105 protein-coding genes, 21 tRNA genes, 1 other RNA gene, 4 pseudogenes and 1 riboswitch (2 of these 132 cut by a window edge) are annotated in these 115,343 nt (G+C 43.5%); of the genes and pseudogenes, 60 read left to right on the top strand and 71 right to left on the bottom strand.

The annotated features are described in order from the left end of the window. The 3 genes from carA to greA form a co-directional block, all read left to right on the top strand. Positions 1–696: the 3' portion of a glutamine-hydrolyzing carbamoyl-phosphate synthase small subunit gene (carA, locus tag RJ01_RS04425; protein WP_034170175.1), read on the top strand. It extends 444 nt beyond the left edge of the window; the window shows 696 of its 1,140 coding nt (coding positions 445–1,140); its start codon lies off the left edge, out of view; it ends in the stop codon at positions 694–696. A 13-nt stretch (positions 697–709) separates the two neighbouring features. Then, complete coding sequence (carB, locus tag RJ01_RS04420; protein ID WP_034170174.1) at positions 710–3,940, top strand: carbamoyl-phosphate synthase large subunit; 3,231 nt, start codon at positions 710–712, stop codon at positions 3,938–3,940. A gap of 85 nt (positions 3,941–4,025) precedes the next feature. Then, the gene (gene greA / locus RJ01_RS04415; protein ID WP_005236827.1) at positions 4,026–4,502 is read left to right on the top strand and encodes a transcription elongation factor GreA; all 477 of its coding nucleotides are present in this window, start codon (positions 4,026–4,028) and stop codon (positions 4,500–4,502) included. A 78-nt stretch (positions 4,503–4,580) separates the two neighbouring features. Here the strand turns inward: greA and RJ01_RS04410 are convergent, their stop codons facing one another. Further along, the gene (locus RJ01_RS04410; RefSeq protein ID WP_034170173.1) at positions 4,581–5,162 is read right to left on the bottom strand and encodes a TetR/AcrR family transcriptional regulator; all 582 of its coding nucleotides are present in this window, start codon (positions 5,160–5,162) and stop codon (positions 4,581–4,583) included. A 138-nt stretch (positions 5,163–5,300) separates the two neighbouring features. Between RJ01_RS04410 and RJ01_RS04405 the strand changes: the two genes are divergently transcribed. Both RJ01_RS04405 and RJ01_RS04400 read left to right on the top strand, forming a co-directional pair. Beyond that, on the top strand, positions 5,301–5,705 hold the full coding sequence (locus RJ01_RS04405; RefSeq protein ID WP_034170172.1) for a RidA family protein: 405 nt from the start codon (positions 5,301–5,303) through the stop codon (positions 5,703–5,705). Positions 5,706–5,811: 106 nt separating this feature from the next. Continuing rightward, positions 5,812–6,435: a CatB-related O-acetyltransferase gene (locus tag RJ01_RS04400; protein WP_034170171.1), complete on the top strand. Its 624-nt coding sequence runs from the start codon at positions 5,812–5,814 to the stop codon at positions 6,433–6,435. Positions 6,436–6,444: 9 nt separating this feature from the next. Here RJ01_RS04400 and RJ01_RS16515 read toward each other — a convergent pair whose 3' ends face one another. The 6 genes from RJ01_RS16515 to coaD form a co-directional block, all read right to left on the bottom strand. After that, on the bottom strand, positions 6,445–6,939 hold the full coding sequence (locus RJ01_RS16515) for a hypothetical protein (RefSeq protein ID WP_227504404.1): 495 nt from the start codon (positions 6,937–6,939) through the stop codon (positions 6,445–6,447). A 53-nt stretch (positions 6,940–6,992) separates the two neighbouring features. Continuing rightward, entirely contained in the window at positions 6,993–7,178 is a 186-nt protein-coding gene (locus RJ01_RS16510; protein WP_227504403.1) for a hypothetical protein, read from the bottom strand. Positions 7,179–7,278: 100 nt separating this feature from the next. Further along, positions 7,279–7,355 (bottom strand) — tRNA-Met (locus RJ01_RS04390). Between the two features lie 72 nt (positions 7,356–7,427). Further along, positions 7,428–7,805: RNase P RNA component class A (gene rnpB / locus RJ01_RS15600), an RNA gene on the bottom strand. A 26-nt stretch (positions 7,806–7,831) separates the two neighbouring features. Continuing rightward, positions 7,832–8,095 carry a YfhL family 4Fe-4S dicluster ferredoxin gene (locus RJ01_RS04385; protein WP_034170170.1) on the bottom strand — a complete coding sequence of 88 codons (264 nt, stop codon included), beginning with the start codon at positions 8,093–8,095 and terminating at the stop codon, positions 7,832–7,834. Between the two features lies 1 nt (position 8,096). Beyond that, positions 8,097–8,588, bottom strand: coding sequence for a pantetheine-phosphate adenylyltransferase (gene coaD, locus RJ01_RS04380; RefSeq protein WP_004784820.1), 492 nt, complete (start codon positions 8,586–8,588; stop codon positions 8,097–8,099). A gap of 138 nt (positions 8,589–8,726) precedes the next feature. Here coaD and smpB point away from each other — a divergent pair, with 138 nt between their 5' ends. Further along, positions 8,727–9,203, top strand: a complete 477-nt coding sequence (gene smpB / locus RJ01_RS04375; RefSeq protein WP_004784822.1) for an SsrA-binding protein SmpB — start codon at positions 8,727–8,729, stop codon at positions 9,201–9,203. 50 nt (positions 9,204–9,253) lie between these two features. Here the strand turns inward: smpB and RJ01_RS04370 are convergent, their stop codons facing one another. From RJ01_RS04370 to rluD, 3 genes are read right to left on the bottom strand one after another with little or no spacing between them, the layout of a single operon-like run. Then, a complete protein-coding gene (locus RJ01_RS04370; protein ID WP_034170169.1) occupies positions 9,254–9,814 on the bottom strand; it encodes a flavodoxin family protein in 561 nt (186 codons plus the stop codon). Between the two features lie 40 nt (positions 9,815–9,854). After that, the gene (pgeF, locus tag RJ01_RS04365; RefSeq protein ID WP_034170168.1) at positions 9,855–10,595 is read right to left on the bottom strand and encodes a peptidoglycan editing factor PgeF; all 741 of its coding nucleotides are present in this window, start codon (positions 10,593–10,595) and stop codon (positions 9,855–9,857) included. 37 nt (positions 10,596–10,632) lie between these two features. After that, a complete protein-coding gene (rluD, locus tag RJ01_RS04360) occupies positions 10,633–11,685 on the bottom strand; it encodes a 23S rRNA pseudouridine(1911/1915/1917) synthase RluD (protein WP_004784827.1) in 1,053 nt (350 codons plus the stop codon). Between the two features lie 71 nt (positions 11,686–11,756). Between rluD and RJ01_RS04355 the strand changes: the two genes are divergently transcribed. Together RJ01_RS04355 and RJ01_RS04350 are read left to right on the top strand one after the other, a co-directional pair. Next, positions 11,757–12,749, top strand: coding sequence for an outer membrane protein assembly factor BamD (locus tag RJ01_RS04355; protein WP_034170167.1), 993 nt, complete (start codon positions 11,757–11,759; stop codon positions 12,747–12,749). Positions 12,750–12,945: 196 nt separating this feature from the next. Next, positions 12,946–14,850, top strand: a complete 1,905-nt coding sequence (locus tag RJ01_RS04350; protein WP_034170166.1) for a DNA primase — start codon at positions 12,946–12,948, stop codon at positions 14,848–14,850. A gap of 70 nt (positions 14,851–14,920) precedes the next feature. Here RJ01_RS04350 and hemA read toward each other — a convergent pair whose 3' ends face one another. Then, complete coding sequence (hemA, locus tag RJ01_RS04345) at positions 14,921–16,204, bottom strand: glutamyl-tRNA reductase (protein WP_034170165.1); 1,284 nt, start codon at positions 16,202–16,204, stop codon at positions 14,921–14,923. A 78-nt stretch (positions 16,205–16,282) separates the two neighbouring features. Between hemA and RJ01_RS04340 the strand changes: the two genes are divergently transcribed. The 15 genes from RJ01_RS04340 to panD all read left to right on the top strand — a co-directional run bounded on the left by RJ01_RS04340 (position 16,283) and on the right by panD (position 22,784). Further along, entirely contained in the window at positions 16,283–17,986 is a 1,704-nt protein-coding gene (locus tag RJ01_RS04340; RefSeq protein WP_034170204.1) for a tetratricopeptide repeat protein, read from the top strand. A gap of 16 nt (positions 17,987–18,002) precedes the next feature. Then, positions 18,003–18,581, top strand: a complete 579-nt coding sequence (gene lolB / locus RJ01_RS04335; RefSeq protein ID WP_034170164.1) for a lipoprotein insertase outer membrane protein LolB — start codon at positions 18,003–18,005, stop codon at positions 18,579–18,581. 21 nt (positions 18,582–18,602) lie between these two features. Continuing rightward, positions 18,603–19,433: a 4-(cytidine 5'-diphospho)-2-C-methyl-D-erythritol kinase gene (gene ispE, locus RJ01_RS04330; RefSeq protein ID WP_034170163.1), complete on the top strand. Its 831-nt coding sequence runs from the start codon at positions 18,603–18,605 to the stop codon at positions 19,431–19,433. Further along, positions 19,432–19,506, top strand: a tRNA-Gln gene (locus tag RJ01_RS04325). The genes ispE and RJ01_RS04325 overlap by 2 nt, the downstream gene beginning before the upstream one ends. A gap of 26 nt (positions 19,507–19,532) precedes the next feature. Further along, positions 19,533–19,607, top strand: a tRNA-Gln gene (locus RJ01_RS04320). 26 nt (positions 19,608–19,633) lie between these two features. Beyond that, a tRNA-Gln gene (locus RJ01_RS04315) sits at positions 19,634–19,708 on the top strand. A 26-nt stretch (positions 19,709–19,734) separates the two neighbouring features. Continuing rightward, a tRNA-Gln gene (locus tag RJ01_RS04310) sits at positions 19,735–19,809 on the top strand. 26 nt (positions 19,810–19,835) lie between these two features. Then, positions 19,836–19,910: transfer RNA gene (locus RJ01_RS04305), tRNA-Gln, on the top strand. 26 nt (positions 19,911–19,936) lie between these two features. Continuing rightward, positions 19,937–20,011, top strand: a tRNA-Gln gene (locus RJ01_RS04300). A 20-nt stretch (positions 20,012–20,031) separates the two neighbouring features. Further along, a tRNA-Gln gene (locus RJ01_RS04295) sits at positions 20,032–20,106 on the top strand. A 91-nt stretch (positions 20,107–20,197) separates the two neighbouring features. Beyond that, positions 20,198–20,272: transfer RNA gene (locus RJ01_RS04290), tRNA-Gln, on the top strand. Positions 20,273–20,308: 36 nt separating this feature from the next. Further along, the gene (locus RJ01_RS04285; protein WP_004784839.1) at positions 20,309–21,262 is read left to right on the top strand and encodes a ribose-phosphate pyrophosphokinase; all 954 of its coding nucleotides are present in this window, start codon (positions 20,309–20,311) and stop codon (positions 21,260–21,262) included. Positions 21,263–21,362: 100 nt separating this feature from the next. Further along, positions 21,363–21,659 (top strand): 50S ribosomal protein L25, encoded by a 297-nt coding sequence (gene rplY, locus RJ01_RS04280; RefSeq protein WP_004784841.1) that lies wholly within the window; start codon positions 21,363–21,365, stop codon positions 21,657–21,659. 19 nt (positions 21,660–21,678) lie between these two features. Further along, entirely contained in the window at positions 21,679–22,260 is a 582-nt protein-coding gene (gene pth / locus RJ01_RS04275; protein WP_005236857.1) for an aminoacyl-tRNA hydrolase, read from the top strand. Positions 22,261–22,403: 143 nt separating this feature from the next. Next, positions 22,404–22,784, top strand: coding sequence for an aspartate 1-decarboxylase (panD, locus tag RJ01_RS04270; protein ID WP_004784844.1), 381 nt, complete (start codon positions 22,404–22,406; stop codon positions 22,782–22,784). A 68-nt stretch (positions 22,785–22,852) separates the two neighbouring features. On the opposite strand, the gene RJ01_RS04265 is transcribed toward panD, so the two are convergent. Together RJ01_RS04265 and RJ01_RS04260 are read right to left on the bottom strand one after the other, a co-directional pair. Next, positions 22,853–23,416 carry a GDYXXLXY domain-containing protein gene (locus tag RJ01_RS04265; RefSeq protein ID WP_034170162.1) on the bottom strand — a complete coding sequence of 188 codons (564 nt, stop codon included), beginning with the start codon at positions 23,414–23,416 and terminating at the stop codon, positions 22,853–22,855. After that, positions 23,413–25,221: a DUF2157 domain-containing protein gene (locus RJ01_RS04260; protein ID WP_034170161.1), complete on the bottom strand. Its 1,809-nt coding sequence runs from the start codon at positions 25,219–25,221 to the stop codon at positions 23,413–23,415. The genes RJ01_RS04265 and RJ01_RS04260 overlap by 4 nt, the downstream gene beginning before the upstream one ends. A 171-nt stretch (positions 25,222–25,392) precedes the next feature. Then, a riboswitch (FMN riboswitch) is annotated at positions 25,393–25,551 on the top strand. Positions 25,552–25,657: 106 nt separating this feature from the next. Between RJ01_RS04260 and ribB the strand changes: the two genes are divergently transcribed. Beyond that, on the top strand, positions 25,658–26,317 hold the full coding sequence (gene ribB, locus RJ01_RS04255; protein ID WP_005236861.1) for a 3,4-dihydroxy-2-butanone-4-phosphate synthase: 660 nt from the start codon (positions 25,658–25,660) through the stop codon (positions 26,315–26,317). Positions 26,318–26,374: 57 nt separating this feature from the next. Here the strand turns inward: ribB and RJ01_RS04250 are convergent, their stop codons facing one another. Genes RJ01_RS04250 through RJ01_RS16715 form a run of 3 tightly spaced genes read right to left on the bottom strand, consistent with a single transcriptional unit; the run spans position 26,375 to position 27,651 of the window. Then, the gene (locus RJ01_RS04250; protein WP_034170160.1) at positions 26,375–26,986 is read right to left on the bottom strand and encodes a LysE family translocator; all 612 of its coding nucleotides are present in this window, start codon (positions 26,984–26,986) and stop codon (positions 26,375–26,377) included. A 44-nt stretch (positions 26,987–27,030) separates the two neighbouring features. Beyond that, positions 27,031–27,519 carry a DUF1289 domain-containing protein gene (locus tag RJ01_RS04245; RefSeq protein ID WP_034170159.1) on the bottom strand — a complete coding sequence of 163 codons (489 nt, stop codon included), beginning with the start codon at positions 27,517–27,519 and terminating at the stop codon, positions 27,031–27,033. 3 nt (positions 27,520–27,522) lie between these two features. Next, a complete protein-coding gene (locus tag RJ01_RS16715) occupies positions 27,523–27,651 on the bottom strand; it encodes a hypothetical protein (RefSeq protein ID WP_257218376.1) in 129 nt (42 codons plus the stop codon). 56 nt (positions 27,652–27,707) lie between these two features. Between RJ01_RS16715 and RJ01_RS04240 the strand changes: the two genes are divergently transcribed. The 4 genes and pseudogenes from RJ01_RS04240 to RJ01_RS04225 all read left to right on the top strand — a co-directional run bounded on the left by RJ01_RS04240 (position 27,708) and on the right by RJ01_RS04225 (position 30,290). Next, a complete protein-coding gene (locus tag RJ01_RS04240) occupies positions 27,708–28,640 on the top strand; it encodes a rhodanese-related sulfurtransferase (RefSeq protein WP_034170158.1) in 933 nt (310 codons plus the stop codon). Positions 28,641–28,846: 206 nt separating this feature from the next. Next, a complete protein-coding gene (locus RJ01_RS04235) occupies positions 28,847–29,125 on the top strand; it encodes a hypothetical protein (protein ID WP_034170157.1) in 279 nt (92 codons plus the stop codon). Positions 29,126–29,213: 88 nt separating this feature from the next. After that, on the top strand, positions 29,214–29,831 hold the full coding sequence (locus RJ01_RS04230; protein ID WP_034170156.1) for a DedA family protein: 618 nt from the start codon (positions 29,214–29,216) through the stop codon (positions 29,829–29,831). Between the two features lie 29 nt (positions 29,832–29,860). Next, positions 29,861–30,290, top strand: a pseudogene (locus RJ01_RS04225) (ABZJ_00895 family protein). Positions 30,291–30,378: 88 nt separating this feature from the next. On the opposite strand, the gene RJ01_RS04220 reads toward RJ01_RS04225, so the two are convergent. Together RJ01_RS04220 and RJ01_RS04215 are read right to left on the bottom strand one after the other, a co-directional pair. Next, positions 30,379–30,903 (bottom strand): YecA family protein, encoded by a 525-nt coding sequence (locus tag RJ01_RS04220; protein ID WP_034170155.1) that lies wholly within the window; start codon positions 30,901–30,903, stop codon positions 30,379–30,381. Positions 30,904–30,974: 71 nt separating this feature from the next. After that, a complete protein-coding gene (locus RJ01_RS04215; RefSeq protein WP_004784869.1) occupies positions 30,975–31,181 on the bottom strand; it encodes a PA3496 family putative envelope integrity protein in 207 nt (68 codons plus the stop codon). Positions 31,182–31,554: 373 nt separating this feature from the next. Between RJ01_RS04215 and rpoD the strand changes: the two genes are divergently transcribed. The 6 genes from rpoD (at position 31,555) to RJ01_RS04185 (ending at position 38,106) form a co-directional block, all read left to right on the top strand. Beyond that, on the top strand, positions 31,555–33,441 hold the full coding sequence (gene rpoD / locus RJ01_RS04210) for an RNA polymerase sigma factor RpoD (RefSeq protein WP_005236873.1): 1,887 nt from the start codon (positions 31,555–31,557) through the stop codon (positions 33,439–33,441). 107 nt (positions 33,442–33,548) lie between these two features. Then, positions 33,549–33,836 carry a YbeD family protein gene (locus tag RJ01_RS04205; protein WP_034170154.1) on the top strand — a complete coding sequence of 96 codons (288 nt, stop codon included), beginning with the start codon at positions 33,549–33,551 and terminating at the stop codon, positions 33,834–33,836. Between the two features lie 163 nt (positions 33,837–33,999). Beyond that, positions 34,000–34,659 carry a lipoyl(octanoyl) transferase LipB gene (gene lipB, locus RJ01_RS04200; protein ID WP_034170153.1) on the top strand — a complete coding sequence of 220 codons (660 nt, stop codon included), beginning with the start codon at positions 34,000–34,002 and terminating at the stop codon, positions 34,657–34,659. Positions 34,660–34,733: 74 nt separating this feature from the next. Next, positions 34,734–35,267: a hypothetical protein gene (locus RJ01_RS04195; protein WP_034170152.1), complete on the top strand. Its 534-nt coding sequence runs from the start codon at positions 34,734–34,736 to the stop codon at positions 35,265–35,267. A gap of 1 nt (position 35,268) precedes the next feature. Beyond that, positions 35,269–36,453 carry an iron-containing alcohol dehydrogenase gene (locus RJ01_RS04190; protein WP_034170151.1) on the top strand — a complete coding sequence of 395 codons (1,185 nt, stop codon included), beginning with the start codon at positions 35,269–35,271 and terminating at the stop codon, positions 36,451–36,453. A 264-nt stretch (positions 36,454–36,717) separates the two neighbouring features. Continuing rightward, positions 36,718–38,106, top strand: a complete 1,389-nt coding sequence (locus RJ01_RS04185; RefSeq protein ID WP_034170150.1) for an APC family permease — start codon at positions 36,718–36,720, stop codon at positions 38,104–38,106. 69 nt (positions 38,107–38,175) lie between these two features. Here RJ01_RS04185 and RJ01_RS04180 read toward each other — a convergent pair whose 3' ends face one another. The 8 genes from RJ01_RS04180 to rplU form a co-directional block, all read right to left on the bottom strand. Then, positions 38,176–38,565 carry a hypothetical protein gene (locus tag RJ01_RS04180; RefSeq protein ID WP_081402641.1) on the bottom strand — a complete coding sequence of 130 codons (390 nt, stop codon included), beginning with the start codon at positions 38,563–38,565 and terminating at the stop codon, positions 38,176–38,178. A gap of 183 nt (positions 38,566–38,748) precedes the next feature. Then, entirely contained in the window at positions 38,749–39,225 is a 477-nt protein-coding gene (locus tag RJ01_RS04175; protein WP_034170148.1) for a tRNA (cytidine(34)-2'-O)-methyltransferase, read from the bottom strand. Positions 39,226–39,259: 34 nt separating this feature from the next. Beyond that, the gene (gene cysG, locus RJ01_RS04170; RefSeq protein ID WP_034170147.1) at positions 39,260–40,633 is read right to left on the bottom strand and encodes a siroheme synthase CysG; all 1,374 of its coding nucleotides are present in this window, start codon (positions 40,631–40,633) and stop codon (positions 39,260–39,262) included. Positions 40,634–40,706: 73 nt separating this feature from the next. Continuing rightward, positions 40,707–41,978, bottom strand: coding sequence for a serine--tRNA ligase (gene serS / locus RJ01_RS04165; RefSeq protein WP_034170146.1), 1,272 nt, complete (start codon positions 41,976–41,978; stop codon positions 40,707–40,709). A 100-nt stretch (positions 41,979–42,078) separates the two neighbouring features. After that, complete coding sequence (locus RJ01_RS04160) at positions 42,079–42,840, bottom strand: hypothetical protein (protein WP_034170145.1); 762 nt, start codon at positions 42,838–42,840, stop codon at positions 42,079–42,081. A gap of 166 nt (positions 42,841–43,006) precedes the next feature. Next, positions 43,007–43,699: an outer membrane lipoprotein chaperone LolA gene (gene lolA, locus RJ01_RS04155; protein ID WP_034170144.1), complete on the bottom strand. Its 693-nt coding sequence runs from the start codon at positions 43,697–43,699 to the stop codon at positions 43,007–43,009. Positions 43,700–43,946: 247 nt separating this feature from the next. Further along, entirely contained in the window at positions 43,947–44,201 is a 255-nt protein-coding gene (rpmA, locus tag RJ01_RS04150) for a 50S ribosomal protein L27 (RefSeq protein ID WP_004784896.1), read from the bottom strand. Positions 44,202–44,220: 19 nt separating this feature from the next. Continuing rightward, positions 44,221–44,532 (bottom strand): 50S ribosomal protein L21, encoded by a 312-nt coding sequence (rplU, locus tag RJ01_RS04145; protein ID WP_004784898.1) that lies wholly within the window; start codon positions 44,530–44,532, stop codon positions 44,221–44,223. A gap of 444 nt (positions 44,533–44,976) precedes the next feature. Here rplU and sdsA point away from each other — a divergent pair, with 444 nt between their 5' ends. The 8 genes from sdsA (at position 44,977) to RJ01_RS04105 (ending at position 55,638) form a co-directional block, all read left to right on the top strand. Beyond that, a complete protein-coding gene (sdsA, locus tag RJ01_RS04140) occupies positions 44,977–45,954 on the top strand; it encodes an All-trans-nonaprenyl-diphosphate synthase (RefSeq protein WP_034170143.1) in 978 nt (325 codons plus the stop codon). 15 nt (positions 45,955–45,969) lie between these two features. After that, positions 45,970–48,012 (top strand): site-specific recombinase, encoded by a 2,043-nt coding sequence (locus tag RJ01_RS04135; RefSeq protein ID WP_034170142.1) that lies wholly within the window; start codon positions 45,970–45,972, stop codon positions 48,010–48,012. 159 nt (positions 48,013–48,171) lie between these two features. Next, the gene (locus RJ01_RS04130) at positions 48,172–48,774 is read left to right on the top strand and encodes a phosphatase PAP2 family protein (RefSeq protein WP_034170141.1); all 603 of its coding nucleotides are present in this window, start codon (positions 48,172–48,174) and stop codon (positions 48,772–48,774) included. A 35-nt stretch (positions 48,775–48,809) separates the two neighbouring features. Next, complete coding sequence (locus RJ01_RS04125) at positions 48,810–50,078, top strand: efflux RND transporter periplasmic adaptor subunit (RefSeq protein WP_034170140.1); 1,269 nt, start codon at positions 48,810–48,812, stop codon at positions 50,076–50,078. A gap of 13 nt (positions 50,079–50,091) precedes the next feature. Then, positions 50,092–53,268, top strand: a complete 3,177-nt coding sequence (locus RJ01_RS04120) for an efflux RND transporter permease subunit (RefSeq protein WP_005236901.1) — start codon at positions 50,092–50,094, stop codon at positions 53,266–53,268. Further along, positions 53,268–54,734, top strand: coding sequence for a multidrug efflux RND transporter AdeIJK outer membrane channel subunit AdeK (gene adeK / locus RJ01_RS04115; RefSeq protein WP_005236902.1), 1,467 nt, complete (start codon positions 53,268–53,270; stop codon positions 54,732–54,734). The genes RJ01_RS04120 and adeK overlap by 1 nt, the downstream gene beginning before the upstream one ends. A 106-nt stretch (positions 54,735–54,840) precedes the next feature. Further along, positions 54,841–55,197 (top strand): YbjQ family protein, encoded by a 357-nt coding sequence (locus RJ01_RS04110; RefSeq protein WP_005236903.1) that lies wholly within the window; start codon positions 54,841–54,843, stop codon positions 55,195–55,197. A gap of 3 nt (positions 55,198–55,200) precedes the next feature. After that, positions 55,201–55,638 (top strand): YbjQ family protein, encoded by a 438-nt coding sequence (locus RJ01_RS04105; RefSeq protein WP_005236904.1) that lies wholly within the window; start codon positions 55,201–55,203, stop codon positions 55,636–55,638. Here RJ01_RS04105 and def read toward each other — a convergent pair whose 3' ends face one another. Further along, positions 55,639–56,127: a peptide deformylase gene (gene def, locus RJ01_RS04100; protein WP_034170203.1), complete on the bottom strand. Its 489-nt coding sequence runs from the start codon at positions 56,125–56,127 to the stop codon at positions 55,639–55,641. It lies immediately after the preceding gene. A gap of 317 nt (positions 56,128–56,444) precedes the next feature. On the opposite strand from def, the gene RJ01_RS04095 reads away from it, so the two are divergent. After that, positions 56,445–57,722 (top strand): MFS transporter, encoded by a 1,278-nt coding sequence (locus RJ01_RS04095; protein ID WP_034170139.1) that lies wholly within the window; start codon positions 56,445–56,447, stop codon positions 57,720–57,722. A 52-nt stretch (positions 57,723–57,774) separates the two neighbouring features. Here RJ01_RS04095 and RJ01_RS04090 read toward each other — a convergent pair whose 3' ends face one another. Further along, positions 57,775–58,272 (bottom strand): DUF2505 family protein, encoded by a 498-nt coding sequence (locus tag RJ01_RS04090; RefSeq protein ID WP_034170138.1) that lies wholly within the window; start codon positions 58,270–58,272, stop codon positions 57,775–57,777. Between the two features lie 138 nt (positions 58,273–58,410). Then, a complete protein-coding gene (locus RJ01_RS04085) occupies positions 58,411–58,683 on the bottom strand; it encodes a hypothetical protein (protein ID WP_004784921.1) in 273 nt (90 codons plus the stop codon). A 157-nt stretch (positions 58,684–58,840) separates the two neighbouring features. On the opposite strand from RJ01_RS04085, the gene RJ01_RS04080 reads away from it, so the two are divergent. Continuing rightward, positions 58,841–59,722, top strand: coding sequence for an alpha/beta fold hydrolase (locus RJ01_RS04080; RefSeq protein WP_034170137.1), 882 nt, complete (start codon positions 58,841–58,843; stop codon positions 59,720–59,722). Between the two features lie 34 nt (positions 59,723–59,756). Here the strand turns inward: RJ01_RS04080 and RJ01_RS04075 are convergent, their stop codons facing one another. Continuing rightward, positions 59,757–60,242, bottom strand: a complete 486-nt coding sequence (locus tag RJ01_RS04075; protein WP_034170202.1) for a hypothetical protein — start codon at positions 60,240–60,242, stop codon at positions 59,757–59,759. A 391-nt stretch (positions 60,243–60,633) separates the two neighbouring features. On the opposite strand from RJ01_RS04075, the gene RJ01_RS04070 reads away from it, so the two are divergent. Continuing rightward, positions 60,634–61,080: a GNAT family N-acetyltransferase gene (locus RJ01_RS04070; RefSeq protein WP_034170136.1), complete on the top strand. Its 447-nt coding sequence runs from the start codon at positions 60,634–60,636 to the stop codon at positions 61,078–61,080. A gap of 12 nt (positions 61,081–61,092) precedes the next feature. Here RJ01_RS04070 and RJ01_RS04065 read toward each other — a convergent pair whose 3' ends face one another. The 5 genes from RJ01_RS04065 to RJ01_RS04045 form a co-directional block, all read right to left on the bottom strand. Then, on the bottom strand, positions 61,093–62,928 hold the full coding sequence (locus tag RJ01_RS04065) for a diguanylate cyclase (RefSeq protein ID WP_034170135.1): 1,836 nt from the start codon (positions 62,926–62,928) through the stop codon (positions 61,093–61,095). 173 nt (positions 62,929–63,101) lie between these two features. After that, the gene (locus RJ01_RS04060) at positions 63,102–63,440 is read right to left on the bottom strand and encodes an FKBP-type peptidyl-prolyl cis-trans isomerase (protein WP_004814829.1); all 339 of its coding nucleotides are present in this window, start codon (positions 63,438–63,440) and stop codon (positions 63,102–63,104) included. A gap of 79 nt (positions 63,441–63,519) precedes the next feature. Further along, a complete protein-coding gene (locus tag RJ01_RS04055; protein WP_034170134.1) occupies positions 63,520–64,143 on the bottom strand; it encodes an MgtC/SapB family protein in 624 nt (207 codons plus the stop codon). Between the two features lie 87 nt (positions 64,144–64,230). Continuing rightward, entirely contained in the window at positions 64,231–64,761 is a 531-nt protein-coding gene (locus tag RJ01_RS04050; protein WP_034170133.1) for a YaeQ family protein, read from the bottom strand. 100 nt (positions 64,762–64,861) lie between these two features. Then, complete coding sequence (locus RJ01_RS04045; protein ID WP_034170132.1) at positions 64,862–65,866, bottom strand: GTP-binding protein; 1,005 nt, start codon at positions 65,864–65,866, stop codon at positions 64,862–64,864. A gap of 390 nt (positions 65,867–66,256) precedes the next feature. Between RJ01_RS04045 and RJ01_RS04040 the strand changes: the two genes are divergently transcribed. Both RJ01_RS04040 and RJ01_RS04035 read left to right on the top strand, forming a co-directional pair. After that, entirely contained in the window at positions 66,257–66,511 is a 255-nt protein-coding gene (locus tag RJ01_RS04040) for a hypothetical protein (protein ID WP_034170131.1), read from the top strand. Positions 66,512–66,832: 321 nt separating this feature from the next. After that, positions 66,833–68,433, top strand: a pseudogene (locus tag RJ01_RS04035) (bifunctional 3-(3-hydroxy-phenyl)propionate/3-hydroxycinnamic acid hydroxylase). A 73-nt stretch (positions 68,434–68,506) separates the two neighbouring features. On the opposite strand, the gene RJ01_RS04030 reads toward RJ01_RS04035, so the two are convergent. The 7 genes and pseudogenes from RJ01_RS04030 to RJ01_RS04010 form a co-directional block, all read right to left on the bottom strand. Next, positions 68,507–69,112, bottom strand: coding sequence for a glutathione S-transferase family protein (locus RJ01_RS04030; RefSeq protein ID WP_034170130.1), 606 nt, complete (start codon positions 69,110–69,112; stop codon positions 68,507–68,509). Positions 69,113–69,235: 123 nt separating this feature from the next. After that, positions 69,236–69,433 (bottom strand): annotated as a pseudogene (locus RJ01_RS16710) (RpiR family transcriptional regulator); the annotation flags it as partial. Then, positions 69,425–69,841, bottom strand: a pseudogene (locus tag RJ01_RS04025) (MFS transporter); the annotation flags it as partial. The pseudogenes RJ01_RS04025 and RJ01_RS16710, both read right to left, overlap by 9 nt. Positions 69,842–69,881: 40 nt before the next feature. Further along, positions 69,882–70,445 (bottom strand): TetR/AcrR family transcriptional regulator, encoded by a 564-nt coding sequence (locus tag RJ01_RS04020; protein ID WP_034170129.1) that lies wholly within the window; start codon positions 70,443–70,445, stop codon positions 69,882–69,884. Positions 70,446–70,586: 141 nt separating this feature from the next. After that, on the bottom strand, positions 70,587–71,108 hold the full coding sequence (locus RJ01_RS04015) for an acyl-CoA thioesterase (protein ID WP_004784949.1): 522 nt from the start codon (positions 71,106–71,108) through the stop codon (positions 70,587–70,589). Positions 71,109–71,423: 315 nt separating this feature from the next. Next, positions 71,424–71,600: a hypothetical protein gene (locus RJ01_RS16350; protein WP_162835329.1), complete on the bottom strand. Its 177-nt coding sequence runs from the start codon at positions 71,598–71,600 to the stop codon at positions 71,424–71,426. A gap of 334 nt (positions 71,601–71,934) precedes the next feature. Then, positions 71,935–72,930, bottom strand: coding sequence for a patatin-like phospholipase family protein (locus RJ01_RS04010; protein WP_005236978.1), 996 nt, complete (start codon positions 72,928–72,930; stop codon positions 71,935–71,937). Between the two features lie 121 nt (positions 72,931–73,051). Between RJ01_RS04010 and chrA the strand changes: the two genes are divergently transcribed. Beyond that, positions 73,052–74,266 (top strand): chromate efflux transporter, encoded by a 1,215-nt coding sequence (chrA, locus tag RJ01_RS04005; RefSeq protein ID WP_034170128.1) that lies wholly within the window; start codon positions 73,052–73,054, stop codon positions 74,264–74,266. A gap of 53 nt (positions 74,267–74,319) precedes the next feature. On the opposite strand, the gene RJ01_RS04000 is transcribed toward chrA, so the two are convergent. Further along, the gene (locus RJ01_RS04000) at positions 74,320–75,795 is read right to left on the bottom strand and encodes a sodium:alanine symporter family protein (protein ID WP_034170127.1); all 1,476 of its coding nucleotides are present in this window, start codon (positions 75,793–75,795) and stop codon (positions 74,320–74,322) included. A 42-nt stretch (positions 75,796–75,837) separates the two neighbouring features. Beyond that, a complete protein-coding gene (gltS, locus tag RJ01_RS03995) occupies positions 75,838–77,076 on the bottom strand; it encodes a sodium/glutamate symporter (RefSeq protein ID WP_034170126.1) in 1,239 nt (412 codons plus the stop codon). Between the two features lie 926 nt (positions 77,077–78,002). Here gltS and RJ01_RS03990 point away from each other — a divergent pair. Next, positions 78,003–78,710 carry a nitroreductase gene (locus RJ01_RS03990; RefSeq protein ID WP_034170125.1) on the top strand — a complete coding sequence of 236 codons (708 nt, stop codon included), beginning with the start codon at positions 78,003–78,005 and terminating at the stop codon, positions 78,708–78,710. 79 nt (positions 78,711–78,789) lie between these two features. On the opposite strand, the gene RJ01_RS03985 is transcribed toward RJ01_RS03990, so the two are convergent. Continuing rightward, a complete protein-coding gene (locus RJ01_RS03985; RefSeq protein WP_034170124.1) occupies positions 78,790–80,001 on the bottom strand; it encodes a multidrug effflux MFS transporter in 1,212 nt (403 codons plus the stop codon). 145 nt (positions 80,002–80,146) lie between these two features. On the opposite strand from RJ01_RS03985, the gene yccS reads away from it, so the two are divergent. The 4 genes from yccS (at position 80,147) to RJ01_RS03965 (ending at position 86,701) form a co-directional block, all read left to right on the top strand. Next, positions 80,147–82,321, top strand: a complete 2,175-nt coding sequence (yccS, locus tag RJ01_RS03980) for a YccS family putative transporter (protein WP_034170123.1) — start codon at positions 80,147–80,149, stop codon at positions 82,319–82,321. 85 nt (positions 82,322–82,406) lie between these two features. Continuing rightward, positions 82,407–82,967, top strand: coding sequence for a YcxB family protein (locus RJ01_RS03975; protein ID WP_034170122.1), 561 nt, complete (start codon positions 82,407–82,409; stop codon positions 82,965–82,967). A gap of 184 nt (positions 82,968–83,151) precedes the next feature. Continuing rightward, entirely contained in the window at positions 83,152–85,809 is a 2,658-nt protein-coding gene (locus RJ01_RS03970; protein WP_034170121.1) for a sulfite reductase flavoprotein subunit alpha, read from the top strand. A gap of 97 nt (positions 85,810–85,906) precedes the next feature. Continuing rightward, positions 85,907–86,701: a YdcF family protein gene (locus RJ01_RS03965; RefSeq protein WP_034170200.1), complete on the top strand. Its 795-nt coding sequence runs from the start codon at positions 85,907–85,909 to the stop codon at positions 86,699–86,701. A gap of 17 nt (positions 86,702–86,718) precedes the next feature. Here RJ01_RS03965 and RJ01_RS03960 read toward each other — a convergent pair whose 3' ends face one another. The 15 genes from RJ01_RS03960 to RJ01_RS03890 all read right to left on the bottom strand — a co-directional run bounded on the left by RJ01_RS03960 (position 86,719) and on the right by RJ01_RS03890 (position 89,976). Continuing rightward, on the bottom strand, positions 86,719–87,180 hold the full coding sequence (locus RJ01_RS03960; RefSeq protein WP_005236987.1) for a DUF2750 domain-containing protein: 462 nt from the start codon (positions 87,178–87,180) through the stop codon (positions 86,719–86,721). A 70-nt stretch (positions 87,181–87,250) separates the two neighbouring features. Beyond that, positions 87,251–87,326, bottom strand: a tRNA-Val gene (locus RJ01_RS03955). 101 nt (positions 87,327–87,427) lie between these two features. Further along, positions 87,428–87,504, bottom strand: a tRNA-Asp gene (locus RJ01_RS03950). Between the two features lie 23 nt (positions 87,505–87,527). Further along, a tRNA-Val gene (locus RJ01_RS03945) sits at positions 87,528–87,603 on the bottom strand. A 30-nt stretch (positions 87,604–87,633) separates the two neighbouring features. Further along, positions 87,634–87,710: transfer RNA gene (locus RJ01_RS03940), tRNA-Asp, on the bottom strand. Between the two features lie 13 nt (positions 87,711–87,723). Continuing rightward, positions 87,724–87,799: transfer RNA gene (locus RJ01_RS03935), tRNA-Val, on the bottom strand. 21 nt (positions 87,800–87,820) lie between these two features. Continuing rightward, positions 87,821–87,897 (bottom strand) — tRNA-Asp (locus tag RJ01_RS03930). A 13-nt stretch (positions 87,898–87,910) separates the two neighbouring features. Then, positions 87,911–87,986, bottom strand: a tRNA-Val gene (locus RJ01_RS03925). Between the two features lie 30 nt (positions 87,987–88,016). Further along, a tRNA-Asp gene (locus RJ01_RS03920) sits at positions 88,017–88,093 on the bottom strand. Positions 88,094–88,123: 30 nt separating this feature from the next. Continuing rightward, positions 88,124–88,199, bottom strand: a tRNA-Val gene (locus tag RJ01_RS03915). A gap of 21 nt (positions 88,200–88,220) precedes the next feature. Next, positions 88,221–88,297, bottom strand: a tRNA-Asp gene (locus tag RJ01_RS03910). Positions 88,298–88,346: 49 nt separating this feature from the next. Next, positions 88,347–88,423 (bottom strand) — tRNA-Asp (locus tag RJ01_RS03905). Between the two features lie 30 nt (positions 88,424–88,453). Next, a tRNA-Val gene (locus tag RJ01_RS03900) sits at positions 88,454–88,529 on the bottom strand. A gap of 500 nt (positions 88,530–89,029) precedes the next feature. Continuing rightward, positions 89,030–89,542, bottom strand: coding sequence for a cell wall-recycling L,D-carboxypeptidase ElsL (gene elsL / locus RJ01_RS03895; protein WP_034170120.1), 513 nt, complete (start codon positions 89,540–89,542; stop codon positions 89,030–89,032). Further along, positions 89,539–89,976 carry a YbaN family protein gene (locus RJ01_RS03890; RefSeq protein WP_034170119.1) on the bottom strand — a complete coding sequence of 146 codons (438 nt, stop codon included), beginning with the start codon at positions 89,974–89,976 and terminating at the stop codon, positions 89,539–89,541. The genes elsL and RJ01_RS03890 overlap by 4 nt, the downstream gene beginning before the upstream one ends. 88 nt (positions 89,977–90,064) lie before the next feature. Between RJ01_RS03890 and RJ01_RS03885 the strand changes: the two genes are divergently transcribed. The 3 genes from RJ01_RS03885 (at position 90,065) to dapE (ending at position 92,465) form a co-directional block, all read left to right on the top strand. Then, positions 90,065–90,940, top strand: a complete 876-nt coding sequence (locus RJ01_RS03885; protein WP_034170118.1) for a DUF1853 family protein — start codon at positions 90,065–90,067, stop codon at positions 90,938–90,940. A gap of 115 nt (positions 90,941–91,055) precedes the next feature. Further along, positions 91,056–91,205, top strand: a complete 150-nt coding sequence (locus tag RJ01_RS03880; RefSeq protein ID WP_004784975.1) for an entericidin A/B family lipoprotein — start codon at positions 91,056–91,058, stop codon at positions 91,203–91,205. Between the two features lie 123 nt (positions 91,206–91,328). After that, positions 91,329–92,465, top strand: coding sequence for a succinyl-diaminopimelate desuccinylase (gene dapE, locus RJ01_RS03875; protein ID WP_034170117.1), 1,137 nt, complete (start codon positions 91,329–91,331; stop codon positions 92,463–92,465). Positions 92,466–92,523: 58 nt separating this feature from the next. Here dapE and RJ01_RS03870 read toward each other — a convergent pair whose 3' ends face one another. From RJ01_RS03870 to pilG, 6 genes are all read right to left on the bottom strand, one after another. Then, on the bottom strand, positions 92,524–92,982 hold the full coding sequence (locus RJ01_RS03870; protein WP_034170116.1) for a hypothetical protein: 459 nt from the start codon (positions 92,980–92,982) through the stop codon (positions 92,524–92,526). Continuing rightward, the gene (locus RJ01_RS03865; protein WP_034170115.1) at positions 92,983–97,500 is read right to left on the bottom strand and encodes an Hpt domain-containing protein; all 4,518 of its coding nucleotides are present in this window, start codon (positions 97,498–97,500) and stop codon (positions 92,983–92,985) included. Between the two features lie 168 nt (positions 97,501–97,668). Beyond that, positions 97,669–99,738, bottom strand: a complete 2,070-nt coding sequence (locus RJ01_RS03860; protein WP_005236998.1) for a methyl-accepting chemotaxis protein — start codon at positions 99,736–99,738, stop codon at positions 97,669–97,671. A 46-nt stretch (positions 99,739–99,784) separates the two neighbouring features. Further along, positions 99,785–100,321 carry a chemotaxis protein CheW gene (locus RJ01_RS03855; RefSeq protein WP_004784984.1) on the bottom strand — a complete coding sequence of 179 codons (537 nt, stop codon included), beginning with the start codon at positions 100,319–100,321 and terminating at the stop codon, positions 99,785–99,787. A 5-nt stretch (positions 100,322–100,326) separates the two neighbouring features. Beyond that, entirely contained in the window at positions 100,327–100,695 is a 369-nt protein-coding gene (locus RJ01_RS03850; protein ID WP_004784985.1) for a response regulator, read from the bottom strand. 25 nt (positions 100,696–100,720) lie between these two features. Next, complete coding sequence (gene pilG / locus RJ01_RS03845; RefSeq protein WP_004784987.1) at positions 100,721–101,104, bottom strand: twitching motility response regulator PilG; 384 nt, start codon at positions 101,102–101,104, stop codon at positions 100,721–100,723. A gap of 282 nt (positions 101,105–101,386) precedes the next feature. Between pilG and RJ01_RS03840 the strand changes: the two genes are divergently transcribed. From RJ01_RS03840 to RJ01_RS03825, 4 genes are all read left to right on the top strand, one after another. After that, positions 101,387–102,031: a hypothetical protein gene (locus RJ01_RS03840; protein WP_034170199.1), complete on the top strand. Its 645-nt coding sequence runs from the start codon at positions 101,387–101,389 to the stop codon at positions 102,029–102,031. 51 nt (positions 102,032–102,082) lie between these two features. Continuing rightward, positions 102,083–103,210, top strand: a complete 1,128-nt coding sequence (locus RJ01_RS03835; RefSeq protein WP_034170114.1) for an efflux RND transporter periplasmic adaptor subunit — start codon at positions 102,083–102,085, stop codon at positions 103,208–103,210. A gap of 18 nt (positions 103,211–103,228) precedes the next feature. Continuing rightward, positions 103,229–106,339 carry an efflux RND transporter permease subunit gene (locus RJ01_RS03830; protein WP_034170113.1) on the top strand — a complete coding sequence of 1,037 codons (3,111 nt, stop codon included), beginning with the start codon at positions 103,229–103,231 and terminating at the stop codon, positions 106,337–106,339. A gap of 96 nt (positions 106,340–106,435) precedes the next feature. Then, positions 106,436–108,154, top strand: a complete 1,719-nt coding sequence (locus RJ01_RS03825; RefSeq protein ID WP_034170112.1) for a proline--tRNA ligase — start codon at positions 106,436–106,438, stop codon at positions 108,152–108,154. 57 nt (positions 108,155–108,211) lie between these two features. Here the strand turns inward: RJ01_RS03825 and RJ01_RS03820 are convergent, their stop codons facing one another. The 5 genes from RJ01_RS03820 to dcd form a co-directional block, all read right to left on the bottom strand. After that, a complete protein-coding gene (locus RJ01_RS03820; protein ID WP_034170111.1) occupies positions 108,212–109,627 on the bottom strand; it encodes a hypothetical protein in 1,416 nt (471 codons plus the stop codon). Between the two features lie 16 nt (positions 109,628–109,643). Then, positions 109,644–111,818: a DUF6160 family protein gene (locus RJ01_RS03815; protein ID WP_034170110.1), complete on the bottom strand. Its 2,175-nt coding sequence runs from the start codon at positions 111,816–111,818 to the stop codon at positions 109,644–109,646. Positions 111,819–111,847: 29 nt separating this feature from the next. Beyond that, on the bottom strand, positions 111,848–112,564 hold the full coding sequence (locus RJ01_RS03810) for a hypothetical protein (protein WP_034170109.1): 717 nt from the start codon (positions 112,562–112,564) through the stop codon (positions 111,848–111,850). A gap of 12 nt (positions 112,565–112,576) precedes the next feature. Next, positions 112,577–114,601, bottom strand: a complete 2,025-nt coding sequence (locus tag RJ01_RS03805; RefSeq protein WP_034170108.1) for a hypothetical protein — start codon at positions 114,599–114,601, stop codon at positions 112,577–112,579. Positions 114,602–114,834: 233 nt separating this feature from the next. Then, positions 114,835–115,343, bottom strand: the 3' portion of a protein-coding gene (gene dcd, locus RJ01_RS03800) for a dCTP deaminase (protein ID WP_004785008.1). The gene runs 61 nt beyond the window's last position; only the last 509 of its 570 coding nucleotides appear in the window; the start codon falls outside the window, past its right edge; its stop codon occupies positions 114,835–114,837.

Below are 115,343 nucleotides of genomic sequence, written 5' to 3'. Positions count from 1 at the left end.
AAAGCACGTGCATTCGGTGGTTTAAGTGGTTTAGACCTTGCGAAAGAATGCTGTGATCCGAGCGGTTTCGAATGGACTGAAGGCTCATGGGCACTTGGCAAAGGCTTTACTCAACCTGAACTTAAATTCCATGTGGTTGCATACGACTACGGTGTCAAAACCAACATCTTGCGTATGCTCGCAGACCGCGGCTGTAAATTGACTGTGGTGCCTGCACAAACTCCTGCTGAAAAAGTACTTGCGTTAAATCCAGATGGCGTATTCCTGTCAAATGGTCCTGGCGATCCAGCTGCATGTGACTACGCAATTGAAGCTGTAAAAACAATTGTTGAAACAACTGAAATTCCAGTATTTGGTATCTGCTTGGGTCACCAGATTCTTGCTCTTGCATCGGGTGCTAAAACGGTAAAAATGCCGCACGGTCACCATGGCGCTAACCATCCTGTACAGAACATCGAAACTGGTACAGTGATGATTACTTCTCAAAACCACGGCTTCGCAGTGGATGAAAGCACCTTGCCTGCGGTATTGCGTGTGACTCATCGCTCACTGTTTGATGGTACAAACCAAGGTATCCATCGTACAGACAAACCTGCGTTCAGCTTCCAGGGTCACCCTGAAGCAAGCCCTGGTCCACATGACTGCGCACCATTGTTCGATCATTTCATCGAACTTATCGAAGCATCTAAGAAGTAACTAAGGAAGCATCATGGCTAAACGTACTGACATTAAAAGCATCTTGATCATTGGTGCTGGTCCGATCGTCATCGGTCAAGCATGTGAGTTTGACTACTCAGGTGCTCAAGCATGTAAAGCGCTTCGTGAAGAAGGCTACCGCGTTATTCTGGTGAACTCTAACCCAGCCACCATTATGACCGACCCTGCAATGGCAGATGCGACGTATATCGAACCGATTACCTGGCAGACTGTTGCAGCAATCATTGAAAAAGAACGTCCAGATGCTGTCCTTCCAACGATGGGTGGCCAGACTGCACTGAACTGTGCCCTTGCACTGGATGCCAACGGTATTCTTGAAAAATACAACGTTGAGCTGATCGGCGCGACCAAAGAAGCGATCGAAAAAGCAGAAGACCGTAAACTGTTTGACGAAGCAATGCGTAAAATTGGTCTCGAGTGTCCAAAAGCGGCTATTGCTGAATCTATGGAAGAAGCACTTGAGATTCAAGCGCGCTTCGGCTTCCCTGTGATTATCCGTCCATCATTCACTATGGGTGGTTCAGGCGGTGGTATTGCTTACAACCGTGAAGAATTCCTGGAAATCTGTGAACGCGGTTTCGACCTCTCTCCTACTCACCAGTTATTGATCGATGAATCATTGATTGGCTGGAAAGAATACGAAATGGAAGTTGTTCGTGACAAAAACGACAACTGTATCATTGTATGTACCATTGAAAACTTCGACCCAATGGGCGTGCACACAGGTGACTCGATCACTGTTGCGCCTGCGCAAACGCTTACAGATAAAGAATTCCAGTTACTACGTAACGCTTCTCTAGCTGTACTTCGTGAAATTGGTGTAGAAACAGGTGGTTCTAACGTTCAGTTCGGTATTAACCCGAAAGACGGCCGTATGGTTGTGATCGAGATGAACCCGCGTGTTTCTCGTTCATCTGCTCTTGCATCTAAAGCAACAGGTTTCCCGATTGCGAAAATCGCAGCGAAACTGGCTGTGGGTTATACGCTTGATGAGTTGAAAAACGACATCACTGGCGGTACAACACCTGCATCATTCGAACCTGCAATCGACTACGTTGTAACCAAAATTCCTCGTTTCAACTTTGAAAAATTCCCACAAGCTGATGCAACTTTGACAACACAGATGAAATCTGTGGGTGAAGTGATGGCCATTGGTCGTAACTTCCAGGAGTCTATGCAAAAAGCGCTTCGTGGTCTTGAAGTGGGCGCTTCTGGTTTTGACGAAAAAATTGAAGTGGGTGCTGAAGGCGCGCGCGACAAAATCTTGCAAGAGCTTAAAGTGCCAGGTCCTGAGCGTATTTGGTACGTGGGCGACGCATTCCGTCACGGCTTTACTTTAGACGAAGTATTCGCTGCAACGAACATTGACCGCTGGTTCTTGATTCAAATCGAAGACATCATCAAAACTGAAAACCAGATCAAAACTTTAGGTTTTGGCGACTTGAACGCAGACAACATCCGTGCATTCAAACGTAAAGGCTTATCAGATCTTCGCATTGCGGACTTGATGGGCATTTCACAAAAACAATTCCGTAAACACCGTTGGAACCTGGGCGTCACTCCAGTCTACAAACGTGTGGATACATGTGCTGCAGAATTCGAATCTGATACTGCTTATATGTACTCAACTTATGATGAAGAGTGTGAATCTAATCCGTCTAACCGCGACAAGATCATGGTGATTGGTGGCGGCCCTAACCGTATCGGTCAAGGGATCGAATTCGATTACTGCTGTGTACACGCTGCCCTTGCAATGCGTGAAGACGGCTATGAAACCATCATGGTGAACTGTAACCCTGAAACTGTTTCTACGGATTACGACACATCTGACCGTTTGTACTTCGAACCAATTACACTTGAAGACGTTCTTGAAATCGTACGTATCGAGAAGCCAAAAGGCATTATCGTACAGTACGGTGGTCAAACACCTTTGAAACTGGCTCGTGCTTTAGAAGAAGCGGGTGCGCCAATCATTGGTACATCTCCTGATGCGATTGACCGCGCAGAAGACCGTGAACGTTTCCAGCAAATGATTCAACGTCTGCAACTTCGTCAACCAAATAACAGCATCGTAAAATCTGCTGAAGAAGGTATGGCTGAAGCATCTAAAGTAGGCTATCCACTTGTTGTACGTCCTTCTTACGTCCTTGGTGGTCGTGCGATGGAAATCGTGTACAACGACGAAGAACTCAAACGTTACTTACGTGATGCGGTTCAAGCATCAAACGAAGCACCTGTTCTGCTTGACCGCTTCCTGGATGATGCAATTGAAGTTGACGTAGACTGCGTATCTGACGGTAAAGACGTAGTAATTGGCGGCATCATGCAGCACATTGAACAAGCAGGTATTCACTCAGGTGACTCAGCATGTTCGATTCCTCCTTATTCTTTGTCTAAAGAGATTCAGGACGAAATGCGTCGTCAGACAATTGCAATGGCAAAAGAACTTGGCGTAATCGGTTTGATGAACGTTCAGTTTGCAGTTAAAGGCAAAGACGTTTACATCCTGGAAGTGAACCCACGTGCATCACGTACTGTGCCGTTCGTTTCTAAGTGTATCGGCGAATCTTTAGCGAAAGTGGCTGCACGTTGTATGGCGGGTCAATCTCTAGAATCTCAAGGATTCACTTCAGAGATTATCCCTGAACACTTCTCTGTAAAAGAAGCAGTGTTCCCATTCAACAAATTCCCTGGTGTTGATCCGATCCTTGGCCCTGAGATGAAATCGACTGGCGAAGTGATGGGAGTTGGTAAAACATTCGGTGAAGCATTTTATAAAGCTGTTCTAGGTGCGAACGAACGTCTACCTGGTCTTCCGACAGAAGGTGAAGTGAAACACGCATTTATTTCTGTACGTGACTCAGATAAACCTCGTGCAGCAGGCATTGCGAAACAATTGATTGACCTAGGCTTCAAGATTCTTGCAACTGATGGTACATTTAAAGTGATTAGCGAAGCTGGTCTTGAATGTGAACGCGTAAACAAAGTAACTGAAGGTCGTCCAAACATTGTGGACCGTATTAAAAACGGCGAAATCCACCTTGTAATCAATACGACTGAAGGTAAAAAAGCGCAGGAAGATTCATTCTCGATCCGTCGTTCAGCGCTACAAGGTAAAGTGTATAACACAACTACCTTGAATGGTGCTGATGCTGTATGCCAAGCTTTAGCAATTAAATTGCCAATGGATGTATATCGTTTGCAAGATTTAACAGTAGGTTAATTCGTTACTGAGAAGTCCCGTCACCTTCTCGGTGGCGGGCTTTTTTTCATTTATAGACTTTCATTTTTATTACTGAGGGACAACTATGCAACGTTATCCTATGACTCCCGAAGGCAAACTTGCCTTAGAGAAAGAATTACACCAACTGAAAACTGTGGATCGTCCACGTATTACTGCAGCGATTGCAGAGGCACGTGAGCATGGGGATTTAAAAGAAAACGCGGAATATCATGCTGCGCGTGAGCAGCAAGGTTTCTGTGAAGGCCGTATTCAGGACATCGAAGGTAAACTGGGCGCTTGCCAGGTGATTGATGTTAAAGAACTGGAGCAAAATGGTCGTGTAGTTTTTGGTGTCACTGTGACTATTGAGAATCTGGACACTGAAGAGCGCAAAACTTACAAAATCGTGGGCGATGACGAAGCAGACTTTAAGATTAACAAGATCTCTGTGAACTCTCCGATTGCGCGTGGCCTGCTGGGTAAAAACGAAGGCGACGATGTGAAAATCGTAACTCCACAAGGTGAAGTTGAATACGAAATCGTAAGCGTTGAATATATCTAATTTTTAAATAGATATTTTAGGCTGTAAGACCCCTCAGATGAGGGGTTTTTTTATTGAGTCTAGAAATTTCTATCGGCTTTATTTTAAGAAGCCAGACGCCAAGGCTTCAAATGCCTGTAAAGCCTGAGATAAGACCTGTGCAGGATCCTCACTTGAAGCGACCCATAGTGCTGCATTCATTGCTGCACCATTTAGCAAGACTGCCGCAGCAAGTGCATCAACTGGTTTCAATCTATCTTCAGCCAGTAACTGTTCTACACATTCACGTGTCGACTGCAGGCATTTACTTTGACTTGGCCAATGTGCGGGATCCCCTAATACTGCCGGACCATCACGTAGCACAATCTGTTGAAACTCAGCATTCAAAGCATTTTCAATATAAGTACGCCCTTCAAGCATCAATCCTTCCCATAGATCATTAGGCTGCTCCAGATGTTGCCCGGCATATTCAGCCATTTCTGAATCAATCTGATCGACCACGGCGGCAAACAAGCCTTTTTTATCTCCAAAATGATGGTATAGCGCACCCCGGGTCAGCCCTGCTTCTGCCGTGAGCTTATCCATTGAAGTATCCGCATAACCGTATTCAGCAAATGCACATCGTGCGACTTCTATGAGTTTTTTGCGGGTTTCCGCCATTTTTTGTTCACGTACAGACATATGTTGTTTCCACCAGCATTGTGAAAAATTTTAATTGACATACGCCTCGTATGTCAATTATTTTAACATACGAGGCGTATGTGAAGATTTGAATTGCTTCCTAAAATACGTATAAATTAAAATTGAGCGAGGATTATCATGACTAGAACTGCAATATCTCCCCAAGATCGCCATGCCCTGTATGAACAGCATGGTTATTCTGCTGCCATCAAATCAGAAGATTTATTATTTGTATCCGGTCAGGTTGGTAGCCGTGAAGATGGTAGTCCTGAACCTAACTTTGAGAAACAGGTAAAACGAGCCTTTGAAAACTTGGCTGCTACATTGGCTGCAGCTGGCTGTACTTTCGATGATATTGTCGATGTCACAACTTTTCATACTGATCTGGAACGGCAGTTCGAAAGCATCATGAAAGTGAAAAGTCGGATATTTACAGAGAAGCCTTATCCTAACTGGACAGCAGTAGGTGTCACGTGGTTAGCAGGTTTTGATTTTGAAATTAAAGTGATTGCTCGTATTCCTACAGCATCCACACCAGTCTAATCATTTGCGTTATTCGCAGTCGCTTGAGCGTCTTTTAGATATTATTCAGCAAGTTTAAACGCCGATTAGGTATAATTTCTTATTCACTATTTTTTGTATCCCCCTTATGGCTGAAAAGTTAATTAATTCTCCTGTGAATCACTGGTGTGAATTTGAGTTCATATCAAAAACGGTGAAGAATCCAAATATTCATATTAAGGGCAATTACAGTTATTACTCAGCCTATTGGGATCAAGGTTTTGAGCGTTGTGTGGTGCGTTATCTGCATGACAAGCCAGCCACACCAGAGAAACCGATTGACCAGCTTTATATCGGTAATTTTGTCTGCTTTGGTGCAGAATGCGTGATTATGATGGGTGGCAACCAGTTACACCGTACCGACTGGATTTCTGCGTTTCCATTCGATACACGCAGTTTTGTGCCTGCGGGTGATACTGTTATTGGTGATGGTTGCTGGATTGGCTCTCGTGCCATGATCATGCAAGGTGTAACGCTTGGCGAAGGTGCTGTGGTGGCAACAGGTGCTGTAGTAACGAAAGATGTGCCACCTTATGCTGTTGTCGGTGGCGTACCTGCGAAAATTATTAAATATCGTTTCCCTGAAGAAGATATAGAAAAACTGCTTTCACTTAAGCTCTATGACTTAGATGAAAAGCAGTTTTTAAAGATGCGTGAACAATTGCAGACGAATGATGTTGAATTATTGATAAAATTCATAAATAAAGTTTAAGAAAATAATTTACTCAACAATACAAACCTCTGTCAATATCTTTGAGTCTACATCCTTACGGAAAGTAATTTTAAATTTTTCACTAAACTTTCTTGAATATATATTTTCATAGGTTAGAAGTATATTTCTAACACATACAGCACCTTGATCAAATAATTCCTCCTCAGTCTCACTCAATTCATCAGTAATGTGCATATATTTTTTTTCAAAGTAAGATTTGATTATTGATGAATAATTAATATTGTTTTCTAAATCAGGAAATAATGTTAAATTTTTAGCTGGATTATCTGTAACATTATTAACTCTAAAGTCTAAGTAGTATTTATGTGATTGTTCTTGCACAGTAAAAGTTATTGTAAGAATTGGATTTATTGACTGATGTTTATCCTCAATTTCAAGACGTTGATATTCTGCTAATAATTTTTGCTGTTCAACTGTTTTTTGCATTTCTTCTATCTGTAAGTTTAGTGCAACACTAGTTTTCTGTAATTCAATCGCTTGCATCTTCAAAGCTTCAGAATTTTGCTTTAAGCCCTCGCCTTGCTGATAAAACCCCCTTACCAACCAAAAAATGCAAGTGGCGCAAAAGCACCTGCTATAAAATTTCCAAACTCATTTAGATCTTTAGGCAGCAAACCATTATGAATTTTAAAATAGATAAAGATTAACCAACCAAAAGTTATTGCCCATGACAAACAACTTCCAATATTTTCTTTAATCCACTTAATAAAATTTTGATTCATTATTTTTAAAATTCAGTTACTTATTTTCCACTCATCTTATCATTTTAATTTTTAAAGGCATAAAAAAACCCACTCAATCGGAGTGGGTTTTTTCAGAATATGGTGGCTATGACGAGACTTGAACTTGTGACCCCCGCATTATGAGTGCGGTGCTCTAACCAACTGAGCTACATAGCCTTAAACTGTGCGCGCATTATGGGTTTTTCTGTTTAGAACGTCAAGCCCATATTGTGCTGATTGATCAAAATTTGGTGAAGTGAGCCGATAAGCCGGGTTCTGTCGAGAACGATCATTCCTCTAGGCGTACAATCACTCATACGCTCAAGCGACCTACCCGGATCCAGCATGGGCCATGCCTAAAGGATCCCTATTTGGTCTTGCTTCCAGTGGGGTTTACCATGCCATGAACTGTTACCAGTCATGCGGTGCGCTCTTACCGCACCCTTTCACCCTTACCTCCGATTCCGATTGCTCGAAACCATAATGAAGGCGGTCTACTCTCTGCTGCACTTTCCGTCGGCTCACGCCGCCCAGGCGTTACCTGGCACCTTGCCCTATGAAGCCCGGACTTTCCTCCCCTGCTTCAATCACGGAGATCTCCACAGCAGCGATCGTCTAGCTCACTTCGAGCCGCATAGTACCAAATCTGGCAACTAATTGCTTGATGTTTTTTGAGCAGTCAGTTTTTCATACTTGGCTTGCAGCTGTTCCTGCGTTTCGACATGATTCGGATCAAGCGGAATACAGTCCACGGGGCAGAATAACTGGCACTGTGGTTTATCATGATGCCCAACGCACTCTGTACATAAGTCCGGGTTAATTTCATAGATGACTTCGCCCATGAAAATTGCCTCATTCGGGCATACAGGTTCACAGACATCACAATTGATACATTCATCGGTGATATATAAAGACACTCTACCAACCTTGTTGAAGTTTACGCTCGAAGGCTTCAACCACGTTTGGCGGAACAAACTTGGTCACATCACCTCTTAAACGAGCAATTTCACGCACCAATGTGGATGAAATAAAAGAATATTGCTCTGAAGGGGTTAAAAATACCGCTTCAAAATGAGAATCCAGTTGACGGTTCATGTTGGCCAGCTGGAATTCATACTCAAAATCGGACACTGCACGTAAACCACGCAACACCGCTGTCGCATTCTGCTCGCGGAAGAAGTTCACCAGCAGGCCATCAAATCCTACAAATTCAACATTGTTCAAATGGCTTAATGACGTTTGGGCCAGTTCAACTCGTTCTTCAAGACTAAATACCGGGTTTTTGTGATGTCCGATTGCAATCGCAACTACAACTTCATCAAACATCTTTGCTGCGCGGGTCACCAAATCAATGTGGCCATTGGTGATCGGATCAAAAGTTCCCGGATAAATTACACGAGTTTTAGTCATCCATTTGTACTCTGTTTATTGTGTAAGCTTCCATTTTAACAAAATCTTCATTTTTTAGTGAAGAAACTCCATCAATTTAAACACTTCAACTCAATAAAAGTTACGGTACAATAGCTGTAACTTTGGAAGTATCTGATTATGGCGAAAGCAACTGTAGTTAAAAAAAATAACGGCGGAACGATTGCTCTGAACAAACGTGCCCGTCACGATTATTTTATTGAAGAAAAATTTGAAGCTGGACTTTCCTTGCAAGGCTGGGAAGTAAAATCCCTGCGTGCCGGTCGTATGAGTATTGTGGAGAGCTATATCACCTTTAAAAATGGTGAAGCCTTCCTGTTCGGCGCACAGATTCAGCCTTTACTGAGTGCATCTACCCATGTTGTCCCTGAAGCGACACGTACCCGTAAACTGCTGCTGAAACGCCGTGAAATTGAAAAACTCATGGGTGCAATCAACCAGAAAGGTTATTCCTGTGTACCACTGGCCTGTTACTGGAAAGGCCCGCATGCCAAGCTGGAAATTGCGTTGGTAAAAGGTAAACAGTTACACGACAAGCGTGCATCTGAAAAAGACCGTGACTGGCAACGTGATAAAGCGCGTATTTTCCATAAATAATGCCAGCAATAAAAAACCTCCAATGAATGGAGGTTTTTTTACGGATCGAATTAGGCTTTTAGATTCAGACGGGCCAGTGTCAAGGCAATATATTCACCAAACCAGATCGCGGTTTGCAAATCCCCTTCCGGTGGTGTCACTTCAACAGGCGCATTGTCAGACTGGGTCATAAGGCCTAGAAAGCTCGACATACGATTCAGATCGGTAGTGGAACGACCTGTCGGCATTAATGGTAGACCTGACCACAACATGCCATGTTGCATCGCAAACAGATTAATCTGCTGCAAGACAGCCAGCTTGTCCCCACTTAAGCCACCACCATTGGTGAAGGCTGCTGCCAGCTTGCTTTGCCAGCTACGTGCCAGCCAGCGCTTGGAAGACTGCTCCATAAACAACTTCATGGCAGAAGTTAGACTACCCATATAGGTTGGACAGCCAAATACAATCGCATCGGCAGCGTCCAGCACCTCCCAATCCACCTGTTCCACATTCATCATATGCACCTGGACACCAGTTTTTTGTGCGCCTTCGGCAATGAAGTTTGCCACTTTAGCCGTGTGTCCATAAGGACTGTGATAAACAATCGCAACAGATTGGGAAGATAGGGACATAACAATCAAAAACCAAGAATTTCAATCAAGTTTAACATTTTCATGCCATAAACACGAATGTTGCCATGCGTCCGGTTTTGGCTTCACGGCGATAAGAAAAGTATTCATCCGCCTGACGATATGAACACTGATCGCCACCTAAAACAGTCTCAACGCCCTGCTGCTGCAAGATGTAACGCGCTATCGCATACAGATCCGCATAGTATTTTCCGGCCTGTTCCCCTGCCTGAAATGCACTGTCCAGTTCAGGATATTTGGAACAGAAAGCTTCTCTTACTTCTGCGCCAATTTCAAAACAAGGCTGGCTGATGGCCGCACCGAGCCATGCCCAGGTAGGCTTGGTTTGCATCGCAGCAATGGTATTTTCAACGATACCGCCTGCTAGCCCACGCCAACCCGCATGCAGATTGGCCACTTCAGTGCCTTCAGCATTACCCAGCACAACTGGCAAGCAGTCTGCCGTCATCATCATCAGGGCGTGGGCCTTGCGCTGTGTGACCAGACCATCCCCGATCAGCGCATCGAAAGGCATCTGTTCATTGATGGTATGACAAATGGTGCTATGCGTCTGTGTCATCCAGGTAATTTTGTCCACACCAAAAGGCTGGAAGTCTTTCAACAGCTGGATGCGGTGCTTCTGCACTCGCACCGGATCGTCCTTGACATGCAAAGCCACGTTAAAGCCCGCCAGCTCTGGCTGGGCTGATGGCTGTACCTGTTCATGATGAACACGGGTCTGACCCACATAAACGCCTTGAGGCAAACCTTGTACAAATTGCATGTCGCTTCCCTTTTAATGACTGCTAATAGAATGAAAATTAATAGGCCTTATTTTCGCTACGCAGCACTTCAACCAGATTGGCGAAGTCTTCTGGCCACGGCGCATTGAAAGTCATTTCTTCTTTGGTGCGTGGATGCTTCAGGCCTAGAGTCGCTGCATGCAATGCTTGACGTTTAAAACCACGCAAGGTGTCATCCAGCAATTGCGAAGCACCGGCTGGCATACGTACACGTGGCATATAGACCTGATCACCCACCAGACCATAGCCCAGGTAACTAAAATGCACACGAATCTGGTGCGTACGACCGGTTTCCAGACGTGCCTGAATACGGGTGAAATGTTGGAAGCGTTCTTTCACATTGTAGTGTGTCACCGCTTCCTTACCGCCTGGCAGGACTGCCATTTTCACACGATCGACCGGATGGCGTTTGATTGGTTCATCAATGGTACCGCCGGCAATGATGTTGCCGTAGACGATCAGGTCATACACACGGTAAACGGTCTTTTTCTCAAGCTGCTTACTAAGCGCAAACTGCGCTTCCAGATTTTTTGCAACCACCAATAGACCACTGGTGTCTTTATCGATCCGGTGCACTAAACCTGCACGCGCCAGTTCAGAAGATTTCGGATAATGATGCAGCAAAGCATTAACCAGTGTACCAGTCATATTACCTGCACCCGGATGCACCACCATGCCCACTGGTTTGTTAATGACAATAATGTCATCATCTTCATAGACGATATCCAGTGGAATATCTTCAGGCAGACTACGGGTTTGTGCCTCCAGTTCAACGTTTAAAGTCAGGGTTTCAAAACCGTCACTTTTAAATTTTGGCTTAACTGGTTGACCATTCACTAATAAATTGCCGTCTTTGATCCATTGCTTGAGCTTTTCTCGAGAAAAATCGCTCCAGACCATGGCCGCAATCTGGTCGATACGTTGCCCGATATAACTTTCATCCAATTGAAATTGCAACGATAAACGTGTTGCAGTTGCGTCTGAAGTATGGTTATCTGCATCCTCAGAATCTTCAAGTAAATTGAAATCAGTATCAGGGATATTAGAATTGGAAGATTGTGCTTGACTCATTTGCTCATTCAGACAAAAGTGGTTTAATAGTGCAATTGTAGCTCATTGCCCGTATTAACAGAGGAATTTTTATGTCGCTACCACATTATAAAATGACAATGCTTGCTGTGACGTTAGGCATTGCATCGGCAATGGTAGGCTGTAGCAGTAATCCAAAAAAAGAAGTCGTGGACAAAGGTCCAGAATCTAGCGAACAGGTTTATATCCAAAAAGCACAGAACGCGCTAGATCGCAAACAATATACTGATGCAGCAAAACAGCTCGAAGCACTGGAAACCTATTATCCGACCAGCCAGTATGCACCGCAGGCGCAACTGGAACTGCTATATGTCAAATTCCAGCAAAAAGATTATGAAGGTGCAGTTGCACTGGCAGAACGCTTTATCCGTCTGAATCCACAACATCCAAATGTCGACTATGCCTACTATGTTCGTGGTGTAGCGAATATGGAGCAGAACTATAATGGCCTGCTGCGTTATACCTCACTAAAACAGTCACACCGTGATGTCAGCTACCTGAAAGTGGCTTACCAGAATTTTGTCGATTTCATTCGCCGCTATCCATCAAGTACCTATGCTGTAGACGCTGCACAGCGCATGAAGTTTATCGGTCAGGAACTGGCAGAAAGCGAAATGAATGCAGCCCGTTTCAATATTAAGCGTAAAGCATATCTGGCTGCTGTTGAACGTGGCTTATGGGTGATTGAACACTATCCACAAACGCCACAGATTCCAGAAGCGCTGGCAACCGTTGCTTACGGCTATGACAAGCTAGGTGACAAAGCCACAGCACAGCAATATATCGAAGTACTGAAACTAAACTATCCAGGTCTGGTGAATGCTGATGGTACTGTGAACCTGCGTGCAGCACGTAGTGAAGGCAGCTTCTTCAACCGTGCAACTTTGGGTATTTTCGGTAAAGAAGCCAAAACCGTGACCGATACGTCTAGCCAGTCGTCTGAAGCCCAGGCAGAAAAACGCAGTCTGACCAATCGTATGACGTTTGGCCTACTCGATCGTCCTAAAACTAATGAAACTGAGCTACCTGAACCGACTGCTGAATAAGCCAACTGTTACAGGTGCATTTTTGCAAAGGGCAAGTTATCATACTTGCCCTTTTGCATTTTCTGAGCAATGCTTGAACAAATTGTGCAAACAGGTTATACCAATTAATTCATTTATAGTGTTGGATGAATCATCCTACTCTTAATTTTCAATGATTTAACACCTAAATAACGCAGCACGAGAAGCTTAGCAAACCATGGCCATTCCTCAGCATACGATTGATCAGATTCTCGATCGCACCGATATTGTCGATGTGATTGGTCAATACGTGAAACTAAAAAAAACTGGCCGTACCTATTCGGGTTGTTGCCCTTTCCATCAGGAAAAATCGCCTTCTTTTCACGTCTATCGTGACAAGCAGTATTTCCACTGCTTTGGCTGTCAGGCCAATGGTAATGCTATCCGCTTTTTAATGGATATTGGCAGCCGCAATTTCATTGAAGTGATGAAAGACCTGTCTAGCCAGACCGGAATTGAACTGCCTAAAGATAATAAAGATTCCAACCGCTTAAAATACAAACGCGAAGCCAAACCGAAACCGGTTGCAGCACCACCAGCAAAAACTGCGGATACATCTACAAATCCGACGCCTGAACAGTCTGCTTATTTTGATCCATTTGCTGAAATTCAGGCACCTGAAGCTGAATTTTATACAGATGACCCTTTTGCTGCTTTTGAGCAAATGCCTGCAGCAGATGCACAAGCAGATGGCAACTTATACGACCTGCTGGAGAATATCGCGCAGTTTTATGAGCGCCAATTACCCAATAGTCCAAGTGCCCAGCAGTATTTTAAACAGCGTGGTCTGACCGCAGAAACGATTGCCTACTGGCGACTCGGGTATGCACCGGAAGACTGGCAACATCTGGAAAAAGCCTTTCCGCAGGATATTGAAGGTCTCAAATTTTTAGGCCTGATTCGTACTAGCGATAGTGGCCGGGATTTTGACCTGCTCCGTGATCGGGTCATCTTCCCGATTCGTGATAGCAAAGGTCGCGTGGTTGGTTTTGGTGGTCGTGCACTGAATGACGAGATCAAACCGAAATACATCAACTCACCCGATTCAGAAGTTTTCCATAAAAACCAGTTATTGTATGGCCTGTATGAAGGTCGCAAGCAGAAAGCTCAAGACTGGCTGATGGTGGAAGGCTATATGGATGTCATTGCCTTGCAGCAATACGGCATTCATGGTGCAGTGGCCACCTTGGGAACAGCAAGTAATACTGATCACCTAAATATTCTATTCAAGCAGAATCACCGGATTACCATTGCTTTTGATGGTGATGCGGCTGGACAAAAAGCGGCACGCCGTACTTTAGAAATTGCTCTACCCTTACTGAACGATGGACGTGAGTTAAAATTCTTTATCCTGCCGAATGATCATGATCCAGACTCCCTAATCCGTCGTGAAGGCATTGAAAATTTCCGACGTCTGCTGGATCAGGCACCGTTGCTCTCTGACTTTGTCTTTGCCCATCTCACCCAAAATCACGATATTGCAACGCCTGAAGGTAAAAGTCAGGTGATGGGAGAACTACGTCAGCTAACCGAATTGTTACCCAAAGCTGGCTCATTTCGTTATCTGCTGCAACAGTTCTTTCGGGAAAAACTCGGTTTTAGCCGCAAATGGCAACCCAAAGTCAATAATGATGCATCTCTAAGCTTCAGTACTAAAATTGATGCCGAAGAATATGTCATTGCGATTCTGTTGAATCATCCATATCTGTATATCCATTTTGAACCATTACGCGCATTAGTCAGTGAAGATCAATTGCTATTCAAGATCCTGAATATATTTAATGTGATTTTCGATGAATTGCCGGATGATCCGGAACTGTCGACCTATTATGTACTCGGTGCCTGTGCTGCACATCATCATGAGTTACAGCATATCTTGCAACACGCCAATGTCAGCGATTACACCTCTTCTCCCGAGCAGGCAGACAAACTGGCGGCAGACTTCTCGATCAAGCTGCAATATCAGTGTCTAAAACACAAATTAAAATCGAAAAAGTTTAGTAGTATTGCGGAGATGAAAAATCTCAAGATGCGGATTTATGAAATTGATAAAAAACGTTCCATGACCTTGCTCGAAGATTAAAAACCAAGAAATAAAAAAGGTGTTTATTTTAAACGCCTTTTAAATATCGGGAAGTTAACTCAAGATCATCTTAATGTTTAGCCTTACGGCGATGCTGTACCACGTCCTGTAAATTATTCTGTAGCATTTCAAAATAGCTTGGATCTTCAGCTTTGGCAGCTTCACGCAGCATGATTGAGGTGGGATGCAGAAGTTTTTGGGTCAAACGATGTGAAAATTCGGCCAATACTGTTTCAGCACTTTCACCTTTGGCAATACGTTGCATAGCAGTTGCCAGTTCTTCCTGACACAGGCTTTCCCCATAATCCCGATAAGCATGAATCGTACTACCCGCCTTACGCAGCTTCTGCTGGGTGATCAACTCGGTCGCCAGTTGATTAACCATGACTTCCGCTTCGACCGCTGCCTGACGACGCTGCGCCAGGTTTTCATCGATCACGCTTTGCAGATCGTCTACGCCGTAGAGATAAACTCCATCCAGCTTTTCAACTTTTGGATCAATATCACGTGGGACAGCCAGATCGACCAACAGCATTTGCTGGTAACGGCGCTTCTTTAAAGCGGCTTTAACATCCGGATAGTGAATGACTTGATGCAAACTACCAGTACAACTAGAAATCACATCTGCACGATGCAGGTTTGCTGCCAGCTGATCAAAATCAATAATTTCTACATCTGCACGATGCGCGATTTCCTGCGCCAGATTCTCTGCACGAGCACGAGTCCGGTTACAGATAATGATTTTTCCAACGCCCATTTCTGCCAGATGTTTGGCCACCAGAGTGTTCATTTCCCCGGCGGCTACCACCATCACAGTCAATTGCTCAGGTCGGCTAAATACTTGCAATGCTAATTGTGCGACTGCATAACCCATTGATACTGCATGACTGCCGACCGCTGTTTCCGAGCGCACACGCTTGGCCGCATAAAAGGCATATTCAAAGATACGATTCAGGTTTTGCGAAACGGTCTTGGATTCTTTGGCAAGGGAAAGTGCAGTCTTGACCTGTCCCAGAATCTGCGGTTCACCAAGCATCAGGGAGTCGAGACCACTGGCGACACGCATCAGATGAGTGACGGCTTGCGCATTCTCATAGCGATAAACGTGATTCTGCAATTGCTTGGGATCAATACTATTGGTCTGGGCGAGCCAGTTCAGCACCATGTCGACATTGTCCGACATAGCGTAAACTTCGGTCCGGTTACATGTAGACACCACCACCATATCATTCAGTACAGGGTGCTGGCTTTGCTCGGCAAGTAAAATGCTTAACTTTTCAGGGTTAAAAGCAATCTTTTCGCGCAGCTCTACAGAGGCAGTTTGATGGTTGACACCCAATGCAAAGAAAGACATATCAGGTCATCATTTCACTAAATTTATGCTATTGTGCAACATCGGTGTCATAAAAAGCATTACTTGGATAAAGAAAAATTGCGTCTAACAACTAGCCGTATAAACGGCCCTACCATTAAGCAATATTCTACCACATTCTTGCTGGTGGTTAGCATGGCTTCAACTGCTCATCTTTATGCAGCAGAAGCAGTTTACCATGCAAATCAAAATTATGATGCGATAAAACAAAGTATGATAGCCGAGTTCGCACTCGCCTATCGCGATATTCCAAACGCTTTACACAACTATACTGTGCTGGCCATTAAAAGCAATTCCACCGCGGTTAAACAGCGCGCACTCAATATCGCCCTCGAACATGAAGACCTGAATGCAGCGCTGGATATTTCTACCCACTGGGTCGTCCAAGAACCGCAAGATGTTCCGGCATTATTCTATCTGGCACATATTGCTTTAAAAGCGCATGAGTACGAACTGGCGGCAGAAACGCTAGAAAAGATCCTGAAAATTGATGATAACGCCGATCTGGAAGAAATTCTGGCCGGGATTGCCCCGGATGAGCCAGATGACCGTGAATATTTAATTCAGGCTCTAAGTACTAGCAAAGCCAAAGACAATCCTTCGATTCTGGTGCTGGTCGCCGGTCTGGAAGCACAAAAAGGTCAGCTAGAACAGGCTCTCAATACCATCAACCGCGCCTTAAAAAAACGTCCAAAGTCGACTGGCTATATCCTGATGAAAGCCAATCTGTTGGCGGCATTGGGTGATGATGCGGAAACTTTAAAATGGTACGAGAAAGCCAGTCGCAAACATCGCAACAACATGGATATTCGTCTGGCTGAGGTTAAATACCTGATCAAGCTGAATGAAGCTGAAAAGGCCTTACAAAAACTAGAAGCGATCCTGAAAAAATCACCACAACACGAAGAAGCGTTGTTTATTGCCGGCTTAACCAGTATTGACCTGCAGCAATATGAACGGGCCGAAAAATATCTGGTTGAGCTCCGTTATTCGGCTCAGTACCAGAATGAAGCCTATTACTATCTGGCGGTCAATGCAGAACGCAAACAACATTATGAAACTGCCAAGGCTTATTACCGCCTGGTGGATGGCAGCCTGTATACGGTCTCACGACGCAATATCATTGCTATCTTTGCCGAGCAGGATAAACTGCATGATGCGCTGCGCTTTCTAACTCAGGAACGGGTCAATTATCCGCAACATGCCAGTTTCCTGTATCTGGCTCAGGCGGATATTTTGAAACGCATGAATAATAAGAACGCAGCGATCCGAATTCTGGAAGAAGCCAGCAAAAACCTGCCGGATGATCCGGAACTGGTCTATGCTCAAGTCTTATTGTTAGATCCACATGAAGATCGTGATCAACTGGATCAGCTGTTAAAAACCCTGCTTAAAATCGAGCCGAATAGTCCAACCTATCTGAATGCTTATGCCTATACGCTGGCTCGTCAAAATCGTCGTCTGGATGAAGCACGGCGCTATGCTGAACAGGCACTGGAATACGCACCAGAACAGGCTTCTATTCTGGATACCTATGGCTACATCTGTTACCTGCAGAATGACTTTGCCACAGCTGCCCAGGTGCTGCTTAAAGCCTATGAACTAAATCCAAGTGCGAAAATTGGTGTCCGTTATGCACGTTCGCTTTATATGAAAGGCGATCTACAACAATTCCATCAAGTGTTACAACAATTACAACAAAACCATCCAAATGACCCAGAATTAAACCAACTTAATTCGCTATTGTTAGCACCACAATCCTGAACGAGTCCATTCTTTTATGCGCAACATAAGTACTTTAGGCTGCTGTTTCCTTACTTCTACTGCCCTACTCATGAGTGGCTGTCAGCAGATGGTTCAGCAAAAAGCTCCTGTCACGCCATCGGTACAGGCTAAAAACCAGTTCCAGCTGCAAGGTAAAATCGGGGTACGAACACCTCAGCAAAGCGGCAGTGCCTTTTTTACCTGGGTTCAGCAGCAGGAAGAGTTTGATATTGAACTGACTGGTATTTTAGGTGCCGGAAAAACCCAGATTTCAGGTACTCCTGGTCAGGTAACTTTGAATAGTGCCAAAACCGGCCTGATCAAGGCAGCAACAGCAGAAGAATTACTGCAACGTGCAACCGGCTGGCAAGCTCCGATTAGCCATTTAGTCGATTGGGTACAGGCACGTCCCGCGACACAATCTGCCCAGATCCAGAAAGACAGCTCACAGCGTATCAGCCAGATTATTGAACAAGGCTGGACGGTAGATCTCAGTTATAACCAGCAGGCAACTTTTCCAAACCGCTTGATTTTAAAGCAGTCGCTTGAGAATGGGGGTGAAAACCGTATTACAATGGTAATTCAAAACCGTTAACTGGTCTGATGCAAGCCTATGATGATTCGTGTTCCTTCACCTGCAAAACTGAATTTGTTTCTCCATATCACCGGTCGCCGTCCGAATGGTTATCACGAGCTGCAAAGTATCTTTCAGTTGATAGATTTGTGTGACTGGCTAGAGTTTGAGCAAACAGATGATCAGCAGATCCAGATTGAAGGTTTGTCCTCAGTCGATCTGGAACAGAATCTCATCTATCGTGCAGCGCAGATTTTGCAGCCTTATGCCAAAGCGCCTTCTGGTCTGATCATTCGACTGGAGAAAAATATTCCTATGGGTGCAGGTCTTGGTGGTGGCTCATCCAATGCCGCAACAACCCTGATTGTGCTGAATCAGTTATGGTATTGTGGCTTAAATTCCGAGCAACTGGCAGAGCTCGGTGTCAAACTGGGCGCGGATGTGCCCATTTTTGTTCATGGTCGCAATGCCTGGGCTGAAGGTATTGGTGAACACTTAACATTCATAGACTTAGATCAAAAACAGTTCATTGTGTTAAAACCTGACTGTTTTATCAGCACTCAACAGCTTTTTTCACAAAAAACGTTGACAAGAGACACGAAGCCCTCTAAATTTTGCGCCTATCAGATAAAGCCATCTGATTTCGGAAATAACTTTGAGCCAGTGGCACGAAGCCTATATCCAGAAGTCGATGAGGCGATGCAATATCTCGATCAATTCGGTGTTGCAAAGCTTACAGGTACAGGTGCTTGTGTTTTTATCGAAGTGACTGATGATATGAATGTGACCGACATTCTTGAGAATGCACCATGTAAATCTTATCTGGTGAACAGTCTGCAAGAATCGCCCTTACGTCATTTCAAGGTTCAATAGGGGTATCGCCAAGTGGTAAGGCACCGGGTTTTGATCCCGGCATCCGTTGGTTCGAATCCAGCTACCCCTGCCATTATTCACCTGTAGATGTACTGTATTAGGGGTATCGCCAAGTGGTAAGGCACCGGGTTTTGATCCCGGCATCCGTTGGTTCGAATCCAGCTACCCCTGCCATTATTCACCTGTAGATGTACTGTATTAGGGGTATCGCCAAGTGGTAAGGCACCGGGTTTTGATCCCGGCATCCGTTGGTTCGAATCCAGCTACCCCTGCCATTATTCACCTGTAGATGTACTGTATTAGGGGTATCGCCAAGTGGTAAGGCACCGGGTTTTGATCCCGGCATCCGTTGGTTCGAATCCAGCTACCCCTGCCATTATTCACCTGTAGATGTACTGCATTAGGGGTATCGCCAAGTGGTAAGGCACCGGGTTTTGATCCCGGCATCCGTTGGTTCGAATCCAGCTACCCCTGCCATTATTCACCTGTAGATGTACTGTATTAGGGGTATCGCCAAGTGGTAAGGCACCGGGTTTTGATCCCGGCATCCGTTGGTTCGAATCCAGCTACCCCTGCCATCTTACAGTTCATCAAATCTAGGGGCGTCGCCAAGTGGTAAGGCACCGGGTTTTGATCTCGGCATCCGTTGGTTCGAATCCAGCCGCCCCTGCCATTTTCTCGAAAAAAGACAGAACATCATTTGCTGTAAGACTGTTAATTTACCTTGACACAATACTGCAAAAATATTAAAGTTCTGCCGCATTAGGGGTATCGCCAAGTGGTAAGGCACCGGGTTTTGATCCCGGCATTCGTTGGTTCGAATCCAGCTACCCCTGCCATCTACTTCCATACATACCAACCGCCAAGGGTGCTTCATGCCCAATCTTGTCGTTTTTAGTGGAACCGCGCATCCACAATTCGCTCAAAAAGTCGTAAGTCACTTACATATTCCTCTAGGCGCTGCCTCTGTAGGCCAGTTTTCTGATGGCGAAATCGCTGTTGAGATTACTGAAAATGTTCGTGGTAAAGACGTATTCATCGTACAACCTACTTGTGCACCGACCAATGATAACCTGATGGAAATTCTGGTCATGGCTGACGCGTTACGCCGTGCAAGTGCTGGTCGTATTACTGCCGTGATTCCTTACTTCGGTTATGCCCGTCAAGACCGTCGTCCCCGTTCAAGCCGTGTGCCGATTACTGCAAAAGTTGTTGCAGATATGCTGACCACTGTAGGTATTGACCGTGTGGTGATGATTGATCTTCACGCTGACCAGATCCAAGGTTTCTTCGATATTCCTGTAGACAACATCTACGGTACGCCAGCCCTACTTGCTGACTTACGCCAACAACAGCATCATAACCTGATGGTTGTTTCTCCTGACGTAGGTGGTGTAGTTCGTGCTCGTGCTGTTGCGAAACAGATGGGTGATATCGACCTGGCGATCATCGATAAACGTCGTCAAAAAGCGAATGAATCACAAGTGATGCATTTGATTGGTGATGTGAAAGATCGTGACTGTGTGATCGTTGATGACATGGTGGATACTGCTGGTACGCTTTGTAAGGCTGCTGATGCGTTGAAAACTTTCGGTGCCCGCAAAGTGGTTGCTTACGCGACTCACCCAGTATTGTCTGGTAAAGCACTCGAAAATCTGAAAAATTCTGTGATCGATGAACTGGTTGTAACTGACACCATCCCTCTTTCAGAAGAAGCTTTAGCTCTTGGCAAGATTCGCCAGGTTTCAGTTGCAAGCATGGTTGCTGAAACAATTCGTCGTATCAACAACGAAGAATCTATTAGCGCAATGTTCGATTCTTATCTATAATAGTGCGCTGAATTTCCAAAGCCCTGCCATTTGGCGGGGCTTTCTATCACCGGATCGGTCGCAGGTCCGGTTCATTTAAAACTTAAATAGGATGTCTATCATGGCAAACTTCGTATTAAACGCAGAAGCACGTGAAGTAGCACAACAAGGGAAAGGTTCGAGCCGCCGCCTTCGTCATGCTGCTAAAGTTCCAGCTATCATCTATGGTGGTGAAGCTGCTCCTGTAGCTGTTTCTCTTGAACTTCGTCAGCTTGTTAAATTCTTAGAAAGCAACTCATTCTTCGAAGAAGTAATCGAAATTGATGTAAACGGTAAAGTTGAAAGCGTTAAAATCCAAGCGTTACAACGTCACCCAGCTAAAAACACTCCAATGCACGCTGACTTCAAACGCGCATAAGTGTTAATGGTGTAGATTAGTGTCAAATATTTCACTGATTGTAGGTTTGGGCAACCCAGGTTCTGAGTATGCTCAAACCCGCCATAATGCAGGCTTCTGGTTTGTAGAACGCCTTGCAGATCAATATGGCATTAGCCTTAAAAAAGACCCTAAATTCAATGGATTCAGCGGTCGTGGCAATATCGAAGGTCAAGACGTCCGTCTCCTTCTACCTACAACATTCATGAACCTTTCCGGTAAAAGTGTTGTTCCTTTCGCCAAATTTTACAATATCGCACCCGAATCAATCCTGATTGCCCATGATGAACTGGATATGAATCCAGGCATTATTCGCCTGAAGACTGGCGGTGGTCATGGTGGACATAACGGTTTACGCGATATCGTGCCGCATATCGGTCCGAACTTTCATCGTCTACGCATTGGTATTGGTCACCCAGGTTCTAAAGACCGTGTTTCTGGTCATGTCCTGAGTAAAGCACCAAGCAGTGAACAAGAGTTAATGGACGATGCAATTGCCCATGCACTTGCCCGCGCCAAAATGCTGGTGAACGGTGAAGTACAACAGGCAATGAATCAAATCAATGCTTATAAACCGAACTAAACATTCATAAATTGCTGGACAATTCCGCTTGCCTTGCTGGCCATTTAGGCGCAAAATGCGCAAGCCTACCCACTTATCCAGTGTTGTAGAAATTGATTCAACCATAAGATCAAAGTCTTAGGTCAACTAAGGGGACGCTAGCCATGCTATCTCGTTTATTAAAATGCAAAATTCATCGCGCTTTTGTTACACATGCAGAATTACACTATGAAGGTTCATGTGCAATTGATGGCGTTTTGATGGATCTAGCTGGCATTCGTGAATACGAAGAAATTCATGTTTGGAACGTGACCAATGGTAAGCGTTTTACTACTTATGCCATTCGTGGTGAAGATAATTCAGGGATTATTTCTGTGAATGGTGGTGCTGCGCATCAAGCTGATGTTGGTGATATCGTGATTATCGCAACATTTGGTGATTTCACTGAAGCTGAAGCCAATGCTCATAAACCACGTCTGGTTTATGCAAATCCGGATAACACTGTGAATCACACTGCAAACTGTATTCCGGTACAAGTTGCCTAAGCTGGTTCGACAAGATTCTAAAAAGCTCGCTTCTTGCGGGCTTTTTTTATGGGCTGATTAAAATAAAACTAACTTCCCTGCCACCAGCTTTTTCGGTTCTCACAGTTTAAGGACTTAAGATTTTGATCTACCAGGTCGGCTAACAAAGCTTCTCCATTTTCTTTTAGCTTTAATTCAGCGAATTTGGCATCGCGATAACAAGGCTCAAGTCCTTCGGCAAACATAAAACTGTTGGCAGCCGGATATAAGCCTTCAAAGGTATTCCGCGGATTTTTCAGGATTAATTGTGCTGAGCGTGGCTGATCCAGCGTACTTCGATCAAAACTGGTTTTGACCACTCTTCTTTGCTCATCAAGCTGTACATAGCTTAGTACACGGGACTGGTTTTCAAAATCTTGAATACTGATTTTAGGTTCTGATTGTTCTGATCTATTCTCCGCTGCTAGTGCACTAAAATGCAGATCATAATTCAGCGCCATATAATCGCCTTGCAGAATTGATCGCGGATCTACTGGTGCCAGTTCTACATAAATACTTTGGCTATCTCGAAGATGCCATTCATGTTGCACCACCAATCCACAAAATAAGGCAATACTGAAAATAGCCAGATGCAAAGGAAGAAACTTTTTCATCTTGCCTCTCCTTGATCATGTTGCGGTTTTGATGACTGCTTCAACATATATACCAACAACAAGACCAGCATCCCAGAAGCAAAGATACTGATGCTTTTAAACAGGAAGCTTAAACCCAGATTGTAATACAGCATCCATAACCAGAAGATTAACAGCAAGATAGTTAAGGCCTGAATCAAGGACTGCTTATAAACAATGGCCCATGCCATAAGCAGCATAATGATAAAAATCTCAAAATAGCCCAACAGAATAAGTAAGATGCCAAATACAGGAATTAACCAAAGCCATTTTTCCCTAAATTGCTGCCAGTTTTGCCAAATTAAACTCAGTAGTAAGAAGCTCGGAAGAACATAAAACAGCAGAACGTGGTCAAAGCTAATCTGCCCGGCGCCCTGCCAGTGCTCTAATCCAGTCACAGATTGAACCGCGGCTGAACCTGTCAGCATAGCGATGATCCAGAGCAGAATACTTTTCTGATAAATTGAGGACTGCCAATATCTAGCGGTTAGGAATAGCCCGATAAAAATGACATAGTTCAAGCTTAGGGCAAGCGTGGTTACGATATCATCATGTTTAAAGGAGTTCTCTAATGCCAAAACGACAATTGCTAAAGCATGAGCTATCAAGAGCTGTAAGGTCAGAATGAACCAGTGCATCCGTTTGATCACAGTCATAGCCAGCATCATTAATTGCAACAGCCACACTATAAACAGACTATCGGTGAGCAGTTCTGTATGAATCAGCACAGCAGCCTGTCCACATACCCATAAGCAATAGGCAAACTGACGTAGAAACATGGAATTCTTTTGACTTAATAATTTCCAAGCGATACCAATAAAAACGAGACCTAAAACAATTGAAACCGCTTTCCAATAAGTCAGCAATAAGACTGCCAGAATAATCCCAGCAATCCAGGCACCGAGTGCCAAAGGAATGACGGAGAATTTGGTTTGAGGAAATATTTTCTTGAGCGCAAAACTGATCAGCGCAAACCAGCCAAAGATCAGCATTGCCAAGATAAATAAACCAGCTGCTGAATTGGTAAGCCGATCGTCCAACAGTTCAAACAGCCATAGGCTCACACTGGCAGCCAAGCCTGCAATCAATAAAATGGTTTCTAATGCCTGATGCTTACGATAAAAATAAAATGCAGCACCTGCTGGTAGAACAACTGAAGAAGCCAGATAGATCAGCTGAAAATGATGGGTAAACTGCATCATACTGCTGATCGAAATCATGATGATGAATGCAATAAACAGATATCGCAGCAACGGGTAATAACGTATGACAAAGGCAAAACTAATGGCTGTCAGTAGATTCAAATTCAGTAGATACAACCCTTCTGCCCGTATCATCCAGAAACTTTGTTTAAAGTAAAAATACAATGCCAGCTGAGTGACCACACAAAGCATGGCAAAAATACCGATATTGGATCGATATAGCCACGGCAAGAGTAATACAGCCCAGAGCAGAAATAACTGATAACTATCGGCACCAGTCTGATAGATCTGCCCAATCACAGCCAGACTTAAGCCCAGCATCAGGCCAGACAAGGTATCCAGACTCTGTCTGATCCATTCCCGCTGATTAAAGTAAATACTGGCTATTGCACTACAGACTAAAACCAGCATTGGAATTGCAAGTTGAACCTGATTCGGTAGCATCCACCAGTTCCCAGCCATTAAATACAGCAAACTGACTGCAATCAGCGCAACGCTCAAAATATTGAGATAACGCAAAACCTTTGCATCACAAAACAGCAAGGGAGAAAATGGATTATTATGGATCAGCTCGGTTTTCTTCATTGTCTGAATGATTGATCAATTTCTATTCTTAATAGCAACATAACATGTTTCCAGTTTTTTGCTAAAAGGCTGTAGTAATTCAGATAATCTGTTTTGCTTATCTGAAATTCTGCAAATTCGTGACTGGCCAAACTATACCATCTTTTAAAAACCAGGACTATAATGATCCCACATCGCTTCAGGGCGGGGTGAGATTCCCCACCGGTGGTAATTTCAGGGTAGTAAATCTTTCTATTTCTGAATCAGCCCACGAGCGGTCAATTTCAATTGATCTGCAGATCTGGTGTAAATCCAGAGCCGACGGTATAGTCCGGATGAAAGAAGACGAAAGCAGTACATCCTGTTTTATGCCTGGCATGAAACTGTTTTGCTATAAGCCTATTTTCACTATGTCCTGAAATGTTCAATCGTACTTTTACTTTACGTGAGCGTTTCAATGTCAAGTTTGATTCAACCCGAAATTTTCTTTTCCGCTTTAGCTCCCGCTGAACAGCGCATCCAACAAGCACTCGAAGACATCCGCCAAGGCAGACCTGTTCTGGTGATGGATGACTTTGACCGCGAGAATGAAGCCGACCTCATCGTTGCTGCAGAGACTTTGACTGTAGAAACCATGGCACGCATGATTCGCGATGGTTCCGGTATTGTCTGCCTGTGCCTGACTGATGAACTGGCCAATCATCTAGAACTGCCGCCAATGGTACAGGATAACTCTAGCCAGTTTAAAACTGCATTTACTGTAACGATTGAAGCTGCAGAAGGTGTGACGACTGGTGTATCTGCCAAAGACCGTACCACCACAATTAAAGCAGCCATTAAAGACGGTGCTGTCGCCAGTGATCTGAATCGTCCAGGTCATGTCTTCCCTTTACGTGCCCGTGAAGGTGGTGTGCTGACCCGTCGTGGTCATACCGAAGGTACGATTGATCTTGCACGTCTGGCGGGTTTAAAACCTGCCGGTGTTCTGTGTGAGCTGACCAACCCAGATGGCACGATGGCTTCTGGCATTCAGGTATTGTCTTATGCACAGACACATCAGCTGACCGTGATCACCATTGATGAACTGGTGCATTACCGCCAGCAGCACAATGTCTAAGGCGTAAAGATAAAAAATCCCGGCTTAAACCGGGATTTTTATTTTATATAAATATTTTTAGATGAGTACAGATAATATTCCATAGACTGCGACTACCAATAAAATCAAACCGCCCAAACCAAGCAAATAAGGATACAACCTGGATTTAGCAAAGCGTTGAAAGCCTAAATAAACTAATGATAGGGTCAAAAAATCCAGAACAATCCAGCTGATCGTTAGAATTACTAAACTGGAATCTAAGTTTGGAGTAATGCCGATAAACTGCGGGAAAAATGCAGCAAAGAAAATAATATCTTTGGGATTGGAGATCCCTACCAGAAAACCGGTTCGAAATCCTCCCTGTACTGGTTGCAAACCTTGTGAACTGGTTGGACCCTGCTCTTGCCAGACTTCCCGGAAAATCTGGATTCCTAGCCAGGCAATATATAAACAGCCAAGCAGCTTGATGCCATTCAGCCAGTTTTCATTAATGACTAATAAGCCTTTTAAGCTAAAAATAGATAAGGTGATCAATACCAGAGAAGCAAAATTCGTCCCGAAAATGGTCTGTAAAGCATGTTTATAGCCACCTTTCAGTCCAGTACTGGCAACTAGTAGCATAACAGGCCCAGGTGTGGCAATCATGATGACGACGGCCAGACAATAGAGAGCATATTCACTGATATTCACGCCATTTCCTCAGCTATCATGATTTTTTAATAAAAAAAGAGGACTTATTCGTCCTCTTCCTGCATCTGAATCAGGTGCTGGCTCATCCCATCCGCCCGTAAAAAGGCCAGGTCATAACTGGCTTTGGCGAGTGCCAGTACCCGATGCTCGAATTCATCCCAAAGCGGACGTACCTGTTTGTAATGAATGCCTAAACCGCTTTCATCAGTAAAATGACGGTTCTTTTCACAGAGTTTCAAGGCATGGTAAAGCTTACGGCCCTTAGTCGCATCTTCACGCAGACGCACCCGTTTAGACAGAACAAATGTTTCCACTTTGGCCAGATTTGCCATCGGCAGCATCGGGACCAAAATCTGATCTAGCTGTGCATCCAGCCGCTGCCAGACCGCAGTATGTTGATCTGCGTTATAACTATTCCAGTGAATCACTTCATGATTAAAACGGCGGCAACCACGACAGACCGCATCACCAAATACGGTTGAGCAACGCCCTGCGCAAGGGGTCAAAGATGCAATACGACGATCCGAACTCAAAACTTACTCCAACTGTGCTGCAACTTCCAGCATCTGCATCATTGCATCAAAATCCTGGGTCGGCATGACTATACACGCTCTCCCTATCGATTTGAAGTCCGTTAAAACCCGGCCTTTTACTCGCTTATTCATCCAAATCACGTTAAAATATGAGCCTTTCAAATTATCATGCTACGTTGGAGTATTCCATGAACGCTACTGTAGAACAGCTTGCACCTGTAGAACAGCAAGCGACGACTGGTTGGGTTGTTGCCGCACTTTATCAATTCAAAGAAGTTCAAGACCCTGAAGGTCTGCAACAACGTCTTTTAGACTTGGTAAAAACCATCAACCTTTGCGGTACTCTAATTGTGGCAGGTGAAGGCATTAACGGGACTGTTGCGGGTAACCGTGAAGCCATCGATAAAGTACACCAGTTCCTGCTGGATGAAGGCTTCAACGAAATGGAATATAAAGAGTCGCATAGCTCTGACAAACCATTCCGTAAAATGAAGATCAAGCTGAAAAAAGAAATCGTGACTTTAGGTGTTCCGGTTAAACCACGTGATCTGGTTGGCCATTATCTTGATCCTAAAGAATGGAATGAGCTGATTGCACGTGATGATGTGATTCTGGTGGATACTCGTAATGATTACGAATATAAAGCCGGTACCTTCAAAGGCGCAATCGATCCGAAAACTGAAACTTTTCGTGAATTCCCTGAATACGTGAAAAAGAATCTGGAACAGCACAAGGACAAGAAAATTGCCATGTTCTGTACCGGTGGTATTCGCTGTGAAAAATCAACTTCTTTATTGCTTCAGGAAGGCTTTAAAGAGGTGTATCACCTGAAAGGCGGTATTCTGAAATACTTGGAAGAAACCCCAGCTGAAAAAAGTCTGTGGGAAGGTGAATGTTTCGTATTTGATGGCCGTACTGCGGTGACTCATGGTGTGGAAGAAGGTCAAAATACCAAATGTCATGCGTGTGGCTGGCCATTAACACCTAAAGAAGCAGCGCTGCCAAGTTATGAACACGGCGTATCTTGTGTGTACTGCATCGATAAAACTACCGAGAAACAAAAAGAAGGTTTCCGTATGCGTCAATCGCAAATTCTGGCTGCAAAACGTAAACGTCTCTAACTCCAGTTTTGTAACCAAAAATATCTAAGTCCTCTTCGGAGGGCTTTTTATTTACATAAGCATTACATCTGCAATAAAAAACTTACCAATCCCTTACCAAGAACAGCATATTTTTACAGCCAAGCTTGATAGTCTTTATATCACATTACTTTGTTACCATAAGTCTTTCATTATTAATTAATTTTTTAAATGAAAAGGAAAACAAAATGGCCAATTCACTTGCTCGGGATCCAGATAATATTGTTAGATTCCAACCTAAAGAAAATACAAAACTGGAACGTATTACCCAAATGACAGATGAGCTGGAAGCAGAATCACATCTGTTTATTGTGATCTTGGGAACTATCATTGGTGCCATTCTTGCCCTGTTTATCGGCTACCATATTGAGGCTACAGCAGCACATTATTTACTGCTCAGTGCTCTGCCAGTTTGCCTGGCTTACAGCTTACGTAAAGTTTACATTTATACCTTAACCCATAGTTAATCCGCACTTGGCCATTTATATAACTTAACTTTACCCTCTTAAAAATACTGCTTAGGATACAAGCAGTATTCTTTATTTTGCCAATTTTATGAATCTGACTGAATGGATTATTTCTGTCATGGAACAGCTGGGCTACTGGGGCATTGCCCTGCTCATGTTTCTTGACAATGTCTTTCCCCCGATCCCCTCTGAAATTATTATGCCTTCTGCCGGCTACTCCGCTTCTCAGGGAGAATTACTGCTGGTTGGAGTCATTATTGCAGGCAGTATCGGTTCGTTATTGGCAGCGGCATTGCTCTATTGGATTGGCTACAAATTTAACCACGACAGTATTTTCAGATTCATAGACCGATATGGAAAATTCTTGTTTATCAAATCTGAAGACGTGAAAAAATCTCTGGAATGGTTCGAGCAGTATGGACACCGGATTGTATTCTTTGGCCGGATGGTTCCGGCAGTACGTTCCCTCATCAGTATCCCGGCCGGCATGAGCCATATGCCTTTCTGGAAATTCATGTTCTATAGTGGACTAGGTACTGTTATCTGGACCACGTTCCTGGCCTATGTCGGTTTTTATTTTGGTGAAAATCAGGAATTGATGCACAAAATCTTCAGTCAGGTCAGTTATGTGATTATTGCAATTGTCGTGATCATCGTGGGCTGGGTTTTATACCGTAGACATCAACGTAAAAATCGCCCATCCTGAAGAGACCCCAGCATAAGGAGGCTAAAACGATGTCGCATTATCTTAAATATTCTGCCACCGTTTATCTGACTCTGGTCTTAATAGTCGGCATACTCATCTATGTATTCAATCTGGGCGCCATTCTGCTGATTCCTGCCCTGATTGCCTCCGCCTTTCTAAGCGCCCGATACTTTGTGAAAAAAAGAACTCCGACTATCCACCCAGGAAGAGAAAAGCAGACTGGTCTGGGGTTCCACGATTATTGCCATGACCTTTGGATTTATCTTTTTGTTTATAGTGATCTGGCTGCATCCACAGACGGAGGAAATCTATAGAAGGATGGCTTATACAGGACGCGGGCCAAATTCGTTTCTGGTGACTGCAAGTATTGCCTTACATGCCTTGCTGTTCCATATCGCCTATAATGGCTATGCGCGTTATAGCTTGAGCAAGCGTACGGGTGCCGATCATAAACCTTAGACTAGGTAATTAACCAATCCAAACGTTGTACAAAACACCTGAGCTAAAAAAAAGCACCTGACGGTGCTTTTTCATGGCGGGGCATGACTTATTCTGGTGTGTGGTACATCAGATATAATTCATTCAAGTTTTCTGGAATCTCTTCTGCAAGCTCATCCATTAACTGACCATTGCGACGGAAAGATTCCATTTGCGGATCTTCTTCATCGATGCCACTGAATACCATAATTGGCAGCGTTAAATCGACCAACTGTTCTTCAAATTCTTCTGTAAACCAGGCTTCTTCGTTCAGGAACATGGCATCTACAAAGCCCACACTCCAGTCACCTAGACTTGATTCGGTATCTGCTTCTTCAATTTCAAATGGGAAAGTGATCCCTTCTTCATTGGCCAAGCTTTGACGGATTGACTCTAACCATGCTTTAACCTGACTGATGATTTCTGCAGGCACTTTTTTCTGGTTGCCTTCAAAAAGTTCATCCATCCATTTGTCAAATTGCGGGCCTACTGCGATAGCACATAAGAAACCATGAGTTGCCGCAAAATCCAGACCATACTCATTTTGGTCGCCATCCAGATATTCACTCAACAGGTCTAAATCTAAAGCACTCATTTAACATCCAAACTTAGAAAACCGAAAGGATTAGCATAGCATTTATTCAGGCTATGCTAAATCTGAATTCGTTAATCTTCGTCGTCAAAGTCGTCATCATCGTCGAAGTCATAATCAAAATCTTTGAGTTCGCGTTCTAGGCGGCGTTGCGAGAGCAGATCATCAATTAAACGACGTTTTTCCAACGACTCTTTCGCACTTAGCTTACTCGATGCCTCATCGAAATTAACATCATCATCACCGTAGCTATCATCTAGTTCAAAATCTGTCGAAGACACTAAAACTACCTCGTAGTGAAAAATGTAAATGGGTCTAGGCGCTATTTATCTTGCCTTTAAAAACTTGTCAAGTTTTATTTATATATTTTGTATGTTTATACTAGTTAGGTCTTGTTTTTCTACAGCATAATTGTGTATTTATTAGCTGGTTAGATTGTGAACGCTTTTTATCCCATGGATGAGGGACGTTTCTAAAATTAGATTGGGAAATACACTTGAAAAGATAAACTTAGACCCAATATCGATATTCAATTGTTATTCAAACATATTTATAAAATCATGCTTGACTGATCAATTCCAAAACTATTTCAGGTGAATTGTGCTATCATGCACGGTTTTTCACTGCCACAGATTCAACGAAGAGTAAGCAAAGATGAGCGATATGACTTCCCCTACTTCTCAAGTAGCGGCTCTGATTAGCCGAGGCAAAGAACAAGGTTACTTAACCTTCGCTGAGGTTAACGATCATCTCCCGGACTCCATCACAGAAAGCGAACAGATTGAAGACATCATTCAAATGCTGAATGATGTGGGTATTCCTGTCCATGATCGTGCGCCTGAATCTGATGATGCAATGTTCGAGGATACTGCAGAAGCTGCTGATGAAGTTGCAGAAGAAGAAGCTGCGGCTGTACTTGCATCTGTAGAAAACGAACCAGGTCGTACGACTGACCCTGTACGTATGTACATGCGTGAAATGGGTACCGTTGAACTTTTAACGCGTGAAGGCGAAATTAGCATTGCAAAACGCATTGAAGAAGGTATCCGAGACGTTCTTCACTCTATTGCTTACTGGCCGAATGCTGTAGAAGTTGTACTACAAGAATACAAAGATTATGAAGCTGGCGAACGTCGCCTTGCTGACATTCTGTCAGGTTATTTAGACCCTGAATCAGATGAAGAAATTCCAGAAGTCCTGGAAGAAGTCGCTGAAATCGAAGAGGACGAAGAAGCAACGACCAAGTCAACCAAAGATGTAAAACTGGATGATGACGAGGAAGATGAAGAGTCTGATAGCGATGACGATTCTGAAGGTGACTCAGGCCCAGATCCAGAAATTGCCAAAGTTCGTTTTGCCGAACTTTCAGATGCCTGGAAAAATACCAAAGCGATACTGGAAAAACACGGCCGTAACAGCAAAGAAGCAGAAGAAGCACTTCAAGCGCTTGCAACTGTGTTCATGATGTTCAAGTTCACCCCGCGTTTGTTCGATATCATTTCTGAAATGATTCGTGGTACACATGACCAGATCCGTGGTGCAGAACGTGAAGTGATGCGTTATGCCGTCCGTCGTGGCCGTATGGACCGTACCCAGTTCCGTACTACTTTCCCGGGTCAGGAATCGAATCCAGCCTGGTTAGATGAGCAAATTGCGAAAGCGACTGCTGATCAGAAAGCTTATCTGGAAAAAGTACGTCCTGACGTATTGGCCTTCCAGCAAAAAATCGCAGATATCGAAAAAGACCTTGATCTTAAAGTTCGTGACATCAAAGACATTGCCAAACGTATGGCAGTAGGTGAAGCGAAAGCACGTCGTGCCAAGAAAGAAATGGTTGAAGCAAACTTGCGTCTGGTAATTTCGATTGCGAAGAAATATACCAACCGTGGCTTGCAGTTCCTGGATCTGATTCAGGAAGGTAACATCGGTCTGATGAAAGCGGTAGACAAATTTGAATACCGTCGTGGTTACAAGTTCTCGACTTATGCCACTTGGTGGATTCGTCAGGCGATTACCCGTTCAATTGCGGATCAGGCACGTACCATTCGTATTCCAGTGCACATGATTGAAACGATTAACAAGATCAACCGTGTATCTCGTCAATTGCTTCAGGAAATGGGCCGTGAACCGACACCGGAAGAACTGGGCGAACGTCTGGAAATGGACGAAGTGAAGGTTCGTAAAGTACTGAAAATCGCTAAAGAACCGATTTCGATGGAAACACCAATCGGTGATGATGAAGATTCGCATTTGGGTGACTTCATTGAAGACAGCAACATCACCTCTCCTGTTGATGCTGCTACTTCAGAAGGCCTGAAAGAAGCGACTCGCGAAGTACTGGAAAACCTGACTGAACGTGAAGCGAAAGTCCTGAAAATGCGTTTCGGTATCGACATGCCAACGGATCATACTTTGGAAGAAGTCGGTAAACAGTTCGATGTAACCCGCGAACGTATCCGTCAGATCGAAGCGAAAGCTCTACGTAAGTTACGTCACCCTTCCCGTTCTGAACATCTGCGTTCATTCCTGGAAAATGACTAAGATTTAATACAATTTTGGAGACTTGAAATTTCATCTCTCGTCTCCATTTTGTATTGCAATACACCCAAACGCCTGCGCTATGCAGGCGTTTCGAATAGGGGGACTACATGTTAGACCGTACACCATCTCGTGAACTCCGCGAAGATCTTTGGGTTTTTCCAATGGATTACCCAATCAAACTCATTGGCCTTGCAGGTGAAGAACTGCTGAATGCAGTCGTTGAGATTTTTACCAAACATTTCCCTGACTTTGATGGCGATAGCGTAAGCATCACTCCATCTCGTACTGGTAAATATCATTCGATCACTACTCAGCTACGTTTCCTTGAACTGGAACAGGTTCATGCCGTATATGCTGATCTTGCAGCTTGCCCACTGATCAAGACTGCACTTTAAGATTATTCTGCTCCAACCTTGGCAAATTAAAAGACACGCTTTCGGGCGTGTTTTTTATATGTGTAACTAGCTCACCAACAATTACTACGAATCCCTCCCCTATCCATTGCTGAAATCATTATAATTATTTGCAGTATGATTTAATTTTCTAAGGACGCACACTGTGACAGCTGCGGTTCAAAAACCCTCCCTGATTATCCGTCAATATAATAACCTGACTCCCTACGAAGACCGTTTTCTGGAAATGAAAAGCTTCACGGAAAACCGTGATGAAAATACGCCTGATGAGTTATGGATTTTGCAGCACCATGATGTACTGACCCAAGGTCAGGCAGGCAAACCGGAACATATCCTGATTCCAACTGATATTCCTGTCATTCAAACCGACCGTGGTGGTCAAGTCACTTGGCATGGTCCTGGTCAGCTCGTCGCATACTTTATGTTTGACCTGAATCGTCTGCGTTGGAATGTCCGTACATTGGTGTCGTATGCTGAAAACCTGATGATCCAGCTCCTAAAAAATCATGGCATTGAAGCCTATGCCAAACCCGATGCTCCGGGCGTCTATGTGAATGAGCGTAAAATTGGTTCTCTCGGCTTCAAGATTCGTAAAGGCCGTAGCTATCATGGCCTGTCTTTAAATATTGATTGCGACCTGACTGGTTTCCATACCATTAACCCTTGCGGCTATGCAGGTCTGGAAATGGTGCGAATTAATGACCTCGTCAGCAATCCGCCAAAGTTTAATGACTTGTGTGTTGAAATTATTGAAACTTTAAGCAGCAGCGGTTACTTTAATCAGGTGAACGTCGAGCAAAGATAAAGCCTTTGCATTTTAACAATAAATAAATTAGAGTAATTACTCTAAATAAATAATATCAAGATAGGGATCATCACGTGATTGCGACAAAATCCGTAAAACCCGCTTTGCAGCTTGCCTATGTCAAACTGATGATGGATATCATTGGCCGTGGCCTGGTCATGGCAAGTCAGGTAGACCCAGAAATCAAACAGGAAGTTACCCAGTTTCCCGCAAATTTCAGGCTCTCAATGAATGTTTTTCCGCATGGTCCGGCCTTCGTTGCTCGGGTCACGGAACAACATCAGCTGGAACTGGTCAAAGACAGCAGCATCAAGCCAGACCTGACCATTACCTTTAAGCATCTGCATCATGCCTTTCTGGTGTTTTCCTTTCAGGAAAGCACGTCTCAGGCCTTTGCCAATGACCGCATGATTGCCGATGGTGATATTTCCTATGCGATCCGTCTGGTACGTTGCCTGAACAAAATGGAAGCACTGATCTTGCCGAAAATGGTGGCACAACTGGCAGTAAAAGAATACCCGAATAATCTGGGACTCAAAGATAAAATCATGGAAGCGAGCAGCATCTACTTAAAAGTCGCTCAATCTTATTTGAAACGGAGTGTATAACATGGCAAAACCTTATTATGAATTTTTCTGTCCAGTCAAAGTGATTGCTGGTCATGCTGCGTTAGAACACATTCCTTTTGAACTGGCCACTTTAGGTGCCAAACGTCCACTGATCATTACTGATAAAGGGGTACGTGCCAACAACCTGCTGGCGCCGATTGAAGCTGCTTTTGAATCGACCGATGCCAAAATTGCAGCGATTTTTGATGATGTACCGCCAGATTCCAGTTTAGGTACAGTGCGCAGCGCAGCGCAGCTTTATCGTGATCATGATTGCGATGCCATTATTGCCGTGGGTGGTGGTTCAGTCATTGATACTTCAAAAGCAACTAATATTCTGGTCTCTGAAGGTGGTGACGACTTACTCAAATATTCTGGTGCGCATAACCTGCCTAAACCGCTGAAACCATTTTTCGTAATTCCTACGACTTCTGGTACCGGTTCTGAAGTGACGATGGTTGCTGTGGTATCGGATACCGAAAAGAATGTGAAAATGCCATTTGCATCTTATTATCTGATGCCGCATGCAGCGATTCTGGATCCACGTATGACTCAGACCCTGCCACCGCATCTGACTGCCATGACAGCCATGGATGCGATGACTCATGCTGTAGAAGCTTATACCTGTATGGCAGCGAATCCAATTTCCGATGCCTATGCCACAGCTGCAGTGAAAAAGGTCAGTGCCAACCTGTTTAATGTACTCGACAACCCGACTGATGCTCAAGGTCGACTGGAGCTGGCTCAGGCCTCTACCATGGCCGGTATTGCCTTCTCCAATTCGATGGTGGGCCTGGTGCACTCGCTTGGACATGCTCTAGGTGCAGTCGCGCATTTGCCGCATGGCCTATGTATGAACCTGTTCCTGCCTTATGTGCTGGAATATAACAAGGAAGTCAATGGTGACAAGATTGCCGAGCTGCTACTACCATTAGCGGGTGCAGACATCTATGCACAAACACCAGCACACTTACGTGCAGACAAGACCATTGCTACAATTTTAACCATGCGTGACCGAATCTATAGCCTGACCAAATTACCGCGCACATTAAGTGAAACAGGTAAGATTTCTGAAGCACAGCTGGATGAAGTTGCTGAAAAAGCATTAAATGATGGTTCCATCATTTACAACCCGAAAGAAGCCAGTTTGGAAGATTTGAAATCTATCTTAAAAAAGGCTTGGTAATTACTGAAAAATAAGCCAATATAGCGAAAAATTTAAGCCTGATGTTTTTTTAGACATCGGGCTTTTATCTTGTAGGAAATCGCCGTTTTTTGCTTCGAATGGCACATTTCGTGCAGGCCTAAATTCAAAAAATAGCTAGTAAAAGCCGTAATTTTAAAGTAGATTGGCGCGCTTTTATAGAAAATTGTAGGGGGGATCGTTCGTCTCAAACGATCCTTATTAAATATGACTGATCCTTGATCAACGATTAAGAGGATAACGCCGTTGACAAATTTCTCTGGGACTCAATCGGCAGCTAAACTGCAAAAAACGCTAGGGCTCTGGCACATCATTATTATTGGTTTAGCTTACATTCAACCAATGACCTTATTTGATACTTTTGGTTTGGTATCTGAAGAAAGTCATTTGCATGTTCCTACTTCTTACATCATTGCCCTGATTGCAATTTTGTTTACATCGATCAGCTATGGTCACATGATTCGCCGCTACCCTTCTTCGGGTTCGGCTTATACCTATGCCCAAAAATCGATTCACCCGAATATTGGCTTTATGGTGGGCTGGTCTTCTTGGCTGGATTATCTGTTATCACCAATGGTGAACATCATCCTGGCAGTGATCTATCTTGAAGCACTGTTTCCTGATGTGAACCATTGGGTCTGGGTAATCGTACTGTCTGCCTTTATGACCGGGGTAAACCTGCGTGGTGCACGCTTCGTGGCGAACTTTAACAGTTTGATCGTACTGGTACAGTTACTGGTGATCGGTATTTTTACCTGGATGGTATTTACCAAATTACAGGCCGGTTTCAATGCTGAGGGTCCGATTACAGCTGAACAGCGTTACCAGCTTTGGAGTCTTGAACCGTTTTGGAATGAACTGACTTCAGTCGGTGCTCTGATCACTGGTGCGACCTTACTGTGCTTCTCATTCACTGGTTTTGACTCTTTAAGTTCTCTGGCAGAAGAAACTAAAGATACTGAAAACACCTTGCCTAAAGCGATTTTCTTGACTGCTTTAATCGCTGGTGTGATTTTCATTATCAGTACTTACTTCATGCAGTTGTACTTCCCTTCTACACCGGGTTCTTACTTCAAGAATATTGCTGAAACTCAGCCAGAAATCCTGCTTCTTGTCGGTGGCTCACTGTTCCAGTCTTATGTTCTGACTTTTGCGATCATTACCGTAATGGCGTCTGGTATCTCTGCTCACGCAGGTGTATCACGTCTAATGTATGTCATGGGTCGTGATGGCGTGATCAACAAGAAAATCTTTGGTCATATCAGCCCAAAAAGCTATACGCCAAACTACAACATTCTGATTGTAGGTGCAGTGGCCTTAACTGCTGGCTTCATGGATTTGGATATCGTGATCTCAATGATTAGCTTCGGTGCCTTGACTGCGTTTACATTCGTGAACCTGTCAGTGATTTCACGTTATGCACTGCGTGATGGTCGTACTAAAACTGTGAAAGACATTTTCAGCTTTGTGGTCATCCCGATGCTTGGTTTCATCAGCATCTTTGCGATGTGGCTGGAAATTGAAGAAACTGCACTGAAATACGGTTTATGGTGGGCGATGTTCGGTATTTTGTACCTAGGTTATAAAACCAAAGGCTTTAAGCACCCTGCTCCACAACATAACGAGTTTGAATAATCGATATTGTTCATATCTAAAAAAGGCGCTTTATGCGCCTTTTTTATTTTCTTGAATAATGGACTGAGCTTATTGCAGACGACAGTCAAAACCCATCTGGGTATTGACCCGGTTATTTTGAAAGCCCAGTTTTTCAATAAACAGATCACGATTGGATAATAGTTTCTGATCTTCTGGACTGAGCCGAGCCTTGTTCTTCACCGCTATTTGATACATTTCATTGACCACGCCCTGAAAAATATCGCAAACTTCCTGACGTTTAGCTGGTTTCATCTGACGTCCACGCCAGGTCCACTCGAAATCGTCACGGCTAAGGGTTTTACCCCATTGCTCAATGCGGCTATTTAAGCGCTGTTGCATCGCTGCCAGCCCCTGGCGGATTTCTTCCTGAGTAATGGGCTGACCTGTATCTTGTGATGATAGTGATTGCTGTGGCGCTTCTTGAGCCTGTGTCATCATGCTGGCCAGCAATAACGTACTACATCCTGCTAGAATCCATCCTTTTTTCACATTTTGTTCCTTTTTTCTATATTCTCAAGAGCTTATCTGTAAGATTACCTGAAAGACCAAACATGTACCTGTATCTGTTAAATAAAATAAAAAAGCTGCCTTTAGGCAGCTTTTTAAATCGGTACGATGAACTTAAAGCGGTTTAAAACCCTGTTGACGCCAAGCTTCATAGACAATCACAGCAGTTGCATTAGACAAGTTCAAGCTGCGTGAATTCTCTGCCATAGGCAGACGAATCCAATGCTCTTTTGGAAACATCATACGTACATGCTCTGGCAAGCCACGAGTTTCTGGTCCCATCAACAAGGCTAAAGAACGATTTAGATCTGAGGTATGCGGGGTTTCAAAACCTTTGGTGGTCAGCGGATAAACCGCATCCACACCTACGCCCTTAGTAGCCAGATCGGCCAGACACTCTTCAATATTTTCCCAAATCTGCATATTGGCATATTCATGATAATCGAGACCGGCACGTCTTAGTTTTTTATCATCCAGTTCAAAGCCAAGCGGCTTGACCAAATGTAGCTGTGCTCCCGTATTTGCGCATAGGCGAATAATATTACCTGTATTGGCAGGAATTTCAGGTTCATATAAAACAACATGGATCACAGCTTTTCTCTACTTTTGGGAGTTCAGTGGACATTTAGGACCACTTCAATTTTTCACGTAAACGCACCACTTCACCAATAATGGTCAAGGTTGGTGCCTGAATATGGTGCTCATTCACTTTCGATGCAATATCTTGGAGCGTTCCCACCACCACTTTTTGCTCTGGTGTAGTGCCTTTTGAGACCAAGGCCACTGGCATATCTGGACGCTGACCATGCTCAATCAATTGTGCACAGATTTTTTCCAGTCCCACCAGTCCCATATAAAGTACCAGTGTCTGGTTTTCATAGACCAGTTCATTCCAAGGCAGTTCAGGAGAACCTTCTTTTAAATGACCTGTCAGGAAACGCACGCTTTGTGCATAATCACGATGAGTGAGCGGAATACCAGCATAAGCTGAACAGCCTGAAGCTGCGGTAATGCCAGGCACGACCTGAAAGGCCACGCCAGCAGCAAACAGCTCTTCAATCTCTTCACCGCCACGACCAAAGATAAACGGATCACCGCCTTTTAGACGACAAACTCGCTTGCCTTCGCTGGCATATTTCACCAGTAAGGCATTAATCCCTTCTTGTGGCACCGCATGATTGGACCTCGCCTTACCGACATAGATCTTTTCTGCATCACGGCGACAGAGATCCATAATCGGTGCAGAGACCAAACGGTCATAGATCACCACATCGGCCTGCTGCATCAAGCGTAAGGCTTTTAGCGTCAATAACTCCGGATCACCCGGTCCGGCACCGACCAGATAAACTTCCCCTTTTGGCTTTTGCCATTCATTCAAGGCTTGTTCAATCAGACGGTCAGCTTCAGCCAGATTGTCATTAAACACCTGTTCTTTGAAAGGACTGGCATATAAATCTTCCCAGAAGATACGGCGTTCATCGGGATTAGTGATCTTGGCTTTAACTGCACTACGCCACTTACCAGAGAACTCAGCCAGTTTACCCATACCATGCGGAATGGTAGCTTCAAGCTGAGTGCGGATCTGACGAGACAATACCGGTGAAGTACCGTTACTCGCGACTGAAATAACCAGTGGTGAGCGGTCGATAATTGCTGGCACCATGAAACGGCAATGTGGTGGATCATCAACACTGTTGACCAGCACATTTTCAGCTTCACAGTCTTCAAACACCTGACGGTTGACTCCAGCATCATTGGTCGCTGCAATCACCAGACGGTAGGAACGTAGAGGAATTTCAGAATTGAAAGGTGCCTGAACATATTGACCGGCGGTCGCTTGAACAATCTCAAGCAGACTCGCTTCGATCTCAGGTGCAACCACCGAAATGACTGCCCCTGCTTTCTGTAGCAATACCGCTTTACGGTATGCAATATGTCCACCACCGACAATCAGACAAGGTTGCTGTTGCAACTTTAACGAGATTGGAAAGATATCCACAAAATGCCTCAAAAAGTTTTAAATCTGACTGTCTAAGCAATTTTCATGCACATTTTGGTGCATACACCGACATTTAGTCGATGTAAGTTGCACCACCCATATACGGACGCAGTACTTCAGGGATCTCAATTGAACCATCAGCACGTTGATAGTTTTCCATGACCGCCAGTAAAGTACGACCTACAGCCAGACCTGAACCATTCAGCGTATGTACGAATTCAGTTTTTTTCTGGTCAGCACGGTAACGCGCTTTCATACGGCGTGCCTGGAAATCCCACATATTTGAGCAAGATGAAATCTCACGATACGTATTTTGACTTGGCACCCAGACTTCAAGGTCATAAGTTTTGCATGCACCAAAGCCCATATCACCGCCACACAGAATGATTTTACGGTATGGTAGACCTAATGCTTGCAAAATACCTTCTGCATGACCAGTTAACTCTTCCAGTGCCTGCATAGAGTCTTCAGGTTTTACAATCTGAACCATCTCAACTTTGTCGAACTGGTGTTGACGGATCAGACCACGGGTATCACGGCCATATGAACCGGCTTCACTACGGAAACATGGGGTATGTGCTGCATATTTCAGTGGCAGACGGTCGGCATCGATGATTTCATCACGCACGAAGTTGGTTACAGGTACTTCAGCCGTAGGGATCAGGTAGAATTCTTTCTCACCTTGCAGCTTGAACAGGTCTTCTTCAAATTTCGGTAACTGACCTGTACCACGTAAAGAATCTGCATTCACCAAATAAGGTATATAGGCTTCGGTATAGCCATTTTTAGTGGTATGCGTATCCAGCATAAACTGAGTGATGGCACGTTGCAGACGCGCTAAAGGACCTTTCAGAACGCTAAACCGTGAACCAGTCAATTTGGTCGCAGTTTCAAATTCCAGACCACCCATCATTTCGCCCAGGTCAGTATGGTCTTTGATTTCAAAGTCAAATTCGCGTGGTGTCCCCCATTTCAGGACTTCCACATTGTCATTTTCATCTTTACCTTCAGGTACAGATTCATCTGGCAGGTTTGGAATAGACAGTGATTTTTCTTCTAGTTCAGCTTGCAGCTCAGCCAGTGCAGCTTCAGCAGCCTTGATTTCATCACCAATTGCAGACATGCGTGCCATGATTTCAGAGGCATCGCCACCTGCTTTTTTGATCTGACCCACTTGCTTGGCACCGGCATTACGCTCAGCTTGCAAGGATTCAGTTTTGGATTGAATCTCTTTACGTCGAGCTTCTAATGATGCCCATTCCTCAACATTCAGTTGAACACCACGTTTTGCCAAGGCTAAATTTACAGCCTCAATATTATTTCTAAGTAATTTCGGGTCGATCATAGCCAATCTTTGGATAAGAAAAAAACTGGCTATAGTGTAAGCTCTTAACGTCAAAAAATACAGTGACTGACCTACCGGCTGGAGTTTATTAGCGCAATATTTAAAGGCTTGTTTGAGGCAAAAGCGATAAATATTCAGGCCGGATGATCTCTCTTAATGCTGTATAAGGTACTTTTAATTCTGCCATATCACTGATTGTCTTGTTCAACTCGCCTGCCGGATAAACCAGTACCAAGCCCTGACTGTCAAAATAATAATTGTCACTCAGTGCTAGTTTCTGCTGGGTGATTTGATAACGATCCAGCCAGTCTTTATTTGCTTGATATAGAGTCTGTTTCAGTTTTTCATCTGTATTACCGCGCATAACCTGATGAAGAGCTAGACGTTTCTTTTGTTTTAGGTCCAGATTGACATATTCGGTGTGAGATTGGGGCTGTGCTGCACGTTCAGGCTGATGGGCAGTTTTAAATATAAAAGTGGCCAGATGCGCATGCTGATTCAGGTAATTCACCTGAATGGAACGTTGATCAATAAATTTCGGCTGATCCTTTGCTTTAATTTTATTACTGGTCACTTTGCTAAAAGCGACCGGCTCAGTACGCTGGATACGCTCCATGAAGTATTGATCAATCCAACTCATATTGGTATCTACAGTCTGCAAATCAAAGCGCACACAACCTTCGATTTCACACACGACCTGATTGGCATCTTTAACTGGAACTATTTTGGATTGGATTTCTCCTGTGTCTTCTGATTGCGCGGATGTAGTGACTGAAGAGGTTTGAGGCTGACAGGCAAATAGCCCGAGATTCAGACACAAGATACAACCGATCCAGCCTATTTTACATGAAGCCATTTTCATCCTGAGCTCCTAAAATTTTGCAATTTCATTGACTCAACTTTTGTTTATTCTAAAACACCCAAACTTCTAGATATACGCCAACCTTGTAATGACTCCAGATCCATCCCGATCAGGAACAAAAAAAAGCAACCCGAAGATTGCTTTTTTATTGAGTTGATCTTGATACTTATTGATCAATAATGTCTGTGCCTTTTGGCGGGGTAAAGCTAAATGTAGATGCCGGAATCGTGGTATTCAGTTTTACATTACTAAATTTAATATTCGTGGTTTGGCCTAATGAATCCTGCAAAATCATCAAGCTAGGCGCTTTGTTCGCACCAAAACTAATAGTCAGGCTTTCAAACACCCCATCAGTATTTTTCGGATAAAGCGTGTAATAGGTTTTAGCTTTATTCGGCTGGGTTACACGATAAGATTGCATAATCTGGCTGGTATTGCCGGACAATAATAACGCCGGTGTATTTGCCACTTGATCGTCTAGACTCTGACGCACTGCTTGCTGCAAGTCTGGATCATAGATCCATACGGTTTTACCTGTAGTGGCAATAGTCTGTTTCGACGGGCTTGAAGTTTCCCAGTAGAATTTACCCGGACGCGCCACTTTCATCACACCTTTAAAGGTCTGGTTCATGTGCTGGGCGGTCAAGCCTTTTTTCTGGGTCGCTTTCGGATTAGTGACTTTAGTGGTTTGTTCAAAATTTGCAGTTAAGCTACGGATATTGCTGAGCTGTTTCACCAGATTCGCAGTAGCTTGCTGCTCCGTCGCTGCAGTTGCGGCAAATACAGTCGTGCTCATGACAGGTGCCAGTGTCGCCGTACCGATTGTTATGGCACATACAGTTTTACGAAGCATACTCATAATCTCACCTTTTTGTATTTGCATATCGCTATTTATCTAATGGCTCATCTTAAACCAATTTCTCAAACTAAGATGATAGAAAATAAGAAGTTTTGTATTGTTATTAATGCAGAATTCCTGCTTTTATTCATCATGATGAAGATTCAATAGTGATATTTACATTTGCTGTCACAGCTTTATAAGCCGATAAACCTTCACGCATAAAAAAACCCACAGAAACTGTGGGTCTTTTTTCTATTTCAGCAAATTATGCTTCAACAGATACGTAGCGACGGCCAAATTGACCTTTCACTTCGAATTTTACTACGCCATCAGCAGTAGCAAATAATGTATGGTCACGGCCCATACCTACGTTTTGACCAGCGTGGAATTCAGTACCACGTTGACGAACGATGATGTTACCTGCAGTTACAGTTTGGCCACCGTAAACTTTAACACCTAACATCTTAGGATTCGAATCACGACCGTTCTTAGTCGAACCACCGGCTTTTTTAGTTGCCATGTCTATTTACTCCTAGTAATTAGCCTGAGATACCAGTAATTTTCAACTCAGTGAACCATTGACGGTGACCTTGTTGTTTACGGTAGTGCTTACGACGACGCATTTTGATAATGCGGATTTTGTCGTGACGACCATGGCTAACTACTTCTGCAGTTACTTTAGCGCCAGCTACAACTGGAGCACCGATTTGAATGCTATCACCGTTTACAAGCATAAGTACGTCATCAAACGTAATTGTTGAACCAGTTTCAGCTTTCAATAATTCAACTTTAAGGGTTTCACCCTCAACTACACGGTGCTGTTTACCACCGCTTTGGATTACTGCGTACATAATGTACTCCAAACATGCCCGTGTCGACGTGCCGATAAAGGAATATATCGATCTTAAAACGCGCGCCACTGGGGGTTATACAAGGGCAAAGATTTTAAGGGATATTATAAGAAACAACAAGCCATTTTAAGGAAATAATCATGAACTCCATTATAAAGCCTATAAATCATTAAATTATTCATTCAAAATCAAAGATTAATGCTGGATATAATGGCCAAAAAATGCTGCTCAATTCCGAGTCTTCCGGCTGCCTGAGAATGTTTAGAAAAAAACTTTAGCGGAAAGATATTGTTCATTTTTTAAATGTCAAAATTTAGGCTAAACTCGAATAAGTCCTATAAAAAGCTGATTTTTAGTGGAGTTTGTGCTTTTCTTAGCTTTCACTCATGTTATAAATTGTTAAACTACCCGCTGCGATTTACCAAACTAGAGGTTTTCTTTCACATGGCCATCGACTTTAAGCAAGATATTCTCGCTCCTGTTGCTAACGACTTTGCTGCGATGGACACATTCATTAACGAAGGAATTACCTCAAAAGTAGCGCTGGTGATGGCGGTCAGCAAGCATGTGGTTGAAGCTGGCGGCAAGCGCATGCGCCCAATCATGTGCCTGTTGGCAGCGAAAGCCTGTGGTGCTGTAGAATTGGAACAGCATCGCAAACTGGCAGCCATTATCGAAATGTTGCATACGGCAACTCTAGTTCATGATGATGTCGTCGATGAGTCAGGCTTACGCCGTGGCCGTCCAACTGCCAATGCGACCTGGAACAATCAGACAGCTGTGCTAGTCGGTGACTTCCTGATTTCGCGTGCCTTTGATTTGCTGGTCGATCTTAACAATATGACCCTGCTCAAAGACTTCTCTACGGGTACCTGCGAAATTGCCGAAGGCGAAGTTCTGCAACTACAATCGCAACATCAGCCAGAAACCTCAGAAGAAACTTATTTAAGTATTATTCATGGCAAGACTTCTCGCCTGTTTGAGTTGGCGACCGAAGGTGCCGCTATTCTTTCCGACAAGGCTGAATTCCGCGAACCATTACGTAAATTCGCTGGTCACTTCGGTAATGCCTTCCAGATTATTGATGACATTCTAGACTATACATCTGATGCTGAAACCCTCGGTAAAAACATCGGTGATGACCTGATGGAAGGTAAACCTACCCTGCCATTGATTGCTGCCATGAAGAATACAACTGGGGAATCGCATGAAATTATCCGTCGCAGTATTGCAACGGGCGGAACAGATCATTTGGCAGAAGTCATCAAGATTGTAAATGATTCTGGCGCCTTGGATTATTGCCGCCAGCGTGCAACCGAAGAAACAGAAATTGCAATTCAAGCCTTGAATGCACTACCCGATTCAGAGTATCGTCAGGCCCTCGTTAATCTGGCCAAACTGGCTCTTCACCGGATTCAATAGCCGCTTATCTCGCCTATGCATATTAATTTTCTTGATATTTTTCAAAGCATGCAGCATCAGCTTGAACAACCACAAGCGGTGCTGGATGAGAATCTGCTCATCCAACTTGTAGAACGTATACGCCCAGAAGACAGCAGAAATACAGAAGAAATCGAAACAAAATTTAATGCATTTATCCGGGCTTTACTGCTCACTCCCAATGCAGTCTTAACCTTACAAAGTTTCACTTTAAGAATTATCAACCGCTATAAACAAGCCAGTCTGTTTTCCGATACCGGGATTCTTTCTCTGGATGGTTTCTGGAACCAGCTGAATCAGCGGATCGGGGCGCATATCCTGCCGGTGATTCCAGATCATTTACAGCTTCAGGAATTGTTCCGCAAGATTTTCTATTTGCGTACCGATAAATACTGGCTGGATTATTTTGATGAAGCGGATTGGCAGCGACTTTTTGCTGTTGTAAATCAGGGTCATTCCAATCAGGTAGAAAAAACCCGAATCAAAGATCAGATCATTAAAGCACTAACGATTCTGTCCTACCGGGTGAGTGGGATCGGCCTGCATCCTGAATTTATTAATGCCCAGCCTGAGCTCATGGAATATGAATCACCTTTTCTGGTGCAAAACCGTGAGATTATTGAATTTATCCAGGAATATAAAAAACGCTATAACACTGTAGAACTGGTAGATTCGATTACGCCGCCAGATGCTTCTCAAGCTCTGGTCATGCTGGAGCAGTGTCACGATGTTGTCGCCAAAATTCGTCGCTCTACCAAACGGATTGGGGTCAGTGTCAGCCTGACCTATATGTTGGCCTTGCTGGAACAGTGTCTAGAACGGATTGAAATCCTGCTGAATATGGTGCTGGATGATGATGACCTGCGTTATCAGTCCATTGGTCTGTTTATCGCAGATATTACCGAAGCGATTTATAGCGAACGCAGTGTGCGTGCCTTACTGACTACCAATAGTGAACTCCTGGCTTTACAGGTAACTGAAAATGCCAGTAAAACCGGTGAACATTATGTAAGTACTGACAAGCAAGGCTTTTTGGCCATGTACAAATCGGCAGCCGGTGCAGGTATCATCATTGCCTTTATGGCCTCGCTGAAAGTCTTAATGGCGCGTGTCACGATGGCACCTTTAATGCAAGCCTTTAGCTATAGCATGAACTATTCGCTCGGTTTTATGCTCATTCATGTGCTGCACTTTACCGTTGCAACCAAACAGCCAGCGATGACTGCAGCTGCACTGGCTTCTACCGTACAACAACGTAAGGGTTCGAAAACTGCCCAGATTGCTGAACTGGCTGCACTGATTGTGAATATCATTCGGACCCAGTTTGTCGCGATTCTTGGGAATATTTCAATCGCAATTCCGGTTGCAGCACTGATTGCCCTGATGTGGGAATTTGCCCTACATGAGCCATTAATGACACATGCCAAAGCAGCCAAAACCTTATATGACCTGAATCCATTTACTTCTTTAGCGATTCCTCATGCAGCAGTGGCTGGAGTATGTTTATTCCTGTCAGGCCTATTAGCCGGTTATTTCGATAATATGGCAGTGTATCGGAAGGTCGGTCCTCGTCTAAGAGCTCATGTGCTCCTGTCACAACTGATGGGACAAGAACGTTTGCATCGATTTGCTGACTATATTGAACGTAATCTGGGTGCACTGGCGGGTAATTTTATTTTTGGGGTTATGCTGGGCAGTATGGGTACCATCGGTTTCATTCTCGGCTTGCCTTTAGATATTCGTCATATTGCCTTTGCGTCTGCCAACTTTATCCAAGGACTAATCAATATTAATGGTCCAGATATTGGACTCATTATCATCTCTTTCCTGGGTGTTCTGCTGATTGGTCTGACTAACCTTTTTGTAAGTTTCAGCCTGACCATTATTGTGGCATTACGCGCACGACGGGTGCGTTTCGAACAGTGGAAACCGCTCGCTAAACTGGTCATGACCCATTTCCTGACTCGCCCAAGTGAGTTTTTCTGGCCGCCGAAGCAAACTATTGAAATTGACGAAAATCATACATCCACAAAACTGTAAAATTGCGAGAATATTTGGGCATTTAGGTACAAAATCCCATAAATAAAAAATGGAATTTGCATAAAATACGCACTCTTGAAAAAAAGTGTACTGACAAGTACACTTTAGCGCAGACAGTTAACCGGCTGAATAACGGTTAAAAGGACAAGGATTTTTGGCATGCATTACTTGTTACTTATTGTCGGAATTTTATTTTTAATTTTCAGTGTGTTATTTCTTGATATTGCAACTTTTAGCCAGTTAGATGTGCTTGCAATAGAATGGATTAGCGGCTATCGCACAGAATTTTTAAATCAAATTAATCAGTCCTTATCAGTGATAGGTGGCATGCCATTTGTATTATTTTTATCCACACTATGGTGTATTTTTCTACTGTGGTATAAAAAGCATGCAAGCGTAATTTTTATATGTATCGGAATTATCGGAGGAATTCTCCTAGGCTGGCTTTTAAAATTCAGTATTGCCCGACCTCGACCAGCAGAGTCTTTTCATCTGGTTGAAAGCTATGGAAGCTCCTTCCCGAGTGCTCATAGCGTCTATGCAGCCTGTCTCGGCTGTCTGGCAATGTTCATATATCGGCAACATCCCCGACATACCATCATCTGGATGGGTGCAGGTGCATGGATGCTGATTATGGGTGTTTCAAGAGTTTATCTAGGCGTACATTTTCCTTCAGATGTCATATCCGGCTGGAGTATAAGTTTTATTTGGATTTCGTTGTGGTATATGGTCTGGATCAGATATTGCACGGCTCACAAATAAAAAAATTTAGATAAGAATCCAATTGAGGTGGAACAATGATGTCTGCAAAGCTTTGGGCTCCCGCCCTGACTGCTTGCGCATTAGCAACAAGTCTTGCACTTGTTGGTTGTAGCAAAGATCCTAAAGAGGGCCAGCAAGCTGGTGCTCAGCAGCAAATGCCACCGACTGAAGTCGGTATTCTTGTTGCACAGCCACAAAGTGTCGAGCAGTCTGTAGAGCTCTCAGGTCGTACAACAGCATTTGAGATTTCTGAAGTACGTCCACAGGCTAGTGGTGTGGTGCTTAAACGCTTATTCACTGAAGGTAGCTATGTCCGTGAAGGTCAGGCGCTTTATGAAATTGATTCAAGCACTAACCGTACTACTGTCGATAATGCTCGTGCTGCGATTGCCCGTGCTGAAGCGAATTTAGGTGTATTGCGTGTTAAAGAAGGTCGTTATCGTCAACTGGTCGGTACCAATGCCATTTCTAAACAGGAATACGATGACATCGCAGCACAGGTCAAACTGGCTGAAGCTGATTTGAATGCAAACCGTGCAACTTTACGTAATGCTGAAATCAACCTGGGCTATTCAACCGTACGTGCACCGATTTCTGGTCAAACCAACCGTTCTTCGATCACGGCGGGTGCGTTAGTGACTGCAAATCAGACAGAACCACTGGTTACGATTCAGCGTCTAGATCCAATCTATGTAGATATCAACCAGTCAAGTGCTGAACTGCTACGCCTGCGTCAACAGCTAAGCAAAGGCAACCTCAACAGCTCAAACAACACCAAAGTGAAGTTAAAGCTTGAAGATGGCAGCATCTACCCTGTCGAAGGCCGTCTTGCATTCTCGGATGCCAGCGTGAACCCTGAAACAGGTACTGTGACTTTACGTGCAGTATTCCCGAACAAAAACCATTTACTTCTGCCTGGTATGTTTGCCACAGCGCAAATCGTGCAAGGCGAAATTCCAAATGCTTTCCTGATTCCACAAGCGGCGTTAACCCGTACGCCTACTGGTCAGGCCATGGCGATGCTGGTGGGTGCTGACAATAAAGTAACTCCACGTCCAGTAACGACAGTCGGTACTCAAGGTAGTAACTGGATCGTAACCGAAGGTCTAAATCCGGGTGATAAAGTGATTGTTGATGGTATTGCCAAGGTAAAACCTGAACAGCAAGTGGTGCCTAAACCTTATCAACCTCAAGCAGCTGCCCCACAAGGTGCTGCTCCTGCTGCGCAACAACCTGCAGCAGATGCAAAAAAGGCAGATGATGCAAAGAAACAACCTGAACAAAAACCTGCTGCAAATGCATAAGGAGTAATGGTTCATGGCTAAATTCTTTATCCATCGCCCGATTTTTGCATGGGTGATTGCATTGGTAATTATGCTGGCGGGTATTTTAACCATCAGCAAAATGCCAATTGCTCAGTATCCGACGATCGCGCCACCAACAGTCACCATTTCTGCGACTTATCCGGGTGCATCTGCAGCGACTGTAGAAAATACAGTAACGCAGATCATCGAGCAGCAGATGAACGGTCTGGATGGCTTGCGTTATATTTCCTCGAACAGTGCCGGTAACGGTCAGGCATCCATCGCCTTAAACTTTGAACAAGGTGTCGATCCTGATATTGCACAGGTTCAGGTACAAAACAAGTTACAGTCAGCGACTGCACTTTTACCGGATGATGTACAACGTCAGGGTGTACGTGTGACCAAATCTGGTGCCAGCTTCCTTCAGGTATTAGCTTTCTATTCTCCTGATGGCAGCCTGACTGCAGATGACATTAAAGACTATGTAAACTCAAACATTTCTGAACCTTTAAGCCGTGTGGCCGGGGTTGGTGAAGTTCAGGTCTTTGGTGGTTCTTATGCAATGCGTATTTGGCTGGATCCAGCCAAAATGGCTAGTCTGCAAGTGACTCCAAGTGATGTGGCTCAGGCAATCCGTACCCAGAACGCTCAGGTGGCTGTCGGTCAATTAGGTGGTGCGCCACAAATTGAAGGACAGGTACTGAATGCGACAGTGAATGCGCAAAGTCTGCTGCAAACACCTGAACAGTTCGAAAACATCTTCCTGAAAAATACCACTTCAGGTGCTCAAGTCCGTCTGGGCGATGTCGCACGTGTAGAACTTGGTGCAGACAACTACCAGTTTGATTCTAAATTTAATGGTAAACCGGCTGGCGGTGTTGCGATTAAACTTGCAACCGGTGCCAATGCACTGGATACCGCTGAAGCAGTTGAAGAACGTTTAAAACAGTTACGTCCTAACTATCCTCAAGGGATGGTGGATACACTGGCATTTGATACCACACCATTCATTCAGTTATCGATTGAATCGGTGGTTCATACTCTCATTGAAGCAGTCATTCTGGTCTTCATCGTAATGTTCCTGTTCTTGCAGAACTGGCGCGCAACGATTATTCCAACCATGGCCGTTCCAGTAGTTGTACTAGGTACTTTTGCAATCATTAATATCTTCGGCTTCTCGATCAACACCTTGACCATGTTCGCGATGGTTCTCGCGATTGGTCTGCTCGTCGATGATGCGATCGTTGTGGTCGAGAACGTTGAACGTGTCATGGCTGAAGAGCATCTGGATCCTGTGTCGGCGACTGAAAAGTCGATGAAACAGATCTCTGGTGCGCTGATCGGTATTACCTCTGTACTGTCTGCAGTATTCGTACCAATGGCATTCTTTGGTGGTTCTACAGGTGTTATCTATCGCCAGTTCTCAATCACGCTGGTCACAGCAATGGTTCTGTCGCTGGTAGTGGCCTTAACCTTTACCCCTGCCCTGTGTGCGACCATTCTGAAACAGCATGATCCGAACAAGCCGCAAAGTAACAATCCAGCTGCACGATTCTTCCGCTGGTTTAACCATAGCTTTGACCGTGTTTCTGTGAAATATCAGGGCGGCGTCAATCGTATGACACACCACAAGATTTTCTCCGGTATCATCTATGCGGTGGTGATCGGGATTATTGTGCTGATCTTCCAGAAACTGCCTTCTTCATTCTTACCTGATGAGGACCAAGGTGTCGTAATGACGCTGGTACAGTTGCCACCAAATGCAACCTTGGAACGTACCGATAAAGTCATCAATACCATGACAGGCTACTTCCTGGAAAATGAAAAAGATCATGTCCAATCTGTCTTCAGTGTGGCTGGTTTCTCATTCACAGGTGTAGGTCAAAACGCTGGTCTGGCATTTATCAAACTGAAAGACTGGTCTGAACGTACCACTCCAGAATCACAGGTCGGTGCAATTATCCAGCGTGGTATGGCACTGAACATGATTGTGAAAGATGCGTCTTACATCATGCCATTACAATTGCCAGCAATGCCTGAACTGGGTGTATCTGCCGGCTTTAACATGCAGTTAAAAGCAGCAAGTGGTCAAAGCCATGAGCAACTTTTGGCAGCGCGTAATACTGTTCTGGGTCTGGCTGCACAAGACAAACGTCTTGCAGGTGTCCGTCCAAATGGTCAGGAAGATAACCCGCAGTACCGTGTGATTGTCGATCATGCACAAGCCGGTGCTTTAGGTGTCAGCATTTCTGAAATTAACAGCACCATGAGCATGGCGTGGGGTGGTTCGTACATCAATGACTTCCTTGACCGTGGTCGTGTGAAAAAAGTGTACGTTCAGGGTGAAGCCAGCTCTCGTATGATGCCGGAAGACCTGAACCAGTGGTATGTTCGTAACAACCGTGGTGAAATGGTACCGTTCTCTGCATTCGCAACAGGTGAATGGACCTATGGTTCGCCTCGTCTAGAACGCTATAACGGCGTATCTGCAATGAACATTCAGGGTACACCGGCACCGGGTGTGAGCTCAGGTGATGCAATGCGTGCGATGGAAGAAATCATTGCCAAGCTTCCTGAAATGGGCATGCAAGGTTTCGACTATGAATGGACTGGTCTGTCTCTGGAAGAACGTGAGTCTGGCGCACAGGCACCATTCTTGTACGCGCTTTCACTGTTGATCGTGTTCCTGTGTCTGGCTGCATTGTATGAAAGCTGGTCAATTCCATTCTCGGTTCTTCTGGTTGTACCATTAGGCATCGTGGGTGCATTACTATTGACCTTTGGCGGTATGATTCTGTTTAAAGACCCGAACCTGTCGAATAACATCTACTTCCAGGTAGCGATTATTGCCGTAATTGGTCTTTCTGCGAAAAACGCAATCTTGATTGTAGAATTCGCCAAAGAGCTGCAGGAACAAGGCGAAGAGTTGTTTGATGCGACCCTGCATGCAGCAAAAATGCGTTTACGTCCAATTATCATGACCACCCTTGCCTTCGGTTTTGGTGTACTTCCACTAGCACTTGCTTCAGGTGCCGGTGCGGGTAGCCAGCACTCTGTCGGTTACGGTGTCCTCGGTGGTGTAATCAGTTCGACTCTTTTAGGTATCTTCTTTATTCCTGTATTCTACGTGTGGATTCGAAGTATCTTTAAATACAAACCAAAACAACAAAATCAGGAGTACAAGTCGTAATGCAAAATATATGGTCTATTACAGGTCGTAGCATTGCGGTATCTGCCCTCGCGCTTGCTTTGACTGCATGTCAAAGCATGCGTGGCCCAGAGCCCGTTGCAGAGGCAAATATCCCAAGCAGTTATACCAATGCTTCAGGTACTTCTGTAGCAGAACAGGGTTATAAAGAATTCTTTGCTGACCAGCGCCTGTTACAGGTACTGGATCTGGCATTGACCAATAACCGTGATTTGCGTACTGCCGCATTAAATATTCAGCGTGCCCAACAGGCTTATCAGATTTCTGAAAATGACCGTCTGCCAACCATTGGTGCGAGCGGCAGCGTGTTACGTCAGGATACTGGCAGTAACAATCCGCAAAGCCGTGGCGCTGTGACGACTTATAATGTCGGTCTAGGCGTAACTGCATTTGAGCTGGATTTCTGGGGTCGTGTGCGCAGCTTGCGTGATAATGCTTTAGATACTTATCTGGCGACTCAAAGTGCGCGTGATGCGACTCAGATTTCCCTGATTGGTCAGGTGGCCCAAGCATGGCTAAGTTACTCATTTGCCAATGCCAATCTGGCACTGGCTGAGCAAACACTGAAAGCCCAGCTTGAATCCTATAACCTAAACAAGAAACGTTTTGATGTGGGAATCGATAGCGAACTTCCAGTACGTCAAGCACAGATTTCTGTTGAAACTGCACGTAATGATGTTGCCAACTATCGCACCCAGGTGGCTCAGGCACAAAACCTGCTAAACCTGCTTGTAGGTCAACCCGTACCGGCCAACCTGTTACCGGCACAACGTGTTACCCGCATTACCTCTAATGCGGCACTAGGTGCAGGTTTACCAAGTGATCTGCTGATTAACCGTCCGGATGTACGTGCAGCTGAATACCGTCTGTCTGCGGCAGGTGCCAATATTGGTGCTGCCCGTGCGCGTCTGTACCCAACCATCAGCCTGACGGGTTCTGCAGGTTTTGCATCTGCGGATCTGGGTGATCTGTTCAAGTCTGGCAGTTTTGCGTGGTCTGTAGGCCCAAGTCTGGATATTCCAATCTTCGATTGGGGTACACGTCAGGCGAATATCCGTATTTCCGAAACAGATCAACAAATTGCGCTGTCAGATTACGAAAAATCAATTCAGACTGCATTCCGTGAAGTGAATGATGCCCTAGCGGTACGTCAGAATATTGGTGACCGTATTGCTGCTCAACGCCGTCTGGTCGATGCAACTAATACCACTTACCGTCTGTCTCTAGCACGTTTCCGTGCCGGTATTGACAGCTATCTGACTGTACTGGATGCACAACGTGCTTCATATGCAGCAGAACAAGGTTTGTTATTACTTGAACAGGCGAATCTGAACAGCCAGGTTGAACTGTACAAGAGTCTTGGTGGTGGTTTGAAAGTTAATACCTCAGACACTGTGCCGTATCGCCCGTCTGTGACCGAACAGCGTCGTGCGGAACAGGCAAAATAAGTCTAACTCCTTTTCAGAAAAGCTCACTTCGGTGGGCTTTTTTATTGCTTTTTTAAAGGAGATTTTCTATCTTCATGATTATATGACTGATTAAGAAGATATCTGCATGTTATTGAGTAATCTGGAATCTGTACCGGGACATACCATTCGCCAACAGATTGATGTGGTCTATGGCAGTACTGTGCGCAGTAAACATGTTGGACGCGATTTACTGGCTGGTCTAAAAAATATTGTCGGAGGCGAGTTGACCGCTTATACCGAATTACTGGAAGAATCCCGTCAGGAAGCCATGAACCGAATGATTGAAAAAGCTCGTAGTATGGGTGCCAATGCGATTGTGGGTATTCGTTTTTCTACTTCAAATATTGCCCAAGGTGCTTCTGAACTGTTTGTGTATGGCACTGCAGTCATCGTTGATCCGGTCATACCTAAACTGCCTGATCCATTTCCACAGGCGAACTAATGCATGGACGGATTGATTATACAGATTGTCATTTTTGCCATTCTGTTCAGCGTGGGTTTCGGTTTTGGTCGCTTTAACGAGCGCAAGCATCTGCAATATCTGGATGAACAGGAACAGCGTTTGGCTTATATCCGGGTCAATAATAGCCGCTTCATCGAATCTACACTCCCCGGTCATATGATCAGCAGCAATGTGGTGATTTCACATGATTACTTTAAATATGCGATTGCTAATGTGCAAAACATGCTAGGTGGTCGTTTGACCAGTTATGAGAGTGTCGTTGAACGGGCGCGACGTGAAGCTATAGTACGATTAAAATTGGAAGCAGAGAAAATAGGCGCTGACCAGATTATGGGAATTCGACTCAGTACTACCGAACTTGGCATGCAAGGCGGTATGGTTGAAGTCTTCGCTTATGGCACCGCAATTCAAGCCAAGTAATTATGCTTCTGCAAGCTTCTCTATAAATAAAATTCCATTCAGGTGATCAATTTCATGCTGTACAATTCGTGCCGGAAAGCCTTTGAATGACTGAACCACTTCATTTCCCTCTAACGTAAAATAACATACCTCAACCTCTTCTGCTCGAGCGACCCTCCCTCTTTGCTCGGGCACACTTAAACAGCCTTCCTCACCCAATACTTGCGTAGCTGAAGCACTGATAATCTCCGGATTGATCATGGTCACAGCTTCCATATATGGCGCCTCCGGATAACGTAAATTGGGCCGTGATGCGACAATAATAATGCGTTTAGAGACATAAACCTGCGGTGCTGCAATGCCCACGCCCTGACGGTGCTGCATGGTTTCCATCAAGGCGCTGTTAAATTGCCGCAACCAGTCACTGTCAAATTCAGCCTGTGTGACCGGACTGGCAATTAGGGTTAAAACGGCCTCACCTTGCTGTGCCACTGCTAAGGTATTTGTCATCACGCTATCCTGTAATTTTTTCATCTAACTCTATCTTAGAAGGAAAATTACAGAATGAACACCATACTAAAATGAATAAATACGTCTAAAAAAGATAAGCTGTATTTTAAGTAATGTTTCGGACTCCAGCTTATTTTTGCCTTAAAAAATTCACTTGAAAGGAAAATAATTAATCAAAACATTCCAAATTATTTTATTCATTTAAATTTTAATAAATTTTAGTTTAGATTAAACAAAGAAAGATTGATTATTCAAGAAAATAACCCTTCTTTAAAATCAGCAATCAAGTCATGGATATTAAATAATGGAACGAGCACATGAATGCACAACCCTATCTGAGCCGTGCTGATAAACGCACCCTCGGACTATCGTCCCTAGGTGGCGCACTGGAATTCTATGATTTTGTCATTTATGTGTTCTACGCCAAATTGATCTCTGAACTGTTCTTTCCAAGTACCCTGAGTCCGTTTTGGGCCATGCTAAATACCTATGGCATCTTTGCCGCAGGCTATTTCTTTCGCCCACTCGGCGGTGTGGTGATGGCGCATTTTGGGGATCTGATCGGTCGTAAAAGACTATTCAGTTTATCCATCTTGCTGATGGCGCTACCGACCCTCATGATTGGGATCATGCCAACCTTTGAAAGTATTGGTTATGCTGCACCATTGCTGCTGCTATTGATGCGTGTTGTTCAAGGTATTGCGATTGGTGGTGAAATTCCGGCTGCCTGGACCTTTGTGTCTGAGCATGTGCCTGAAGGCCGAATTGGGATTGCCAATGGTTTGCTGACCGCTGGCCTATCACTCGGAATTCTACTCGGTGCCCTAATGTCACTGTTTATTTCCTTACAGTTCACTGAAGCGGAAATTAAAGACTGGGCTTGGCGCGTTCCCTTCATTCTGGGTGGAATTTTCGGTTTTATCGCTCTTTACCTGCGTAGTTATTTGAAAGAAACTCCAGTTTTTAAAGCCATGCGGACGAAAAAAGAACTGGCGAAAGAATTACCGGTCAAGCAAGTGCTGTTAAGCCACAAAACTGCTGTAGGCATTGGGATGTTATTTACCTGGTTCCTGACCGGCTGTGTGGTGGTCTTGATTCTGGCGATGCCAAATTTACTGGTGGCCAGTTTTGGCTTCGAACGTGCTGATGCATTCAAGATGCAAAGTGCTGCAATCCTAATGCAAATGCTCGGTTGCATTATTGCTGGTGTACTGGCTGACCGTTTCGGTGCAGGCAAGGTCATTTTACTTGGCTCTATTTTTGTCGCGGCAATGGCTGGGATTTTTTATCACAGTCTGGGGCATGTTGAAGCGTCAACGGTGTTCATGCTTTACATGTTGCTCGGTCTAAGCTCAGGAACCGTGGGCATGGTGTCTTATAGCATGGTGAAAATGTTCCCGGCACAAATCCGTTTCAGCGGAATTTCATTTTCCTATAATCTGGCCTATGCGATTGCAGGTGGAATCACCTTGCCACTGGTGCAATGGTTGAGCCTATATAGCAATATTGGTGCCCTGTACTATATCTGGACTGTGTGTCTAGTGACCCTATTCACTGCCCTGCTTTACCGCAGTAAATTTGAAAAAACAGCTTAAAATAACAAAGAGCCTGACTTACAGGCTCTTTTTTAAGTGAGAATGTACGAATTTAAACTTTCAGATTCTTGCGTAGCTCATCTTCTACAATGCTGATCTCGATTTCACTGAACTTGCGGATTTCGCCTTCAGCATGTTTTTCCAGCATGCCACCGACCAAAGGCACTTTCACATTCACCGTCCAGTTCAACTGGAACTGGATCTGCTGTTCATCACCTGTAACGGCACGCTGACATTTGGCTTCAATTGGCAAATTGGCACCTAGTTCCACGACCGAAGTCATTTCTTCCAGGTTACTGACATCGGTACGTTGCAAGCGAAACGCATCTTTCAGCAGTTTTTTTGCAATATCCGGGATTTTGACATCCAGATTGTAGGCACGTTTCAGGGTATACAGATGTCCCTGCTTTTCTGAAACCAGAATTTCCATATTTTGAGCAGGGATTCGATGACAAACCGCTTCATGCAAACTGATGTCATTTGCCAGACGTTTAAACTCATCAATCGAAACACCACGAATAATTGCGTTTACGGTAAACTGGTGGGCCATATCTATTTTCCTTATTTTTATTAGGGGTTATGGACTCAAATTAAGTCAAATGAATCATCTGACAGAGAAGATAAGCTATTTAAGTCAATTTTACATCGGCTGTCATTATTTTTTTATTGAGAAAAATTGGCATTGAGGTCAATGTTTCCAGGCAATTTTTGCAGATATACAGGGTCCACAGCTGAGTAAAAGCTGAACTTCACGATACTCAATGACCGCATGAAATTCTTCTGCCCCATCATCCAGACCAGAAGCATACCAGACCGTACCCGCAGGAAATTTCTTTAACCAGCTGGCTTTATAAAAATCAGAAACGGAATCAAACTGTAAATAGTGTTCCGGTTCAGCTTCAACCTGAGTCGCCAGAGCCATAAATTTCTGTAATTGTGCCTGATGAAAATCAATCAGCATGAGGCAGCCCTTCCTTTTGTATGAGGAGATTACATGCCATATAGGTAAGCATAGATGTCATTTACGACTCATGAGTTTTGACATCATGGCTTAGATCAGATTAAAAATAATATAGATTCACCTCCCCTGATTCAATCCACGTATAAGGATATCCAGTATGCAACAAGGAAAAGTTAAGGTTGAAACCGTGCAGTTTTTGGCAGAAGATGGCTATACCTTAACCGGCAAGCTTTACCGCAGTGAATATGCAAAAGCCAATATTGTCATCGCCTGTGCGACAGGTGTTCCCCAAGCTTTTTACCGGCGCTTTGCCGATTATGCAGCACATGCAGGTTTTCAGGTACTGACTTTTGATTATCGCGGGGTGGCTGATTCTGCACCCAAACGTTTAAAGAATTTTAAAATGTCCTATTTAGACTGGGGACAATATGATCTCAGCGCTGCGATTGATTATCTGAGCAAAACCGGTCTGGATATTTATATGATTGGCCACTCCTATGGCGGGCAGGCTTTGGGATTAAGTAAATATCATGATCGCATTGAAGCAATGTACTGCTTTGGCACCGGTGCTGGCTGGCATGGTTATATGCCTTTAACTGAAAGAATCAAGGTTCAGGTAATCTGGAATATTGTTTTTCCACCGATGGTAGCGGTGACAGGCTATTTGCCATGGAGTCGTTTAAATATGGGCGCCGACTTACCGCGTGATGTCTATCGTCAGTGGCGCAAATGGTGCAAAAATCCAACCTATTTCTTTGCCGATCCTGAACTGAAAGACCTACATGCCCATTATGCCGCGGTAAAAACACCTATTTATGCCGTAGCCGCACTCGATGATGCCTGGGCCTTACCTAAATCCAGACAAGCCTTTATACAACATTACCGTCAGGCCTCGTTGCATTATATTGATATTCAGGCGACCGATTATGGACTCAAACACATTGGACATATGGGTTATTTCCGTCAGGGCGCAGAACAGCTCTGGGATGAAGTGCTCGCTAAGTTCAGTGAATTACATCAACTCAAAAATGCAGCTTGATTTTAGTCTCTAGAGTATTTAAGCATTTAGCTGCTTAAGCATAATATGCCTGTTGAATATCGGTTCTGATTTCCTGACGGTGTTCCTCGCCGAAACGGTCGACATGGGCATAAAATACCCCATAACGGCCGACATAATATTCCAGTGACTGGTCATAAAAATTCCAGAAAATTGACCATTCGCCTAAATCCATCTGACGGATTTGTGTACCGGTATGCATCGGCATCTTACGGAGCAGTTCCTGCTGTAATTGCTCTGCTTCATTGCGATCCTGAATCTGAACCTGATGTTGGAAAAATAATTGCGCTACATCATCAAACAGTTCCAGCTCATAGGCATCGACCACATGCAATGTTTCCTGAGACTCAGGTTGACTCTCTTCAGTACTGCTGGAAATCGGATCCTCTTTTTCGACACGTTTACTCTTTACATACTGCTGGGTTTTATAGATTTTCATGCCGATAAACCAGGTCGCATACAGTATCAGGGCTAGACATGAAAAAATCAGGAACTTAAGAATCATTGATCATCTCGTGTAGTTAATTTTATTTTTATCACGGTCTGCCAATTCTTGATTTGGCGATCTTCTTCCAACTTAACACAAGTCTATTTTTTGTACAGTAAACTTGAGGATTTTTTTAGATCTTCTTGGATTTTTTTCTTCGGTTGAGCCTTATTTCCCAGTATTCAATTTGAAATAAGGATCTAAAATCTTGTTAAAAATTAGAATGAATCCAGAAAGCCAATATTGATCAGGATAAATAAATCAGACAAATCACTACAGAATCGATCATCAACTCTGGATTCTTTAGCAAATGCACTCAAAAAGCTACACGATTGGTATTTGTTTTTTTGAGCATTTTCCTTCAAATAAAAGGTCCCTCTTTATGGTCGAGTAAATGAATAAAATTATGATTCGTGAAGGGAAGATTCAAGATATACCTCAAATAATCCAAGTCATCCACGACAGTATTCAATCCTGTATTTTGGATCATCAACGTGAAGACAGCGTGATCCAGCGCTGGCTGGAGCAGTTTAATCACGCCCAGCTGATTGTGGAAATGCTTTATAACGACTGCTGGGTGTATATTTTAAATGATCAGATTGTCGGCTTTTTGCTGGTCAGTGACATAGGAGAAATCCTGATGCACTATGTAGCTGCACGTTTCCAGCGACTCGGGTTTGGCACCCAGCTTTTTGATCAGATGCACAAATCCTTAGTGCGTAAAAATATCCATAAAATTAAAGTCCAATCGACTCAAACAGCTTTAAGTTATTATCAAAAAAATGGATTTTTCTCACCGAATCATCAATCGGAAAATGAAGAAAATTATCATTTATATAAATATGCTTTTTAAAATTAAAAATTTTTATGTCATTTTAAGTTGATCTCGCCCTGCCTGCTTAGCCGCATATAACTGCACATCTGCCGCTTTCATCAGTGCATGAATATCTGGATAGGGATGTGTTTGATCCATCCAGGAAATACCCATACTGACCGTGACATAGGATTTATCATCTGTTCGATTTAAATGTTCAAAGTGTTGTTCTCGGATCTTGATTAAAACTTTCTCCAGAGACTGTAAGGCTGCCTGAACAGGTACATCAGTGAGTAGAATCGCAAATTCTTCTCCACCATAACGGGCTAAATACGCGGATTCTGGGAGTACCGTCGGAATGACCTTGACCAGATTCTGTAAAATTTCATCTCCTTTTAAGTGCCCATAATAGTCATTGTAGTTTTTAAAATAGTCGACATCGAGCATGGCAAAAATCAGTGTACTGTGTGGATGTTGCTGACAGTATAAAAACTGCTGCTGGATTTGGTCATTTAAAGCACGACGGTTAAAGGCACCCGTCAAAGCATCAATATTCACCTGATGTTCGAGTTTGGCATTCAGTTCACGTAATTGCTCGGTACGTGCTTTGACTTTCTGATCCAGTGAACTGTTCAAGATCATTAATTTATTATTCAGTCGCTCGGTATGGTAGGTTTGATGGGCATAATTACGAGATTGTTGAAACATAATGATCAAGACATACAGGCTGGTCGAAATAAATGACAGATGCACGCTCTCAATTACATTCAGTAATACCAGATAATCATTAAGAAAGGTCACACACAGAAAGATGATGGCAAACAGGTTAGTGAACGAATATTCATCTCCTTGAGAAAGTGTCACATAAAACCCGTAAATAAAATTACCCAGTATCACCAGACCATAGATAACGCTATACAAAGCCAGACGCTCAAAAACTTCTGGTGTGCTAAACAAGGTTACTGCGATATTAAAAATCAGTAATCCCGCACCTACGTAATAAATTGAACGTCGAATGTAACGTGGCTTAAACAGGTACATGTAGCTCAGAAAGAATAAGATTGCCAGAAAAGTGAACAGATATTCTAGACGAGCGCCCCATAACCAACTGATTTTACTTACAATGGCGTATGGATGTGGCGCAGAAAACAGATTATGCAGTGCCAAAAAAATAATAAATAAGCCAAAAATAAATACACTGCGGCTGTTTCGCTCTACAGATCCGCGAAACAGGGAAAATAAAATGGTGAATAGCCCTACACCCAGCACTGTGCCACAGACCAAAGCGATACTCAGCATTTGCAGCATAAACTGTCGATTAATGGTCGCAGAGGGGCCAGTTTTCAGAGGCTTTTCTAGTCCGCCATGTAAATTGGTATAGTTGGAAACCTGAATACTTAAGGTAAAATATTCATTCTGTGGCACAAAAGATGCGATCTTAGGTGCCTTTTCAGTCACCTGCCCTGTCGGGGTTTTACTGATTTTACCAAGACGCAGCAAGATATCCCCATTTAAATAAATGCTATAAGCACCATACTGACTCGGAATCTGAATCGCTAATCGTTGTCCGATAAATTTTTTGGGAATTTTAAAATGGCTAATAAAAGTGCCATAAGTGGCATTGGTTCCGGTGAGACTCTTGAATGAAGCTGGAAGTTCAACTACTTGTGATTCGAGTTCAGGATCTGGTTGCTCAATGAACTGACGTGGATAGAACTGCCATTTGCCTTGCAACAAGGTGGTACTATCTTCATCAAATTTTAGTTCGGTGACCTCATTCTGATGAGCTAGGAAATAAGATTCTGGAGCAGCATCATATTGAGCCCACACGATCCGTGTAGTCCCCATCAAAAATATCAGCATCAACCACGATGCCAATATCAGCATAATCCCCCTAAACCTGAGCAAAAAGGCCATCCTGTAGCTACTGTTATTAATTCTAATGTACGTGGAATGTTGGATATTGCCAATGATTTTTCATATAAAAAAGCAGGATAACCGACGAGCTATCCTGCTGCTGAATTCCTGCCATATTGTACTGTTCAGAAAGTCACATAATATCAGTCACGTGTTTTAACGTCATACAGTTCGATTTCAAAAATCAGGTTGGAATTTGCCGGGATAATGTTCCCCATTTTACGTTCACCATAAGCCAGATGAGCAGGTACGATCAGCTTACGTTTGCCCCCCACTTTCATGCCGATGATACCTTGATCCCAGCCTTTAATCACACGACCAGTGCCGATGACCGTCTCAAAATAATTACCACGATCCAGCGATGAATCAAACTTGGTTCCATCTTCCAGCCAGCCAGTGTAATGCGTGGTAATCAGTGCACCTTTTACCGCTTCTTTACCTTCACCCACCACCAGGTCAATAATTTCTAGTTCTTTGGTCATCGTCAATATCCTTCATTTTGCAAATAGCCCTAGTATAAACACGATTGAGCCAAATTCCTCAGACTTTAGCTCCAATGGATCAAAAGCTGAGTTCCTGAATCTTCTTATCCTGTAATAAATACTGGGTTAATTTCTGGTGATTTTTAGCCGAACCCATCAGGATCCAGCGGCCTGTGATCCGCCGGTCGATTTTTTGCTGGCTGGAATGAATGACTTTTAATTTGTATTGTTTAAACAGTTTTTCATAATGATCCGGCTCATGCTGCTCAAAAGGACAGACTATCTCATAGTTACGTTCTTGATTCAGAGATTCAATGCCGCGCTGTACATACATCAGCAAAACCAGCACCGTCATGACAATAAAGGTCGCCCAAATACTTAACAGCTCATAGCCTGCACCGACTGCCATGCCCAGTGCCGCTGTCATCCAGATTGTGGTTGCAGTGGTAATCCCAGAAATCCGGTTATCATCTTTTAAAATCACTCCGGCTCCCAGGAAACCCAGGCCGGTTAAGACATTGGCTGCCAGACGGTCGGGGTTGGCCACGCCGATTTTTAAGGAAATAATGGTAAATAGACAGGAACTCAGACTGACCATGATCATGGTGCGCAGTCCGGCAGACTTACTGTGATATTCCCGTTCTGCCCCAATAACTGCACCAATCACGACTGCTAACAGCAAATCATAAAGTTCATGATACATGCTTCGTCCCTGGAACTTATTATTCTCTCCAGATATACGAAATATTGGGGCGAGGATACAAGTCGAAACTTGCATCCTTGTGAGTTGTTATTGTAACTGTTCCCATTCAATTACAGCTTGGGCCTGATCACCGATCAGGGTCCATTCACCATCCATGATATTTAGTTGCAGCTGCATGGTACGTTCACATAACTGTTTTACCGCTTCAGTGCTGGCGGTTGAAATTTTCCAGACCTCAACATTTGATAAAGTTTTCAATTTGGAATTACGTTTATACCATTCATCAACTGAAGAACCATAAGCAACTACTGCGACCTGCTTACAACGCGCACTGGCTTTCTTGACTTTATCTTCGTCAGGACAACCCACTTCGATCCATTTCAATAATTGGCCAGTCAGGTCTTTTTCCCACAACGCTGGCTTATCAGTCTCAAACAGGTCTTTGGTAAATTCAAGCGCCTCGCCAGCAAAACGTGCATAAGCCAGAATACGTACCATCAGACGTTCAATGGTTTCCGAAGGATGCAGCGCCATCGTCAACTGATAGTCTTCATAACGATGGGTATCCATATCGGCAACATTCAAATCCGCCTTATAAATTGTCGCTTTTAACGCCATAACACAATCCTCAAATTTGGCGCCTAGCATATAAGATTTATTGATTTTTTGCTGGACAGATTTCGTCTTGTCTAGCTATTTTCTATACACAGATTCGAAGCTATTTTTCCTGCTCAATCCGGCATTGCATTAAAGCAGTTTCAAATTCCAGCCAGTCACGTGAGGTCTGGTAAATCACTTCTACCCGGTTATCAATACCTTCTTCGGCAGACTGATAATTAAACTGTTCAGGATTGAAATTAAGGCTTTTCCAGCCCTGATTGGTATTGAAAATCCCTTTGATTCTGAGCCAGTCCTGCTGCTCACAAAGCAAATCCAGCAGATTATAAAAATCAAACTGCCAGCGTTTCGGCAATTTCCAACCTGCCACCTGATAGCCTTGTGCACTTTCAACATAATGATAAGGCGACTGATGTACGACAGCCGGCACCTCTCCAGATATTTGGCGCTGTTGCTTGAGCAGTGGCTGGATCTGCCGAGGAGTACCCTGATAATCCTGTTTGATTTGCTCAATATCCAGCTGTCCGTTTTCTATCATCAGCCAGTGCTGAGCATAGGGCTGATACTCAGACTTGAGTTCAGTTAAAGCAGCATGATCAGTTTCAGTCATCAAATCAGCATGGGAAATGACCACAATATTAGCAACTTTCAGCTGATCCGCATACAGGTTCTGATGCGTCCAGTCCCGATCATGTAAACGTGAGCCATCCACCACGGTAACCAAAGATTGCATCTTTAAATGACTCTGCCAATGTGGTTCAGTGAGCTGTTCCAGCAGTTGTCCGGGATGTCCGAGTCCTGTAGGTTCAATAAATAGCCGGTCCGGTTTGGTTTCTGACAATAGCCGGGATAAAGCAATCTGCATCGGCAACTGACTGCTACAACATAAACAGCCACCCAGCAATTCTTTCACTGCATAGCCCTGATCCTTAGGCAGTAATTGCTGGTCGACGCCAATCTGACCAAATTCATTCATCAGCACAGCCCAGACTTCCTGCTCCGGTTTCTGGCTCAGTAAATATTTTAATAAAGTGGTTTTACCGGCACCTAAAAATCCGGAAATGATGTGTACAGGAATAGGCTGCTGAGCGGCAAGAACTTTCAAAATTGATTCTCAAAGATAGAATTAGAAGTAGTAAACCTGACTATTATAGAGCACTGGACTCTTGCAAAAGTGTTCATTTTTTGGATGAGTAAATCCTATTTATCTCAGTGCAAATAAAAATAACAGTTTGTAGTAAGTACTTTTTAGCCGTTAAATGGTTCACTTAAACGCTATATTTGAAATATTTACACACATTTCCAGCTAAAAATTTCCTATACATTTAACAGAAGAAAACAAATTTCCAGTGATTGTATTTGCTTGGTTAACAGCTTCGTGCGGCTTTTGTTAATTACTTTGCTCCGTAAAATTTTCATGCTTAGGATGAATTCCTGCCGGATTGATGTGATGGTCATTCGGCAGTTTATAAATGTAATAAAAAGGATGCTCAACATGAAATATGCACAAATCTTACTTGCAACAACGCTTACTGCAGCCGCAGCTACCAGTTTTGCAGCAAACAATACCACTGACACGAAGACCACTGAGGAACAGAAAGTCACTGTAACAACTCAGGAACTTCCTGCAACGAATAACCCAAATCCGAATGTAACCACGGCTGGACCTGCTGACCAGCCTGCTGCGTCTGAAGCTGCTACAGAAGACAAAGATGGTAAAAAAACGACTAAGTCGACATCGACTCGTTAATCAGGTTTAAAGCAACATCTTGTGCAGTAAATCTCCAGTAGGTTCGACCTATGCTGCGGGATATAGACCGAGGCTGAATCATGCAACTGCGTGATTCAGCTTTTTTATACGTTATAGGCTATTCACTATAGCTAGAAATAATCATAGGATTCATTCATCTTATGAATAAATTTAAATATTATTATTTATTATCAATAATTTATTAAAATCTTTTCAACCAAATCTTTTTGATAGACATAACCTACTATGGACTAGCTTGTTTAGCGCTATTGATTGTTCCTTAATAGTCTCAATCCTGAATTGATTGAATGGACATTCGCGATGAGCAATACAAATTACACCACTGAAGTGGCGATTTTGGGGGCTGGCCCAGTAGACTTAACGATTGAACTACCTGAGCAAACAGGGTGTTCAAGTCACTGTGGTTGAACAGCTGGATAGCCTGATCGATTATCCGCGTGCCATCGGCATTGATGATGAATCCTTGCGTACCATTCAATCTTTGGGACTGGTTGATCAGGTCTTGCCGCATACTACCCCTAACCATGCCATGCGCTTCCTGACACCCAAAGGCCGTTGCTTCGCAGACATTCAGCCACTGACTCATGAATTTGGTTTCTCCCGCCGTAATGCTTTCATTCAACCTCAAGTAGATAATGTTCTGCTGCAAGGCCTCAAACAATATAAAAAACTGAAGTACTTTTCTCCCGTCACCTGACACATTTCAGCCAGGATGCTGAGGGTGTAACTTTAAATGTTCAGACTAAAAATGACAGCTTAGAAACTATTCGTGCGCAATACCTGATTGCTTGTGATGGTGGTAACTCTTATGTACGTCGTACCCTCAATATTCCATTTGAAGGTGAAACTGCACCGAACCAGTGGATCGTGATTGATATCGATAATGACCCATTGGCAACCCCACATATTTATCTATGCTGTGACCCCGTACGTCCTTACGTATCGGCTGCCTTGTCGCATGGCATTCGCCGCTTCGAATTCATGGTCATGTCAGGCGAAACTCAGGAAGAACTCAGCAAACCGTAAAATATTGCCAAACTGTTGTCTAAAGTTTTACCAAATACCAGCGGTATTGAAGTGATTCGTCAACGTGTGTATAACCACAATGCACGTATTGCGGACAAATTCCGTGCCGACCGTATTCTGCTTGCCGGTGATGCTGCGCACATCATGCCTGTATGGCAAGGTCAAGGTTATAACAGCGGTATGCGTGATGCCTTTAACCTGGCCTGGAAAGTAGCACTAGTGGTACAAGGCAAAGCAGGTCCAGACTTGCTGGACTCTTACCAGGTAGAACGTAAAGACCATGCCAAAGCGATGATCGATCTTTCAGTCATGGCAGGGCACGTGCTTGCGCCACCGAAAAAATGGCAAGGTTTTGTGCGTGACGGTATTGCCTATGCATTGAACTATATTAAGCCAATCAAACAGTACCTGCTGGAAATGCGCTTTAAACCAATGCCGAAATATCATGATGGTGCGTTACTGGCAAATACTCACAAAGACTCTCCAGTTGGCAAAATGTTCATTCAGCCACAGGTCAAACTGGAATCTGGTGAAACAGCATTACTGGATGAAGTCATTGGTAATGACTTTGCCATCATTGCCTGGGGTGTAGATCCGAAATGGGGCTTAAGCAAGGAATCAATGCAGCAATGGAAAAAACTTGGCGTGAAGTTCATTCAGGTCATTCCTGCGGTTCAGCTGTCTAATCAACAGCGTAAGCAATATGAAGATGTTATTACCATTGGTGATATCGGCACTGAATCCGTACATGGTTTGGCAAGACCCAAGATTCTATCGTCATCCTGCGTCCAGACCGCTTCGTAGCAGCTCTTGCCATTCCTCAATCTATGGAAAGCACAAGCAAGGCGCTGTTCAACAAGCTCCATGTTAAATAATAATTGACCTGACTTAAAAAACCACGCTACGGCGTGGTTTCCTATTTATAGATGAACATAAAAGCTAAGTCCATTATTGCTCAAACCATGAAATATCTTTGAGAGAACCAAGACGTGCCATCTGCTGGAGAAAAGGTTTGAATTCTTCTAAAGGCGGTAAAATTTCGGTACTAATTGCGAAGATCAGACAATAGGCTACATATAGATCTGCAGCAGAAACTTTTTCACCTAAAAGATAAGGCTTGGCCTGCGACAAGCCCTGATTAAGAAAATCAAATACCGCGGCTTCGTTACCAAAACTTAAACTGGTTCGAACCTTTTCAATCTGTTCTTGAGATACTTGTAAATTTTTTACATCGATATATTCAGTCAGTGGCCCATGACAGAAGAAAATCCATTTTAAATAAGCACCACGTTTGGGATCATCTAAAGCGGGCGCCAACCCTTTGTCCTGATATTTATCTGCCAGATAGATAATGATAGCGGCCATTTCTGAGATCACGATGCCTTGATCAACCAGACACGGGACTTTGCCCATCGGATTGATCTGAAGATATTCAGGTTGATGCATATCTTTATAGGGAACTTCCACCTGCTCAAGCTGGTCTTCGATCTGTAGTTCTTTAAGGATGGGCAGCAAGGTCATGCCGCGTGACCGAGGGTTGTTACAGAGCTTCATCATTCTGCTTCAACCGATTTCTTATTTTTTGAATTTTAGTATAAAGCGATTTTCCTCTGCGATTAAAAAGCATGTGCTACAGATCATTTCTGTAGCACATTTCATTTATGGAAGATCAATAATTTACTTAAAAAGGTCTACACAAAACTTTTCTTTGAGCACTTTCAGAATCAGCTCAATCGCAGGATGCTGGTTATTTTTAGGGTAACTGATATAGAGAGCAATCATCGGTAAAGGTTCCAGCGTTTTCTTCACCACAATATTATCGCCGAGTAAAGGAATCACATAAGCGGGTACCAGACTCCAGCCAACCCCCATGCCCTCACCCTTACGAGATTCCGGAATAAACTCATTCGCGACAGGGACGGTGACCGTCGTTAGGATGCTGAACCAGATTCCATGTAAGAAACGTACTGCCAATAATGACCACATGCTGTCGACTAGCAGATAACTAAAGGCAAACAAGGCAAAAATAACTCCGGCTCCACGCATTGCCAATTTCTTGCCGAGTTTCTCGATGATCATGCCAGAAAAAGGTCGAACGGCAATTGATGACACTAAGAACAGGGTCAAAGCCAAACCTGCTTCTTTGACTGATCCGCCCAGATCTTTCATGATATAAACCGGCAGAATGGTCAGTAAGGCAAAGTAATAGATAAACAGGAACAGATTGTTCAATAAACACAGAACAAAGGAGCGATTCCATAAGCGCTCAGGACTAGCAGACATAACACGCAACTTTTAAAATAAATTTAAGAATTGACTAAACTCAGGGAGAAATCAAAGCTGGGCTTAAGGCCATATCTACCAGATTCTGGATATATTGATCATCCGGCATGCGGATGAAGAAAATGATCTGGTAATGAATCGGCCCATATAAAGTGTCCAGCATCAGATCAAAAGGATAATCCGCACGTAATTCTCCACGTTGAATGGCCTGTTGAATCAATTGATGGGTTTGTTTTCGTCGTGGTAATAGATATTGCTGAAAAAAGTCTGCAGCTAGCTCCCGATGATTGGCCATAACGACCAGCAAAGCACGGCCTACCGGATGATTAAGCGCCTGAACTAGCAAAGTTAGCTGTTGAACCAGATTACTACGCAGGCTCTGTGAAGCATCCAGTTCAAATACCCCTGCTGTACGCTGCTTGAAAGCATCCAGTACCAGTTCAGATTTATGTTTCCACCAGCGGTAAATCGTAGATTTGCCAACCCCTGCCCGTGCAGCCACATCTTCTATTGTTAGCTGATGATATTCACCTTCTGCTAGTGCATCCGAAACTGCTTGCAGAATACTGTGCTGACGCCGTGAACATTTTTCTTCTTCACTCATGCTTAAAACCAAAAAACGAAACGATACGTATCGTTTCATATTGGATTAAAAAAGAAGCTTAAACCAAAGTTGAATGATTTTTTAGGCAAAAAAAAGGCCTCACATTGAAGGCCTCTTTAATAAGCGAATTAAGTTTAGTACTTAACTATGCGCTGATTTTTTATAGATGCTGCATGAAGGATGATGGTTTTCCTGCAGACGGGCAACTTTACGTTGTTCAGCCGCTTCAAAACGGCAACGTTTCCAGTCATTGTCCAGATTCAGCGGTGGAATCTGTTTAGGCTTACCATTTTCATCAACAGCGACCATCGTGAAGTAGCAACTATTGGTATGGCGTACAGTACGTTTCTGAATATTTTGTGCTTCTACACGAATACCGATTTCCATTGAAGTACGACCTACATGGTTCACACTTGCCAGGAAAGTCACCAGCTCACCGACATGAATTGGTTCTTTGAAATTTACTTTGTCTACAGACAAGGTTACGACATAACTACCCGAATAGCGACTCGCACAAGCATAAGCAACCTGATCCAATAATTTCAGAATTGTTCCACCATGTACATTTCCTGAAAAGTTCGCCATATCTGGCGTCATAAGGACCGACATCGTTAACTCTGACTGGTCATCCGATGCTGTTGCAATTTGATCTAAAGGGGCCATCGTTTTCTCTGAACTCTTTGAATGACAATGATATAGACCATTATTATAGCGTTTTTGGTCTAAATAAAATGTTCAATTCGGCAAATAAACATCATAATTCTTGATATGAAATTTTTCTCCATACAAAAAAAAAGATATTCCTCTGAAGATCCATAAAAATCATCAGAAAGTTATTTTCAGTAACTATAAAATAAACAGGAATTTATCTAGTAAATTATTTTCTTGAATCAATGCACTGCAATTAAGAGATTATTTATTAAGCATGCAGAACTCGATTTAAGAGAACTGCATGCATTAACAAAAAATAATCTCGAATTAAGCAGGCACCTGTCTCAACATTTCTCGCGCCACATTTTCATAACTTAAAGTCTGCTGGCCATGCAATATAGTTTCAACGGTAAAAGAACCATCGGGATGAACTTTAGTTACAGTAAAAATTGTATTTTCAAACTGAGCTAATGTGACTTGCTGGCCAATTTCGATGTGATTCATATGGCTTTTACATTTATTAATCTATCAATTTTTATTCTGTCATGATCTTCTAAGCTTTTGAACAGTTGTTTAACTTAAGTCTGTGAATAATTTTGTTAAAATCAAAAAAATAGCCTTAAAATATATTTATAAAATCACTATATTTTTATAATTCAAATATTTATTTCCAATTGAAACTCGGGCTTTAAGTGACTTTCAATAGGTAGAAAACATCAGCTCATCTCTAAAAACGATGAGCAAAAATGAGCCGCTTTTCATCTACATGAGAAAAGAGGTAAATATTTTTATACATCTTTATGAAAAATAAATATTTTATTAAAAATCTTAGAGCAAACTATTGTTGCTGAGCCAAGAGCAATGGAATCTGATGACCCTGACTGTAATTATGCTTCTGATAGGCCTGAGCAATCTCTGGTAGCTTGAGTTTAGCTGCCTCGATGCCAGCGTCCATGGTCAGCTCCCTGCCACGCACATCAAAAATATGACCTTTTTCGCGTAAGTCTGGCTGAATCACTACATCGGCATATTGCAGTTCCTCAGAAGCTAAACGTTGCTGCATGATATTGATGTTCTGGTTGAATAGACCCCAGACATTAGTGGTTTCAGTATGGATTGGCTGCGCCAAAATATCGACAGCAATCACAATATCAGCGCCCAGCTCACGAGCTACTTTAACTGGCACTGGACTGACTAACCCTCCATCCACATATTCTTTTTTCTGGATGACAGTCGGAATAAACATGCTTGGAATAGAAACGGATGCACGTACTGCTTGACCGGTATTACCATAATTGAAGACTACCCGCTTGCCCTCTTTCAAGGCTGTGGCTACCACAAACATCGGGATTTTCATGGCTTGCAAAGGCGTTTGATCCACTTGCAAATTCACATAATTTTCGACTTTTTTGCCATCAAAAAAACCTTTAGGGTCCAGCTTGATGTCGCGGACGTCAGTCGCTTTCATGCTTAACGCAATATTACGCAGTTCAATCGCCGGTTTACCACTGGCATAAATGGAACCTACGATACTGCCGGCACTGGTTCCCACAATAAAGTCAGGTTGTATGCCTGCCTGCTCCAACACTTCAATTGCACCGATATGCGCATAGCCACGCGCACCGCCACTGCCAAGAACAAGTGCAATCACCGGACGGTTTTCTGTTTGCTTGATCTTGTGGAAATTGATCTGGTTTGGGCGTGCTTGGGCTTCTGCTATTGAACTGGCAGATTTAATATGACTAGAGTTAGGTTGATTTAAACCGGATGTCGTTTGGCAGCCACTCAGGCCTATCATTGTCATCGCCAATATACTCAGTACATATTTCTGCATGCAGAGCACGTCCTCATTTTGTTAAAGCAGCATAGTGTATAAACACATGCTTAAATAATCTGTAGAATTTCGTAAAACTGTCATACAGTTGCACTAATGTCTTTCAATTTTCAGCCACTGTATGAATACACCTTCAATGTACCGGATCTTTCTCACTTTCCTGCAACTGGGCTGTATGGCATTCGGTGGACCGGCAGCGCATCTGGTGTTTTTTCACCGTAAATTTGTCGACCAGTTACAGTGGTTAAATACGACACAATATGGCCAGCTGATTGCATTAGCGCAGCTTTTGCCCGGCCCCAGCAGCAGTCAGGTAGGCCTTTCAATTGGCTATCTGCAAAGGGGTTATGCTGGGGCATTCGTGGCTTGGCTTGGATTTACCCTGCCTTCAGCGCTTTTGATGAGCTTGATCGCAGTACTCGGTCAGCACTATTTCCATATTCTAAACTCAAACAGCTTTCATAGCATTCAATTGATCGTTTTTTCTGTAATCGTCTGGGCATTCTGGCAAATGCTTAACAGTTTCTGCAAGAGCATCTGGCAGTATGTACTGGTCTTGATTTCAGTCCTGATCCTGAGCTTCATTAGTATCAGTTTGAATCAGCTATTAGTCATTATTTTAGGGGCAGTTTTTGGCCTTGTAATGGCAAAATTTTCTAATTCTCCTCAGGAAAATAAGCCTGCTTCAAATTCATCTATCATTCACTCAAGCTATATTCGGCCACGTCACTCACCTTACTGGTTCATCGCATTTATACTGCCCTTTTTCCTGATTCCTATACTAGTCAAATCTGGTTCTTGGCCTGAACTCGCTTTTTTTGCTGATTTTTATCAAACTGGCTCATTGGTTTTTGGTGGTGGACATGTGATTCTGCCTTTGCTGCATCAGGACTTTGTGACGACCAATTTACTTTCGCCCCAATCTTTCGATCTAGGTTATGCATTTGCTCAATTGATGCCGGGTCCATTGTTTAGTTTTGCCAGCTATGTCGGTGCTCTGTTGCCTTGGACAGGCTCACCCTGGATTAATGCACTGTTAGCAACCTGCGCTATTTTCCTGCCTTCATTTTTTCTGATTTTTGCTACTTTGCCTTATTGGTCATGGTTAATGCAGCGAGGTATTATTTTTCAGGCAGTGAGCGGGATTAATGCGGCAGTCGTCGGACTGCTTTTATATTTGCTGATTGATCTCTCTCAGGCATATTTTCGTTCCTGGTCTGATCTGGTTTTTGTCATCGTGATGATTTTACTGTTACGCTCGAAATTACCAGTCTGGTTCAGCCTGATTGCTGGCTTTATCCTATATCAAAGCTATCTTAATTTTGTGTCATTCTAATAATTTAAGCTCATAAAAAAGCCCCGAACCAGTCGGGGCTTTTTGCTCAAGTCTTACCAGATATCTGATTTAACTTTATCTTTAAATTTCGGATGATCATCGAGTTTAAACTCTGGTTGCTCGATGCCACGTTTCAGCTGACCGGTATAGTCCTTGAGCAGCATCAAAATAAATGGCATCAGCAGTACAATCGCAATCAGATTGATACTAGCCATGACACCCATGAACAGATCCGCCATATTCCAGATCAACGGTACACTGGCAATCGAGCCGAAATACACCATAAACAATACCAGCAACCGGAAAATAAACATGACCTTGCTGTTATTATTGATAAACTGGATATTCCCTTCTGCATAGGCATAGTTACCAATAATAGAAGAATAGGCGAACAGGAATAAGATCAAGGCCAGGAAGTCATCACCCCAAGCACCAATCTGGCTTTCAAGCGCCATCTGGGTCAAGGTTACACCTTCAAAACCGGCATTTTCATATAGGCCAGAGACTAAAATAATGATAGCGGTACATGAACATACGACGAAGGTATCTACAAATACGCCAAGCATTTGAACCAGACCCTGATTCACCGGATGTTTCACGTCAGAGGCAGCTGCCGCATTCGGTGCTGAACCCATCCCCGCTTCGTTCGAGAATAAACCGCGCTTAATCCCCATCATCATGGCCATCGAGATCATGGCACCGAAGAAACCGCCAGCCGCTGCTTCAAACTCAAATGCTTTGCTAAAGATCAGCTGAAAAATAGACGGCAACATATCGTAATTGATGACGGCGATATATAAAGCTACACCGAGGTAAAGAACTGCCATGAAAGGAACCACCCCTTCAGCAACTTTGGCAATCCGTTTGATCCCGCCAAAAATAATCATGGCCGTAATCAAGACCAAGACCAGACCAATCCAGGAAACTTCCAGATCGAAACCGCCTAATGGCAACATCAGATTGGCTTCATTCCAGCCCCAGGCATGTGAGGTTGCACCCGTAATGGCATTGGCCTGCACGGCATTGAACACAAAGCCGTAGGTCGTAATCAACGCAATCGCAAAGACAATTCCCAGCCATTTCTGTTTAAGACCCTGAGTAATGTAATACGCAGGTCCACCGCGGAATTGCTGGTTCTTATTATCCCGGACTTTAAACAACTGTGCTAATGACGATTCTACAAAAGCAGAACTCATTCCCAGAAATGCAGTAAACCACATCCAGAATACAGCACCCGGACCACCGACAGCAATCGCAATGGCGACACCAGCGACATTACCCACACCAACCCGGCTAGCCAGACCTGTAACAAAAGCCTGAAACGGCGTAATACCATGATCGTCTTCGACCTTGCTACGACTACGTTTCATGACTTTCATACTGTGCCAGAACAAACGGATTTGTACGGCACCGGTCATGATCGTATACAAAATACCGACTGCGACCAGGAATACCACTAAAAAGTCCCAGAGTGGACCATTTAAGGCATTGACCCAGCCCAGTAAGGTTTCATTTAGCTGATCATTCATGTCATATCCTTATGAGCTTATGACTCATTATCAAGCCTAAAATTAGACGAAAAATTTCAAGATCATCTGGATGATCGTGGCATTAATCAAGTCAACGAAGAAAGCACCACATAATGGAACGATCAGGAAGGCTTTATGCGAAGCGCCATACATATTGGTAATCGCCTGCATATTGGCGACAGCCGTTGGGGTTGCACCCATCCCGAAACCACAGTGACCTGCGGCAAGTACTGCGGCATCGTAGTTTTTGCCCATCACCCGGAAAGTCACAAATGCTGCATATAAAGCCATGGTCAAGGTCTGTGCACCGAGAATCACCATCAATGGTCCTGCCAGATCCGCCAGTTGCCATAGTTTTAATGACAGCAGCGCCATGGCCAGATAAAGCGACAATGAAGCATTACCAAACACATCAATCGCACGGTCGAAGATCTGGATTTTCAGGATGCCTTCCAGCACGTTACGCAGAATCACGCCGCCTGCCAGTGCCCATACAAATGTTGGCAGTTCAAATACTGTATCTTTACTGAAGCCAGTCATTAGCTCCGCAAATGCCAGACAGCCTGCAAACAAACCCAATGTAGTAATGGCATTATCTGCAGTGATCAGACGGACACGATGTGGATATTCAAATTGCACATATTCATCTGTCGTACTATCCATTGGGGTATTGTCACGTTTTTCGATTTGCTGATCGGTACGGGCCACAGCAAGATTATGACGGTTAATCAACAGTTTCGCCAAAGGCCCACCGATAATTCCACCAATAATCAGACCAAAGGTCGCACTTGCCATACCGAGCGCCAAAGCACCTTGAATACCGTGCTCAACCTCAAGAATTTCACCCCAAGCGCCAGCAGTTCCATGTCCACCAGTCAGCGTAATCGAGCCGGCAATTAGACCGATCAGAGGGTCAATACCCAGTAAACTTGCCAAGCCCATGCCGACTGCATTTTGTAGTGCAATAAATGCCGAGATGGCAACCAGGAAGATCACCAGTCCGATCCCGCCTTCACGTAATTTGGCGAAGTTCGCACTCAGACCGATTGACGCAAAGAAAATCAGCATAAAACTGGTTTGCAGTTCCGCGCTCGTGGTAATGCTATAGCCCCAGAACGAATGAACCAGCAGAGAGATAACCGCTGCAACCAGACCACCTGCAACAGGTTCAGGAATGTTGTAACGTTTTAGAAAATCGATTTTATCCACCAGAAACCGGCCCAGTAATAGAACAATTACTGCAGCGATCAGGGTATAAAATGCGTTAAAAGTAAAATCCATAATTTTTTTGTCCAAGATGGTTCTGAATTTTTGTCATTCTAAAAGTCGTATTGCGATTCATTTTTACAGAAGAAAACCTTACATAACCCCATGTAATTGTCATCTTTTTCATTCATCTATCGCCTTTAGAATCAACAAAGCATTCCGCATCTGTTTCAAACTTATGAATATCATCGTGATGATCATATTCAGTGAGAGATTTATAAAAGCGAAAAACGGCCTTTTGCTGATTGCATAAGCTACGCCAGATGCGTAAATTCATCTCAGCGTGCAACTTATAGCGATAACATCCAACCTATATTTTTTACTTCTCAACCAGCATGAATTGCTGCATGAGTGCTTTTAACCTAACTGAGTTCATCAAGTCATTTGCAATAAGATATTTCAAATAGAGCTTGACCATGCAATCTTCATTATTTCCTCAAAATGCATGTATTCAACTGAAAAGTCGCACATTATGCTGTTTCTTTGTATAAAGTTTTATTGTTTTTTATTAACTATAGTTAGCAAATATATAAAAAATAAGTATAACTTATTATTTTTTATAGTTTACTACCCCTAAATTTTAATCGAAATAAAATATTAATTGAATCTAAAAATGGATATTTAATTTTATTTTTAAGATTGAATTTTAATCATTCTATTTTGCTCTTAACTTTCTGTATAGTTAGAGTCATCGATGTTAATTGCTCAAGATATCAGCATCTAAAATATCGGTTGCATGTTTAAAAGCAATTTTGTTTAAACATTCAATAAATTTCTTAAGCTATTTATATAACTCCTATATCTCCTAAGTGCATTCTCATTCATGTGATTTTTATTAATCATCACAATTCACTGTGAAACTAAAATTCCCCCTGCCCGACAGGGTTTGTTTGGTTTATAGTCAGTTCACTATCATTAAGGATATGAGATTGAAAATTAGAATGGATCAAAACCTCGTTCATGCTGTAGATCAAACCATTACTTCCCGGCATTCGGTTCGTGCTTTTCTGGATACGCCGGTCAGTACCGACATGCTCAAAGACATTTTGACTGTGGCCAGCCGCGCCCCTTCAGGGACCAATACCCAACCATGGAAAGTGTATGTGCTGACGGGAAAAAAACGTGAGGAGCTGGTACAGCGTGTCTGTCAGGCGCAAATGGAGCTTTATCAAAATCCAGCACTGGCCGCGCAATATAAAGAAACCTTTGCCTATTATCCCGAGCAATGGTTCTCTCCTTATATCGACCGACGTCGTGAAAATGGCTGGAGCTTATATGGTTTGCTGAATATCCAGAAAGGCGAAAAAGAGAAAATGGCACGCCAGAACCTGCGTAATTTTGAATTATTTGATGCACCAGTGGGGCTATTCTTCACCTTACATAAAGATTTAGGCGTAGGTTCAAAAATGGATATTTCCATGATGATTCAAAACGTGATGCTGGCTGCCAAGGCGCGTGGTCTGGATACCTGTCCGCAGGCTGCCTGGAATCATTTTCATAGCATCGTGCTGGATGTATTGGGCGCAGGTGAAGATGAAGAGCTGGTCTGTGGCATGTCACTGGGCTATGCAGATCCAGACCATATCGTAAATACCTTTATTACCCCACGTGTTCCGGTAGAGGAATTTGCCGTTTTTGTAGAAGAATAAAATTAGATAAGCCATGATCCAAGCATCAACTTTGAGCTGCTTGGATCATCTGACAGAGATATAGAGTTCTTGCAGCTCCTTATCTCTGCTTAACTCTAGGCAGTTCTAATTTCAATACAGATCTAAAGGCTATAACCACAAAGATCGCCATTACCAAGGCCATATTGAATAAAGCATCCCACAGCATAAAGTTCAGTAAAACTCCGCCCAACAAACCGCAGGCAAATTGCATACTACCCATAATCGCACTGGCGGTTCCGGCACGTGCGCCCTGCTCTGCCATGGCCAGCGCCATCGCATTCGGTCCCACAAAACCAATTGAGGCTACAACAACAAATAAGGCCACCATGACCAGGACAACAGATTCAATGTTCAGATAGCCTAAAACCAGTAAAGCTAGGACACCGATTCCCTGTAAAGAGGCACCTAGTTTTAAGCGACTTAAGACTGAAAGATATTGGGCCAGATGCTTATTCATGGTCGAGAACAGCATGATTCCCACAGCATTCCCCCCGAAAGCATAAGCAAACTGCTGTTCAGTGAGATGATAATGATCCATCAGAATGGCTGAAGAAGCGCTGATATAGCAGAACATCACCGCCCCAGAAAAACAACCCACCAGCATTGGTCGTCTGAAACTCTCATCCTGAAAAATGGTTCGGTATAAACTCAATACCTGCTGCAAATTCAGTTTAAGACGGCGTTCCGGAGGCAAGGTTTCCTGAAAGAAAAAATGCACACAGACCAGACTAAACAAACCACAGCCCATCAGCACCAAGAAAATAATATTCCACTCAAAGAACATCAGTACCCATGCGCCGAGACTTGGCGCAATAATCGGTGCAATGGTCGTCACAATCATCATGCTGGCAAAGGCCTGTGCAGCCGCCTGTATATCCAGCCGATCACGAATGGTTGCTCGGGCAACCACGACTCCTACACATCCTCCTAAGGCTTGTAATACCCGTGCTGCAATCAGGCTCCATTCATTCTGTGCAAACATACACAGCAGACTTGCTAGAATATACAGACTCAACCCAAAATAAAGTGGTGGCTTACGTCCAATCCGGTCACTGATCGGGCCATATAGCAACTGCCCAACCGCCAGTCCAAGGAAATAAGCTGGTAGGCTATTGGAGACCATCTGGGTACTGACACCAAAATCCGCTGCCATTTCTGGTAAGGCAGAGAGATACATATCAATGGATAAAGGACCAATTGCAGTCAGTGAAGCCAGCAAAATAATCCAGGACATGGCATAAGGCCGTGGTGCTGTCGTATTGGAGTTCATGTAATTAAAGATTTTAATGCGTAGTAGGCAGACAAATTAACATAGCGCATAGTATGATTTACATGGAAATTAAAAGTTATAAATATACTTTTTCTCATATGTATATTCAGCCTTGCAGCAAAGACTGCAAGAGAAAGGATCACCGTTGAAATCTTGGCTCAATCGTCTTAAGCACGCGACTTATAATACGACCCTGATGTATAACCTGCGTATGCTGATCGCTTTTGCAGGCACTGCCTTTGTTCCCTATTTCATGGGACAGCAGTTAATGACTATTCCACTCACCCTTGGGGTGGTAGCCGCAGGTTTAAGTGATATTGATGACCGCTTTTCCGTGCGTATCCTGAATCTGTTCTATACCTATTTAGGCTTCTTCATTACCGCAGTCGCAGTCTATCTGTTATTTCCTTATCCGCTGCTGTTTGCTTCTGCCCTCATTGTTTCTTGTATTGTCCTGATTCTGCTCGGCTCTCTCGGTCGACGTTATGCCACGATTTCTTATGGCTGTCTGGTGATTTCTGTCTATTCCATGCTGGGGGTTGAACTATTTGATGGATGGTATCAGCAGGCGAGCTTGCTGCTGATTGGTGCAGTCTGGTATGGCTTTTTGTCGACCCTCAGCTTCCTACTATTCCCAGCGCGACGTGCACAGGATAATCTGGCCAAATGCTATGCCTCATTGGGTGATTTCCTCTATGCCAAATCAAATCTGTTCGATGTCGATATGACGGCAAAAAGTTATCAGCAAAGTATGATCGAGCTATCACTGGAAAATGGCAAACTGATTTCAATTTTTAATGAAATGAAGACTGTCCTTTTGACCCGCCTGAAAGGTGACCGGGGTCAGAAAGATACTCGTCGTAGCCTGCAATATTATTTTGTGGCACAAGATATTCACGAGCGTGCCGATTCTGCGCATATTGATTATCAGAAACTGGCCAAAATTTTTGAACATAGCGACATTCTGTTCCGTTTTCAGCGCATCCTGTCGATTCAGGGTAAAGCCTGTAAAGACCTGAGTGAAAGCATTCAGCAACGTAAAACCTATAAACATAATAAACGCTTCAAACATGCCTTTGAAAACCTGAGATTGTCCCTAGAAAAATTGCGTACAGAACAGCAGTATGATCAGGTCTGGATCAATGCCCTATTTGCCTTATTCCAGAACCTGAAATCCATTGATGCGCAGTTACGCAATCTGGAAACTGAACGTAATATCAAATTTGATCGTGCTAAACATATTGAAAACCAGCTCAAAGATGACGACCTGAAAGGCTGGGAAGATATCAAGATTCGAGTCAAACAGCATCTGACACCTGAATCGGTGTTGTTCCGTCATGCCATTCGCCTGTCGATTGTGCTGCTGATCAGCTATATCTTTGTCCAGCTGACCGATATTCAGTATGGTTACTGGATTCTGCTTACAGCACTATTCGTCAGCCAGCCTAATTTTAATGCTACCAAGCGTCGCTTACGTTTACGTATCGTTGGAACATTGGCAGGTATTCTTTTAGGTTATGCCATTCTGTACTTCATTCCTTCCGTTGAAGGGCAATTATTACTGCTAATTTTGAGTGGGATTCTGTTCTTTGAATTACGCAGTAAACAGTATGCACAGGCCACTGCCTTTATTACCATTCTGGCCCTGATCAACTTTAATCTGGACGGCATGGGTTTTACCGCAGCTATCCCCCGTATGATTGATACTCTGATTGGCTGTGCGATTGCCTGGTTTGGCGTGAGCTTTATCTTTCCAGACTGGAAATTCCGTCGCTTGCCGCGCAGCATTAGCCGTAGCCTGCAGGCAGAATGTGACTACTTGAGTGAAGTGATTGAACAGTATAAGTCTGGACGAAATAATGGTCTGACCTACCGCGTGGTACGCCGTGCAGCTCATAATACCGATGCTGAAGTGGCTTCACTGATCTCGACTTTGGCCACTGAACCTGATTTCGACCCTGTGCAAAAATCACAGGCTTTTGAGTTCCTATGCCTGAATCATACTTTTATCAGTTACATTGCCGCGCTGGGTGCGCATCGTGAAAAAATTCAGGATCAAGATGTACTGGACTTACTAGACCGAGCCCTAGAAAATATTCGCGGTGCCCTGCTCTATGATGAGGTCCCTGACCTAAGCACCCAGAATATGATCCAGAATATCCGTCAGCGTCTGTCACAACAGCAGGAAGAAGACCAGAAACCACTAATCATTTTGCAACAACTGTCTTTAATGTTTAGTATCTTGAAGCAATTGAGTCAGTTAAAGCAGAGTTTGAGTCATGAACGTGACGAACAGGCTACTGAATTGGCTTCATTATAATTTGGCTGATTTTGGAACAATATACTCACTGAATCAGCATAATTAATGCTAAACTTTTTACAGTTTTAAATCTGTTAATTTCATTATGACCGCGAAAAATTTATACGCTTATACCCTACAGCCTGTGAACTATGAAATTTCAGAAGCTGAGCAGCGTCATGCTCAGCTAATGATCTGGCGTAGTACCAATAAAATTGGTATGAAAGCTTGGCTGATCATGGGTGCTATTGTTGCCTTGTCTATTCTGGGAATTATCCTGATCAAGAACTACTCAACAGTTATCTGCTGGGTGGCGATTGTCTGTGTAGTACTGTATTACCTGATCCGTACTTTTGGTCTGGAATGGTATGTTAAACGCAAGATGAATGAATTTCCGGTACAGGAAATTAAAGGTATCCGTCTGGGCGTACAGCCACATGGTATCGTGATGCGCCAGAAAATGGGCATGCAGGAAGGTGTGGGTGCTATTGGCTGGAAAGACATCTATGAATGGTATAACACGCCGGAATTCATGCTGATCAATTTTAAAGTCAAAGGTCAGCAAGGTGCTTATATCCTGCCTAAACGTTTAGACAGTAAAAACTTCTCTTTCTCGACCATTCGCAAGCATCTGCAAGAAGAGGTGGGCGCGCCAAAAGAAATCTAAGACACATCCCGGTTGTGAAAGACCTCCTGTTTCGACATGGAGGTTTTTTTATGTCTATCTTTTATCCGACTCATCGACACAAATGATAATGAGAATAAATATTATCATCATAATCTATAATTTGTTCTAATTCTTCAGTTATAATTTGCCTACTTTTACACATACCACCATAAATCTGACCATCATGTTTAAAAAGACATTTTTCCAAATCCACTGGTTTCTGGGGATTACTGCAGGTTTGATTCTCTCGATTATGGGAGTCACGGGTGCTATTTATTCTTATGAGCCGCAAATCTTAAAATGGATGAATAGCGACAGTTATACTGTACAGGTTCAAGAGCAAGACAAGCTTAGCCCTGCCCAACTGTATCAACATTTCCAGACTCAAAACCCTGAAATGAAAATCAACAGTATTACCGTGGCACAGGATCCAAGTGCATCCAGTACGGTCAATATTGTAAAAGAGGGAGCACGTCGTGGTTATAACATGATGGTCAACCCCTACACGGCTGAAGTATTGCATGAAATTAAAGGTCGTGAATTCTTCCAGTTTGTACAGCAACTACATCGTAATTTGACTGTAGGACCCGTCGGTAAACAGATTACCGGTGCCTGTGCCCTGATGCTGATTTTCTTTGTCTTGTCGGGTCTTTACCTACGCTGGCCAAAACGCCATTCAGTGAAGCAGTGGCTAGCTGTGAAGCCGCAACTGAAAGGTCGTAACTTTATCTGGGATCTGCACGCGGTTGTTGGAACCTGGGTCGTGATTTTTTACCTGATCCTGGCGTGTACCGGACTGTACTGGTCTTATGACTGGTGGCGCAATGGTATGTTCAAGGTGCTGGGTGTAGAACGTCCACAACCTGAAATGCAGCAAGGTCAAGGCGGCCGTGGTGGTGAAGAACAAGGTCGTAGTGCTGGCGAATCACGTGGTGAAGGTCAACGTGGTTCTCGTGGTGAAGGTGCAGGCGAACGCGGTCCACAAAGCGAAGGTCAGCGCGAAAATCGCGGTGAAGGTCGTGAGAAAGGTGTTGATGATACCGTTTTACTTACTGCATTGAACAAGAGCTGGGCAGGTTTCCAGAATGAATTCAATGACAAATATTCAACAGTTACTTTTAATATTCCTAAAAAAGCCGATGGTGAATTAAAACTCAGCTTTACCGATGTTGAAGTTCAGCATGAGCGTGCCCGTAATAATGCTACTTATAACTATCAGGATGCAGCTTTTACATCGGTAGAAATGTATGAAGACAAAAAGCTGAATGAAAAGATCATGAGCAGTATGCTACCGGTGCACCGTGGCAGCTTCTTTGGTCCGATTTATCAGTTCTTTGCCATGGTCGCGTCACTGCTCATGCCACTTTTCTTTATAACCGGCTGGATGCTCTATCTGAAACGTCGCAAGCAGAAAAAACTTACTCTGGCTGCACGCCAAGGCACAACTGCCCTGCCTTTGGATCCAAATGCTAAGCCTTGGCTGATTACGTATGCCTCACAAACAGGTGTCTCTGAACAACTGGCATGGCGCACGGCCACTGCCTTACAGGAAGCACGTCAACCTGTCAGCGTTAAAGCAGTACAACAGTTAAGCCTTGCAGACCTGCAACAGGCAGAACAGGTTTTATTTGTAGCCAGTACTTATGGCACAGGTGAAGCGCCTGACCTGGCTTCATCTTTCGAAAAGAAAATTCTGTCTACCAAAGCAGATCTCAGCCATCTCAATTATGCAGTTTTGGCTCTAGGCTCCCAGGAATATCCTGATACCTATTGCAGCTTTGGTCATCGGATCGACCAGTGGTTACAGCAGAATGGTGCCAAGCAGCTCTTCAAGACCATCGAAGTGGATAATGCCAATAATGAGCATATCCAGCAATGGACCAATGCCCTTGCACATGTGACCCAGTTTGAGTTGCAGGATATGGGTATCGATAAAACCTTCGATCGATGGACTTTGAGCAAACGTGAATTGCTGAATCCAGATAGTCTGGGTGCGCCTGCGTTCAATATTGAACTGGTTCCACAGCATGAAGCTGTCTGGCAAGCAGGTGATATTGCCGAAATCCAACCAGGAAACAGCCCTGAACGTATCCGTGCATTTATGGAGAAATACCGTATTGCCGCGGGTACACAGGTACCTTCTCTGAAGCAAAGTATCGAACAGGCACTTTGGGATCGTGACCTGACTCAGGTTGATCCTTTTGATTCAGTAGATGAGCTATTACAGCAATTGCCGGCTCTGGCTACACGTGAATATTCAATCGCCAGTATTCCAAGTCAGCAAGTGTTACGTCTGGTCGTACGTCAGCAATCTGATGCGCAAGGTCAGTTAGGTTTAGGCTCAGGCTGGTTAACACAGCATACTGCCCTAAATTCACCGATTGCCCTGCGTATTCGCAAGAATGAATCTTTCCATCTGATTGCTGATAACCGCCCGATTATTTGTATTGGTAATGGTACGGGGATCGCAGGTTTGATGAGCTTGCTGAGTGTGCGTAACCGTCAGGACTATACTCAGAACTGGCTCATTTTTGGTGAACGTCAGCGTGCCCATGATTTCTTCTTTGAAGAAACCATTCAGGCCTGGCTGCAAATGGGTACATTAAAACGACTGGATCTTGCTTTCTCTCGTGACCAGCAGGAAAAAGTTTATGTGCATCATAAATTGCGTGAGCAAGCTGAAGAATTGAAACTCTGGGTCGCTCAAGGTGCCGTGATTTATGTATGTGGTAGCATTAATGGCATGGCCAGCGATGTCGATCAGGCTCTGATTGAAATTCTCGGTGAAAGCACAGTAGATCAATTACGTCTGGATGGTCGTTATCGTCGTGATGTATATTAAAACTAGCTGATCTACAAAAGACCGGGCTTCATGCCCGGTTGTTTATTAATAAGATAGAAGAAAAGATAAAAAGATAAATAAAAATATGAGTATTCGAATATCCAGCCCACTTAAACGAAATCTCAGCCTGATCTTTGGTTTGATCCTTGGCATAAACAGCCTCTGGTTAATGAGTCAGGGACAAAGACATTTCGGTGTTCTTTTGCCAATTTTCATTAGCATAGCATTGGTTCTGTATGTTTTACTCTTTTCAAACATTCAACGCTGGAAACAGCATTCCAGATTTAGAACCTGGTTCTGGAACAGCCTCTGGGCCGGATTTTTGCTCTGGATGATCAGTGTCGTGGTTTTCTTCGCTTATATCCAGATGTCTATTCATACAAACGAATCTACACAGTCTCCTGCCGCTATTCTGGTTTTAGGCAGCGGGATTTCGAATGGACAGCCGTCACCCATCTTAAAAAGCCGTCTGGATACTGCAGCAAAATATGCAGCATACTATCCAGATACTTTAATAATTATGACAGGTGGGCGTAATTATCGGGAAAGGCAAAGTGAAGCTGAAGTCATGCAGCACTATATCAACACTACCTATCCAGAACTCATCAACCTTATTCAACTTGAAGATCGAAGCAGAAGTACTGCTCAAAACATGATGTATTCTCAAGTGATATTGGAACAATACAATATAAGTCAAAATGATCCGATTGCGATTGCAACCAGTGATTTTCATAGCCCCCGTGCTCGTGCCATTGCCAGACACCAAGGTTATCAGCAAGTGATTAGTTTGAGTGCCAACACTCCTCTTTATCTGCGCTATAGCTCCTGGTTAAGAGAATATTTTGCCTTTTTGAGTGGTTGGCTTCTCAATGAATATTCACTATTTAAATAAGTGACTTAAACACTAAGTTAATTTAAACGGATATGCCTTGGTGAAGGGATCGCTGGATTTTTGAATAGTTCAGGTTTCTGTACATAGACCTGATATAGGTAATTTTTAAGATCCAGCAAAAGCTTTTCAGGCGCAACCAGAATATTTTGCCCTTCTGGTGTTAGATCCAGTGACACGATAGTACTTTCCTGACGTAAGAAAGGAATGACCTTTTCAACAAAATCTTTGAGGGTAATTTCCTGAATCTGGTAATTGGCCCAGTTATCTTTAATGAGTAGTCTGGCCAGACCTTTGCTTTGCCAGGTCGCGAAAGCACGCTGTCCTGTCGGCGTGGCACACAAAGCCCAACCCTCTTGGTAAAGTGCAAAAATGCCACCTTGGGTAACAATAGCTTCAATAAAATTTTTATAAACTTGTAGCGGATCGTAGGCGGTATTTTGCGATTTGATCGCTGCCTTGCGCTGATATGGATTTCTCATAGTCTGAAATCTTCAAATTATTATAGACTTCGAATTCTATGAAATATTCAGGATTTAGGCAAGAAAGATATGGTGGGCGCTGACGGGATCGAACCGCCGACATTCTGCTTGTAAGGCAGACGCTCTACCAACTGAGCTAAGCGCCCTGAAGAGTAAAAAATAACATCGTTATTTTTTATGATGCAAGACAAGCGAAGCGCGTAGTCTTGAATTTTGATTCGCATTTTCCACATCAGGGAATGTAAAATGGCGCAGCGGACGGGACTCGAACCCGCGACCCCCGGCGTGACAGGCCGGTATTCTAACCAACTGAACTACCGCTGCATCGCGTATATCTTTAGAAGATATGGTGGGCGCTGACGGGATCGAACCGCCGACATTCTGCTTGTAAGGCAGACGCTCTACCAACTGAGCTAAGCGCCCTTAAAGGGTCAAACTGTTTGATTCTTAAAATGGCGCAGCGGACGGGACTCGAACCCGCGACCCCCGGCGTGACAGGCCGGTATTCTAACCAACTGAACTACCGCTGCATCACAAAAAATCTGGTGGGCGCTGACGGGATCGAACCGCCGACATTCTGCTTGTAAGGCAGACGCTCTACCAACTGAGCTAAGCGCCCTCAAAAGGTCTATCATGTAAATGGCGCAGCGGACGGGACTCGAACCCGCGACCCCCGGCGTGACAGGCCGGTATTCTAACCAACTGAACTACCGCTGCATCACAAAAAATATGGTGGGCGCTGACGGGATCGAACCGCCGACATTCTGCTTGTAAGGCAGACGCTCTACCAACTGAGCTAAGCGCCCTTAAAGGGTCAAACTGTTTGATTCTTAGGATGGCGCAGCGGACGGGACTCGAACCCGCGACCCCCGGCGTGACAGGCCGGTATTCTAACCAACTGAACTACCGCTGCATTAAAAGTGTCTCAACTTTGAAAGAAGCCTGGTGGGCGCTGACGGGATCGAACCGCCGACATTCTGCTTGTAAGGCAGACGCTCTACCAACTGAGCTAAGCGCCCTCAAAAGGTCTATCATGAAAATGGCGCAGCGGACGGGACTCGAACCCGCGACCCCCGGCGTGACAGGCCGGTATTCTAACCAACTGAACTACCGCTGCACTTACACAATGTCGCTATTGTGGCAAACGATTCATCAAGAACTTAAAGTGGCGCAGCGGACGGGACTCGAACCCGCGACCCCCGGCGTGACAGGCCGGTATTCTAACCAACTGAACTACCGCTGCACTATAAGTGTCTCAACTTTGAAAGAAGCTTGGTGGGCGCTGACGGGATCGAACCGCCGACATTCTGCTTGTAAGGCAGACGCTCTACCAACTGAGCTAAGCGCCCTTTCAAATCGACTTCATCGCTTGATGAGGTGCATTATAGAGAATCTTCACAGACTGTCAAACGCTTTTCTGACTGTTTTCTGCTTTTTCGGTGTGAGTGATTAAAAAATAGGTTGATTGTTAAAAAAAACAACACTTTTTGTTTATTTTTTAAGTCTCTACCGATTTTTTAAGAATACTCTCTAAAACTAAAAGCCGGATTTTTACGGTTTTACTTAGGAAAATTGAGATCAGAACATGTAACAGACTTCAGTATTGCTGAAAGATTATACAAAGCCTAACTCATCGCAACGTTGTGATCCTGTAATCTTTATTTTAAAAGCTTGCAGCCCTGTAAAAACAAATCGATGACTTTTATTGGCGGTCTATAAATCATGTTTCTAAGTCTATTTGTCTGTAAAAGTAGAGTGAGTAGAAGATCTATGCCCTCTTTACTTTTACATCTATAAATAAAAGATATTTCAATTAATTTTAAATCAACCATAAATCTTCTTAAGTCATTTAAACAGTCAGATTCAGAGGCTGTTCTGAAATATAGACCAGCGCATCTTCGCTCACCAGTTCAAACAGCTCGGCCACATCCGTATTCCGCATGCGGATACAGCCATGGGACATTGGAATACCCATCGGCTCAGAATTAGGCGTACCATGAATATAAATATAACGTTGGTAAGTATCACAACCTTCGCCCTGGTTAAAGCCTTTTTCAAGCCCACTTAGCCATAGGATCCGGCTGAGAATCCAGTCTCGCTGCGGGAACTGCTGTGCCAGTTCTGCATTATAAATTTCACCAGTTGCTTGACGGGCAATAAACACACTGTTTAATGGTGCCTGCTGGCCAAACTTTTCAGCGACTTTATGCCAGCCACGAGGCGTCTTGCCACTATTTTCTGTTTCACCAATGCCATTCTTACCCGTAGAAATCAGGTACTGCTTATTATATTTTGGCAAATATAGTTTTTGTTGGGCGAGATCAATCAGGATTTCTGCCTGATACAGCTGCAAATGGCTCATGACTTCTCTTTCTCTGTCTTGATGATTTCTAGTTCTACTTTCTTTGTGGCCATGTGTTCTGGATGGATTATGTCCTGAACCGGTTCAGGCCGACGCCATAACCAGATCGCCACAATCAGCATGGTCACATCAGTAAAGATTTTGACTGCCAACGGTGCTGTCGTAAACAACATGATAATACCACTGATGAACATCATGATACTGGCCAGCCATTTGGCCTTGCGTGGCACAGTACCATTGGTACGCCAGGCTCTTAAAGTCGGACCATATTTTGGATGATTTAGCAGCCATTCATCCATCTGTGGCCAGCCTTTGGATGCCGCCCAAGCCGCCAGAATTAAAAATACTGTTGTTGGCATGCCGGGCAAGATCGCGCCGATAAAACCCAGTACGACAAACAGTACGACCAGGCTTCGCCAAAACAATATTTTCATAAATCGATCCTACCCACAAAATTAGGGGTAGTATAAAGTGTTTTTAAAATCTGTCCGTTGTATTTGTGCACTTTTCACAGGATGTGCTATGCCCTTTTCCAGTCTAAATCATCATCTTGTAGAAGCATGGCAATATTATCAGCATCCTTTGGTGCGGCAACTGGCCTTTGCTGTTGGCAGTCCAAACCTTCTGTCTCAAATTCCAGCCGAACTTAAAGTCGTCCATGCTTTCGAATTACATGATTCTGAGACTTGGCAACATCACCTGCAAAATTATCATCCACGTCTGAAATATTTAGACCAGCATCCAGAAGAGCTGGAGCAATTCGTGCAGCAGCTTAAAAGCACCCGGTTGGGTCTACGTTTTGAAATGCTGGTCTGGTTCTGGCTGCTAGATGATGCTTATCACCCTTATAAACTTTTAGGCCATAGCATTCAGAAAATTGACGGTGCTAAAACGCTAGGTGAACTGGATTTTCTGTTACTCAATACAAAGACAGGCCAGACTGAACACTGGGAAGTGGCGCTGAAATACTACCTCGCAGAAGCCGATTTTAGCCTGCCAAACTGGTATGGCCTAAACCGTACCGATACTTTAATCCGTAAAATGAAGCATTTTACCCAGAAACAGTTTCAGTTTGATGAGGCTCTGGATCAGCAGATTGAGCAGCGTTTCTGCATGTTAAAAGGCCAGCTTTATCTTCCAGTTCATCGTGCAGATCAGACATTGCCTGGCTGGGTCAATACCCAACGTCGCATAGGCTTATGGGGCCAGCAGATTCCCGACCCAGCGGCTAATTTCTATCGTTTGCAGCGCCATGAGTGGATTTATCCTAATGCTCAGATCAGCAGTTCAAGTCCCTATTGGTGGACAAATGGACTTTATAAAAAGGCTGATCAAGAGGATTTTTATATGTATCGCAGCCCGCTTTTACTCCCCTTTCCTGCGCATAAACCCTTTTAAAACATTACATTTATTAACCGAAGCACTATGAAAACCACATATTTTTTATGTCGTATATTTTCTAATCTTAGTTCCACATCATAATAATTTTATTATCGATAATACGGAGATGATGATGAAAAAAATTCTTGCTGCTTCATTGGTAATGGCTTTTGTTTTAACTGGCTGTAACACTGTCAAAGGTGTGGGTAAAGACGTTTCTAAAGCAGGCGAAGCTGTAACAGGCACTGCAGAAAAAACTTCTGAAGAAATCCGTCAAAACTAAACTCTTTCTAGCTTCTCCACAAACCCTATCTCAGATAGGGTTTTTTTATGTGGAACATTCACATTACAGGCCATATTCGCCTATCATAGAGCCGACAAATTTATCGACTTATGAATTCACCATATGACATCTTCCGCGACTCTTGATTTAAGCCTGCAATTATTACGTCAGCCTTCTGTGACCCCTATTGATCATGACTGCCAGAACATCATGGCAGAACGTTTGAAAAAGGTGGGTTTCGATATTGAATCAATGCGTTTTGAAGATGTTGATAATATTTGGGCGCGTAAAGGTACTGAAAGCCCTGTTTTCTGTTTTGCTGGCCATACCGATGTTGTGCCAACCGGCAACCTGGATGCCTGGAACTCTGATCCTTTTGCGCCAGAAATTCGTGATGGTAAGCTTTATGGCCGTGGTAGCGCCGACATGAAAACGGCTTTGGCTGCGATGGTCGTAGCTACTGAACGTTTTGTCGAAAAATATCCGAATCATAAAGGTTCGATTGCCTATTTGATCACTTCAGATGAAGAAGGTCCATCGATCAATGGTACGGTAAAAGTGATTGAAACCCTAGAAGCGCGTAATGAGAAAATTACCTGGTGTCTGGTAGGTGAACCTTCGAGCACCAATAAACTGGGTGATATTGTTAAAAATGGCCGTCGTGGTTCATTGAATGCCAATCTAACTGTGAAAGGCAAACAGGGGCATGTGGCTTATCCGCATCTTGCTGTGAATCCAATCCATAAAGCGTCTAAAGCCATTGCCGAACTGTGCGAAACAGTCTGGGATAATGGCAATGAATACTTCCCTGCGACGTCTTTCCAGATTTCAAATATCAATGCCGGTACCGGTGCAACCAACGTTGTTCCAGGCATCATGAATCTACTCTGCAACTGGCGTTATTCAACTGAAGTGACTGCTGAAGAACTAAAAGCACGTATGCTTGAAATTCTGGATCGTCATGGTGTGGATTATGAGATTTCATGGACTTTATCTGGCCTGCCATTCCTGACACCGGTCGGTGAGCTGGTGAATGCCGCTAAAGATGCCATTTTAACGGTGACTGGTACTGAAACTGAATTATCAACTTCAGGCGGCACCTCAGATGGTCGTTTTATTGCGCCTACCGGTGCACAGGTGCTGGAACTCGGTGTACTGAATGCCACGATCCATCAGATTAATGAGCATGTCGATATTGCAGATCTTGAACCACTGGCTGAAATTTATGAGCAGATTCTGGTGAACCTGTTAGCCAATTAATCACCAGATGTAAAAAAAGGAACTCTTATGAGTTCCTTTTTTTATACATTCAAAAGAATTATAGACCAATTGAAGACTGGATATGGCTCATTTGCGGGATGTGAAATAACTGATCCCCCATACGTACATACTGGAATACTGCTAGGTCAGTCACTTGCTGATCGGCATCAACCACCTCAGAAATACGCAGACGAATGGTTTTCGGCATTTCATTGCACATCAGGGCAAAACGCTGATGCACCTCATCTCCTTCAATCACCAGCGCCACACCACTTTTACGTGTTGGATCATTAACTGCATAAACCGGTAATTGCGCATCATGCCATTCAACCACTTTAACCTGGGTATCACTATCCAGTGCAGACAGGACAATATTTTGTGGTAACAGCATTGGATCTTTGCCGTGACAGTCAATGATATAAGCATCAATAAATCCGGTAGATACCGTAATTAAATGCTGAAGTTCCTGCTGGCTAATCTGATCAGCCATTTTGGCATTAGTCGTATTCTGACTCATTTATAACCCCTGTTTTTCAGCAATTAACTGTTGAATATTCGCCAGTAATTCAGCTTCCTGGAACGGTTTGCCCATGTAGTGGGTTACGCCCAGACTGAAAGCACGTTCACGGTGTTTTTCACCAGTACGTGAAGTAATCATGATGATTGGCAGGTCACGGTGAATATCGTGGTGACGGACCAGGTTCGTGACCTCAAAACCATCCATACGCGGCATTTCAATATCCAGCAGCATCAGATCCGGACGGACATTTTCAAGCTGCTCAATCGCATCCACACCATCTTTGGCGGTGACAATATCATAGCCCTGACGCTCAAGCAGACGCGAGGTCACCTTACGTACAGTCACCGAGTCATCCACGATCATCACCAGACGGCGAGCATTGCCAGAACGTGAACCATCGCGTTGATCCTGCATGTGTTTCACACGCTGTGTACCATGGATCTGACGGGCAATATTCTGACCATCCAGAATCAGACAAACCTGACCATCACCAAGAATCGTCGCACCAGTGACTACACCAATATTGGCGAACTGATGGCCGATTGGTTTCACCACGATCTGTGCACGTGAACCTACTAACTGATCCACAAGTAAGGCAATGGTTTGACCACTGTTGCCTTTAATCAGCAATACTGGCAGTGAATGCGCTACGTTGTTCAGACGAGGAATTGGCTGATTCGATACGAACTCAGACAGGTAACGCAATTTGTAATTAACGCCATCAATCTTGAAGAAATCGTCTTTACTGTTGAAGTAAGTTTCCAGAGTAGATGGTGCAATACGTACAATACGGTCGATTTGCGCCAGAGAAACGGCGTATTGCTGATCGCCCACTTTTACCATCAAGGCATCGCTGACCGCTACAGTCGTCGGTACGCGAATAGTGAAGGTTGTGCCTTTGCCAACTTCAGAGCTGACAGATACGTGACCACCCAGCGACTTGATCTCGCTTTGTACTACATCCAGACCCACACCACGACCTGAAATCTGGGTTACAGATTTAGCGGTACTGAAGCCTGGATGAAAAATGAATTGCAGTAGCTCTTCCGAATCCAGTGTCTGATCTTCTTTGATCAGGCCTTGGCTCAGTGCTTTCTCACGAATCTTCTCAGCATCGATACCTTTACCATCATCACTAAATGAGACGATGACATCTGTACCCTGACGGCTGATATTTAACAGGATTGAACCGACTTCCGGTTTATTCAGGGCAATACGATCTGCTGTATCTTCCAGACCATGGTCAATCGCATTACGCAGCATATGCTCGAAAGGCGTTACCAGACGCTCCAGAATATTACGGTCTAATTCACCTTCACTATTTTGAACAATCAGTTCGGCTGGACGGTTCAAGGTTGTAGAAGTCTGACGTACGATACGCTGTAAACGTGGCAACATCCGGTCAAACGGTACCAGACGGGTACGCATCAGGCTTTCCTGAATCTCGGCCTGAATTCGTGATTGTTGTAATAACAAACCTTCAGTTTCACGAATCTTGTCAGATAGAGTGCTCTTGAAGTCAACCAAGTCCGAAGCAGATTCCGCAAGCGACTTGGACAACTGGTTCAGGGACGAATATTGGTCCATTTCCAGCGGGTCAAAGTCTGCATAACGCGAGTTTTCTGAACCGTGTTTGGCAATAATTTGAGATTCTAGCTCGCCTTCCATTCGGCGCAACTGATCCGCCAGACGCTTGATCGCCAGTTCCATCTCGTTCAGAGTATTACCGAGCTGACCCAAATCCATCTCGATACGCGAACGGTTAATTGCATTCTCGCCTGACAGGTCGATCATCTTCTCAACCAGATCAGCAGAGATACGGATCATTTCATGGCTGGTATCGGTATTACCGGTATCGATCCACTCACCCATCATACGTGGTGGCTCAGTACCATCACCTTCGACAAACTCGAAGCTATTTTCTGTGACCAGCGTTTCTGTTTTAGCCAAACGTTCCGGCAGCTGCGCAGTAACATCCACATACGCAATCTTTTTCAGGCTGCTTTGGATCTGTTCAAAATTGCTATAGTCATGCTGGAAGATCGCTTGTCTTAACCAGGCCAGTGTTTTTTGCAGCAAGCCATCATAAGCATTCGAGTTAAAGTGATATACCGCAAACTGTTCGAATGTGGTTTCCAGTTCATACGCAATGCTGGCCACCTTTTCGTTTTCAACCATGCGCGCACCACCCTTGATACTGTGGGCAGCACGTTGTAATTGAAGCAATAAGCTACGGTCACTACGCTGATCAAACCATTGGTTCAGCAGTTTTTCGGTATTGTCGAGAATCTCTTCTGATTCTTCCAGGAAGGTTTCTTCAACAATCGACTTCAGTTCATCTTCTTCAGAGCGTTCTTCTGCTACAACTTCAACTGCTTCAGTTAAGGTTTCTGTTTCAGTAAGCTCAACTTGTTCATCTTCTAAGCCTAAAGCTGGCTCTAGATCTGAATCTGTATTTTCTGATGCAATCTCTTCCGGTGCATCATCTACTGTCTCTACAGATTCAGTAGTAGCTTCTGCATATTCAAATTCGACAACAGGAATTGATGCTTCTACTGGAGCTGCAACAGCTTGACCAGCCACCAATGCCTGAATATTTTGCAGAATCGAAATTGCTTCAACCGCTGGATAATCGATACCTTCATCACGGATCGACTGGATACGGTCAGAAACGTTATCTTGCACCAGACGAATGATTTGAATCAAAGTAGGCGTTACTGCAATCTGCTGACGGATGATTCGCTCATAAATACTTTCCAGTTCGTGCGAGATCGAACCGATATGAGAAGCGGTAATCATGTTTGCACCACCTTTTAAGGTGTGCAAATGACGCATCAGATTGTTAAGTGAAGTCGTATCATCCTGCTTCTTACTCCAGGTATTCAGATCTTCATCAATACCCACCAGTAATTCATCTGCTTCTTCGAGGAAGATATTCAGTAGATCCTCATCGAAATCACGCTGAGTTTCTGCGCTGTCAATGTATTGGCGATCAGAAGCAATACGCTGACTTAAAGCAGCAAAGTCAATGCTGGCTGTGGTTGCAGCTTCAGGAATAGAAATTTCTTCTGATACTTGCTCAGCAGGGACATTGTCTTCGGCAAAGATTTCCAGATCCTGCTGTACGAATGCAGCAAGTTCACTCAAGGTTTTTTGCGTATCATAATTTAAAATGACACGCTGGCCTGCTGCCAGGGTATCGAATAAATGAATGAATTCCTGATGTGCCTGGGCAAACAGCTCATAGGCATAGTCGCTGTTCAGCAGTACCGGTTTTTCTAGTAAGGCATCATAGGCAGATTTTAAATCTGTCGTAAACTCATGAATACCCAGTGCGGCACGGTTATCTGTATGTGCAAGCAGCTCGGCAGCCTGCTCGCTTAAAGCCTGAATATATTCTGGATAATCGACTTTAGCGCGTTTATCGAATTCAAACTCGGCATCCAGTAACAGGTCAATCTCCAGTTCAACCAGCTTGGTTACCAGACCTTGGGTTTCAACTGTTTCCGCTTCAGTGGCTGCGAAGCCATAATCATTCCAGACACGCTCAAAATTCGCATACACTGCTGCCAGTTTGCTGCTATCACCCTGACGTAATAAATGCAGATAGTCGCTGACAAATTCAGCATACTGAATTAATACAGCAGTTTCTTTTGAAGTGGAGGCAATTTCATCCTGAAGCAGTGTTTTAAACAGATGTTCTACTTTAGAGCTGGCCTCGAAGATTTCTTCGATCTGTGCCATGGACGAACTGCCGCGCAAAGTATGAATAGCACGAATCAATGCATTATAATCCTGCACTTTTTCATTTTCGCTACGCAAGAACTTGGCAATTGTTTCGAGATGCTCTTCGGCTTCCTCGATAAAGATTGCTACGGTTTCTTCTACATCACTGCGTGCAGCATCTTCAGTTTCGGCTTTTTCAAGCTCAAATTCTGTTGTGCTTATTTCTATTGCTGCAATTATATCTTGATCTTCAGCCGAATCACCTAGCTCAAGACCTGTGATCTGGCCTTCGGCAGTCAGACTGTCTGCCAGTTGCAAGAGTTCTTCTAAAGCCGGTTCAGGTGTCATTTGTTGTTGTAATTGCTGACCTAAAAGCACGACTGGACGCAGGTCAACATCGAGTTCCTGCACCTGTTTGAATTTTGGATATAAAGTAAACTGGTAAATATTCAGTACAGCTTTGGCATACTGTTGAATCGTAGGCGTTAACAGGATTGAACCTGAAAGTACCCGGTTTAAGGTATCTTCCACTGCCCAAGCAATTTCACCCGCAGATTTAGCCCCCACCATACGGCCTGAACCTTTCAGGGTATGAAAATGGCGGCGAATGGTTTTCAGGTTTTCCTGATGAGCCGGATCACTCAACCATTCTGGAAATAAAGCATTTAACTCAACGAAAATCTCTTCGATTTCCTCGACAAAAATTTCAAGAATTTCTGCATCTTGATCAAGATAACTGTCTTCAGGAAGCGTTGTCGTTTCAACTAAATTTTTTAATATTTCTTTCATAGCTAATGCTTCTTACGTTGTGCCGCCAAGAAGGGCGCTCAAACTTAATTGTGACCGTCACGCGAGACCTAACCTTATGTAGTCAAGTCCATCTTGTCGAGGCTTTATCTGTATTTCTGAATGTGCCTCAACCTAGGTTAAGGCACACTCCCCTCATACTTTCTGACTTTATTCTGGTAGTTTAAAGTCAGATACAGATTCACGTAATGCATCGGCCATGTTCGCCAATTCAGATACCGAACGTGCTGTATCGAAGGTTGCACTCGTAGTTTGTGAAGTAATTTCCTGTACGACATTCATCGTGGTCGCAATATGACCCGCAGATGCAGACTGAAGTTTCGCAGCATCGGAAATGTTCGCAATCAGTTTTGCCAGGTTATTCGATACCGTTTGAATCTCATCCAGTGCCACACCAGCGTCTTTAGACAGGTTCGCACCACGTACAACTTCGGCTGTGGTTTGTTCCATTGAAATTACGGCTTCGTTGGTATCCGTTTGAATGGTTTTTACCAAGCCTTCAATCTGTTTGGTTGCAGAGGCAGAACGTTCCGCAAGACGCTGGACCTCATCCGCTACCACGGCGAAACCACGACCAGCTTCACCCGCCATCGACGCCTGAATCGCTGCGTTCAATGCCAAGATGTTGGTTTGGTCGGCAATATCGTTAATCAGGGCTACGATGTTACCAATTTCTTGTGAAGATTCACCCAGACGTTTAATACGTTTAGAGGTTTCCTGAATCTGTTCACGAATCGTATCCATACCTTCAATAGAACGGTGTACAACGTCTGCACCATTTGCAGCAATTTGTACTGAACGTTCCGCAACGACTGCAGATTCTTCCGCGTTGGCAGATACCTGGTCAATGGACATTGCCATTTCGTTAATCGCAGCAGATGCACCCGCAATCTCTTGTGCCTGGTGTTCAGATGCTTCAGCTAACTGGTTGGTAATGCTTTGAGTTGTCGCTGTATATTGCGCAACTTCCTGAGAAGTTTCGGTAATACGAGATACCAAGTCACGCAACTGGTCGATCGCGAAGTTAATCGAGTCGGCGATCGCACCGGTAAAGTCTTCCGATACTGTTGCATATGAACGTAAGTCACCATCCGCAAGGTCGGCAATTTCGTCTAGTAAACGTAAAATCGCATTCTGGTTACGGTCATATTCTTCTTGAAGACGGGTTACACGCTGTTTATCCGATGCACCACGTAGGGTTAACAGGCGGAATACACACAGTAAGAAGCCGATCAATAACAGAATTAACAGTACCGCTGGAACGATTGTTTTCAGACCAGAGTTACCAGACAGTTTGTTTAGGTTATCGAGCAGGGCATCCGATTGCGAGAAAATTGACGCAGATGCCTGACGTACTTTTACGATTTGCGCAGAGTTTTTCAGAATTGTCGCAGATGCTGATTGAAGTACATCATCATATTCCGCTTTGATGCCTTCCAGAGACTCGCGCAGGTTTGGATCAGTAATACGTTGTACACCCAGTTCAGCAGAACCGTTTAACTGTGCATTTAAGTATGAACCGAAAGTTTCGGTGTCGGCACTGAAGTCGTCCGCTGATTCACGTGAACCGTCGTTACCAGTCAATACCAAGCTGATCGAACGTAAAATACGTTCCGCAATGAATACCTGGTTTTTCGCAATGACCACCTGGTTAGACGGCATGTCTTGACGCGCCATCTGGTCGACCATCAAGTTATATTCAGCCTGAATCCCCGGTATGGCTTCACCAATTGCGATGTTGGTGTCATATAACTGGTTAATGATTTTTTGTTGCGATGCAATCAGGTCAATACTAGAAGACACTTCTGTCCACTGTTTATCTACTGCTTGCAGTGCCTCATTATTGGAATGAATATTTTTTACAATCTCAAGGTTTTCCGCAAAAGCTTTTTGAGAATCTGTCAGTTTTTTCATCGCTTCAGGTGTACCAGAAGCCGTTGCTTCAGTCGCCTGACGAGAAATGGTTTGTGAAAGCAGACGTAAATCACCCAGACTTTGTGTCAGCTGATTAGCACGTGGCACACTGTAGAAAAGATACAATAAAGTGATGGTTGCCGCTAACAGACAGCCGGCTGCGCCATAAATAAACGGTTTAGACTTTTCACTATCACCAAATACACGTGACAACTGGTCTGTTTGTGATTGAATCTTGGATAAAAAAGTATTGCCACTTTTGCGGCTACCTTCACCTGTATTTTTCTTTTTAAGTTTAAAGCCCATGCAGCCTCTCCCCGATTTACGTCTTTATTACTTTCGTGCGCGACGTTTAATTTATAAATTTTATAGATGCGTTCATAAATTTTGGATTTTGCAACAGACGACTGAATAAGAACACATGCCATTGCTGGTTATGCTGGTGGAAAAATCCCTGACAGTATTCTTGTAAGTTATTATCCAATTCAGTAGTTTTAGAAAAAAAACTTTTCTTATTAAAATGTTGTATACCCAAAACTTGATCAACGACCAAACCGACATATTGGTCATTATGGTGAATACATAATACTTTTTGAGTCGGTGAAAACTGGCTACTCTGTCCTGATACATATTGAGTCAAATCAGAAACTGATAATAACCTTCCCCGAATATTGGCCAATCCTAACACCCATGATTGAGTATTAGGAACTAGCGTATATTTTGGAGGATAGATCACTTCGGATACTTCCCCCAGCGGGGCAACAAAATATTGCCCCATCATCTCAAAAGCAATGCCTGACCATCGGTTGACTTCATTTTCATTAGAAACGTAGTTTTTATTTCCCCGTTTCGCAATGCGAAGCAATTCGATAAATCCATTTGCTGCCATAGAGCTTATCCTGCGTTGAGGTGGTGCTTAATCACTTCAATCAACTGTTTTTCATCTACCGGTTTTGTAAGATAATCTGCGGCACCCTGACGTTTACCCCAAACGCGGTCAGTGGCCTGATCTTTGGTACTTACAATTACAATCGGAATATGCTTGGTGGTTGCACCACGTGCGATTTGACGTGTTGCCTGGAAGCCATTCACGCCTGGCATGACCACATCCATCAATACCAGATCTGGCAACTCAGCCTGAGCCATGGTTACCCCATCTGCACCATTGGATGCTTCAATCACCTCAAAGCCATGTTTAGAAAGAATCTCTCTAAAACGGAATGTTTCTGTCGGTGAGTCATCTACGATTAAGATACGCGCCATGCCAATTCCCCTAAAAAATCAATTATTAAGCACTAATATGGTTACGGATTGCATTAAGCAATTCATCTTTACTGAAAGGTTTAGTCAAGTATTCATCCGAACCAACAACACGACCTTTGGCCTGATCAAATAAGCCATCTTTACTCGAAAGCATAATCACAGGAATATTCTGATAATTTTGAGAGTTTTTAATCAACGCACAAGTTTGATAACCATCTAGACGAGGCATCATGATATCTACAAATACGATATCCGGATTGGCTTCTGCGATTTTTGATAAAGCTTCAAAACCATCTACCGCAGTCACGACTTCATATCCTTCGCGCTGTAGAAGAGTTTCTGCTGTACGACGAATGGTCTTTGAGTCATCAATGACCATAACTTTTAGATTTTGGAATTTATCGTCCATTTTGACCCTTCCCATTTTAGAAACGATGCGCCATAAGGCTCATAGGATTATTTTATTACGATCGATAAACATTTTTAACACAAATCCACTTGTATTATCAATGAACATTTTCTACACAAGTGTGCAAAAATAGCGGATTTCATAAACCATTTCACATTTTTATTTTGTCATTGCTTTTTTTTTGACTGACGGTAGTTTTTAATTCGTGAATTTGAGTCTAATATAGCATTATTATTACTTTAAAATAAGTAATTTAGTCAACTTTCAATTGGGGAGCCAATGATGAGTCAGTTTTCAGAAAAACTTGCTTTCATTGATAAAAATAAAATGACTGGCCAATTCATATTTGCAGTGACACTTTTTCTTCAGGTCACCATTTCATATGCCTCAACTAACCAGCCACCAAAAGCCACCTGGTATCGCTATTATGATAATAAAGGCGTGGCCAATATCAGCACTAACGTTACCCCCAACCATATCCGCTATGGCTATGAGGCACTTGACCAGAATATGCAGGTCATTAAACGTGCACGTCCTTATAATGTCGATAAAGATATTAAACAGGCGCCGCAACGTGCCCAGCAAGCCCAGCGCATCGCAGAAGATCAAAAACTGAAACGTGCCTATACCAATAGCCATGTTGCTCTACAAAAAAAGAATGAAAGTCTGAGCCAACTGAAGAAACAGATTGCCTTTCAGCAAGAGCAGATGAAACAGTTGCAGCAAGACCGGGTCATGTTTGTACGCCAAGAACGTGAATATTTACGTAAAGGCAATAATCCCCCAGCCTCTTTAAAAGCCAACCTTGAAAACAACCAGAAAAACCTGATTTCTCAAAAAGAAAATATTCAATCTTTACAAACTCGCTATCGAAATATGGAAGCGGAATACGACAGAATTATTGCCCGTTTAAAAGCGCTTGAATAAACACAAATAACTTATTGTTGCTTTAAACGACCACAAGTGAAAAGGATTAATATGCCATTTGCACAGCATTTTCATATTTCAAAGACCTCTTCTTCGCGCTCTGTATTGATGATGAGTGCACTTTGCTTAAGTCTTTTTCTAAGCGGCTGCAATAAAAATGAATCTACACCGCAAGCCGAAAGTCCAAAAACAATTGAACTGATCCCTCAGGATCTGGTTGCTGTAAAAACAGGCACTTCTATCCAGAAATCAGCATTTACCGGCACTATTCGCGCAGTCAACCAAAGCAGTATTCAGGCGCAGGTTTCTGCCACTGCCACCAGTGTTAATGCTCAGGTCGGTGACAATGTAGCTAAAGGTCAGGTACTGGTCCGCTTAAATAATCAGGATAATGCTGCACGTCTGGCTCAGGCCCGTGCCAATCTCGCATCTACCCAGGCACAGGCTAATCAGGCGCGCAACATGATGCAGCGCAAAAAGCGTCTGCTCGACCAAGGCTTTATCTCTAAAGTTGAATATGAGCAAAGCCAGGTTGACTATCAGGCCCAGGTTGAAAATGTCCGCGCACAGCAAGCCAATGTCGATATTGCCGTAAAAGCCGATCGTGATGGCATTATCACTAGCCCGATTAGTGGCGTGATCACTCAGCGTCAGGTTGAGCCCGGTCAAACCGTGGCGATCGGACAAACCCTATTTGAAATCGTAAATCCAAATCAACTGGAAATTCAGGCTCGTGTCCCGAGTGAGATGCAGTCCAGTCTGCGTTTAGGCGGCAAAATTGAATATCAGATTCAGGGCAATCCAAATACGTATACCGCTGCTATTAGCCGGGTGTCTCCAATTGCCGATCAGGCCAGTCGGCAGATTGAATTCTTCGCCAGACCGAATGAAAGTATTCCCTCTTTAAGTATTGGCTCTTTTGTTGAAGGCAATATTCTGAGTTCTCAACAAGTTTCTGGTCAGATTATTCCCCTCGATACCGTTCAGGATATCCAGAATAAACCTTATGTCTGGGTTATTCGCCAGAACAAAATTATTAAAGTGAATGTTCAGGTTCTGGAACAGCGCTATAACCAGAATACTGTAGTGATCCAGGGTCTGGAGACAGGTGATCAGGTCAGTCGCATTCCATTTACTGAGGCAGATCTCAACAAGCCAGTGACACTGCGTTCCAACTAATCAGACAGGATCATTAATATGTGGTTTACCCGAATTAGTGTGAAGTATCCCGTCTTCACCATTATGATGATGTTCTGTTTGATGGTGCTTGGACTAGCTTCCTGGCAGCGCATGGGTGTAGAAGAATTTCCGGATGTCGACTTTCCCTTTGTGGTGATTTATACCAGCTATCCAGGCGCTTCTCCAGAAACCGTTGAATCGGAAATTACCAAAAAACTTGAAGACCAGATCAATACTATTTCTGGTTTAAAACAGGTAATTTCACAATCCAGTGAAGGCCTGTCGATGATTACGGCCGAATTCAATCTGGAAGTTCCTTCTACCATGGCGGCACAGGATGTCCGTGACAAAATTGCCTCAGTCACCGCCGAATTCCGTGATGAAATTCAGGAACCGGTTGTCGAGCGTTATGATCCGACTGCCAATGCAATCATGTCGATCGTATTTGAGTCCGACAATATGGATTTAAAGGCACTGAGTTCCTATCTGGATCAGCGCATTGTTCCACAACTACGAACTGTTCCGGGAGTAGGTACAGTCAACCTTCTTGGTGATGCACAGCGCCAGATTCGCATTCAGGTTGAACCCCAGAAACTGCAAGCTTTTGGTATCGGCGTGGATAGCGTCATTAATACTCTGAAATCTGAAAATATCGAAGTTCCGGGCGGTACATTAAAATCTGGCAACTCGGAACTGGTGATTGAGATCAATTCCAAAGTGCTACATCCCCTCGCCTTTGGCGATTTGGTGATTGCCAATAAAAATGGTGCACCGATCTTTCTGAAACAGGTCGCAGAAATTGAAGATAGCCAGGCAGAACTTGAAACTGGTGCATTTCTGGATGGTAAAGCTGCAGTTGCAGTTGACATCCTGCGTAGCTCTGATTCTAATGTCATTGAAGTTGTAGACAGTACTTACAAAACCCTTGAAAGCCTCAAATCCCAACTGCCACAAGGAACCACCTTAAAAGTTGTGGTAGATTCTTCAAAAAGCATCCGCGGCACCATTGGTGATGTGGCGCGTACCATTATCGAAGGTGCAGTTCTTGCTGTCCTAATTGTTCTGTTATTTTTAGGTTCTTTCCGCTCAACGGTCATTACTGGCCTCACTCTGCCGATCGCTTTGCTCGGAACTTTGACCTTTATCTGGGCTTTTGGTTTCAGCATCAATATGATGACCTTATTAGCCCTGTCTTTAAGTATCGGTTTGCTGATTGATGATGCAATTGTAGTACGGGAAAATATCGTACGGCATACCGATATGGGTAAAGACCATGTCACTGCTGCACTGGACGGAACCAAAGAAATTGGTCTTGCTGTTCTGGCAACAACATTGACAATCGTCGCGGTCTTCTTGCCTGTTGCCTTTATGGGTGGAATTATTGGGCGTTTCTTTTATCAGTTCGGTGTGACAGTAAGTACCGCCGTTCTGATTTCCATGTTTGTCAGTTTTACTCTAGATCCGATGCTATCTGCGCATTGGGCAGAAAAAAAGAAGAAAGATCCCAATAAAAAGCCGGGCCGAATCAAACGCTTCTTTAACTGGATTTCAGGCAAATTAGACAATTTAAGTCATGTCTATGAAAAGCTATTGAAACTGGCTTTACGCTTTAGGTTCATTACCATTGTGATTGCAGTGGCATCTCTGTTTGGCGCTTTAGCACTTTCGAAACTGATTGGTACAGAGTTTGTACCTGTCCCGGATAAGGGTGAAATCCGGATCAAGTTTGAAACCCCAGTCGATGCTTCACTGGAATATTCACAAGCCAAACTGCAACAGGTCGATAAAATCGTACGTCAGCATCCTGATGTACGTGCAACTTATGGCGTAATTAATGGTGTGACCGATCGCGGTAAAAACCATGTCAGCTTACGTGTCACTGTAACTCCACGGACTGAACGTGAGAAAAGCTTGAATGATCTCAATAATGAATTCCGTCAACGTTTACAATCTGTGGGCGGCATTACCATTACCTCAGTTGCTTCCGCGGATGAAACCGTATCGGGTGGTCAAAAGCCGATTATGATCTCAATCAAGGGCCCTGATTTGAATGAACTACAAAAGATTTCTGATCGCTTTATGGTCGAGATGGCTAAAATTGATGGCATCGTCGACCTGGAAACATCCCTCAAAGAGCCAAAACCGACCTTAGGTGTACAGATCAATCGCGTTCTGGCCAGTGATCTTGGTTTGTCAGTCAATCAAATTGCCAATGTAGTTCGCCCATTGATTGCCGGCGATGATGTCACCACGTGGCAGGATGAAAAAGGTGAAACTTATGATGTTAACTTACGCCTGACCGAAGACCGGCGCACCCTGCCGAGCGATCTGCAAAATATGTATATCACTTCATCTAAAATGGATGGCAATAATCAGCCGATTTTGATCCCGCTTTCTAGCGTTGCTAATTTTGAGGAAAAACTGGGAGCTTCTCAGATTAATCGTCGTGATCTGGCGCGTGAGGTGCTGGTTGAAGCAAATACCTCTGGACGCCCTGCAGGTGACATCGGTACTGACATTAGCAGACTTCAGGATAATTTCGACATGCCACCGGGTTATAGTTTTGATACCCAAGGTGCCAATGCAGATATGGCAGAATCCGCTGGTTATGCGTTGACTGCGATTACCCTGTCGATTGTATTTATTTATATTGTGCTGGGTTCACAGTTCAACAGCTTTATTCATCCTGCTGCCATTATGGCTTCATTACCTTTGTCATTAATTGGTGTATTCCTGGCGCTGTTCCTGTTTAATTCGACCATGAACCTGTTTTCGATTATCGGGATTATTATGCTGATGGGTCTGGTAACCAAAAATGCGATTCTGCTTATCGACTTCATCAAGAAAGCCATGGATCGGGGTGAAGCCCGTTATGATGCGATTCTGAATGCCGGCAAAACCCGTTTACGTCCAATTCTGATGACCACCAGTGCCATGGTCATGGGAATGGTGCCGCTCGCTCTGGGCTTAGGTGAAGGTGGTGAACAAAGTGCACCGATGGCACATGCCGTGATCGGCGGGGTAATTACCTCCACCCTGCTGACATTGGTCGTGGTTCCAGTGATTTTCACTTATTTGGATGACCTTAAGAATTTTATGCTGCGCCAAGCCCGTAAAATCATGGCATAATTTAAACCATCACAATGAGGTGACATTCACGAATGTTCACCTCATTTTTTATTGTATAATCTCTACTTTAACGCTTAATTTTTTAGGACAGTTTCCATGCGCGCGAGTCGCTTTTTATTTGCAACGTTGAGAGAAACCCCGAACGATGCTGAAGTTATTTCACATCAGCTGATGCTTCGTGCCGGTATGATTCGTAAGTTGGCTTCAGGTTTGTACACCTGGCTGCCGATGGGCGTTCGCGTATTAAATAAAGTTGCAGCGATCGTTCGCGAAGAAATGAATAACGCGGGTTCACTCGAAGTCTTGATGCCTGTGACTCAACCAGCTTCTCTTTGGGAAGAATCTGGTCGTTATGTGCAATACGGTCCTGAACTATTACGTTTTAAAGATCGTCATACCAATGACTTTGTGCTTGGTCCAACACACGAAGAAGTCATCACTGATCTGGCACGTAATGAGCTAAAAAGTTACAAACAATTGCCTGCAAACTTCTACCAGGTTCAAACAAAATTCCGAGATGAAATTCGTCCTCGTTTTGGTGTGATGCGTTCACGTGAATTCGTTATGAAAGATGCTTACTCTTTTCATGCGGATCAGGAATCTCTGCAAGCAACTTACGACAAAATGTACGAAGCGTACTGCAAGATCTTTACGCGTTTAGGTCTGGATTTCCGTCCAGTACAAGCGGATACCGGTTCAATCGGTGGTTCAGGTTCACACGAATTCCACGTCTTGGCTTCAAGTGGTGAAGATGATATCGCCTTCTCAACTGAATCTGATTATGCAGCTAACATCGAAATGGCTGAAGCGATTCTGGTGGGCGATCGTGCTGCTCCAACTCAAGAACTGAAAGTGGTTGATACCCCAAATCAAAAAACGATTGCCGATGTATCAAATTTCCTTGGTACTGATCCTGCGCATTCAGTAAAGGCATTATTGGTTCAAGGCGTTGCAGCTGAAGAAGGTAAAGCAGCTCCTGTCGTTGCCCTGTTCCTTCGTGGTGACCATGAACTGAATGAAATTAAAGCCGAAAAGCATCCAAAAATTGCTGCGCCTTTGGCTTTTGCTACTGAAGCTCAACTTGCTGAACTAGGTTTGACTGCTGGTTTTGTAGGTCCACAAGGTTTAGTAGAAAAAGGCCTAACAGTGATTGTTGACCGTGCTGCTTCTGTACTTTCTGACTTCGTCGCGGGTGCAAACGAAGCAGACAAGCACGCAACTGGCGTGAACTGGGAACGTGATGCGCAGTTTAGCGAAGTTTATGACCTGCGTAATGTGGTTGAAGGCGATCCTTCTCCAGATGGTAAAGGTACACTTCAAATCAAACGTGGTATCGAAGTGGGTCATATCTTCCAGTTAGGTAAAAAATACTCTGAAGCTTTAGGCTGTAAGGTCTTAGGTGAAGATGGCAAACCATTCACTGTAACAATGGGTTGTTATGGCATTGGTGTGACACGTGTCGTAGCATCTGCAATTGAACAGAATTACGATGAAAAAGGCATCATCTGGCCGGCTGCAATCGCTCCATTTGAAGTAGCAATTGTGCCAATGAATGCGCATAAATCACCTCGCACTTTAGAAGCTGCTGAAAGCTTATATGCAGAACTGCAAGCTGCTGGTTTCGATGTACTGCTTGATGACCGTAATGAACGTCCAGGTGTGAAATTCTCTGATCTTGAATTGACTGGTATTCCACATCGCATTGTGATTGGTGAAAAAGGTCTGGATGCAGGTACTTTTGAATATAAAGGTCGCCGTGATGCAGAATCAGTAAATCTTTTGAAAGAAGAACTACTGGCAAAAATTGCTAAATAATTTTTTCTGAATCAATAAAAAAATCCCGCCTAGAGCGGGATTTTTTATATGTCTGAATTAGCAGAACTTATGTCCGCCAAAGCAGTTTGAGGTCACATTCTGGTTCTGTAGCAGCTTATCCATTAAGGTTAAAGTTGCAGGAGTACCATCTACATAGTTAGTAAATTTACCTACATCAATATTCAATTTACGTACCACCGCGACATTCGCCAGAGACCCTAAAGCCTCGCCCACACTGACATCAATCAAGTTTTCAGGACGTAAAAGAAATTCAGAAATAGCAGTTGCTACCTGAGGTAACACGAATGAAATATCAACTTCATCTGTAGTTTTTAATACACCCAGTTGAATCGGGTCTTTAAACGATAGCCACCAACCTGGTTTGGCAATATCAGCCGCATCCGCACCTTGCCAGTGCACATTCTGACTCTGTAAAGACAAATAACCGCCTGTACCATTTAATGGAATATTATGGATCATATTCAGAGCTTGGACAAAGGTGATGTCCATATTCAGGTTATCCAGACTTGAACCAGCACCCATTTGAAAGAAAGAATGTGTTCCTAAATTAAGAAATCCAATTAATGGATCAAACTCTACATACAGCTTATCTTTTGAAAAATCTGGTGTACCAATCACATCACTTGGCAAAGTTGAACCCGTTAAAGCCTTTGCTAATGGAATCGAAGCAATAGTAGAACGGATATTACTTACAGTCGCTGACTTTAAGCGTTGCCCAGTCACGACAGTTTCTGGCATAGTAAAGTCTACCCGCATGGAAGGCACTGTAATCCCGGTATGGCCATCAGCACCTGGCTTACTGGTGAAAGTACGTGTTTGTCCTAAAGCTTTTAGATTCCCTGAGATTTTTTCATCATTTGCAATACCAAAGGTTCCCGCTTTTGTAACAGACTCACCAGTGGTTTGCGCCATTTTCATATAACCACTAAAACTTTTGAGGCCATCATTGGGATTTTCAACGTTGTCAGTTCCCATGGTTAAGAGTCCAACAATTTTATCTGCACCTAGACGGAAACCGACCACTTCTCGGGTAGAGGCACTTCCACCATTTTTAATTGCAAACTCAACAAAGGGATTACTTACACTGGCACTGGTATTAGCACGGTCGTCTGAAAAGACAGGGTTACCTTTATCATCAAGGCTGGTATTTAAGCCACTCAAAGCCAAGTTAGAAATATCAATATCACAACCATTGGTATTCCCAATACTGTTATTAGTTCCACCACAACCGAGCTGCAAAGTTTTGATATTAATGTTCAATTCCATTAAAGCTTCAATACTTAGCTTATGGAAGTTAATCCCTTGTGATGAATCATAAGCATTTTCCAAATTTAATAATGCCTGTGCATCAACTGCCGATAAAGCCTCATCATCTAAGGCTGTCATAGCCATCGCCTGTTGAGTAAGGCCCATTAAAGTGACAATCAAGCTATTCAATATTATTTTTTTCATGAAATCATCCCTTATTTCAGCGCGGTGTAATACCAAGCGTACTGCGCATGGTTCCGCCTGTGAGTGCAATTGTTGCTATATTCTGCATATTGCCATTTGTGGTCATGGCCATGTTGGTTCTAAACGGCTCGATAATCTTCTGATATTTATTAAATTTAATTTGATTATCTAAAGTAACAGTATCTTCACTCACGCCTATTTTGGTGATTAATCCTAAATTCCCTTCCATACGATTAAAGTTAATCGCAGAAGTATGAACTGCACCTGTGCTATCTACATCTTCATTAATCAGACTAAAATAACTACCAAGATTATTGACATCACCTTTTTCTGTAGAAGTTAATGTTCGGAACTTAAAGTTTGCATCCAGAGATAAATAATTTTCGTCTGCTACATCCAGTCCCGGAATAATCATTAACTCACCACTACCATCAAGCATCATGGCAATTGTTGTTAATACATCGTCGCGTTTAGAAAAATTGTCATCAGGAACAAACTGATCACATTTATTGCCTGATACACAGTTATATTTAGATCCCGGTAATTGTCCAATTGCCACTTCAGCTTTCGCTGCGATCAGCAATTTATCAGCTTTTACATAGATGCCTTCATCTTCATAACCAATCACCCCTTTGGATTCAATAAAGGCATCAATATTTCGAAGGCCAGCATAATAGTTTCGCGCATACCCATTCTCTACACCACCATCAATTAAAAGAATTGAAGTTGTACTTGGTGCTCCAGTTTTAGCATCCTTACCATAACCTTCAGTTGATGCCATCACGTTATAGGCAATACCATTCTTATCACCGTCATATTTTGTACCCGACAAAGCAACATTGGCATTCAGGTTGTAAATTGGGATACCAATTCCCCAAGAACCACTATTCCCGGAAATAACACCAGTATCATTAGAAATAAAATTTGCTTTGGCTGCAATCGACTGGAAATCCATACCCCGTATGGCAATTAGTGCAAAATCCTGATTAGCAGACGTACTGCTTAAAGTTTGCTGCAAAACCGGATTACTTCGTCTAAGCGTTGACTTAATATTGTCATTCACTAAAAATTCTAAGCTCTGTGCCTGAATTGTATTGATATAAATATCGCCAAAATCGATATAAGCATTATTTTTTCCAGTCAATGAACGTAATTCATTAAACTGAACTGCATAGCTTCCTTTACCCGTATGACCAATTTCCAAAGTTGTTGGCTTTAAACCCTGTGCTGCTGCCACTTCCTGATTGGTAAAATCAGCTGATAAACCAAGATGCAAGCCACCTTCACCTGCGTTATAGCTTGAAACACTGCGACCTTGTCGTGTCAGCACACCACCAACTTTATTACTTATATCAAAAGAATTCAGTTTTGACTGATCGGCACCTAACGACAAACGTGCATTACTCACTGCACCCGAAATACCATAGCGCATGATATTTTTTAAATCGCCATCTCCATTCTGATAGCGCAAATCAAAGTTTAATCCAGCTGTTTGCGCACCAGTTGTTCCTACAGCCACTGGTTTTAAATTAATTAAATGGTCTTGTGTGCCACTTTTACTGGCGAGTACGATGCCTTTTGTCGGGTCTATATACATATAGCCCGTACCAGCGAAGTTAAAATTAAAGTTATCTAGAACTAAGCTATTTGTACCTAAAGTATGTTTAATCGTGGCATCTTGCAAATTGAAATCGATAGTAGCTGTTTCATTCTTATTGAATAAACCAGCTGTCGTTTGAAGCACCATTTTAAATGGACTATCAATCGCAAGACCTAGTTTGCCCAAATTTTGATTGTTTTCGACACAGCTTGTTCCAGCACATTCCTTACTCACCAGTTTAAAATCTGCATTGGCACTAAAGGGAGCTACGCTTGCTTCTAAACGAATCCCTGCACCAGCATCGGTCGCACCGACATCAAACTTAAGCTGGCTTAAAATCGCATTTTGATCTTTGCCTAAGATTTTTACTTTATGCAATCCCAGTCCCATCTTGGTATTTACATCAGCATTCGGGTCATACCAATTGAGCTGTTCAACTTCAACTTTTGATACCTCGTGCGTAATCGTAATACCGTCTTGACCAGTGATATAACCTAATTCTTGTTCTTCAATCAGCTCTAGTGCATAACTATGCTGTGCCAAACAGATACATACCGTTAATAAGTTAATTTGTGATTTTATTTTTTTCATTCTTTCATCCCTATGCTGCATCCATGCAGTTAGCAACGGCTTTGTGCACTCCCTGCTGAGCAGTTAAAGCCAAATATTTTTAAGTTTCCTGACATGTGCATGTTGCCGTGCATATTGAGACCCATAAAGCCCTTCTCACGCCCCCGGTCAAATTCTGGAACATCTGCTGAGGCAGTGGTATATGTACCGTCCTCTTTATAAACACGATTGGTGAAGGTCGTATACTTTTCTGAATTGGCATAGCCTTCCTTATCACCCTCCCCAGTTCCGGTTTCAATAGCCAAAGTATTAAAGCCCAAATTTCTTATTTTCAAAGGCTTATCATCATAAAAAGTGATTTTCATGGCTGTTTGAGGATCGCCTGCCGCATTAGTAATCGTGGTGCCATCGATAGAAAATTTATCAATTTGCAGGGTGCCTTGTATGCCTTTAAATACTAGCCATTTTTTATTGCCTTGGGCGTCGACATGATTGTTCGGAGAAATCGCCAAGCGACAAAACAAGGTGTTAATTCCACAATCTGTTGTTGGCTTGTAATATACTTCTAACTTATTAGCGACCGTTTCAGAAATTTGAGATTTCGTTAAATCAGTAGCGTATTGATGGTTGAGTGACAAGGTCCAGCTTAAATCCGCTCCACCTTGACCCGTTTCTGCTGTCATTTGCTGCGGATCAAGACTGACCAAGCCGGCTTGTGTCGCTAAAGAAATCCCAAGAACTGTAGCAAGCATTAACTTTTTCAACATTGCCCTATTCCTTTATAGACCTGTAGTTTTTATTTTTAGATGTTGAATCAACACACCATCAATCACTGCTGAACCAAAATTCCTCATTGAGTTATCAGTAGCTCCCCTAAATACCACACCGGTAGCATTATTATCATCTTTTGCCTTCAGCATATTGGTATTGGCAATACGTTCAACAGAACCAATGGCGATACTACTGTGTGTCGCATCACGTCCTTGATACAAGGCAATGCTATCTGAAGCTTGAGCTTTAATTTCAGTACCACATGTATATACATTACATGTAGAGCCTAAAAGTGCTTCTGATCCTAAAAAGCCACCTTTTCCATCTGGATAACGCTGATAAATCCGGTTGTAAATATCTGGAATTTTAGGAATACGTGTAACTTCCAAAATAATATTATTTCCTTCCGAACCCACAACAAAAGGTTGGTACATAGTTCCTAGTACCAGGTTGATATTTGGGCTATATAAATACAATCCCTCGGTATCATGAAATATAGGAGCTGCAGAGCCATTTAAAGCAGGGGTCGGACCATCTCCATCAAGATTATTCTCTTTTGCTGCACTACTAATGCGCATCCCTTTACTGTTCAAATTGTTTGAATCACTGGTCAGAGTAGAGGGGTCATCATTCGTATTGAGTCGGATCAGACTCGCCAGGCCTAAGGTTTGACTATATGTAAGATCAGGCGATGTAAGGGTTTGAAATAGTCGGACTTGTGAGCCGTTCATGCTCAAACCATTAGCAATAAACTGTGCACGAAAACGTTCAGAAATATCTAAGCCTGAAGTAGGTGCTCCAGTAGCATAATCTACGGTATTACTTGAGTTTAAAGAACGTGAGAAAATATCAGTCCAAAAACCTAGTTTAATATTATTATCTGCTTCATTTGCAGCAACTGTTGCAAGAGGTGCTTCCAAAGCTAGATAGCCCACTTCTTTTCCAGTATCCGTAAACTGTTTTACTGTTTCGGCTCCGGCATGAAATAACCAGGGATTGCTGGCTGTTCCCCAATTAAACCCCTGATTGCTATAGCGGCTACTGAGTGAGTTATCACTTTTTGATAAAGCTAAACCATAGATAAATACATCAGCCTTCGTACGTAGCGTACTGACTGAGGTACCCATTGCAGCTTCTTTGGCCGCTGTTGTTGCGCTCGCTTTAACCGCCTGCTCCATAGCGGTCACTGCATTTTTTGCCTGAATTAGTGCATATTTATCTGCTTCAATTGCTAGTTTTTCTTGAGTCCGGTTTTCAACAATCGTTGTTACCCCAGGATCGATCAAATTACTTCGGGATCCTACAGCCTGAGTCCATTTATTATTAAGAGAAACGGATGCACGATTCCCCCATAATAATTCAATCATTTCATAAGTATTAGCTAAAGCATATTCTGCTGATTTATCTTTTAACCATAATGTAGATTCTAATGAATCAGGTTTTGTTATTGTTCCGTCATTACTTAGAGATAAAGGCCAAAGATTACCATCATAATAATCTTGATAGCGCTGATCATAATACTGCTTCATTAAATCTGAATTGCGATATTGCTCAACAAGACCAGCACGCGCATTAGCACCAATTTCATTACGGATTGCAGTTAAAGTCGTATTATAGTTTTGAGTTTTATAGGTACTAACACTATTGTCATAAGTCGTTTGATAAAGATTGGCATTTGCACTGATACCATTTAAATAGCTACTCGCATACACTCGATCATAGACTTTGTTATAGGCACGTTCACCTAACTGAGCATAGTTCTCTCCAGTCGGAATAATACGAATAAAGCCAGTGTCTGCCTGACCTGGATTGGCAATACCTCGTGCATAGCTTGAACCACTGGAAGCATCATTCGGTGCCTGAAAAACTATTTTAAAGTCATCAAGTACTAGGGCAACACCTTCACCGGTAGTATCAGAAAGAGAAGAATCAGTTAATTCCTGCATTGCATGTGCGGATGGCAATAATCCTAAACCGATCATCATTGCCAAATAGCTTTTACGAAATTGAAATTTAGCTTTTATTTGAGCCATCTCGACCTATCCTTCTTATCTGATGCTCCGCATCTTTATCCTTCAGCTTCCCAGCCTTCAATTTTTGATTTTTATGATGCTTGGCACATCTTTTTTATATATTCATTCTTCATTATGCTTATTTTTAGCAAGATTACCAAAGCCAAAAGCCTAAAAACCCCGAGTTTCCGATGAATGAAACAGCAAAAAAATAAGCGAGGCATTTGCCTCGCTTATTGAATGCTTTAAAACGATTAAGCTTTAGGCAAAGTAACGCCTGTCTGCCCTTGGTATTTACCACCACGATCTTTATAGGAGGTTTCACAAACTTCGTCTGATTCGAAGAACAACATTTGAGCCACACCCTCACCCGCATAAATACGTGCAGGCAGGTTAGTCGTATTCGAAAACTCTAGCGTGACATGACCTTCCCACTCAGGTTCAAGTGGGGTCACATTCACGATAATGCCACAACGTGCATAGGTCGATTTACCCAAGCAAACGGTCAGTACATTTCGTGGAATACGGAAGTATTCTACTGTACGTGCCAACGCAAATGAGTTGGGGGGAATGATACAAACATCCGATTCAATATCGATAAAGCTTTTTTCGTCAAAGTTTTTCGGATCGACAATTGCAGAGTGAACATTGGTAAATACTTTAAACTCACGCGCACAGCGCACATCATAGCCATAGCTTGAAACACCATAAGAAATCAGCTTTTGACCATTTTCATCCAGACGAATCTGGTTTTCTGCATAAG

Source organism: Acinetobacter sp. YZS-X1-1 (assembly GCF_000804305.1).
GTDB lineage: Bacteria > Pseudomonadota > Gammaproteobacteria > Pseudomonadales > Moraxellaceae > Acinetobacter > Acinetobacter variabilis.
This window is presented reverse-complemented; position numbering and strand designations above follow the sequence as displayed.

Bases quoted from the DNA above. Each gene is read 5' to 3' on its own strand.
- carB (WP_034170174.1), top strand. From the start codon at position 710: ATGGCTAAACGTACTGACATTAAAAGCATCTTGATCATTGGTGCTGGT.
- greA (WP_005236827.1), top strand. From the start codon at position 4,026: ATGCAACGTTATCCTATGACTCCCGAAGGCAAACTTGCCTTAGAGAAA.
- RJ01_RS04410 (WP_034170173.1), bottom strand. From the start codon at position 5,162: ATGTCTGTACGTGAACAAAAAATGGCGGAAACCCGCAAAAAACTCATA.
- RJ01_RS04405 (WP_034170172.1), top strand. From the start codon at position 5,301: ATGACTAGAACTGCAATATCTCCCCAAGATCGCCATGCCCTGTATGAA.
- RJ01_RS04400 (WP_034170171.1), top strand. From the start codon at position 5,812: ATGGCTGAAAAGTTAATTAATTCTCCTGTGAATCACTGGTGTGAATTT.
- RJ01_RS16515 (WP_227504404.1), bottom strand. From the start codon at position 6,939: ATGCAAGCGATTGAATTACAGAAAACTAGTGTTGCACTAAACTTACAG.
- RJ01_RS16510 (WP_227504403.1), bottom strand. From the start codon at position 7,178: ATGAATCAAAATTTTATTAAGTGGATTAAAGAAAATATTGGAAGTTGT.
- coaD (WP_004784820.1), bottom strand. From the start codon at position 8,588: ATGACTAAAACTCGTGTAATTTATCCGGGAACTTTTGATCCGATCACC.
- smpB (WP_004784822.1), top strand. From the start codon at position 8,727: ATGGCGAAAGCAACTGTAGTTAAAAAAAATAACGGCGGAACGATTGCT.
- RJ01_RS04370 (WP_034170169.1), bottom strand. From the start codon at position 9,814: ATGTCCCTATCTTCCCAATCTGTTGCGATTGTTTATCACAGTCCTTAT.
- pgeF (WP_034170168.1), bottom strand. From the start codon at position 10,595: ATGCAATTTGTACAAGGTTTGCCTCAAGGCGTTTATGTGGGTCAGACC.
- rluD (WP_004784827.1), bottom strand. From the start codon at position 11,685: ATGAGTCAAGCACAATCTTCCAATTCTAATATCCCTGATACTGATTTC.
- RJ01_RS04355 (WP_034170167.1), top strand. From the start codon at position 11,757: ATGTCGCTACCACATTATAAAATGACAATGCTTGCTGTGACGTTAGGC.
- RJ01_RS04350 (WP_034170166.1), top strand. From the start codon at position 12,946: ATGGCCATTCCTCAGCATACGATTGATCAGATTCTCGATCGCACCGAT.
- hemA (WP_034170165.1), bottom strand. From the start codon at position 16,204: ATGTCTTTCTTTGCATTGGGTGTCAACCATCAAACTGCCTCTGTAGAG.
- lolB (WP_034170164.1), top strand. From the start codon at position 18,003: ATGCGCAACATAAGTACTTTAGGCTGCTGTTTCCTTACTTCTACTGCC.
- ispE (WP_034170163.1), top strand. From the start codon at position 18,603: ATGATTCGTGTTCCTTCACCTGCAAAACTGAATTTGTTTCTCCATATC.
- RJ01_RS04285 (WP_004784839.1), top strand. From the start codon at position 20,309: ATGCCCAATCTTGTCGTTTTTAGTGGAACCGCGCATCCACAATTCGCT.
- rplY (WP_004784841.1), top strand. From the start codon at position 21,363: ATGGCAAACTTCGTATTAAACGCAGAAGCACGTGAAGTAGCACAACAA.
- panD (WP_004784844.1), top strand. From the start codon at position 22,404: ATGCTATCTCGTTTATTAAAATGCAAAATTCATCGCGCTTTTGTTACA.
- RJ01_RS04265 (WP_034170162.1), bottom strand. From the start codon at position 23,416: ATGAAAAAGTTTCTTCCTTTGCATCTGGCTATTTTCAGTATTGCCTTA.
- RJ01_RS04260 (WP_034170161.1), bottom strand. From the start codon at position 25,221: ATGAAGAAAACCGAGCTGATCCATAATAATCCATTTTCTCCCTTGCTG.
- ribB (WP_005236861.1), top strand. From the start codon at position 25,658: ATGTCAAGTTTGATTCAACCCGAAATTTTCTTTTCCGCTTTAGCTCCC.
- RJ01_RS16715 (WP_257218376.1), bottom strand. From the start codon at position 27,651: ATGAATAAGCGAGTAAAAGGCCGGGTTTTAACGGACTTCAAATCGATA.
- RJ01_RS04240 (WP_034170158.1), top strand. From the start codon at position 27,708: ATGAACGCTACTGTAGAACAGCTTGCACCTGTAGAACAGCAAGCGACG.
- RJ01_RS04235 (WP_034170157.1), top strand. From the start codon at position 28,847: ATGGCCAATTCACTTGCTCGGGATCCAGATAATATTGTTAGATTCCAA.
- RJ01_RS04230 (WP_034170156.1), top strand. From the start codon at position 29,214: ATGAATCTGACTGAATGGATTATTTCTGTCATGGAACAGCTGGGCTAC.
- RJ01_RS04220 (WP_034170155.1), bottom strand. From the start codon at position 30,903: ATGAGTGCTTTAGATTTAGACCTGTTGAGTGAATATCTGGATGGCGAC.
- rpoD (WP_005236873.1), top strand. From the start codon at position 31,555: ATGAGCGATATGACTTCCCCTACTTCTCAAGTAGCGGCTCTGATTAGC.
- RJ01_RS04205 (WP_034170154.1), top strand. From the start codon at position 33,549: ATGTTAGACCGTACACCATCTCGTGAACTCCGCGAAGATCTTTGGGTT.
- RJ01_RS04190 (WP_034170151.1), top strand. From the start codon at position 35,269: ATGGCAAAACCTTATTATGAATTTTTCTGTCCAGTCAAAGTGATTGCT.
- RJ01_RS04180 (WP_081402641.1), bottom strand. From the start codon at position 38,565: ATGATGACACAGGCTCAAGAAGCGCCACAGCAATCACTATCATCACAA.
- serS (WP_034170146.1), bottom strand. From the start codon at position 41,978: ATGATCGACCCGAAATTACTTAGAAATAATATTGAGGCTGTAAATTTA.
- RJ01_RS04160 (WP_034170145.1), bottom strand. From the start codon at position 42,840: ATGAAAATGGCTTCATGTAAAATAGGCTGGATCGGTTGTATCTTGTGT.
- lolA (WP_034170144.1), bottom strand. From the start codon at position 43,699: ATGAGTATGCTTCGTAAAACTGTATGTGCCATAACAATCGGTACGGCG.
- rpmA (WP_004784896.1), bottom strand. From the start codon at position 44,201: ATGGCAACTAAAAAAGCCGGTGGTTCGACTAAGAACGGTCGTGATTCG.
- rplU (WP_004784898.1), bottom strand. From the start codon at position 44,532: ATGTACGCAGTAATCCAAAGCGGTGGTAAACAGCACCGTGTAGTTGAG.
- sdsA (WP_034170143.1), top strand. From the start codon at position 44,977: ATGGCCATCGACTTTAAGCAAGATATTCTCGCTCCTGTTGCTAACGAC.
- RJ01_RS04135 (WP_034170142.1), top strand. From the start codon at position 45,970: ATGCATATTAATTTTCTTGATATTTTTCAAAGCATGCAGCATCAGCTT.
- RJ01_RS04130 (WP_034170141.1), top strand. From the start codon at position 48,172: ATGCATTACTTGTTACTTATTGTCGGAATTTTATTTTTAATTTTCAGT.
- RJ01_RS04125 (WP_034170140.1), top strand. From the start codon at position 48,810: ATGATGTCTGCAAAGCTTTGGGCTCCCGCCCTGACTGCTTGCGCATTA.
- RJ01_RS04120 (WP_005236901.1), top strand. From the start codon at position 50,092: ATGGCTAAATTCTTTATCCATCGCCCGATTTTTGCATGGGTGATTGCA.
- adeK (WP_005236902.1), top strand. From the start codon at position 53,268: ATGCAAAATATATGGTCTATTACAGGTCGTAGCATTGCGGTATCTGCC.
- RJ01_RS04110 (WP_005236903.1), top strand. From the start codon at position 54,841: ATGTTATTGAGTAATCTGGAATCTGTACCGGGACATACCATTCGCCAA.
- RJ01_RS04105 (WP_005236904.1), top strand. From the start codon at position 55,201: ATGGACGGATTGATTATACAGATTGTCATTTTTGCCATTCTGTTCAGC.
- def (WP_034170203.1), bottom strand. From the start codon at position 56,127: ATGACAAATACCTTAGCAGTGGCACAGCAAGGTGAGGCCGTTTTAACC.
- RJ01_RS04095 (WP_034170139.1), top strand. From the start codon at position 56,445: ATGAATGCACAACCCTATCTGAGCCGTGCTGATAAACGCACCCTCGGA.
- RJ01_RS04090 (WP_034170138.1), bottom strand. From the start codon at position 58,272: ATGGCCCACCAGTTTACCGTAAACGCAATTATTCGTGGTGTTTCGATT.
- RJ01_RS04085 (WP_004784921.1), bottom strand. From the start codon at position 58,683: ATGCTGATTGATTTTCATCAGGCACAATTACAGAAATTTATGGCTCTG.
- RJ01_RS04080 (WP_034170137.1), top strand. From the start codon at position 58,841: ATGCAACAAGGAAAAGTTAAGGTTGAAACCGTGCAGTTTTTGGCAGAA.
- RJ01_RS04070 (WP_034170136.1), top strand. From the start codon at position 60,634: ATGATTCGTGAAGGGAAGATTCAAGATATACCTCAAATAATCCAAGTC.
- RJ01_RS04065 (WP_034170135.1), bottom strand. From the start codon at position 62,928: ATGCTGATATTGGCATCGTGGTTGATGCTGATATTTTTGATGGGGACT.
- RJ01_RS04060 (WP_004814829.1), bottom strand. From the start codon at position 63,440: ATGACCAAAGAACTAGAAATTATTGACCTGGTGGTGGGTGAAGGTAAA.
- RJ01_RS04055 (WP_034170134.1), bottom strand. From the start codon at position 64,143: ATGTATCATGAACTTTATGATTTGCTGTTAGCAGTCGTGATTGGTGCA.
- RJ01_RS04050 (WP_034170133.1), bottom strand. From the start codon at position 64,761: ATGGCGTTAAAAGCGACAATTTATAAGGCGGATTTGAATGTTGCCGAT.
- RJ01_RS04040 (WP_034170131.1), top strand. From the start codon at position 66,257: ATGAAATATGCACAAATCTTACTTGCAACAACGCTTACTGCAGCCGCA.
- RJ01_RS04030 (WP_034170130.1), bottom strand. From the start codon at position 69,112: ATGAAGCTCTGTAACAACCCTCGGTCACGCGGCATGACCTTGCTGCCC.
- RJ01_RS04020 (WP_034170129.1), bottom strand. From the start codon at position 70,445: ATGAGTGAAGAAGAAAAATGTTCACGGCGTCAGCACAGTATTCTGCAA.
- RJ01_RS04015 (WP_004784949.1), bottom strand. From the start codon at position 71,108: ATGGCCCCTTTAGATCAAATTGCAACAGCATCGGATGACCAGTCAGAG.
- RJ01_RS16350 (WP_162835329.1), bottom strand. From the start codon at position 71,600: ATGAATCACATCGAAATTGGCCAGCAAGTCACATTAGCTCAGTTTGAA.
- RJ01_RS04010 (WP_005236978.1), bottom strand. From the start codon at position 72,930: ATGCAGAAATATGTACTGAGTATATTGGCGATGACAATGATAGGCCTG.
- chrA (WP_034170128.1), top strand. From the start codon at position 73,052: ATGAATACACCTTCAATGTACCGGATCTTTCTCACTTTCCTGCAACTG.
- RJ01_RS04000 (WP_034170127.1), bottom strand. From the start codon at position 75,795: ATGAATGATCAGCTAAATGAAACCTTACTGGGCTGGGTCAATGCCTTA.
- gltS (WP_034170126.1), bottom strand. From the start codon at position 77,076: ATGGATTTTACTTTTAACGCATTTTATACCCTGATCGCTGCAGTAATT.
- RJ01_RS03990 (WP_034170125.1), top strand. From the start codon at position 78,003: ATGGATCAAAACCTCGTTCATGCTGTAGATCAAACCATTACTTCCCGG.
- RJ01_RS03985 (WP_034170124.1), bottom strand. From the start codon at position 80,001: ATGAACTCCAATACGACAGCACCACGGCCTTATGCCATGTCCTGGATT.
- RJ01_RS03975 (WP_034170122.1), top strand. From the start codon at position 82,407: ATGACCGCGAAAAATTTATACGCTTATACCCTACAGCCTGTGAACTAT.
- RJ01_RS03970 (WP_034170121.1), top strand. From the start codon at position 83,152: ATGTTTAAAAAGACATTTTTCCAAATCCACTGGTTTCTGGGGATTACT.
- RJ01_RS03960 (WP_005236987.1), bottom strand. From the start codon at position 87,180: ATGAGAAATCCATATCAGCGCAAGGCAGCGATCAAATCGCAAAATACC.
- elsL (WP_034170120.1), bottom strand. From the start codon at position 89,542: ATGAGCCATTTGCAGCTGTATCAGGCAGAAATCCTGATTGATCTCGCC.
- RJ01_RS03890 (WP_034170119.1), bottom strand. From the start codon at position 89,976: ATGAAAATATTGTTTTGGCGAAGCCTGGTCGTACTGTTTGTCGTACTG.
- RJ01_RS03885 (WP_034170118.1), top strand. From the start codon at position 90,065: ATGCCCTTTTCCAGTCTAAATCATCATCTTGTAGAAGCATGGCAATAT.
- RJ01_RS03880 (WP_004784975.1), top strand. From the start codon at position 91,056: ATGAAAAAAATTCTTGCTGCTTCATTGGTAATGGCTTTTGTTTTAACT.
- dapE (WP_034170117.1), top strand. From the start codon at position 91,329: ATGACATCTTCCGCGACTCTTGATTTAAGCCTGCAATTATTACGTCAG.
- RJ01_RS03870 (WP_034170116.1), bottom strand. From the start codon at position 92,982: ATGAGTCAGAATACGACTAATGCCAAAATGGCTGATCAGATTAGCCAG.
- RJ01_RS03865 (WP_034170115.1), bottom strand. From the start codon at position 97,500: ATGAAAGAAATATTAAAAAATTTAGTTGAAACGACAACGCTTCCTGAA.
- RJ01_RS03860 (WP_005236998.1), bottom strand. From the start codon at position 99,738: ATGGGCTTTAAACTTAAAAAGAAAAATACAGGTGAAGGTAGCCGCAAA.
- RJ01_RS03855 (WP_004784984.1), bottom strand. From the start codon at position 100,321: ATGGCAGCAAATGGATTTATCGAATTGCTTCGCATTGCGAAACGGGGA.
- RJ01_RS03850 (WP_004784985.1), bottom strand. From the start codon at position 100,695: ATGGCGCGTATCTTAATCGTAGATGACTCACCGACAGAAACATTCCGT.
- pilG (WP_004784987.1), bottom strand. From the start codon at position 101,104: ATGGACGATAAATTCCAAAATCTAAAAGTTATGGTCATTGATGACTCA.
- RJ01_RS03840 (WP_034170199.1), top strand. From the start codon at position 101,387: ATGAGTCAGTTTTCAGAAAAACTTGCTTTCATTGATAAAAATAAAATG.
- RJ01_RS03835 (WP_034170114.1), top strand. From the start codon at position 102,083: ATGCCATTTGCACAGCATTTTCATATTTCAAAGACCTCTTCTTCGCGC.
- RJ01_RS03830 (WP_034170113.1), top strand. From the start codon at position 103,229: ATGTGGTTTACCCGAATTAGTGTGAAGTATCCCGTCTTCACCATTATG.
- RJ01_RS03825 (WP_034170112.1), top strand. From the start codon at position 106,436: ATGCGCGCGAGTCGCTTTTTATTTGCAACGTTGAGAGAAACCCCGAAC.
- RJ01_RS03820 (WP_034170111.1), bottom strand. From the start codon at position 109,627: ATGAAAAAAATAATATTGAATAGCTTGATTGTCACTTTAATGGGCCTT.
- RJ01_RS03815 (WP_034170110.1), bottom strand. From the start codon at position 111,818: ATGAAAAAAATAAAATCACAAATTAACTTATTAACGGTATGTATCTGT.
- RJ01_RS03810 (WP_034170109.1), bottom strand. From the start codon at position 112,564: ATGTTGAAAAAGTTAATGCTTGCTACAGTTCTTGGGATTTCTTTAGCG.
- RJ01_RS03805 (WP_034170108.1), bottom strand. From the start codon at position 114,601: ATGGCTCAAATAAAAGCTAAATTTCAATTTCGTAAAAGCTATTTGGCA.